Source organism: Streptomyces glaucosporus, assembly GCF_039533345.1.
Lineage (GTDB): Bacteria > Actinomycetota > Actinomycetes > Streptomycetales > Streptomycetaceae > Streptomyces > Streptomyces glaucosporus.
This window is the reverse complement of the sequence record NZ_BAAATJ010000011.1, coordinates 1-114,154: the sequence shown is the minus strand read 5'-3', so window position 1 is coordinate 114,154 and position 114,154 is coordinate 1. Positions and strand designations below refer to the sequence as shown.

Annotated in this window: 101 protein-coding genes, 1 tRNA gene, 1 pseudogene and 1 riboswitch (1 of these 104 cut by a window edge); of the genes and pseudogenes, 39 read left to right on the top strand and 64 right to left on the bottom strand. The window is 72.5% G+C overall.

The genetic code is table 11. The features are described 5' to 3' along the window. Positions 1–14, bottom strand: partial view of an AAA family ATPase gene (locus ABD358_RS14205; protein ID WP_425576322.1) — the start only. The gene continues 730 nt to the left of window position 1, outside the view; 14 of the gene's 744 nt are visible here — the first part of the coding sequence; it begins with the start codon at positions 12–14; the stop codon falls past the left edge of the window. Between the two features lie 200 nt (positions 15–214). Continuing rightward, a riboswitch (glycine riboswitch) is annotated at positions 215–324 on the top strand. Positions 325–498: 174 nt separating this feature from the next. Between ABD358_RS14205 and gcvT the strand changes: the two genes are divergently transcribed. From gcvT to ABD358_RS14180, 5 genes are all read left to right on the top strand, one after another. Next, a complete protein-coding gene (gene gcvT, locus ABD358_RS14200) occupies positions 499–1,626 on the top strand; it encodes a glycine cleavage system aminomethyltransferase GcvT (RefSeq protein ID WP_344631341.1) in 1,128 nt (375 codons plus the stop codon). Between the two features lie 88 nt (positions 1,627–1,714). Further along, entirely contained in the window at positions 1,715–2,092 is a 378-nt protein-coding gene (gene gcvH / locus ABD358_RS14195; protein ID WP_344631340.1) for a glycine cleavage system protein GcvH, read from the top strand. 67 nt (positions 2,093–2,159) lie between these two features. Then, positions 2,160–3,428, top strand: a complete 1,269-nt coding sequence (gene glyA / locus ABD358_RS14190) for a serine hydroxymethyltransferase (protein WP_344631339.1) — start codon at positions 2,160–2,162, stop codon at positions 3,426–3,428. A gap of 146 nt (positions 3,429–3,574) precedes the next feature. Then, positions 3,575–4,957: an L-serine ammonia-lyase gene (locus ABD358_RS14185; protein WP_344631338.1), complete on the top strand. Its 1,383-nt coding sequence runs from the start codon at positions 3,575–3,577 to the stop codon at positions 4,955–4,957. Between the two features lie 693 nt (positions 4,958–5,650). Beyond that, the gene (locus tag ABD358_RS14180; protein WP_344631394.1) at positions 5,651–6,571 is read left to right on the top strand and encodes a glycoside hydrolase family 11 protein; all 921 of its coding nucleotides are present in this window, start codon (positions 5,651–5,653) and stop codon (positions 6,569–6,571) included. A 100-nt stretch (positions 6,572–6,671) separates the two neighbouring features. Here ABD358_RS14180 and ABD358_RS14175 read toward each other — a convergent pair whose 3' ends face one another. The 6 genes from ABD358_RS14175 to glgX all read right to left on the bottom strand — a co-directional run bounded on the left by ABD358_RS14175 (position 6,672) and on the right by glgX (position 12,523). Further along, positions 6,672–7,370: a GntR family transcriptional regulator gene (locus ABD358_RS14175; RefSeq protein ID WP_344631337.1), complete on the bottom strand. Its 699-nt coding sequence runs from the start codon at positions 7,368–7,370 to the stop codon at positions 6,672–6,674. 271 nt (positions 7,371–7,641) lie between these two features. After that, the gene (locus ABD358_RS14170) at positions 7,642–8,136 is read right to left on the bottom strand and encodes a hypothetical protein (protein WP_344631336.1); all 495 of its coding nucleotides are present in this window, start codon (positions 8,134–8,136) and stop codon (positions 7,642–7,644) included. 70 nt (positions 8,137–8,206) lie between these two features. Continuing rightward, positions 8,207–8,524 (bottom strand): DUF2795 domain-containing protein, encoded by a 318-nt coding sequence (locus ABD358_RS14165; protein ID WP_344631335.1) that lies wholly within the window; start codon positions 8,522–8,524, stop codon positions 8,207–8,209. Positions 8,525–8,720: 196 nt separating this feature from the next. Further along, positions 8,721–9,707 carry a hypothetical protein gene (locus ABD358_RS14160; RefSeq protein WP_344631334.1) on the bottom strand — a complete coding sequence of 329 codons (987 nt, stop codon included), beginning with the start codon at positions 9,705–9,707 and terminating at the stop codon, positions 8,721–8,723. Positions 9,708–9,967: 260 nt separating this feature from the next. Further along, positions 9,968–10,195, bottom strand: a complete 228-nt coding sequence (locus ABD358_RS14155; protein WP_344631333.1) for an EF-hand domain-containing protein — start codon at positions 10,193–10,195, stop codon at positions 9,968–9,970. A gap of 42 nt (positions 10,196–10,237) precedes the next feature. Beyond that, positions 10,238–12,523, bottom strand: a complete 2,286-nt coding sequence (gene glgX / locus ABD358_RS14150; RefSeq protein ID WP_344631332.1) for a glycogen debranching protein GlgX — start codon at positions 12,521–12,523, stop codon at positions 10,238–10,240. A 229-nt stretch (positions 12,524–12,752) separates the two neighbouring features. On the opposite strand from glgX, the gene ABD358_RS14145 reads away from it, so the two are divergent. Both ABD358_RS14145 and ABD358_RS14140 read left to right on the top strand, forming a co-directional pair. Next, entirely contained in the window at positions 12,753–13,520 is a 768-nt protein-coding gene (locus tag ABD358_RS14145) for an enoyl-CoA hydratase/isomerase family protein (protein ID WP_344631331.1), read from the top strand. 193 nt (positions 13,521–13,713) lie between these two features. Then, the gene (locus ABD358_RS14140; RefSeq protein ID WP_344631330.1) at positions 13,714–14,181 is read left to right on the top strand and encodes an ATP-binding protein; all 468 of its coding nucleotides are present in this window, start codon (positions 13,714–13,716) and stop codon (positions 14,179–14,181) included. Between the two features lie 69 nt (positions 14,182–14,250). On the opposite strand, the gene ABD358_RS14135 is transcribed toward ABD358_RS14140, so the two are convergent. Further along, entirely contained in the window at positions 14,251–14,559 is a 309-nt protein-coding gene (locus ABD358_RS14135) for a hypothetical protein (RefSeq protein ID WP_344631329.1), read from the bottom strand. A gap of 101 nt (positions 14,560–14,660) precedes the next feature. On the opposite strand from ABD358_RS14135, the gene ABD358_RS14130 reads away from it, so the two are divergent. From ABD358_RS14130 to ABD358_RS14115, 4 genes are all read left to right on the top strand, one after another. Next, positions 14,661–15,935: an MFS transporter gene (locus ABD358_RS14130; protein WP_425576321.1), complete on the top strand. Its 1,275-nt coding sequence runs from the start codon at positions 14,661–14,663 to the stop codon at positions 15,933–15,935. 120 nt (positions 15,936–16,055) lie between these two features. Next, the gene (locus ABD358_RS14125; protein WP_344631328.1) at positions 16,056–17,954 is read left to right on the top strand and encodes an ABC transporter ATP-binding protein; all 1,899 of its coding nucleotides are present in this window, start codon (positions 16,056–16,058) and stop codon (positions 17,952–17,954) included. Then, on the top strand, positions 17,951–19,819 hold the full coding sequence (locus ABD358_RS14120) for an ABC transporter ATP-binding protein (protein WP_344631327.1): 1,869 nt from the start codon (positions 17,951–17,953) through the stop codon (positions 19,817–19,819). Before ABD358_RS14125 ends, ABD358_RS14120 begins: the two co-directional genes overlap by 4 nt. Before the next feature lie 319 nt (positions 19,820–20,138). After that, the gene (locus tag ABD358_RS14115) at positions 20,139–22,127 is read left to right on the top strand and encodes a M4 family metallopeptidase (protein WP_344631326.1); all 1,989 of its coding nucleotides are present in this window, start codon (positions 20,139–20,141) and stop codon (positions 22,125–22,127) included. 95 nt (positions 22,128–22,222) lie between these two features. Here ABD358_RS14115 and glgP read toward each other — a convergent pair whose 3' ends face one another. Further along, positions 22,223–24,811 (bottom strand): alpha-glucan family phosphorylase, encoded by a 2,589-nt coding sequence (gene glgP / locus ABD358_RS14110; RefSeq protein WP_344631325.1) that lies wholly within the window; start codon positions 24,809–24,811, stop codon positions 22,223–22,225. A gap of 402 nt (positions 24,812–25,213) precedes the next feature. On the opposite strand from glgP, the gene ABD358_RS14105 reads away from it, so the two are divergent. The 4 genes from ABD358_RS14105 to glgB all read left to right on the top strand — a co-directional run bounded on the left by ABD358_RS14105 (position 25,214) and on the right by glgB (position 33,354). Beyond that, a complete protein-coding gene (locus ABD358_RS14105; protein ID WP_344631324.1) occupies positions 25,214–27,241 on the top strand; it encodes an alpha-1,4-glucan--maltose-1-phosphate maltosyltransferase in 2,028 nt (675 codons plus the stop codon). After that, entirely contained in the window at positions 27,228–28,925 is a 1,698-nt protein-coding gene (gene treS / locus ABD358_RS14100) for a maltose alpha-D-glucosyltransferase (protein WP_344631323.1), read from the top strand. Before ABD358_RS14105 ends, treS begins: the two co-directional genes overlap by 14 nt. A 209-nt stretch (positions 28,926–29,134) precedes the next feature. Beyond that, positions 29,135–30,577 (top strand): maltokinase N-terminal cap-like domain-containing protein, encoded by a 1,443-nt coding sequence (locus ABD358_RS14095; protein ID WP_344631322.1) that lies wholly within the window; start codon positions 29,135–29,137, stop codon positions 30,575–30,577. A 29-nt stretch (positions 30,578–30,606) separates the two neighbouring features. Next, positions 30,607–33,354 carry a 1,4-alpha-glucan branching enzyme gene (gene glgB / locus ABD358_RS14090; protein ID WP_344631321.1) on the top strand — a complete coding sequence of 916 codons (2,748 nt, stop codon included), beginning with the start codon at positions 30,607–30,609 and terminating at the stop codon, positions 33,352–33,354. Between the two features lie 114 nt (positions 33,355–33,468). On the opposite strand, the gene ABD358_RS14085 is transcribed toward glgB, so the two are convergent. After that, positions 33,469–34,845, bottom strand: a complete 1,377-nt coding sequence (locus ABD358_RS14085) for a cation:dicarboxylate symporter family transporter (RefSeq protein WP_344631320.1) — start codon at positions 34,843–34,845, stop codon at positions 33,469–33,471. Between the two features lie 206 nt (positions 34,846–35,051). Between ABD358_RS14085 and ABD358_RS14080 the strand changes: the two genes are divergently transcribed. Beyond that, complete coding sequence (locus ABD358_RS14080; protein ID WP_344631319.1) at positions 35,052–36,674, top strand: sensor histidine kinase; 1,623 nt, start codon at positions 35,052–35,054, stop codon at positions 36,672–36,674. Continuing rightward, positions 36,671–37,387: a response regulator gene (locus tag ABD358_RS14075; RefSeq protein WP_344631318.1), complete on the top strand. Its 717-nt coding sequence runs from the start codon at positions 36,671–36,673 to the stop codon at positions 37,385–37,387. Before ABD358_RS14080 ends, ABD358_RS14075 begins: the two co-directional genes overlap by 4 nt. 102 nt (positions 37,388–37,489) lie before the next feature. Here ABD358_RS14075 and ABD358_RS14070 read toward each other — a convergent pair whose 3' ends face one another. Beyond that, on the bottom strand, positions 37,490–38,515 hold the full coding sequence (locus tag ABD358_RS14070) for an ATP-dependent 6-phosphofructokinase (RefSeq protein ID WP_344631317.1): 1,026 nt from the start codon (positions 38,513–38,515) through the stop codon (positions 37,490–37,492). 350 nt (positions 38,516–38,865) lie between these two features. On the opposite strand from ABD358_RS14070, the gene pta reads away from it, so the two are divergent. The 3 genes from pta to pyk are packed head-to-tail and all read left to right on the top strand — an operon-like array spanning position 38,866 to position 43,739. Beyond that, positions 38,866–41,037, top strand: coding sequence for a phosphate acetyltransferase (pta, locus tag ABD358_RS14065; protein WP_344631316.1), 2,172 nt, complete (start codon positions 38,866–38,868; stop codon positions 41,035–41,037). After that, positions 41,034–42,257 (top strand): acetate kinase, encoded by a 1,224-nt coding sequence (locus ABD358_RS14060; protein WP_344631315.1) that lies wholly within the window; start codon positions 41,034–41,036, stop codon positions 42,255–42,257. Before pta ends, ABD358_RS14060 begins: the two co-directional genes overlap by 4 nt. Before the next feature lie 54 nt (positions 42,258–42,311). Continuing rightward, entirely contained in the window at positions 42,312–43,739 is a 1,428-nt protein-coding gene (pyk, locus tag ABD358_RS14055; protein ID WP_344631314.1) for a pyruvate kinase, read from the top strand. 124 nt (positions 43,740–43,863) lie between these two features. Here the strand turns inward: pyk and ABD358_RS14050 are convergent, their stop codons facing one another. From ABD358_RS14050 to ABD358_RS14035, 4 genes are all read right to left on the bottom strand, one after another. Continuing rightward, on the bottom strand, positions 43,864–45,234 hold the full coding sequence (locus tag ABD358_RS14050; RefSeq protein ID WP_344631313.1) for a hydrogenase expression protein HypF: 1,371 nt from the start codon (positions 45,232–45,234) through the stop codon (positions 43,864–43,866). Then, on the bottom strand, positions 45,224–45,736 hold the full coding sequence (locus ABD358_RS14045; protein WP_344631312.1) for a DUF6114 domain-containing protein: 513 nt from the start codon (positions 45,734–45,736) through the stop codon (positions 45,224–45,226). The genes ABD358_RS14050 and ABD358_RS14045 overlap by 11 nt, the downstream gene beginning before the upstream one ends. Before the next feature lie 105 nt (positions 45,737–45,841). Then, a complete protein-coding gene (locus ABD358_RS14040) occupies positions 45,842–46,468 on the bottom strand; it encodes a DUF6230 family protein (protein WP_344631311.1) in 627 nt (208 codons plus the stop codon). Positions 46,469–47,049: 581 nt separating this feature from the next. Continuing rightward, positions 47,050–48,006 carry a tetratricopeptide repeat protein gene (locus ABD358_RS14035; RefSeq protein ID WP_344631310.1) on the bottom strand — a complete coding sequence of 319 codons (957 nt, stop codon included), beginning with the start codon at positions 48,004–48,006 and terminating at the stop codon, positions 47,050–47,052. A 162-nt stretch (positions 48,007–48,168) separates the two neighbouring features. Between ABD358_RS14035 and ABD358_RS14030 the strand changes: the two genes are divergently transcribed. After that, a complete protein-coding gene (locus tag ABD358_RS14030) occupies positions 48,169–48,906 on the top strand; it encodes a TetR/AcrR family transcriptional regulator (RefSeq protein ID WP_344631309.1) in 738 nt (245 codons plus the stop codon). Here the strand turns inward: ABD358_RS14030 and icmA are convergent. The 5 genes from icmA to ABD358_RS14005 all read right to left on the bottom strand — a co-directional run bounded on the left by icmA (position 48,882) and on the right by ABD358_RS14005 (position 52,394). Beyond that, positions 48,882–50,582 carry a coenzyme B12-dependent isobutyryl-CoA mutase large subunit gene (gene icmA / locus ABD358_RS14025; protein WP_344631308.1) on the bottom strand — a complete coding sequence of 567 codons (1,701 nt, stop codon included), beginning with the start codon at positions 50,580–50,582 and terminating at the stop codon, positions 48,882–48,884. The two genes, ABD358_RS14030 and icmA, sit on opposite strands and share 25 nt — an antisense overlap. 153 nt (positions 50,583–50,735) lie before the next feature. Then, entirely contained in the window at positions 50,736–51,071 is a 336-nt protein-coding gene (locus tag ABD358_RS14020) for a DUF3817 domain-containing protein (protein ID WP_344631307.1), read from the bottom strand. A gap of 38 nt (positions 51,072–51,109) precedes the next feature. After that, complete coding sequence (locus ABD358_RS14015; protein ID WP_344631306.1) at positions 51,110–51,619, bottom strand: MarR family winged helix-turn-helix transcriptional regulator; 510 nt, start codon at positions 51,617–51,619, stop codon at positions 51,110–51,112. Between the two features lie 98 nt (positions 51,620–51,717). After that, a complete protein-coding gene (locus ABD358_RS14010; protein WP_344631305.1) occupies positions 51,718–52,020 on the bottom strand; it encodes an MTH1187 family thiamine-binding protein in 303 nt (100 codons plus the stop codon). Then, a complete protein-coding gene (locus tag ABD358_RS14005) occupies positions 52,017–52,394 on the bottom strand; it encodes a DUF3817 domain-containing protein (protein WP_344631304.1) in 378 nt (125 codons plus the stop codon). The genes ABD358_RS14010 and ABD358_RS14005 overlap by 4 nt, the downstream gene beginning before the upstream one ends. Positions 52,395–52,480: 86 nt before the next feature. Here ABD358_RS14005 and ABD358_RS14000 point away from each other — a divergent pair, with 86 nt between their 5' ends. The 4 genes from ABD358_RS14000 to ABD358_RS13985 all read left to right on the top strand — a co-directional run bounded on the left by ABD358_RS14000 (position 52,481) and on the right by ABD358_RS13985 (position 55,094). Next, on the top strand, positions 52,481–53,119 hold the full coding sequence (locus ABD358_RS14000; RefSeq protein ID WP_344631303.1) for an AIM24 family protein: 639 nt from the start codon (positions 52,481–52,483) through the stop codon (positions 53,117–53,119). Beyond that, complete coding sequence (locus ABD358_RS13995; protein ID WP_344631302.1) at positions 53,120–53,770, top strand: AIM24 family protein; 651 nt, start codon at positions 53,120–53,122, stop codon at positions 53,768–53,770. Next, entirely contained in the window at positions 53,767–54,549 is a 783-nt protein-coding gene (locus tag ABD358_RS13990) for an AIM24 family protein (protein ID WP_344631301.1), read from the top strand. The genes ABD358_RS13995 and ABD358_RS13990 overlap by 4 nt, the downstream gene beginning before the upstream one ends. Before the next feature lie 68 nt (positions 54,550–54,617). Then, on the top strand, positions 54,618–55,094 hold the full coding sequence (locus tag ABD358_RS13985; RefSeq protein WP_344631300.1) for a MarR family winged helix-turn-helix transcriptional regulator: 477 nt from the start codon (positions 54,618–54,620) through the stop codon (positions 55,092–55,094). A gap of 125 nt (positions 55,095–55,219) precedes the next feature. On the opposite strand, the pseudogene ABD358_RS13980 reads toward ABD358_RS13985, so the two are convergent. After that, positions 55,220–56,767: pseudogene (locus ABD358_RS13980) on the bottom strand (sensor histidine kinase); the annotation flags it as partial. Further along, complete coding sequence (locus ABD358_RS13975) at positions 56,760–57,425, bottom strand: response regulator transcription factor (protein ID WP_344631298.1); 666 nt, start codon at positions 57,423–57,425, stop codon at positions 56,760–56,762. The gene ABD358_RS13975 and the pseudogene ABD358_RS13980, both read right to left, overlap by 8 nt. 121 nt (positions 57,426–57,546) lie before the next feature. On the opposite strand from ABD358_RS13975, the gene ABD358_RS13970 reads away from it, so the two are divergent. Beyond that, a complete protein-coding gene (locus tag ABD358_RS13970) occupies positions 57,547–58,074 on the top strand; it encodes a PepSY domain-containing protein (protein WP_344631297.1) in 528 nt (175 codons plus the stop codon). Positions 58,075–58,093: 19 nt separating this feature from the next. Here the strand turns inward: ABD358_RS13970 and meaB are convergent, their stop codons facing one another. Beyond that, positions 58,094–59,053 (bottom strand): methylmalonyl Co-A mutase-associated GTPase MeaB, encoded by a 960-nt coding sequence (gene meaB / locus ABD358_RS13965; RefSeq protein WP_344631296.1) that lies wholly within the window; start codon positions 59,051–59,053, stop codon positions 58,094–58,096. Positions 59,054–59,187: 134 nt separating this feature from the next. Next, the gene (locus ABD358_RS13960) at positions 59,188–60,414 is read right to left on the bottom strand and encodes an acetyl-CoA C-acetyltransferase (RefSeq protein WP_344631295.1); all 1,227 of its coding nucleotides are present in this window, start codon (positions 60,412–60,414) and stop codon (positions 59,188–59,190) included. Between the two features lie 137 nt (positions 60,415–60,551). Here ABD358_RS13960 and mce point away from each other — a divergent pair, with 137 nt between their 5' ends. The 3 genes from mce (at position 60,552) to ABD358_RS13945 (ending at position 65,593) form a co-directional block, all read left to right on the top strand. Continuing rightward, complete coding sequence (gene mce / locus ABD358_RS13955) at positions 60,552–60,983, top strand: methylmalonyl-CoA epimerase (RefSeq protein WP_344631294.1); 432 nt, start codon at positions 60,552–60,554, stop codon at positions 60,981–60,983. 149 nt (positions 60,984–61,132) lie between these two features. Continuing rightward, on the top strand, positions 61,133–64,519 hold the full coding sequence (gene scy / locus ABD358_RS13950; protein ID WP_344631293.1) for a polarized growth protein Scy: 3,387 nt from the start codon (positions 61,133–61,135) through the stop codon (positions 64,517–64,519). Positions 64,520–64,642: 123 nt separating this feature from the next. Further along, positions 64,643–65,593 carry a coiled-coil domain-containing protein gene (locus tag ABD358_RS13945; RefSeq protein WP_344631292.1) on the top strand — a complete coding sequence of 317 codons (951 nt, stop codon included), beginning with the start codon at positions 64,643–64,645 and terminating at the stop codon, positions 65,591–65,593. Positions 65,594–65,745: 152 nt separating this feature from the next. On the opposite strand, the gene ABD358_RS13940 is transcribed toward ABD358_RS13945, so the two are convergent. Then, positions 65,746–66,069, bottom strand: a complete 324-nt coding sequence (locus ABD358_RS13940) for an ATP/GTP-binding protein (RefSeq protein WP_344631291.1) — start codon at positions 66,067–66,069, stop codon at positions 65,746–65,748. 271 nt (positions 66,070–66,340) lie between these two features. Between ABD358_RS13940 and ABD358_RS13935 the strand changes: the two genes are divergently transcribed. Beyond that, the gene (locus tag ABD358_RS13935) at positions 66,341–67,489 is read left to right on the top strand and encodes an LLM class flavin-dependent oxidoreductase (RefSeq protein ID WP_344631290.1); all 1,149 of its coding nucleotides are present in this window, start codon (positions 66,341–66,343) and stop codon (positions 67,487–67,489) included. On the opposite strand, the gene ABD358_RS13930 is transcribed toward ABD358_RS13935, so the two are convergent. Further along, on the bottom strand, positions 67,458–67,850 hold the full coding sequence (locus tag ABD358_RS13930) for an SCO5389 family protein (RefSeq protein ID WP_344631289.1): 393 nt from the start codon (positions 67,848–67,850) through the stop codon (positions 67,458–67,460). The two genes, ABD358_RS13935 and ABD358_RS13930, sit on opposite strands and share 32 nt — an antisense overlap. A gap of 232 nt (positions 67,851–68,082) precedes the next feature. Here ABD358_RS13930 and nucS point away from each other — a divergent pair, with 232 nt between their 5' ends. Then, positions 68,083–68,754 carry an endonuclease NucS gene (nucS, locus tag ABD358_RS13925; RefSeq protein WP_344631288.1) on the top strand — a complete coding sequence of 224 codons (672 nt, stop codon included), beginning with the start codon at positions 68,083–68,085 and terminating at the stop codon, positions 68,752–68,754. 73 nt (positions 68,755–68,827) lie between these two features. On the opposite strand, the gene ABD358_RS13920 is transcribed toward nucS, so the two are convergent. From ABD358_RS13920 to ABD358_RS13910, 3 genes are all read right to left on the bottom strand, one after another. Beyond that, on the bottom strand, positions 68,828–71,545 hold the full coding sequence (locus tag ABD358_RS13920; protein WP_344631287.1) for an ATP-binding protein: 2,718 nt from the start codon (positions 71,543–71,545) through the stop codon (positions 68,828–68,830). A 190-nt stretch (positions 71,546–71,735) separates the two neighbouring features. Then, entirely contained in the window at positions 71,736–72,065 is a 330-nt protein-coding gene (locus tag ABD358_RS13915; RefSeq protein WP_344631286.1) for an STAS domain-containing protein, read from the bottom strand. A 152-nt stretch (positions 72,066–72,217) separates the two neighbouring features. Continuing rightward, complete coding sequence (locus ABD358_RS13910; protein WP_344631285.1) at positions 72,218–73,066, bottom strand: 3-hydroxyacyl-CoA dehydrogenase family protein; 849 nt, start codon at positions 73,064–73,066, stop codon at positions 72,218–72,220. Positions 73,067–73,357: 291 nt separating this feature from the next. On the opposite strand from ABD358_RS13910, the gene ABD358_RS13905 reads away from it, so the two are divergent. After that, positions 73,358–73,930 (top strand): cob(I)yrinic acid a,c-diamide adenosyltransferase, encoded by a 573-nt coding sequence (locus tag ABD358_RS13905; protein WP_344631284.1) that lies wholly within the window; start codon positions 73,358–73,360, stop codon positions 73,928–73,930. A gap of 17 nt (positions 73,931–73,947) precedes the next feature. On the opposite strand, the gene ABD358_RS13900 is transcribed toward ABD358_RS13905, so the two are convergent. Beyond that, the gene (locus tag ABD358_RS13900) at positions 73,948–74,511 is read right to left on the bottom strand and encodes a hypothetical protein (RefSeq protein WP_344631283.1); all 564 of its coding nucleotides are present in this window, start codon (positions 74,509–74,511) and stop codon (positions 73,948–73,950) included. A gap of 190 nt (positions 74,512–74,701) precedes the next feature. On the opposite strand from ABD358_RS13900, the gene ABD358_RS13895 reads away from it, so the two are divergent. From ABD358_RS13895 to ABD358_RS13885, 3 genes are all read left to right on the top strand, one after another. Beyond that, the gene (locus ABD358_RS13895; protein WP_344631282.1) at positions 74,702–75,937 is read left to right on the top strand and encodes a sensor histidine kinase; all 1,236 of its coding nucleotides are present in this window, start codon (positions 74,702–74,704) and stop codon (positions 75,935–75,937) included. Beyond that, the gene (locus tag ABD358_RS13890) at positions 75,934–76,596 is read left to right on the top strand and encodes a response regulator (RefSeq protein ID WP_344631281.1); all 663 of its coding nucleotides are present in this window, start codon (positions 75,934–75,936) and stop codon (positions 76,594–76,596) included. The genes ABD358_RS13895 and ABD358_RS13890 overlap by 4 nt, the downstream gene beginning before the upstream one ends. A 265-nt stretch (positions 76,597–76,861) precedes the next feature. Continuing rightward, positions 76,862–78,643 carry a glycoside hydrolase family 18 chitinase gene (locus tag ABD358_RS13885; RefSeq protein WP_344631392.1) on the top strand — a complete coding sequence of 594 codons (1,782 nt, stop codon included), beginning with the start codon at positions 76,862–76,864 and terminating at the stop codon, positions 78,641–78,643. Between the two features lie 110 nt (positions 78,644–78,753). Here the strand turns inward: ABD358_RS13885 and ABD358_RS13880 are convergent, their stop codons facing one another. The 25 genes from ABD358_RS13880 to ABD358_RS13760 form a co-directional block, all read right to left on the bottom strand. Further along, on the bottom strand, positions 78,754–79,182 hold the full coding sequence (locus ABD358_RS13880; RefSeq protein WP_344631280.1) for a hypothetical protein: 429 nt from the start codon (positions 79,180–79,182) through the stop codon (positions 78,754–78,756). A 67-nt stretch (positions 79,183–79,249) separates the two neighbouring features. Then, complete coding sequence (locus ABD358_RS13875) at positions 79,250–79,696, bottom strand: DUF2550 domain-containing protein (RefSeq protein WP_344631279.1); 447 nt, start codon at positions 79,694–79,696, stop codon at positions 79,250–79,252. Between the two features lie 129 nt (positions 79,697–79,825). Beyond that, a complete protein-coding gene (locus tag ABD358_RS13870) occupies positions 79,826–80,209 on the bottom strand; it encodes a F0F1 ATP synthase subunit epsilon (RefSeq protein WP_344631278.1) in 384 nt (127 codons plus the stop codon). 90 nt (positions 80,210–80,299) lie between these two features. Then, positions 80,300–81,742, bottom strand: coding sequence for a F0F1 ATP synthase subunit beta (gene atpD, locus ABD358_RS13865; RefSeq protein WP_344631277.1), 1,443 nt, complete (start codon positions 81,740–81,742; stop codon positions 80,300–80,302). A 5-nt stretch (positions 81,743–81,747) separates the two neighbouring features. Further along, on the bottom strand, positions 81,748–82,680 hold the full coding sequence (locus ABD358_RS13860; protein ID WP_344631276.1) for a F0F1 ATP synthase subunit gamma: 933 nt from the start codon (positions 82,678–82,680) through the stop codon (positions 81,748–81,750). Between the two features lie 2 nt (positions 82,681–82,682). After that, complete coding sequence (gene atpA, locus ABD358_RS13855) at positions 82,683–84,254, bottom strand: F0F1 ATP synthase subunit alpha (protein ID WP_344631275.1); 1,572 nt, start codon at positions 84,252–84,254, stop codon at positions 82,683–82,685. A gap of 119 nt (positions 84,255–84,373) precedes the next feature. After that, the gene (locus tag ABD358_RS13850) at positions 84,374–85,198 is read right to left on the bottom strand and encodes a F0F1 ATP synthase subunit delta (protein ID WP_344631274.1); all 825 of its coding nucleotides are present in this window, start codon (positions 85,196–85,198) and stop codon (positions 84,374–84,376) included. Further along, on the bottom strand, positions 85,195–85,749 hold the full coding sequence (locus tag ABD358_RS13845) for a F0F1 ATP synthase subunit B (protein ID WP_344631273.1): 555 nt from the start codon (positions 85,747–85,749) through the stop codon (positions 85,195–85,197). Before ABD358_RS13845 ends, ABD358_RS13850 begins: the two co-directional genes overlap by 4 nt. A gap of 34 nt (positions 85,750–85,783) precedes the next feature. Further along, positions 85,784–86,017, bottom strand: coding sequence for an ATP synthase F0 subunit C (gene atpE / locus ABD358_RS13840; protein WP_031505870.1), 234 nt, complete (start codon positions 86,015–86,017; stop codon positions 85,784–85,786). Positions 86,018–86,120: 103 nt separating this feature from the next. Next, positions 86,121–86,930 (bottom strand): F0F1 ATP synthase subunit A, encoded by an 810-nt coding sequence (atpB, locus tag ABD358_RS13835; protein ID WP_344631272.1) that lies wholly within the window; start codon positions 86,928–86,930, stop codon positions 86,121–86,123. 267 nt (positions 86,931–87,197) lie between these two features. Then, positions 87,198–87,641: a Cg1360 family ATP-synthase-associated protein gene (locus ABD358_RS13830; RefSeq protein ID WP_344631271.1), complete on the bottom strand. Its 444-nt coding sequence runs from the start codon at positions 87,639–87,641 to the stop codon at positions 87,198–87,200. A 236-nt stretch (positions 87,642–87,877) separates the two neighbouring features. Further along, on the bottom strand, positions 87,878–89,212 hold the full coding sequence (locus ABD358_RS13825) for an MraY family glycosyltransferase (RefSeq protein WP_344631270.1): 1,335 nt from the start codon (positions 89,210–89,212) through the stop codon (positions 87,878–87,880). 128 nt (positions 89,213–89,340) lie between these two features. Beyond that, positions 89,341–89,985 (bottom strand): arsenate reductase/protein-tyrosine-phosphatase family protein, encoded by a 645-nt coding sequence (locus tag ABD358_RS13820; protein WP_344631269.1) that lies wholly within the window; start codon positions 89,983–89,985, stop codon positions 89,341–89,343. Then, the gene (locus tag ABD358_RS13815) at positions 89,982–90,629 is read right to left on the bottom strand and encodes an L-threonylcarbamoyladenylate synthase (protein WP_344631268.1); all 648 of its coding nucleotides are present in this window, start codon (positions 90,627–90,629) and stop codon (positions 89,982–89,984) included. The genes ABD358_RS13820 and ABD358_RS13815 overlap by 4 nt, the downstream gene beginning before the upstream one ends. After that, positions 90,630–91,475, bottom strand: coding sequence for a peptide chain release factor N(5)-glutamine methyltransferase (prmC, locus tag ABD358_RS13810; RefSeq protein ID WP_344631267.1), 846 nt, complete (start codon positions 91,473–91,475; stop codon positions 90,630–90,632). 67 nt (positions 91,476–91,542) lie between these two features. Next, a complete protein-coding gene (gene prfA, locus ABD358_RS13805) occupies positions 91,543–92,619 on the bottom strand; it encodes a peptide chain release factor 1 (RefSeq protein WP_344631266.1) in 1,077 nt (358 codons plus the stop codon). Positions 92,620–92,715: 96 nt separating this feature from the next. Then, positions 92,716–92,940 carry a 50S ribosomal protein L31 gene (gene rpmE, locus ABD358_RS13800; protein WP_344631265.1) on the bottom strand — a complete coding sequence of 75 codons (225 nt, stop codon included), beginning with the start codon at positions 92,938–92,940 and terminating at the stop codon, positions 92,716–92,718. Positions 92,941–93,100: 160 nt separating this feature from the next. Beyond that, positions 93,101–94,234: an LCP family protein gene (locus ABD358_RS13795; RefSeq protein ID WP_344631264.1), complete on the bottom strand. Its 1,134-nt coding sequence runs from the start codon at positions 94,232–94,234 to the stop codon at positions 93,101–93,103. 168 nt (positions 94,235–94,402) lie between these two features. Then, complete coding sequence (gene rho, locus ABD358_RS13790) at positions 94,403–96,400, bottom strand: transcription termination factor Rho (protein WP_344631263.1); 1,998 nt, start codon at positions 96,398–96,400, stop codon at positions 94,403–94,405. A gap of 383 nt (positions 96,401–96,783) precedes the next feature. After that, positions 96,784–97,710 (bottom strand): homoserine kinase, encoded by a 927-nt coding sequence (gene thrB, locus ABD358_RS13785; protein WP_344631262.1) that lies wholly within the window; start codon positions 97,708–97,710, stop codon positions 96,784–96,786. Between the two features lie 301 nt (positions 97,711–98,011). Beyond that, complete coding sequence (thrC, locus tag ABD358_RS13780) at positions 98,012–99,091, bottom strand: threonine synthase (RefSeq protein WP_344631391.1); 1,080 nt, start codon at positions 99,089–99,091, stop codon at positions 98,012–98,014. Positions 99,092–99,138: 47 nt separating this feature from the next. Then, entirely contained in the window at positions 99,139–100,437 is a 1,299-nt protein-coding gene (locus ABD358_RS13775; protein ID WP_344631390.1) for a homoserine dehydrogenase, read from the bottom strand. 143 nt (positions 100,438–100,580) lie between these two features. Next, a complete protein-coding gene (gene lysA, locus ABD358_RS13770) occupies positions 100,581–101,972 on the bottom strand; it encodes a diaminopimelate decarboxylase (RefSeq protein WP_344631261.1) in 1,392 nt (463 codons plus the stop codon). A 19-nt stretch (positions 101,973–101,991) separates the two neighbouring features. After that, complete coding sequence (locus ABD358_RS13765; protein WP_344631260.1) at positions 101,992–102,801, bottom strand: DALR anticodon-binding domain-containing protein; 810 nt, start codon at positions 102,799–102,801, stop codon at positions 101,992–101,994. A gap of 63 nt (positions 102,802–102,864) precedes the next feature. Continuing rightward, positions 102,865–103,302 carry a response regulator gene (locus tag ABD358_RS13760; protein WP_425576325.1) on the bottom strand — a complete coding sequence of 146 codons (438 nt, stop codon included), beginning with the start codon at positions 103,300–103,302 and terminating at the stop codon, positions 102,865–102,867. A gap of 153 nt (positions 103,303–103,455) precedes the next feature. On the opposite strand from ABD358_RS13760, the gene ABD358_RS13755 reads away from it, so the two are divergent. Further along, positions 103,456–103,527 (top strand) — tRNA-Arg (locus ABD358_RS13755). A 260-nt stretch (positions 103,528–103,787) separates the two neighbouring features. Here the strand turns inward: ABD358_RS13755 and ABD358_RS13750 are convergent. The 7 genes from ABD358_RS13750 to ABD358_RS13720 form a co-directional block, all read right to left on the bottom strand. After that, positions 103,788–105,164: a tyrosine-type recombinase/integrase gene (locus ABD358_RS13750; protein ID WP_344631258.1), complete on the bottom strand. Its 1,377-nt coding sequence runs from the start codon at positions 105,162–105,164 to the stop codon at positions 103,788–103,790. Next, positions 105,161–105,370, bottom strand: coding sequence for a helix-turn-helix transcriptional regulator (locus tag ABD358_RS13745; protein WP_344631257.1), 210 nt, complete (start codon positions 105,368–105,370; stop codon positions 105,161–105,163). Before ABD358_RS13745 ends, ABD358_RS13750 begins: the two co-directional genes overlap by 4 nt. Continuing rightward, on the bottom strand, positions 105,360–106,736 hold the full coding sequence (locus ABD358_RS13740; RefSeq protein WP_344631256.1) for a replication initiator: 1,377 nt from the start codon (positions 106,734–106,736) through the stop codon (positions 105,360–105,362). Before ABD358_RS13740 ends, ABD358_RS13745 begins: the two co-directional genes overlap by 11 nt. Then, the gene (locus tag ABD358_RS13735) at positions 106,733–106,882 is read right to left on the bottom strand and encodes a hypothetical protein (protein ID WP_344631255.1); all 150 of its coding nucleotides are present in this window, start codon (positions 106,880–106,882) and stop codon (positions 106,733–106,735) included. The genes ABD358_RS13740 and ABD358_RS13735 overlap by 4 nt, the downstream gene beginning before the upstream one ends. A 268-nt stretch (positions 106,883–107,150) precedes the next feature. After that, the gene (locus ABD358_RS13730) at positions 107,151–107,345 is read right to left on the bottom strand and encodes a hypothetical protein (protein ID WP_344631254.1); all 195 of its coding nucleotides are present in this window, start codon (positions 107,343–107,345) and stop codon (positions 107,151–107,153) included. Between the two features lie 12 nt (positions 107,346–107,357). Further along, complete coding sequence (locus ABD358_RS13725) at positions 107,358–108,728, bottom strand: FtsK/SpoIIIE domain-containing protein (protein ID WP_425576324.1); 1,371 nt, start codon at positions 108,726–108,728, stop codon at positions 107,358–107,360. Then, on the bottom strand, positions 108,728–109,087 hold the full coding sequence (locus ABD358_RS13720; RefSeq protein WP_344631252.1) for an SCO3933 family regulatory protein: 360 nt from the start codon (positions 109,085–109,087) through the stop codon (positions 108,728–108,730). Before ABD358_RS13720 ends, ABD358_RS13725 begins: the two co-directional genes overlap by 1 nt. Before the next feature lie 207 nt (positions 109,088–109,294). On the opposite strand from ABD358_RS13720, the gene ABD358_RS13715 reads away from it, so the two are divergent. Then, positions 109,295–110,035, top strand: coding sequence for a GntR family transcriptional regulator (locus ABD358_RS13715; RefSeq protein ID WP_344631251.1), 741 nt, complete (start codon positions 109,295–109,297; stop codon positions 110,033–110,035). 419 nt (positions 110,036–110,454) lie between these two features. Here ABD358_RS13715 and ABD358_RS13710 read toward each other — a convergent pair whose 3' ends face one another. Continuing rightward, positions 110,455–111,111 carry a PDDEXK family nuclease gene (locus tag ABD358_RS13710; protein ID WP_344631250.1) on the bottom strand — a complete coding sequence of 219 codons (657 nt, stop codon included), beginning with the start codon at positions 111,109–111,111 and terminating at the stop codon, positions 110,455–110,457. A gap of 238 nt (positions 111,112–111,349) precedes the next feature. Then, complete coding sequence (locus tag ABD358_RS13705) at positions 111,350–113,053, bottom strand: DNA methyltransferase (RefSeq protein WP_344631249.1); 1,704 nt, start codon at positions 113,051–113,053, stop codon at positions 111,350–111,352. A gap of 62 nt (positions 113,054–113,115) precedes the next feature. Between ABD358_RS13705 and ABD358_RS13700 the strand changes: the two genes are divergently transcribed. After that, on the top strand, positions 113,116–113,355 hold the full coding sequence (locus tag ABD358_RS13700) for a helix-turn-helix domain-containing protein (RefSeq protein ID WP_344631248.1): 240 nt from the start codon (positions 113,116–113,118) through the stop codon (positions 113,353–113,355). A gap of 149 nt (positions 113,356–113,504) precedes the next feature. Continuing rightward, positions 113,505–114,074, top strand: a complete 570-nt coding sequence (locus ABD358_RS13695; RefSeq protein WP_344631247.1) for a GIY-YIG nuclease family protein — start codon at positions 113,505–113,507, stop codon at positions 114,072–114,074. The last annotated feature ends 80 nt before the right edge of the window (positions 114,075–114,154 follow it).

The following is a 114,154-nucleotide window of genomic DNA, read 5'->3' as shown; positions in this document are numbered from 1 at the left end:
TCCGGACTGCTCACCGGTACGTCCTCCCGCTGTCGGCCACGCGCCCCACGGCTCCCCCAGAGCGTGTCAAGAAGGGCGACGGCGGACAAGGCGGCCGACCACCGGACCTCCCGGCGCCCCTCCCTCCTCCCCACCCTTCCACCGTCGCGCGGCCCGCCTCCCCCCGGCGCGCCGGGCGTGCGATGATGTCCGCGCCAACTGCATACCGGCCGTTCGAGTCCGCGCGGGAGAGTCCCCGACAGCCGCCGGTCACGGCGGGTACCGGGGCGCCGAAGGAGCAAGTCCTCCCTTGAATCTCTCAGGCCCCGATACCGCGCGGACGAGGCACATCTGAAAAGCGGGCGCCCCCTCCCGGCGGGCGTCCCACCCAAGGTGCAAGCCGTGGTCCGCCCGGGCGGGCTCGTGGCGAACCTCTCAGGTTCCGATGACAGATGGGGAGGATGTCCCTCCCCGCCGTTCACCGGACCTGTCCACGCCACCCGCCTGGGAGCAACAGCCATGAGCGATTCCCCCCGATCCCCCCGACGCGTCCCCCTCGACGCCGTCCACCGCGCCCTGGGCGCCACCGTGACGGACTTCGCCGGCTGGGAGATGCCGCTGCGCTACGGCAGCGAGCGCGACGAGCACAACGCCGTCCGCACCCGCGCCGGCCTGTTCGACCTGAGCCACATGGGCGAGATCGCCGTCACCGGTCCGCAGGCCGGCGAGCTGCTGGACCGCGCCCTGGTCGGGCACCTGTCCGCCGTCCCGGTGGGCCGGGCCCGCTACACCATGATCTGCGACGCCTCCGGCGGCATCCTCGACGACCTGATCGTCTACCGGCTCGCGCCCGAGGAGTACCTGGTCGTCGCCAACGCCGCCAACGCCCAGGTGGTCCTGGACGCCCTCACCGAGCGCCGCGACGGCTTCGACGCCGCCGTGCGGGACGACCGCGACGCCTACGCCCTGCTGGCCGTCCAGGGCCCCGCCTCGCCCGGCGTCCTGGCGAAGCTCACCGACGCCGACCTGGACGGGCTGAAGTACTACGCCGGGCTGCCCGGCACGGTCGCGGGCGTGGAGGCGCTGATCGCCCGCACCGGCTACACCGGCGAGGACGGCTTCGAGCTGTTCGTCTCCCCCGGCGACGCGCGGACGCTGTGGGAGGCGCTGACCGAGGCCGGCGCGGACGCGGGCCTGGTGCCGTGCGGGCTGTCCTGCCGCGACACGCTCCGGCTGGAGGCGGGCATGCCGCTGTACGGGCACGAGCTGACCCGCGCCACCACCCCCTTCGACGCCGGGCTGGGCCGCGTGGTGAAGTTCGACAAGCCCGGCGACTTCACCGGCCGTGCCGCCCTGGAGGCCGCGGCCCGCCGGGCGGAGGAGAACCCGCCGCGGAAGCTGGTCGGCCTGGTCGCCTCCGGCCGCCGGGTGCCGCGCGCCGGGTACCCCGTGGTCACGGCCGGCGGGACGGTGATCGGCGAGGTCACCTCCGGGGCCCCCTCCCCCACCCTCGGGAAGCCGATCGCGATGGCGTACGTGGACGCCTCCCACGCCGCGCCGGGCACGGAGGGTGTGTGCGTGGACATCCGCGGTACGCATGAGCCGTACGAGGTCGTCGCGCTGCCGTTCTACCGGCGCGGACGCTGACCGCCGCGGCGGGGCGGGCCCTGCCCCCGCCGTCCCACCTGGCAAGACCCGTTTCTCACCAACCACTTCTGACCAGGAGAATCACGTCATGAGCAACCCCCAGCAGCTGCGCTACAGCAAGGAGCACGAGTGGGTGTCGCCCGCCGAGGACGGTGTGTCGACGGTCGGCATCACCGAGCACGCCGCCAACGCGCTCGGTGACGTCGTCTACGTCCAGCTCCCCGAGGCCGGCGCCACGGTCACCGCGGGCGAACCCTGCGGCGAGCTGGAGTCGACCAAGTCGGTCAGCGACCTGTACTCGCCCGTCTCCGGTGAGGTCACCGAGGTCAACCAGGACGTGGTGGACGATCCGGCGCTGGTGAACTCCGCCCCCTTCGAGGGCGGCTGGCTGTTCAAGGTGAGGGTGTCGGAGGAGCCGGGGGACCTGCTCTCCGCCGACGAGTACGCCGCCTTCACCCACGAGTGATCCGTCCGGGACGGCCCCGCCCCGTCCCGGCGTCCGCCGTCCAGCACACCACGATCGGAAAGATCCGATGTCGCTTCTGAACAGTTCCCTGCACGAGGTCGATCCCGACGTCGCCGCGGCCGTCGACGCCGAGCTGCGCCGCCAGCAGTCCACCCTGGAGATGATCGCGTCGGAGAACTTCGCTCCGGTCGCCGTCCTCCAGGCCCAGGGCTCGGTCCTCACCAACAAGTACGCCGAGGGCTACCCCGGGCGCCGCTACTACGGCGGCTGCGAGAACGTCGACGTGGCCGAGGACCTGGCCCGCGAGCGGGTGAAGGCCCTCTTCGGCGCCGAGGCGGCGAACGTCCAGCCGCACTCGGGCGCCCAGGCCAACGCCGCGGCGATGTTCGCCCTGCTCGACCCGGGCGACACCATCATGGGCCTGGACCTGGCCCACGGCGGCCACCTGACCCACGGCATGCGGATCAACTTCTCCGGCAAGCTCTACAACGTGGTCGCCTACCACGTCGACGCCTCCACCGGCCTGGTGGACATGGAGGAGGTGGAGCGGCTGGCGAAGGAGCACCGCCCCCGGCTGATCATCGCCGGCTGGTCGGCGTACCCGCGGCAGCTCGACTTCGCCGCCTTCCGCCGGATCGCCGACGAGGTGGGCGCGCTGCTGATGGTGGACATGGCGCACTTCGCCGGCCTGGTGGCCGCCGGGCTCCACCCCAACCCCGTGCCGTACGCGGACGTGGTCACCACCACGACCCACAAGACGCTGGGCGGGCCGCGCGGCGGGGTGATCCTGTCCAAGCAGGAGTACGCCAAGAAGATCAACTCCGCGGTCTTCCCCGGCCAGCAGGGCGGCCCGCTGGAGCACGTCATCGCGGCCAAGGCCGTCGCCTTCAAGATCGCGGCGACGGAGGAGTTCAAGGACCGCCAGCGCCGCACGCTGGAGGGCGCGAAGATCCTCGCCGAGCGGCTGACCCGGCCCGACGCGGCCGAGGCGGGCGTGGCCGTCCTCTCCGGCGGCACCGACGTCCACCTGGTCCTGGTCGACCTGCGGGAGAGCGAGCTGGACGGGCAGCAGGCCGAGGACCGCCTCCACGAGATCGGCATCACCGTCAACCGCAACGCCATCCCGAACGACCCCCGCCCGCCGATGGTCACCTCGGGCCTGCGGATCGGCACCCCGGCACTGGCCACGCGCGGCTTCACCGCCGACGACTTCCGCGAGGTCGCGGACGTGATCGCCGAGGCGCTCAAGCCGTCCTTCGACAAGGACAAGGCCGAGGCGCTGGCCGCCCGGGTGACGGCCCTGGCCGAGAAGCACCCGCTGTACCCGGGTCTGTAGGACGCCCGCAGGGCAGATCCGGCCCCTCGCCGGGTGCGCCGCCCGACCGGCGGCGCACCCGGACGGACCACACCCGCGCACCCGCGGACGCACGCACTCGCCCACCCGGCGAGCACACCCACGAGCAGACAAAGGAGTCCGCCGTCGTGGCCATCTCCGTCTTCGACCTCTTCTCCATCGGCATCGGCCCGTCCAGCTCTCACACCGTGGGGCCCATGCGGGCGGCCGGGATGTTCGCGCGCCGCCTGGAGAAGGAGGGCGTGCTGGACCGCACCGTCTCGCTCCGGGCCGGGCTGTACGGCTCCCTGGGCGCCACCGGCCACGGCCACGGCACCCCCAAGGCGGTGGTGCTGGGCCTCCAGGGCCACTCGCCCCGCACCGTGGACGTCGAGACGGCCGACGAGGAGGTCGAGCGCGTCCGCCGGTCGGGCCGGCTGCGGCTGCTGGGGGCCGGGCCGGGCGGCGGGCACGAGATCGCCTTCGACTCGGACGCCGACCTGGTGCTCCACCGCCGCCGCTCGCTGCCGTACCACGCCAACGGCATGACGCTGACCGCGTACGGCGCCGACGGCGGCGTACTGCTGGAGAAGACCTACTACTCGGTCGGCGGCGGCTTCGTGGTGGACGAGGACGCCGTCGGCGAGAACCGCATCAAGCTCGACGACACCGCGCTGAGGTACCCCTTCCGCACCGGCGACGAGCTGCTGCGCACCGCCCGCGAGACGGGCCTGTCGGTCTCGGCCCTGATGCTGGAGAACGAGAAGGCGTGGCGCACGGAGGAGGAGATCCGCGCGGGCCTGCTGGAGATCTGGGGCGTGATGCGGGCCTGCGTGGCCCGCGGCATGACGCGGGAGGGCGTCCTGCCCGGCGGGCTGAAGGTCCGCCGCCGCGCCGCCGCCTCGGCCCGCCGGCTGCGCGCCGAGGGCGATCCGGCGGCGCACGCCATGGAGTGGGTGACGCTCTACGCGATGGCGGTCAACGAGGAGAACGCCTCCGGCGGCCGGGTCGTCACCGCCCCCACCAACGGCGCGGCCGGCATCATCCCGGCCGTCCTCCACTACGCGATGGAGTTCGTCCCCGGCACCGACGACGACACGGTGGTGCGGTTCCTGCTGGCGGCGGGGGCCATCGGCCTGCTGTTCAAGGAGAACGCCTCCATCTCCGGCGCCGAGGTCGGGTGCCAGGGCGAGGTGGGGTCCGCCTGCTCCATGGCCGCGGGCGGTCTCGCGGAGATCCTGGGCGGCTCCCCGGAGCAGGTGGAGAACGCCGCCGAGATCGGCATCGAGCACAACCTGGGCCTGACCTGCGACCCCGTGGGCGGCCTGGTCCAGATCCCCTGCATCGAGCGGAACGGCATGGCGGCGGTCAAGGCGATCACCGCCGCCCGGATGGCCCTGCGCGGCGACGGCCGCCACCACGTCTCGCTGGACAAGGCCATCAAGACGATGAAGGAGACGGGCGCGGACATGAAGGTCAAGTACAAGGAGACCGCGCGCGGCGGGCTGGCGGTCAACGTCATCGAGTGCTGAGAGGCAGGCCCCGGGCGGCTCGCCGGCGGTCCCGAGGGGCCGCTGCGAGCCGCCCGTCCGTTTCCCGGGAGCGATCCGGGGGCGGGGTTGCCGTGCGGAGTCCTCGGCCGCGGTTCTGTTCCCTTCCGTCCTGCCCCGCCTCGCGCGGAACAGTCCGGAAAACTTCCGGAAGTTTCGACAACGTTGGCTCCGATCTTGACTCCCGCGACGAGAGAACAGGGAGCCGATTCCGGGCTTCAACGCCTTTGATAATCCGCTGAACAGCTATGACGCTTCCTTCCGGACACCCCTGAGCGGCGCAGTGTTTTCGTAATCTTTGCGAAAACTATTGACAACCCGATGGGGCGAATCAACACTGTCGGCGTCGACGGACCCCATCGCCGTCGATCCGGGCCCTCTGCGGCGGCCCGGCCCTTCGGCCGCGCGACGACCGGCCGACCCCACTGTGGTTGCAGGACGCCGGAGCGCGGCGGCAGCCGTCCCGCTCCGGCCGCCGGAGCGCCGCCGGGCCGCGCACACGCCGCCCGGCACCGCCTCCGGCCCTCACGAAGAGGAGGCACGCACGTGAACGACGCCCCCGCCCACCGGAAGAGACGCGGCTTACGACGCGTCCGGCTGCTGCCGAGGACCCGCGGGCTCGGCCGCCTCAGGCTCCTCGTCGGCGGCGCGTGCGCCGTGCTGGCCGCGGCTCTGATGCTCCCGCCCGGCACCGCCCACGCCCAGACCGTCACCTCGAACCAGACCGGCACCCACAACGGGTACTTCTACTCGTTCTGGACCGACGCCCCCGGCACGGTCTCCGCGACCCTGGGATCGGGCGGCAACTACAGCACCTCGTGGCGGAACACCGGCAACTTCGTCATCGGCAAGGGCTGGAGCACCGGCGGACGCCGCACCGTGACCTACTCGGGCAGCTTCAACCCCTCCGGCAACGCCTACCTGACCCTCTACGGATGGTCGAGGAACCCGCTGGTGGAGTACTACATCGTCGACAACTGGGGCACCTACCGGCCCACCGGGACCTTCAAGGGCACGGTCACCAGCGACGGCGGCACGTACGACATCTACGAGACGACGCGGTACAACGCCCCCTCCATCGAGGGGACCAAGACCTTCAAGCAGTACTGGAGCGTCCGGCAGCAGAAGCGGACCGGCGGCACCATCACCACCGGCAACCACTTCGACGCGTGGGCCCGGGCCGGCATGAACCTGGGCACCCACGACTACATGATCATGGCGACCGAGGGCTACCAGAGCAGCGGCAGCTCCAACATCACGTTGGGCGGCACCGGTGGCGGCGGCGGTGACGGCGGCACCGGTGGTGGCGGTGGTGGTGGCGGTGGCGGCGGTGGCTGCACCGCGACCCTGTCCGCGGGCGAGCGCTGGAACGACCGGTACAACCTCAACGTCTCGGTGTCCGGCTCCAGCAACTGGACCGTGACGATGAACGTCCCGTCCCCCGCCAGGATCATCTCGACCTGGAACATCTCCGCCTCCTGGCCCAGCAGCCAGGTCCTGACCGCCAGACCGAACGGCAGCGGCAACAACTGGGGCGTCACCATCCAGCACAACGGCAACTGGACCTGGCCGACGGTCTCCTGCAGCGCGGGCTGACTCCGGTCGTCCGGAAACACCGCGCCCGCGGCGCGGCGGCCACGGCCGCCGCGCCGCACCGCTGCCGGGCGCACCGCCGGCCCGGTCCGGAAAGGCGCGGTCAGCCGGCGGGCGTCCTCTCCGGGTGGCGGCGGGCCGCCCACAGGGAGCGGACACGGGCGAGGTGGCGGCGCGTGCACGCCTCGGCCGCGTCCGCGTCGCCCGCGAGGATCAGGTCCAGCAGTTCGCCGTGCTCCCGCGCGGACTCCACCAGCACCCGCGTCCCGCCGAAGCCGCCGAGCCCGTGGAGGCGGGAGCGCCGGCGCAGGTCGGCCACCGTGTCGACCAGGCGGGGGTTGCCCGCCAGGGCGAGCAGGCCCAGGTGGAAGCGGTGGTCCGCGTCCAGGAAGGCGGCGAGGTCGCCGGCGCGGGCCGCGGCCGCGGTCTCCTCGGCGACCGGCCGAAGCTCCTCCAGCCGCCCGGGGTCCGCCTCCCGGGCGATCCGGCCGACGGTGGGGACCTCTATCAGGGCGCGGACCTCGGTGAAGTCGTCCAGGTCCCGTTCGGTCGCCTCGGTGACCCGAAATCCCTTGTTCCGGACGGTTTCCACCAGTCCCTCCCGGGCCAGGTCCAGCATGGCCTCGCGGACGGGGGTGGCCGAGACCCCGTACTCGGCGGCCAGGGCTGGAGCGGAGTAGACCGTGCCGGGCCGCAGCTCGCCCGCCATCAGGGCGGCGCGGAGGGCCTTCGCCACCTGGTCCCGCAGGGAGTCGTGCGCCGGGACGGGTCTGCCGGGCCCGCCGGTCCTGGCGTCGTTCATGCGTTCCCCTCCGTGGCTGCCTGGCCCTCAGCGTAGGGCGTTCCGCCGGGCGCCCCGGAGCGGCCTCCCCGGTCCGCGCGCCGGCGGCGCGGCCGGGCGGCACTCCGGATGGCCGGCTCGCCGCTCCCGGCTGCGGGCCGGCCGGCCGGGGCGCGCGGAGACGCCGCCGCGGTCGGTCGCCTCCACGCTCGTCCCCGCGGCACCTGGCCGAACCGTCGGGGACTGCTCCTCCCCTCCCGGCGGTCCCGGGGCACGGGTGCGCGGGAGGGGGTCAGCGGCGGGGTTTGGTCTCGTAGCGGGGGCCGAGGTCGGGGCTGCCGCCCTCCTGGACCTCGGTGGCCAGCCTGTGGACGGTCACCAGGTCGTGGAGCAGCACCCGGGTCCTCTCCTCCGGCAGGCCCGCCGCGCGGGAGACGTCCTGGAGGTGGACGGCCCCGTCGGGGTTCTTCTCCTCCTCGGCCGTCAGGGCGCGGAAGACCTTCTCGTGCTCCTCGCCGTACGGCGGTGCGCCGCGCCCGGTGAACGTGCGGCCCGTGTCCCCGGCCGGCCGGGCGCCGCCGCCCTCGGGGCTCCGTGATCCCTGCTTGCCCTGGTGGCGGGTCTCCAGCTTCTCCTCGTGGGTGATCGAGGACCGGCCGGTGAGGTGCGTGCGCTGCTTGGACGCGCCGGTCGTCTCGCCGTGCGCGCTGGGCTGCTCGCCGGCGCGTTCGGCCTCCCGCGCCGCCGCGCGCTTCTGGTCCTCGTCGCCCTCCATCTTCCTGCTCACGGAGGTTCCTCCCTTCGGTTGCTCCGCCCGGTCGTCGTGCACGTGTGCCGCCGGCCGTTCCCGGCCGTCCTCAGCGGTCCAGTTCGTCCTCCACGGGGGGCTTGGGCGCGTCCCTCAGGTGCTGCGAGAGGCCCGGCTTGCCGCCCTTGCGCGCCTGCTCTGCGTGCTGCGAGGCGCTGTGGCCGAGGTCGGAGTCGGGGTCGACCCGGACCGAGCGAGCCACCTCGTCGCGGTTGTCGTACCGCTCCTGCGGGATGGCGCGCAGCGCCTTGATGGCCTCGTCGGAGGCGCCCCCGGTCCGCGCGGCCCGCAGCAGTTCGTCCTTGTCGGCCGGGAAGTCGACGTCCTTCAGAGACCTGAGGATCTCCTGTACGTCCGTGTGAGCCATGCCGGGCGAGTGCCCTGCGCTCCCCCGGGAAAACCGCGAAGCGCAACAAAGCGCAATAAGAGGGACAAAAGCCATGGAGTGCCGTCGGGTGGGGCGGGCGCTTCCGGTGCGCCGGGCGGTCGGCGGGTTCCCCGCGGCGGCGGGCCCGCCCGGGCCGGCGCGTGCGCCGCCGGCCCGGGCGGGCCCGGAGGGCGTCTCAGCCGTCTCCGGCCGTGTCCCCGGCGGAGGCCGGGGCGGACCGCGTGGTCCACAGGAAGGTGACCGTCACCCAGCCGTTGTCCCGCAGTCCGACATTGTGGAAGGTGCCGTCGGCGAGGTCGATGCCGGCCGGGTTGAGCACGCGGCGGCCGAAGCCGTCCCGTCCGCCGTTGTGGCCGTCCTGGTAGGCCGCCTGGGCCTGAGGCCTGCCCCGCGGCAGGTCGCGGAAGGTCTCGCGGACCGAGGAGGGGTTCCAGTAGTCGTCGCGGATGTTCCAGGGGCCGACGTCCCACACGGGGGCCGTCTCGCAGCGGACCGGGCCGCAGACCCGCACCGAGTACTCCCGGCCGCCCTTGCGCGACAGCCCCCGCCGCGAGGGCAGGGCCACGAAGTGGTCGTCGGGCCGGATGACGTGCCCGTTGGCGGTGGTGTGGCCGACCAGGCCCTCACGGGTGGCGAAGACCCGGGCGGTGTACGCCGCCGCGGCCGCGGTCTCCCGCGGGGCGTCCGGGTCCGTGTCGGCGCTCAGCTCCAGGCCGCGCACCGCCAGTCTCCCCGTGGCGTCCGTCAGGGTCAGCCGGACCTCGACCTCGGTGACGGCGCGCGGGAGGAGGGCCGCGGTGGTCTCGTCGTCGCCCGCCTCGCGCCACTCGGTCCAGGGGTCCGCGCCGCCGTCGCGGCCCCGGACCTCCACGGTGATCGCGGCGCCGCCGGGCACGTCGGCGGCGGGCTCGGCCCATACCCGGTCGGCCGGCCGGTCGAGCGCGTGCGGCGCGAGGACCTGGACGCCGTGGCCGCCCCCGGCCCGGGCAGAGCCGTCGAGGGGTTCGGCGCCCGTCGTCCGGAGCGCCCCGTCGGTGTGGCGGACGCCGGTGTCGTCCGCGTCCACGACGGTCAGGTCCGCCGTCCAGGTGTGGACGGGTTCGGCGGCGGTGTCCGCGGGGGGCGCGGCGGTCAGGGCCGGCGCGAGGCACAGCAGCGCCACGGCCGGCAGGGTCGTCGTACGGGGGAGTCGGTTCGTTGTGCGGTGGGGGGTCATGCGCGAAGCGCGCATCGCAGTCCTCCGGTTCGGGCCGCGCGCCCCGCCCCGTGGGGAGGCCGGACGCGCGGCGGGGTCGCGGAAGCCTCCGCGCCGGCCGGTGGACGGCCCGTGGCGGCTTCCGCGGTGTGTGCTGGAAAAGAAGGCGGGGCGGTCGTCACCGGTGGTCCGGTGACGACCGCCCCGCCGCAGGGGCCCGTCCCGCCTTACGCGGCCGAGCCGGCCTTCTGGCGCGCCGCCCAGAACTCCTCGAAGGAGAGCAGGCCGTCACCGTTGCCGTCGTGCTGGTCTATCAGGGTCTGGGCCAGCTCCACGGTGACGTGGTAGTCGCCCATCTCGCCCATGACCTGCCGGAACTCGGCCGCGGTGATCAGGCCGTCCTTGTCCACGTCGAACCGGTCGAAAGCCTTGCGCGCAGCTTCGATGTCGGCCATCGAGAAACGTTCCTCCCGTTGTGCGGTCGTGACGCGCACACCCTAACCGGCCGCATCGTCCGCCACAGGGGGAACGGGGGCCACTCGAGGCAGCACCCGCCACACCAGCACCGAGCGCGCGGGCACCCCGACCGTCTCGCCCGCCGGGTGGACCGTGCCGGGCGCGGCGTCCTGCTCCTCCCGCGTGGTGTCCACGAGCAGCTCGTACGCCCGTCCCCACGGCGGGCCGGGCAGCCGGAACTCCCCGTCGCGGTGGTCGGCGTGGAGGAGGACCAGGAAGCTGTCGTCCACCACCGGGTCGCCCTTCGCGTCGCGCTGCGGGATGTCCCTGCCGGACAGGTACATGCCCAGCGTGGCGCCGGGGGCGTACCAGTCGGGTTCGGTCATCTCCTTGCCGCCGCCGGTGAACCAGGCCAGGTCGCGCAGCCCCTCGGGGCCGTACGCCCGGCCCGAGAAGAAGGCCCGGCGCCGCAGCACCGGGTGGGCGCGGCGCAGTGCGATCAGCCGGGAGGCCAGGTCGAACAGGGCCCGCCAGCCGGGCTCCTCCAGCAGCGACCAGTCGACCCAGCCGGTCTCGTTGTCCTGGCAGTAGGCGTTGTTGTTGCCGCCCTGGGTGCGGCCCATCTCGTCGCCGGCCACCAGCATCGGCACCCCGGTGGACAGCAGCAGGGTGGTGAGCAGGTTCCGCAGCTGCCTGCGCCGCAGGGCCAGGATCCCCTCGTCGCCGGTCTCGCCCTCCGCGCCGCAGTTCCACGAGCGGTTGTCGTTCGTGCCGTCCCGGTTGTCCTCGCCGTTGGCCTCGTTGTGCTTGTGCTCGTAGCTCACCAGGTCGCGCAGGGTGAAGCCGTCGTGCGCGGTGACGAAGTTGACCGACGCGTACGGCCGCCGCCCGCCCCAGGCGTACAGGTCGCTGGAGCCCGACAGCCGGTACCCCAGGTCGCGGACGTCCGGCAGGGCGCCCCGCCAGAAGTCGCGGACGGTGTCCCGGTAGCGGTCGTTCCACTCCGTCCACAGCGGCGGGAAGGCGCCGACCTGGTAGCCGCCCGCGCCGACGTCCCAGGGCTCGGCGATCAGCTTCACCCGGCGCAGCACCGGGTCCTGGGCGATGACGGCCAGGAACGGGGAGAGCATGTCCACGTCGTGCATGGAGCGGGCCAGCGCGGCGGCCAGGTCGAAGCGGAAGCCGTCCACGCCCATCTCCTGCACCCAGTAGCGCAGCGAGTCGGTGATCAGCCGCAGCACCTGGGGCTGGACGACGTGGAGGGTGTTGCCGCAGCCGGTGTAGTCGGCGTAGCGGCGGGGGTCGTCGGCCAGCCGGTAGTAGCCGCGGTTGTCGATGCCGCGCAGGGAGAGCGTGGGCCCGAACTCGCTGCCCTCGGCGGTGTGGTTGTAGACCACGTCGAGGATGACCTCGATTCCGGCGGCGTGCAGCGCGCGGACCATCCGGCGGAACTCCCCCACCTGCTGGCCGCGCGTGCCGGACGCGGCGTACGCGGCGTGCGGCGCGAAGTAGCCGATCGAGTTGTAGCCCCAGTGGTTGCGCAGGCCCCGGCGCAGCAGGTGGTCCTCGTGCGCGAACTGGTGCACCGGGAGCAGCTCGACGGCCGTCACGCCCAGCTTCGTCAGGTGCTCGATCGCGGCCGGGTGCGCGAGTCCGGCGTAGGTGCCGCGCAGCTCGGGCGGGATGTCCGGGTGGCGCATGGTGAAGCCGCGCACGTGGAGCTCGTAGATGACCGAGTCGGCCCAGGGGACCTTGGGCCGGCGGTCGTCGATCCACTCGTCACCGGCGTCGGCGCCCGCGCCGAGGGCCGAGTCGACGACGACGCCCTTGGGCACGTACGGCGCCGAGTCGTGCTCGTCGCGGACGGTGTCGGCCAGGTGGGGCTGCGGCCAGTCGCGGACGTGGCCGTAGACCTCCGGCGGCAGGGAGTACTCGCCGTCCACCGCGCGGGCGTACGGGTCGAGCAGCAGCTTGGCGGGGTTCCAGCGGGCGCCCGTCCAGGGGTCCCAGCGGCCGTGGACCCGGTAGCCGTACCGCTGGCCGGGGCGGACGCCGGGGACGAAGCCGTGCCAGATCTCGTGGGTGTGCTCGGTCAGCGGGCAGCGCGTCTCGTTGCCGTCGTCGTCGAAGAGGCAGACCTCGACGGCCTCGGCGCCGGCCGACCACAGCGCGAAGTTGGTGCCCTCCACCCCGCCGGGGCCGATGTGGTGGCGGGCTCCCAGCGGCTGGGGGCGGCCGGGCCAGACGGTCGCCGTCGCGGGGCCGGCGGACGTCCGCCCGCCGGTCGCCGTCCCGGCGCGTGCCTGCTGCTCGGGTGCGCTCGACACATCCGACACGTTCTGCCTCCGGCGGCTCGCGGCTCGGACTGACACGGCGGCCGCACGGCGTCCCGGCCGTCCGTCCCCGTATCCCGGTCTTGCAGGAGTGTGCCCGTTCGAACCGCTCGCCTCACCCCCGTGATCGGCGCCCCTGTGATCGGCGGCTCCCGCCGTCCCCGGCGGGGGCGGCGGGGAGGCCCCTGGACCGCACACCGTTAACGGCGGCTAACCTGCCCGCATGACTGTGACTCTTGAGGTCGCCGAGGGCGTCGGCACCATCCGACTCGACCGTCCGCCCATGAACGCGCTGGACATCGCCACCCAGGACCGGCTGCGCGAGCTGGCCGGGGAGGCGTCGGACCGCGACGACGTGCGGGCCGTGATCCTCTACGGAGGGGAGAAGGTGTTCGCGGCGGGCGCGGACATCAAGGAGATGCGCGAGATGGACCACGCGGCGATGGTCGCCAGGTCCCGGGCGCTCCAGGACTCCTTCACCGCCGTGGCCCGCATCCCCAAGCCGGTGGTGGCCGCCGTGACCGGCTACGCGCTGGGCGGCGGCTGCGAGCTCGCGCTGTGCGCCGACTACCGGATCGCCGCCGACAACGCCAGGCTCGGCCAGCCGGAGATCCTGCTCGGCCTGATCCCGGGTGCGGGCGGCACCCAGCGGCTGGCCCGCCTGGTCGGCCCGTCGAAGGCCAAGGACCTGATCTTCACCGGGCGCCATGTGCGCGCGGACGAAGCCCTGGCGATCGGCCTGGTGGACCGGGTGGTGCCCGCGGCCGAGGTCTACGAGCAGGCGCACGCCTGGGCGGCGAAGCTGGCCAAGGGGCCGGCCATCGCGCTGCGGGCGGCCAAGGAGTGCGTCGACGCCGGTCTGGAGACGGACATCGACACCGGGCTGGCCGTCGAGCGCTCCTGGTTCGCCGGGCTGTTCGCCACCGAGGACCGGGAGATCGGCATGCGCAGCTTCGTCGAGGAGGGACCGGGCAAGGCGAAGTTCCGCTGACGGTCCGGCCCGCCGGACGGGCTCCGAGGACGCGCGGGGCGGCCTGCGGGCCGCCCCGCGCCCCCCGTCCCGGCGCCCCGGGGCGCACAACCGGGGCGCGCTCCGTAGCGCGCCGGAACCCCCTTTCCCCCGATGGGTAGGGGATTCCCTCAGTCCGGCCCCGAGGCGGGTGCCCGGCGGCCATGATGGGGCCATGGCGGGACTCGACACGGCGTGCGCGGCGCCGACACCGGAGGACGGGCCGGCCCCCTCGGCGCCCGGCGGGATCGGTGATCCGACCGTCGGGGAAGTACGGCTGCCCAACCTCCCCGAGTCCGCGCGCACCGCGCGCGGACTCGCCCGGGCCGCCCTGTCGGACCGGTGGGGGCTGCCCGAATCCGTCACCGAGGACACCGTGCTCCTCGTCTCCGAACTGGTGGGCAACGCCATACGGCACACCGGGGCCCAGAGCCTGGGGCTGAGGATGCACCGGCGGCGCGGCCTGGTCCGCGTCGAGGTGCGCGACCCCTCGCGCGGGCTGCCGTGCCTGCTGCCCGTCCACGAACTCGACGTCAGCGGGCGCGGGCTGTTCCTGGTGGACCGCCTCTCCGACCGGTGGGGCGTGGACCTGCTGTCGCACGGCAAGACCACGTGGTTCGAGATGCGGACCGGGGAGCGCTGAGGCGCCCCGCCCGCACCCCCGTCCGCGGCCCGCCGCGGCCCATCCGAGCCTCCTGCCTCGGCGGACGCCTCAGCGGACGGCGTACCGCTGCGCGCCGGCCCGGCGGCGCCGGTCGTTGCACAGCAGGCACTTGCCCCACCCCGGCGGCAGCGGGTCCTCCTTGTCCCCGTAGAGCGGGTCCACGGCCCCGCGCGGATGCTCCCGGCAGCCCGTGCCGCCGAGGTCGTCGCCCAGTGCCCGGGCCGCGTCCAGCGCCCGGCGCAGCGCGTCCACCAGCGCGGCCGTCTGCTCCGCCGAGGGCTCGCCGTCCAGCGCGAAGGCGATGTCGGACGCGGTGTGCAGTGCGGTCTGCAGCTCTCGTACCTCTGCCTGACTCATGGTGCGCAGCGTAGGCGCCCCCACCGACAACCCGCGGCGGAGCGTGGCTCCCCGCAAACCGCTGGACGCGGCCGATTGGTCCAGTCCAGACTCCCCGAGGTGTGAGAGCACCCCGCCCCTCCCGCCGCCCCGCCGCCGTCCCCGCACCCGTTCCCGGCGGCGGACTCCCGGGCCGCCTGTGGTCCCGCGGCCTCCTGCTGTTCCTCACCGCCCGGGCCGTCGCCATGCTGGGGGACGCGATGCTGCCCGTCGCGCTCTCCGCGGGCCTGCTCCACCACGGGATGGGCGCGGGCCACATCGGCCTGGCCATGGCCTCCTTCACCGTCTGCTTCGCGGGGTTCGTCGTCTTCGGCGGGGTGTTCTCGGACCGCTTCGACGCCCGGACCCTGATGGTCGGCTCCGATCTGGTGCGGGTGTGCACCCAGTCGCTGACCGCCGTGCTCTTCCTCACCGGGAACGTGGTGCTCTGGCAGATCTGCCTGATCGGCGCGGTCAACGGCGTGGCCGCCGGAACGTTCCAGCCCGGCGTGGCCCGCGTCCTGCCCCAAGTGGCGCGGGACGTGCAGGGCGCCAACGGCGCGGTCCGCACGGCCGAGTCCCTGGCGATGCTCGCCGGGCCCGCGCTCGCCGGGACGGCCGTCGCGGTGTCCTCCGCCGGCGGGGTGTTCGCCGCCCACGCGGCCACCTACGCCCTGAGCGCCCTGTGCCTGGTGCTGTTGCGGCCGCCCCCGGCGGGCGGCGCGGCGGGGGCCGGGCCGGGAGGGCGGGCGTCCTACCGGGCCGACCTGGCCGAAGGGTGGCGGGAGTTCCGGTCCCGGACCTGGATGTGGGGTGTCATCCTCCTGTGGATGGTGCTGATGGTCACCGTCACGGGGCCCCTGGTGCCGCTCACCGCCACCGAACTCATCTCAGGCCACGGCGAGCGGACGTACGGGCTGGTCAACTCGGCGCTGGGCGCGGGCACCGCGGTCGGCGGGCTGCTGGCGATGCGCATACGCCCCCGCCTCCCGCTGCGCGCTGGGGCGCTGGCGCTCCTGGGCTACGGGCTCTTCCCGGCGGCGGTGGGCGCGCAGCTCCCGCCGGCGGCGATCGCGGCGTGCACGGCCGTCTCGGGGGCGGCGATCGGGTTCTGGGGCGTGATGTGGGCGACCAGTGTGCAGACCCAGGTGCCCGAGGCCGTCCGGGGACGCGTCCACGCCTACGAGGTGGCCGGTTCCCTGTCGATGCTCCCGGTGGGCCAGGCGCTGGCGGGTCCGGCCGCCTCCCTGTTCGGCGCCCGTCCCGTGCTGCTGGCGGGCGCCGCGGCGGCCGTGCTGGTCAGCGCGGCGCTGCTGTCGGTGCCGGCGATCCGGAACCTGCGCCGGGCGGAGCGGTAGACGCGGCACGGACGGGGCCGGAAGGGGGCGGGCCGCCGGTTCCGGAAGGGAGTGGGCCGTCAGTCCTACGGCGGAAAACCGAGTGTGGCCGGTCAGGGGTGAACCGTAGTCTCACTCGTGATGTCTGCCACCGCCACGGATCCCCCGCTGCCCGACTCGCCCGCCCCCGGCACCGCCGCTCCCGGGTCCTCCCCGGGTGACGCCGGCCGTTCCTCCGTCCGCTCCCTGCTGCGGCTGTGGCCCTATGTGCGGCCCGTGCGGGCCCGGCTGTTCACGGCGGCGTTCGTCGCGGTCGTCGCCTCCTGCCTGGGCCTGGTCATCCCGCTGGTCCTGAAGTGGATCGTGGACGGCCCGATCGCCCGCCGCGACACGGACGGGGTGTGGCTGGGCGGCGCGCTGCTGCTGGCCGTCGGCGTGCTGGAGGCGCTGCTGTTCGGTCTGCGGCGCTGGCTGGTGGCCCGTCCGCTGGCCGGTGTGGAGGCCGCGATGCGCGCGGACCTGTTCCGGCACCTGCAGCGGCTGCCGGTCTCCTTCCACGACCGCTGGGCGAGCGGCCAGCTGCTGTCCCGCGCCACGGCGGACCTCCAGCTGCTGCGCATGTTCCTGGCCTTCCCCCTCACCTTCCTGCTGGTCAACGCCACCACCATCCTCGTCGGCTTCGGCGTCCTGATGGTCCAGGAGTGGACGCTGGGCCTGGTGCTGCTGCTGCCCGTGGTGCCGCTGATGCTGCTCTGCTCGGTCTTCGAGGCGCGGTACTCGCTGGCCGCGCGCCGGGCGCAGGACCAGATCGGCGATCTGACGACGGTCGTCGAGGAGTCCGTGCTCGGCATCCGGATCATCAAGGGCTTCGGCCGCCACCGCAGCCAGGCCCGCGCCTTCCGGGCGCTCTCCCGCCGGCTGCTGGACACCGAGCTGCGCAAGGCGCGGCTGCTGGCGGGCATCTGGGCGGTGATCATGACGCTGCCGGAGCTGGCCATCGGCGCCGCCCTGGTGCTGGGCACGGTCCAGGTCGCCGACGGGGAGCTGTCGGCGGGAACCCTGGTCGCCTTCCTCACCACGGCCCTGGCGCTGCGCTGGCCGGTGGAGTCGATCGGCTTCCTGCTGGCGATGAGCAACGAGGCGGCGACGGCGACCGACCGCTACTTCGAGGTGATGGACGAGCCCGTTCCGCCGGACACCCTCACCGTAAGCACCGGCAGCACCGGCAGCACCGGAAGCGGCCCCGCGCCGGGCGCCCCGCCGTCCGCCCCGGCGGCACGGCCCGCCCCGGCGGACGGGATCCGCTTCGAGCGGGTGGTCTTCCGCCACCCGGACGCGCCGCCGGACGCCCCGCCCGTGCTGGACGGCGTCGACCTGCACATCCGTTCCGGCGAGACCGTGGCGCTGGTCGGCGCCACCGGCAGCGGCAAGACCACGCTCACCGCCCTGATCCCCCGGCTCCACGAGGTCACGTCCGGCCGGATCACCCTCGACGGCCGGGACATCGCGGCGCTGGGCCGCGACGAGCTGCGTTCGCTGGTCGCGGTCGCCTTCGAGGAGCCCACGCTGTTCTCCGCCTCCGTGCGGGAGAACGTGCTGATGGGCGCGGAGGGGGCGAGCGAGGAGGACCTGGAGCGCGCCCTGCGGGTCGCCCAGGCCCGGGAGTTCGTGGACGCGCTGCCGCAGGGCGTGGACACCCAGGTCGGCGAGCAGGGCCTGAGCCTGTCCGGCGGCCAGCGGCAGCGTCTGGCCCTGGCCCGCGCCGTGGTCGGCCGTCCCCGCTTCCTCGTCCTGGACGATCCGCTCTCGGCGCTCGACGTCCACACCGAGTCCCTGGTGGAGGCCGCCCTGCGGGAGGTGCTGGCCGGCACCACCGCCCTGGTGGTGGCGCACCGGCCCTCCACCGTGCTGCTGGCCGACCGGGTCGCACTGCTGTCGCGGGGGCGGATCGCCGCCGTCGGCACCCACCACGAGCTGCTGCGCTCCAACGCCGAGTACCGCCATCTGATGTCCGGCGAGCAGCGCCAGGAGGAACGATGACCGCCACCGTCACCGAACCGCCCTTCGAGGGGTCCGAGGAGGCGGACGGCCAGGGCGGCGGGTCCGCCGCGCCGTCCGATCCCTTCGACCGCGACACGCTGCCCGCGCCGAAGGGCGCCTCGCGCCGGCTGCTCGGCTCCCTGCTGCGCCCGCACCGGGCGCGGGTGGCCGTGGCCGCCGTCCTGCTGCTGCTCCAGCAGGCCGCCGTGCAGGCCGGGCCGCTGCTGGTCGCGTACGCCATCGACCGCGCCGTGCCCGCCCTGCGCGACGGCGACCACGGCCCGCTGGCCGTCGTGGCGGCCGGCTACGCGCTGTGCTCGCTGTCCTCGGGCGGTCTGCAGTACGCCTTCGTCCGGGCCGCCGCCCGGATCAACCAGAGCGTCCTGCTGGAGCTGCGGGGCCGGATCTACCGGCACGCCCAGGCGCTGAGCGTGGACTTCCACGACCGCTACACCTCCGGCCGGCTGATCTCCCGGGCCACCACCGACGTGGAGTCGCTGCGCGAGCTGCTGGACGAGGGCCTGCAGGAGCTGCTGGGCGTGATCCTGTCGGTGGTGTACATCTGCGCGATGCTGTTCTGGCTCGACCTCGGCCTGGGCGGCGCGGCGCTGCTCTCCTTCGTCCCGCTGTCCCTGCTCGTGCAGAACTTCCGGCGCCGCTCGATGCGCGTCTACAGCCGGAGGTCCACGGCCATGGCGGCGGTGATCGTGAAGTTCGTGGAGACGGTGAACGGCATCCGCCCGGTGCAGGCGTTCCGCCGCGAGCGGGCGGGCGACGCGGAGTTCGGCAGGCTCAACGACCGGCACCTGCGCCTCAACGGCGACTCGATCCTGGAGATGGCCCGCTACGTGGTCTCCTCCCGGCTGGTCGCCAACACCGCGGTGGCCGCCATCGTGCTCTGGGGCGCCCACCGGGTGGCGTCCGGCGCGCTGGAGCTGGGCGTGCTCGCCGCGGCGGCGCTGTACCTGCGGCGGCTGTACGACCCGATCGACCGGCTGGGGATGTTCCTCAACTCCTACCAGTCGGCGGCGGCGTCCCTGGAGAAGATCGCCGGGCTGCTGGCCCAGGTCCCCTCCGTCCCCGAGCCCGTCCGTCCCCGGCCGCTGCCGGAGCGGTCCGCCGGCATCCCCGGCCGCTCGGTGGTGTTCGAGGGCGTGAGCTTCGCCTACCGCACGGGCGGCGAGGTGCTGCCCCGCTTCGACCTGGAGATCCCGGCCGGCCAGACGGTGGCGGTGGTCGGTGCGACGGGCGCGGGCAAGTCCACGCTGGCCAAGCTGCTCGCCCGGTTCTACGACCCCACCGGGGGACGGGTGCTGCTGGACGGCACCGACCTGCGGGACCTGGCCGCGCCCGAGCTGCGCCGCGGTGTGGTGATGGTGACCCAGGAGGCGTTCCTGTTCTCGGGCACGGTGGCGGAGAACATCGCGATCGGCCGTCCGGACGCCTCGCGGGAGGAGATCGAGCGGGCGGCGAAGGCGATCGGCGCGCACGACTTCATCGCCGCCCTCCCCGAGGGGTACGACACCGACGTCCGCAAGCGCGGCGGCCGCATCTCCGCCGGCCAGCGGCAGTTGGTGGCCTTCGCCCGCGCGCTGCTCGCCGATCCGGCCGTGCTCATCCTGGACGAGGCGACCTCCTCGCTGGACGTGCCCGGTGAGCGCGCGGTCCAGCAGGCCATGGCCACGGTCCTGCGCGGCCGCACCGCGATGGTGATCGCCCACCGGCTGTCGACGGTGGAGGTCGCCGACCGGGTCCTGGTGATGGACGCCGGCCGCATCGTCGAGGACGGCCGGCCGGCCGATCTCATCGCGGGCACCGGCCGCTTCGCGGGGCTCCACCGGGCCTGGCGCGACAGCCTCGCCTGATCCGGGCCCGGGGTTCCCGGCGGCCCCCGGCGGCGCGCCGGGGGCCGGGGCTCCGGGTCCGGCCGCCGGGGTCCCGCTTGCCTCCGGCCTGCCGCCGTGTCATATCGCCGGTGTGTTCCGGCCGTTCCCTTTCCGTTCGCTGAGCGAACGCAGGTTTTCCGACATCGGACGGATTCCGGCCATTCTTTTGATCTGCCCCTGACAAGGACGGGGATCCGGTGCCACTCTCTCCACGCCGTGCACGGGCATCCCCCCACGAGAACCCCACCCCTCTCCAGGCACCCCGGTCTCTGCACCGCTCTCCAGTGAGGAGCACAGCGTGATACGCAGATCCACTCCCCGCAGACGGGCCTCCGCCGCCGGCGCCCTCGTCGCCGCATCGGCTCTCCTGGCCGTCGGACTCCAGGCGCAGACCTCCACCGCCGCCCCGGCGGCCCAGGCCGCCAGGCCCGACCCCGGCGCCCTGGCCGTCGAGCTCTCCCCCGCCCAGCGGGCCGGACTCCTGAAGGAGGCCGAGGCCGGCAGCGACGCCACCGCCAGGGCCCTGGGACTCGGCTCCAGGGAGGAGCTCAAGGTCCGCGACGTCGTCAGGAACGCCGACGGCACCGTCCACACCCGCTACGAGCGCACCTACGACGGCCTGCCCGTCCTCGGCGGCGACCTGGTCGTCGAGGAGTCACCGGACGGGAGGATCGCCGAGGTCACCAGGGCCACCGCGGCGAAGATCGCCGTCGCCTCCACCGACGCGCCCGCCGCGAAGAAACCGCGGAAGGCGTCCGCCGAGGGCAGCACCGCCCCCCGCAAGGTGATCTGGGCGGCCGACGGCAGGCCGGTGCTCGCCTGGGAGCGGGTGGTCGGCGGCACGCGGGACGACGGCACCCCCAGCGAGCTCCACGTCGTCACCGACGCCGCCACCGGGAGGAAGCTCGCCGAGTGGGAGGGCGTCCACACCGGCACCGGCGAGAGCATGTACAGCGGCCGGGTCACCCTGGGCACCAGCGGCTCGGGCGCCTCGTACACCCTGACCGACGCCGCCCGCGGCGGCCACAAGACCTACGACCTGAACGGCGCCACCTCCGGCACCGGCACGCTGTTCACCGACGCCGACGACGCCTGGGGCAACGGCCTGCCCTCCAACCGCCAGACCGCGGGCGTGGACGCCCACTACGGCGCGGCCCTGACCTGGGACTACTACAAGGAGGTCCACGGCCGCAACGGCATCCGGGGCGACGGGAAGGCCCCCTACTCCCGCGTCCACTACGGCAACGCCTACGTCAACGCCTTCTGGACCGACTCCTGCTTCTGCATGACCTACGGCGACGGCGCGGGCAACGCCAAGCCGCTGACGTCCATCGACGTGGCCGCCCACGAGATGACCCACGGCCTCACCTCCAACACCGCGGGCCTTCGGTACAGCGGGGAGTCCGGCGGCCTCAACGAGGCGACCTCCGACATCTTCGCCGCCGCCGTGGAGTTCCGGGCCGCCAACGGCACGGACGTCGGCGACTACCTGGTCGGCGAGAAGATCGACATCCGCGGCAACGGCACCCCGCTGCGCTACATGGACAGGCCCAGCAGGGACGGCAGCTCCAAGGACTACTGGTACTCCGGCATCGGCAGTGTGGACGTCCACTACTCCTCGGGCCCGGCCAACCACTTCTTCTACCTGCTCAGCGAGGGCAGCGGCGCCAAGACGATCAACGGCGTGAGCTACGACTCGCCGACCTACGACAACAAGCCGGTGACCGGCATCGGGATCGCCGCCGCCGAGAAGATCTGGTTCAAGGCGCTCACCGAGAAGATGACCTCCACCACCGACTACGCGGGCGCCCGCACCGCCACCCTGTCGGCCGCGGCCGACCTGTTCGGCGCGGACAGCGTCCAGCACAAGGCCGTCGCCCACGCCTGGGCCGCGGTCAACGTCGGCTCCCGGCCCGACGACGGCGGGGGCGACCCCGGAGACCCCGGGAACAACGTCTTCGAGAACACCGACGACCACCGGATCCCGGACCCGGGCACCGTCGAGTCCCCGATCGCCGTCACCAGGACCGGCAACGCGCCCGCCGCGCTGAAGGTGACCGTGAACATCGTCCACACCTACCGCGGCGACCTGCGCATCGACCTGGTCGCCCCGGACGGGACGGCCTACCGGCTGAAGAACACCTCGTCGGACTCGGGCGACAACCTCCAGACGACCTACACCGTCGACGCCTCCTCCGAGAGGGCGAGCGGCACCTGGAAGCTCCGCGTCCAGGACGTCTACCGCTACGACTCCGGCTACATCGACAGCTGGAGGCTGACCTTCTGACACCGCGGGGAGCCGGGCCGCCGGCGCGGCTCCCCGCCGTCGGCCCGCCGTCCGTCCGCCGCCCTTCCGGGAAGGGCGGCGGACGGACGCGCGGCTCAGCGCATCAGCACCCCGGCGGCCTCACGGGCGCCGAGGTCGTCCGGCGGCAGGGCCACCAGGCCCAGTTCGGCCGGACTCGCCAGCAGCGGGTGCGCGGGCAGGACGCGGACGGTGTAGCCGAACGGACCGGTGCGGTCCAGCGCGAGCGGCCCCTCGTACAGCCAGCTCCCGTCCTCCCCGGGCCCGTCGGACGCCTTGAGCGGCACCCGGACGGCGTCCGCGCCCGTGATGGAGTCCGACTCGTCCACCCGTCCGGCGACCGCCTGCACCTCCACGTCGCCCGGCTCCAGGCCGCCGAGGGCCACCCTCACCCGCAGCGCCAGCGAACCGCCCAGCTCCACGGACTCGCACGCCGACTCCACGTGGTCGATCGCCACGTGCGGCCAGGCGGCCCGCACCCTCGCCTTCCACTCGGCCAGCCGGCCCGCCGTGGAGACGTCCAGCGCCCGGTGGGCGCGGGCGGCGGGGGCGTACAGCCGCTCGACGTACTCGCGCACCATCCGGTCGGCGAGCACCTTCGGGCCCAGGCGGCGGAGCGTCTGGCGGACCATCTCGATCCACCGCTCCGGCAGCCCCGAACCGGCCGGCCCCCGGTCGTAGAAGCAGGGCGCGACGTGCTCCTCCAGCAGCTCGTACAGCGCCGCGGCCTCTATGGCGTCGCGCCGCTCCCGGTCCTCCAGGCCGTCGCCGAGCGGCCCGTCCCCGACCGTGCCGCCGTCCGCCGTGGGGATGGCCCAGCCGAAGTCCGGCTCGTACCACTCGTCCCACCAGCCGTCCAGCACCGAGAGGTTGAGGCAGCCGTTGAGCGCCGCCTTCATCCCGGAGGTGCCGCACGCCTCCAGCGGGCGCAGCGGGTTGTTGAGCCAGACGTCGCAGCCGGTGTAGAGCCGCTGCGCCATGCCCATGCCGTAGTCGGGCAGGAAGACGATCCGGTGCCGCACGCGCGGGTCGTCGGCGAAGCGCACCAGCTCCTGGATCAGCCGCTTGCCCCCGTCGTCGGCCGGGTGCGCCTTGCCCGCGACGACGAACTGGACCGGCCTGCTCGGGTGCAGCAGCAGGCCCATGAACCGCTCGCGGTCGCGCAGCATCAGCGTGAGCCGCTTGTAGGAGGGGACGCGCCGCGCGAAGCCGACGGTGAGCACCTCCGGGTCCAGGACGCCGTCGATCCAGCCCAGTTCGGCGCGGGAGGCGCCGCGCTGCCGCCAGGAGTCGTACAGCCGCCGGCGCACCTCGTGGACGAGCTGCTCGCGCAGGGTGCGGCGGAGGTCCCACAGTTCGGCGTCGGTGGGGTCGTCGCGCAGCGCCCGCACCTCGTCGGCGGTCCAGGTGGGGGCGTGGACGCCGTTGGTGACGGAGGTGATGGGCACCTCGACGGCGTCGAAGCCCGGCCACAGCCCGGCGAACATCTCCCGGCTGACCGCGCCGTGCAGCGTGGAGACCCCGTTGGCGCGCTGGGCGAGGCGCAGGCCCATGACGGCCATGTTGAACAGGCCGGGCGCGCCGCCGGGGTAGGTCTCCGTGCCCAGCCGCAGCACCTCCTCCACGTCCACGCCGGGCAGTTCGCCGTCGTCGCCGAGGTGGCGGGCCACCAGGTCGCGGTCGAAGCGGTCGATCCCGGCGGGCACGGGGGTGTGGGTGGTGAACACCGTCCCGGCGCGCACGGCCTCCAGGGCGGTGTCGAAGGGGACGCCCCGCTCGCTGAGTTCGCGGATGCGCTCCAGGCCGAGGAAGCCCGCGTGCCCCTCGTTGGTGTGGAACACCTCCGGTTCGGGGTGGCCGGTGATGCGGCAGTACGCGCGCACCGCCCGCACTCCGCCGATGCCCAGCAGCATCTCCTGGAGCAGCCGGTGTTCGCTGCCGCCGCCGTAGAGCCGGTCGGTGACGTCCCGTTCGCGGGGGGCGTTCTCCTCCACGTCCGAGTCCAGCAGCAGCAGCGGCACGCGGCCGACCGCCGCCTGCCAGACGTGGGCGCGCAGGGTGCGCCCGCCGGGCAGCCTCAGGTCCACGCGGGCCGGGGCGCCGCCGGGTTCGCGCAGCAGTTCCAGCGGCATCTCGTTGGGGTCCAGGACGGGGTAGTGCTCCTGCTGCCAGCCGTCCCGCGACAGGCTCTGCCGGAAGTAGCCGTGCCGGTACAGCAGTCCCACGCCGATGAGCGGGACGCCGAGGTCGCTGGCGGCCTTGAGGTGGTCGCCGGCGAGGATGCCGAGTCCGCCGGAGTACTGGGGCAGGGCGGCGGTGATCCCGAACTCGGGCGAGAAGTAGGCGACGGCGGCGGGCGGTTCGCCCTCCGCCCTCTGGTACCACCGCGGTTCGGTCAGGTAGTCCTGCAGATCGCCGGCGACGACGGCGAGGCGGCGCAGGAAGCCGCGGTCCTGCGCCAGTTCGCGGAGCCGCCCGGGGGGCACGGCCCCCAGCAGCCGCACCGGGTCGCCGGCGGCGGCCCGCCAGCCGTCGGGGTCGACGGCCCGGAACAGCTCTCTGGTCTCGGTGTGCCAGGACCAGCGCAGGTTGCGCGCAAGGTCGCTGAGAGGTCGTAGGGGATCCGGAAGGACGGGACGTACGGAGAATCGACGAATGGCCTTCACATCTCGACGGTAGCGGGATCAGTGTGCTTTTCGCCCCATCACCGGGAATCGCGTCTCGAACTGTCCCGTACACGCATATGCTGGGACTCAGTGCCACAACACGCCCGCATTACCGGCACCCGGTGCCGCAGGGAGGGCGCGGAGTCCCGGACCCGCCGCCCCCGCGACACCTCCGTCACGCCTGTGCGCGCCTACGTACCGGTAGTTCACATTCCACCGGATTTCCCTTCCCATCCCCGTGGGCAGGTTCTTTTTCTGACGGCCCTTCCGGGGCACCCGCACACGACAACCGTCACGCCACCCGAGTGAAAGCGGACAGGAGCGGCCATGCCCGCGACCCGTAAGCGGTCTGTGGAACAGATAGAAAGAGCAAAACCGCCCATAACGCCCCCAGGTGAGCCCATGATCGGTCGCATTCCCGTACTGGACGTCAACCCGCTCGTCGACTGCGGACGCCGCCCGGCGAAAGCCGTGGTCGGGGAGACCTTCCAGGTCTCGGCCACGGTCTTCCGCGAAGGGCACGACGCGGTCGGCGCCAACGTGGTGCTGCGCGACCCCAGCGGACGCTCCGGCCCCTGGACCCCGATGCGCGAACTGGCGCCCGGCACCGACCGCTGGGGCGCCGAGGTGACCCCCGACGCGGAGGGCCGCTGGACCTACAGCATCGAGGCGTGGGGCGACCCGATCTCCACCTGGCGGCACAACGCCGGAATCAAGATCCCGGCCGGGATCGACACCGAACTGACCTTCGCCGAGGGCGCGGCGCTCCACGAGCGGGCCGCCGCAGGAGTCCCCAAGAACGAGGGACGGGCGGCGGTCCTGGACGCGGTGGACGCCCTGCGCGACGTCTCCCGCCCGGTCGCCGCCCGGCTGGCGGCGGCCCTGGCACCGGAGGTGACGTCCGTGCTGGACCGCCACCCGCTGCGCGAGCCGATCACCGCCACGCGCCCCCTGCCGCTGCTGGTGGAGCGGAAGAGGGCGCTGTTCGGCTCGTGGTACGAGTTCTTCCCGCGTTCGGAGGGCGCGGTCGTGAAGGAGGGCGAGCCGCCCGTCCCCGGCACCCTGCGCACGGCCGCCGAACGGCTGCCCGCGGTGGCCGCGATGGGCTTCGACGTGGTCTACCTCCCGCCGATCCACCCCATCGGCGAGTCGTTCCGCAAGGGCCCCAACAACTCCCTCACCGCGGGCCCCCACGACGTGGGCAGCCCGTGGGCCATCGGCTCGTCCGCCGGCGGCCACGACGCGATCCACCCGGACCTGGGCACCTTCGAGGACTTCGACCACTTCGTGGCCCGCGCCCGCGACCTGCGGATGGAGGTCGCCCTCGACTTCGCCCTCCAGTGCTCCCCCGACCACCCGTGGGTCAAGGAGCATCCGGAGTGGTTCCACCACCGCCCCGACGGCTCGATCGCCTACGCCGAGAACCCGCCGAAGAAGTACCAGGACATCTACCCCATCGCCTTCGACGCGGACTTCTCCGGCATCGTCGAGGAGACCCTGCGCGTCCTGCGGCTGTGGATGGACCACGGTGTGCGGATCTTCCGCGTGGACAACCCGCACACCAAGCCGGTCGTCTTCTGGGAGAAGGTGATCGGCGAGATCAACCGGACCGATCCCGACGTCATCTTCCTGGCCGAGGCGTTCACCCGGCCCGCGATGATGCACACCCTCGCGAAGATCGGGTTCCAGCAGTCCTACACCTACTTCACCTGGCGCAACGGCAAGGACGAGCTGACCGAGTACCTCACCGAGCTCTCCGGCGACGCCGCCTCCTACATGCGGCCGAACTTCTTCGTCAACACCCCCGACATCCTCCACGAGTACCTCCAGCACGGCGGCCGCCACGCCTTCGAGGTGCGGGCGGTGCTCGCCGCCACCCTCTCCCCCACCTGGGGCGTCTACGCGGGCTACGAACTGTGCGAGTCGACGCCGGTGCGGCCGGGCAGCGAGGAGTACCTTGACTCCGAGAAGTACCAGCTGCGCCCCCGCGACTGGGCCGCCGCCGAACGGTCGGGCGCCACCATCACGCCCCTGATCACCGAGTTGAACCGGCTGCGCCGCCGCCACCCGGCACTGCAGCATCTGCGCAATCTGCGCTTCCACCGCTCCGACAATCCGGCGATCATCGCCTACTCCAAGCGCAGCACGCGTCCGTACGCCGACACGGTTCTCACGGTGGTCAACCTCGACCCCCACCACACCCACGAGGCCACGGTCTCGTTGAACCTGGCGGAACTCGGTCTCACGCCCGCGCAGGAGGGCGGCGCCGAGCTTTTCCCGGTGCGCGACGAGCTCACCGGCGAGACCTATCACTGGGGCAGGGACAACTATGTGCGCCTCGAACCGGGCCGTGCCGCGGCGCCGGCGCACATCCTCACCCTGCGACCGTCCTCACAGACCGGAGGGTCACCCAACCATGACCGTCAATGAACCCGTCATCGACACGTTCGAGGACACGCCCGCCAAGGACCGCGATCCGGAGTGGTTCAAAAGGGCCGTCTTCTATGAAGTGCTGGTCCGGTCCTTCCAGGACAGCAACGGCGACGGCATCGGCGATCTGAAGGGCCTCACCGCCAGGCTCGACTACCTCCAGTGGCTGGGCGTGGACTGCCTCTGGCTGCCGCCGTTCTTCAAGTCCCCCCTGCGGGACGGCGGCTACGACGTCGCGGACTACACCTCCGTCCTCCCGGAGTTCGGCGACCTCGCCGACTTCGTGGAGTTCGTGGACGCCGCCCACCAGCGCGGCATGCGGGTCATCATCGACATGGTCATGAACCACACCAGCGATCAGCACCCGTGGTTCCAGGAGTCCCGCCGCGACCCCGACGGCCCGTACGGCGACTACTACGTGTGGGCCGACGACGACAAGAAGTACGCCGACGCCCGCATCATCTTCGTGGACACCGAGGTGTCCAACTGGACCTTCGACCCGGTGCGCAAGCAGTACTACTGGCACCGCTTCTTCTCCCACCAGCCGGACCTGAACTACGAGAACCCGCGGGTGCAGGAGGAGATGATCTCGGCCCTGCGGTTCTGGCTGGACCTGGGCATCGACGGCTTCCGGCTGGACGCGGTCCCCTACCTGTACGCCCAGGAGGGCACCAACTGCGAGAACCTGCCGGCCACCCACGAGTTCCTCAAGCGGGTCCGGGCCGAGATCGACGCCCACTACCCCGACACGGTGCTGCTGGCCGAGGCCAACCAGTGGCCGGAGGACGTCGTCGACTACTTCGGCGACTACTCCAAGGGCGGCGACGAGTGCCACATGGCGTTCCACTTCCCCGTCATGCCGCGGATCTTCATGGCGGTGCGCCGCGAGTCGCGCTACCCGGTCTCCGAGGTCCTGGCCAAGACCCCGGCCATCCCCTCGGGCTGCCAGTGGGGCATCTTCCTGCGCAACCACGACGAGCTGACGCTGGAGATGGTCACCGACGAAGAGCGCGACTACATGTACGCGGAGTACGCCAAGGACCCGCGGATGCGCGCCAACATCGGCATCCGGCGCCGGCTCGCCCCGCTGCTGGACAACGACCGCAACCAGATCGAGCTGTTCACCGCCCTGCTGCTGTCCCTGCCCGGCTCGCCGATCCTGTACTACGGCGACGAGATCGGCATGGGCGACAACATCTGGCTGGGCGACCGGGACGCGGTGCGCACCCCCATGCAGTGGACCCCCGACCGCAACGCGGGCTTCTCCTCCTGCGACCCCGGCCGGCTCTTCCTGCCCACGATCATGGACCCGGTCTACGGGTACCAGGTCACCAACGTCGAGGCCGCCATGAGCAGTCCCTCGTCGCTGCTGCACTGGACCCGGCGGATGATCGAGATCCGCAAGCAGAACCCGGCCTTCGGGCTGGGCTCGTACACCGAGCTGCCCTCGTCCAACCCCGCCGTGCTCGCGTTCCTGCGCGAGTACGGGGACGACCTCGTGCTGTGCGTGAACAACTTCTCGCGCTTCCCCCAGCCCACCGAACTGGACCTGAACACCTTCAGCGGGCGCCACCCGGTGGAGCTGATCGGCGGCGTGCGCTTCCCGCCCATCGGGGAGCTGCCGTACCTGCTGACGCTGGCGGGGCACGGCTTCTACTGGTTCCGGCTGCGGAAACAGGCCTGAGGCGGAGGCGGCGGCCCGGGAAAGACCGGAACACAGGTTAGTCCCGGGCCGCCGTGGGCAGCATTTCCATCACCACCGACGGGGACGGTCAGTCGAGTTCACTAGCCCGGTTGGTGGGTACTCCCCGACACGTCCCGCACCGCCGGACAGCCACAGCCGCAATCCGGGACACTCTGCCGTACCTTTCGTGTGCCCGGGGAAAGGACGCCATGTCGGACAGCTCCTCGCCCCGCGCCGCCGTCGTCGCCACGCGCGAGTCCGGGGGCGCGGCGCTGCTGCGTTCGCTCACGCCACTGCTCACCGAATGGCTTCCGCGACAACGCTGGTTCGCCGGAAAGGGGCGGCCCGTCAGCGGGTTCGCCCTGGTCGCCGCCACCGAGCTGCTGCCGTGCACGAGCGGAGCCGCGCCGGGTCTGCTCCACCTCCTCGTCCGGGCCCAGCAGCCCGGCGGGCCGGAGCAGGCCCATCCCGCCCCCGCCGACTGCTACCAGTTGCTGCTCGGCGTGCGCCCGGCCCTGCCGCCCCCGCTCGCGGGCTCCCTGATCGGCCACCCCGCCGACGGGCCGCTGCGCGGCCGCACGGTGTACGAGGCGCTGCACGATCCGCGGCTGGCCGCCGTGCTGCTGGAGCGGCTGCGCTCCCCCGGCCGGCTCGGTCTCCTGCGCTTCCAGCGCGAACGCGGCACCGTCATCCCCTCCGGACTGCCGCCCCGGCCGCTGAGCGTGGAGCAGTCGAACTCCTCGGTGGTCTACGGCGACCGGTACATCCTCAAGCTGTTCCGCCGCGTCAGCCCCGGCGTCAACCCGGACCTGGAGCTGCCGCTCGCCCTGGCGAGGGCGGGGTCGGACCGGGTGCCCGCGCCCGCCGCGTGGTTCGAGGCGCAGCCCGGCGGCGAGGCCGGCGAGCCGATGACGCTGGGCGTGCTCCAGCCCTTCCTGCACGGCACCAGCGACGGCTGGCAGCTCGCGCTGCGCTCGCTGGCGGCCCACGGCGACTTCACCGGCGCCGCGCGGACCCTGGGCCGGGCGGTCGCCGAGGTCCACACCACGCTCGCGGACGCGCTGCCGGTCACCGCGCTGCGCCGCCGCCAGCTGGAGTTCATCGCCTCCGGCATGAACGAGCGGCTGGAGGCCGCGGCCGCCTCCGTGCCCGCCCTGCGTCCGTACCGGGGCCGGCTGCACGCCGTCTTCAACGCCGTCGCCGACCTCGGCCACAGCGGACGGACCTGGTCCGCCCAGCGGATCCACGGCGACCTCCACCTGGGCCAGGCGCTGTGCGCGGGGGACACCGACCGGTGGTCGATCATCGACTTCGAGGGCGAGCCCGCCCGCCCGATCGCCGAGCGGCGCCGGCCGCAGCCGGTGGTGCGGGACATCGCGGGCATACTGCGCTCGTTCGACTACGCGGCGTGCCAGCACGCCCGGAGCTCCTCCGGCGACGCCGAGTGGGCCCGGGAGTGGGCCGAGAAGAATCGTGACGCCTACTGCTCCGGCTACGCCGACGCGTCCGGCTCCGACCCGCGCGACGAGGACGTGCTGCTGCGCGCGTACGAGACGGACAAGGCCGTCTACGAAGTCCTGTACGAGGCCAGGCACCGCCCCGCCTGGCTCGCCATCCCGATGTCCGCCATCCACCGGCTCGCGGACACCTGAACGACTCTGCGCACCAGGAGGCCTCTTCCGTGACCCCCCGTCCTGACAGCCGACCGCTCCCCGACGCCTCTCCGCGGCCCGTCCGCACCAGCGCCCAGGACGAGGGCGCCGCCTCCGCCGCACCCTCCGGGCCGGTGGCTCCGGAGGGTGCGGCGGAGGCGGCGAAGCCCGCCAGGGCCGCGAAGAGCACGGCGAACGCCGGGAAGACCCCGGCGAAGAAGGCGCCCGCCAAGACGGCCGCCAAGAAGACGGCCAAGGCCGCCGCGAAGAAGACGGCCAAGACGGCCAAGACGGCCGCGGCGAAGAAGACCTCGGCCGGGAAGGCCGCCGCGAAGAAGAGCCCCGCCAAGAAGAGCCCCGCCAAGACGGCCGCCGCCAAGCGGGCGCCCGCGGGGAGGGGTCCCGCGGAGGACGCCGGGAGGGCCGCCGCGCGGATCCCCGCCGCCTCCCCCGAGCCGATCGCCCCGGAGCAGACCGAACCGCTCAAGGACCACGCCGCCAACTGGCCCGGCGCCCGTCCGCCCGCCCCCCGCAGGAGCGGGGACGCGCCGTCCGCGCACACGGTGCGGCCGGCCGCGCCGCTGGACCCCGGCGAGCGGCAGCGCCTGCTCCACGGCACCCACCACGACCCGCACGCGGTGCTCGGCGCGCACCGGACGCAGGGCGGGGTGCTGTTCCGCGCGCTGCGCCCGTACGCCCGCGCGGTCGCCGTCCTCGTCGGGGGGATGCGGGCCGAGCTGCACGACGACGGCGACGGGCTGTTCTCGGGGCTGCTGCCCCTGGCGGAGGAGCCCGCCGTCCCCCCGTACCGGCTGCTGGTGCGGTACGGCGAGAAGCCCGGGGCGGACGAGATCGAGACCGAGGACCCCTACCGCTTCCTGCCCGCCATCGGCGAACTGGACCTGCACCTGATCGGCGAGGGCCGCCACGAGGAGCTGTGGCGGGCGCTGGGCGCCCGCCCCATGGTCCACGCCGGGGTGGCCGGCACCCGCTTCACCGTCTGGGCGCCCAACGCGCTGGGGGTGCGGGTCGCCGGGGACTTCAACTACTGGGACGGGACGGCCTTCCCCATGCGCTCGCTGGGCGGCAGCGGCGTGTGGGAGCTGTTCCTGCCCGGCGTCAAGCCGGGCGCGCTGTACAAGTTCGACATCACCCGCCCCGACGGCTCCCACACCCTGCGCGCCGACCCGATGGCCCGCCGCACCGAGGTGCCGCCCGCCACCGCCTCGGTCGTGGAGGAGTCGGAGTACGTCTGGCAGGACGGGGAGTGGATGGCGCGCCGCGCCGGACGCGTCCCGCACCAGGAGCCGCTGTCGGTCTACGAGGTGCACCTGCCGTCCTGGCGTCCCGGTCTGACCTACCGCGAACTGGCCGAGCAGCTCCCGGCGTACGTCAAGGACCTCGGCTTCACCCACGTGGAGCTGATGCCGGTCGCCGAGCACCCCTTCGGGGGCTCCTGGGGCTACCAGGTCACCGGCTTCTACGCGCCCACCGCGCGGATGGGCACGCCCGACGACTTCCGGTACCTGGTCGACCGCCTCCACCAGGAGGGCATCGGCGTGCTGATGGACTGGGTGCCCGCGCACTTCCCCAAGGACGACTGGGCGCTGGCCCGCTTCGACGGCACCGCGCTGTACGAGCACTCCGACCCGGCCCGCGCCGAGCACCCGGACTGGGGGACGCTGGAGTTCAACTTCGGCCGCACCGAGGTCCGCAACTTCCTGGTCGCCAACGCGGTCTACTGGTGCGAGGAGTTCCACATCGACGGCCTGCGGGTGGACGCCGTCGCCTCGATGCTCTACCTCGACTACTCCCGCGAGCCCGGCCAGTGGACCCCCAACCCCCACGGCGGGCGGGAGAACCTCGAGGCGGTGTCCTTCCTCCAGGAGATGAACGCCACCGTCTACCGCCGCTGCCCGGGGGTGATCACCGCGGCCGAGGAGTCCACCGCCTGGGACGGCGTCACCCGCGCCACCCACCACACCGGGCCGGGCGGCTTCGGCGGGCTGGGGTTCGGCTTCAAGTGGAACATGGGCTGGATGCACGACTCCCTGGAGTACATGGTCAAGGAGCCGGTCCACCGCAAGTACCACCACAACGAGATGACGTTCTCCATGGTGTACGCCTACTCGGAGAACTACATCCTGCCGATCTCCCACGACGAGGTGGTCCACGGCAAGCGGTCGCTGGTCTCCAAGATGCCCGGCGACTGGTGGCAGCAGCGCGCCAACCACCGCGCCTACCTGGGCTTCATGTGGTCCCACCCGGGCAAGCAACTGCTGTTCATGGGGCAGGAGTTCGCCCAGGGGGCGGAGTGGTCGGAGGCGCACGGACCGGACTGGTGGCTGCTGGACCCGGCGTACTCCGCCGCGGGCGACCACCAGGGCGTCCGCGATCTGGTCCGCGACCTCAACCACGTCTACACCGGCACGCCCGCGCTGTGGGAGCGGGACACCGACCCGGCGGGCTTCGCGTGGATCGAGGGGGCCGCGGCCGACGACAACGTCTTCGCGTTCCTGCGGTTCGCCGCCGACGGGACCCCCCTGGTCGCCGTCTCCAACTTCTCCCCGGTGGTCCGCCACGACTACCGGCTCGGCGTGCCGGAGGAGGTCCCGGCCTGGCGGGAGGTCCTCAACACCGACGCGGCTCGGTACGGCGGCAGCGGTGTGGGCAACCCGGAGCCGCTGAAGACCGACTCCGTCCCGGCCCACGGCCGCCCGGCCAGCATCGCCCCGACGCTGCCGCCGCTGGCGACGGTCTGGCTGGTCCCGGCCTGAGCCCCCGGCTCTCCGGCCCTCCGGCCCCGTGGAGCGGGAGGGCCGCGAGACGGCCGCACGGCCCTGTCCGGGGGAGACAGGGCCGTGCGGTGAGCCCGGGGCGGAGGCGGGGAGTCAGACGCCCGCGGGCTTCCTGGAGGCGGAACCGTCGGGGGCCGGTTCCGGCGTGGTCTCCGGGGCGCCGTGGCCGTCGTCGACGAGGGTCTGCTCGTCGAAGGGGAGACGGCCGGCCAGCACCTCCCGCACCCGGTCCTTGTCGATCTCCTTGGTCCAGGTGCCGATCAGCACGGTGGCGATCGCGTTGCCCGCGAAGTTCGTCAGGGCGCGGGCCTCGCTCATGAAGCGGTCGATGCCGACGATCAGACCCACGCCGTCGACCAGCTCCGGGCGGTGGGACTGCAGGCCGCCGGCGAGGGTGGCCAGGCCCGCGCCGGTGACGCCGGCCGCGCCCTTCGAGGCGATGATCATGAAGACCAGGAGCGAGACCTGCTCGCCCACCGAGAGCGGGTCGCCCATCGCCTCGGCCACGAACAGCGAGGCCATCGTCAGATAGATCGCGGTGCCGTCGAGGTTGAAGGAGTAGCCGGTGGGGACGGTGATGCCCACGACCGGCTTGCTGACGCCCAGGTGCTCCATCTTGGCGATCAGCCGCGGCAGCGCCGACTCGGAGGAGGAGGTGGACAGGATCAGCAGGAACTCCCGGCCCAGGTACTTCAGCAGGGCGAGGACGTTCAGGCCCGTGACCACCTTCAGCAGCGCGCCCAGCACCACGAAGACGAACAGCGCGCAGGTGATGTAGAAGCCGATCATGATGACGGCCAGGGAGGCCAGCGCGTCCACCCCGGTCTCGCCGACCACCGCCGCGATGGCGCCGAAGGCGCCGACCGGGGCCACCCACATGATCATGGCGAGCACGCGGAAGACCAGCCTCTGGATGTGGCCGATACCGCGCAGGACCGGCTCTCCGGCCGTGCCCATGGCCTGGAGCGCGAACCCGACGAGCAGGGCCACCAGCAGGGTCTGGAGCACCTCGCCCTCGGTGAAGGCGGAGACCAGCGTGGTCGGGATGATGCCCAGCAGGAAGTCGACCGTGCTCTCGCTCGCGCCCTCGGCCTGCGCCGCGCCGACGTTCTTGACCTCCTCGGTCAGCTCCAGGCCGGAGCCGGGGTGCAGCACGTTGCCGACGACCAGGCCGATGGCCAGGGCCACCGTGGACATCAGCAGGAAGTAGCCGAGCGCGAGCCCGCCCACCGCGCCGACCTTGGCCGCCTTCCGCACGGACCCGATGCCCAGCACGATCGTGCAGAAGATCACCGGCGAGATCATCATCTTGATGAGGTTCACGAACCCCGTGCCGAGCGGTTTCAGCTCCACGGCGACGCCGGGCGCGGCGAAACCGAGCGCGATGCCCGCCAGCACGGCGGCGATCACTGCGATGTAGAGGTAATGGGTGCGGTCGCGTCTTCTGGTCTGCGCGCTCTGGGTGGACACGTCGGGCTCCTCGGGGATTGCGGCTCCGACTCGCGTGGAGTCCCGCCGACTATGCATCCCGGTGTGAGAACGATCACCGTTGCGTGCATTACGTGCACGGAAAACCGCCGGACCGCGGGCGAGTTGCGAAGCCCCCGGCGCACCCCGCGGGCCGCCGCCGCTCCCGGGCGGAGCGGGAGCGGCGGAACGGCGGCAGACTGGGAGCCATGCGTCTCCCCCGTCCCCGCAGTCTGGCGGGCCAGCTCTTCGCGATGCAGGTCGTGCTGGTGGCGGCCGTGGTGGCCGGGTGCGCGCTGTTCACCTACCTCAACGACCGCGAGCAGGCCGAGGCCTCCGCCCGGAAGCAGGTCACCGCGGTGGCCCGGACGGTCGCCGACTCCCCCTCGGTGCGCGAGGCGATCGCCTCCCCCGACCCCAGCGCCCGGCTCCAGCCGTACGCCGAGCAGGTCCGCCGCGGCACCCGCGTCACCTTCGTGACGATCATGGACCCGGACGGCATCCGCTGGACGCACCCCGAGCCCGACCGGATCGGCCGCCCCTTCCTGGGCCACATCGGCCCGGCCCTGCGGGGCGAGACCTTCCACGAGACCTACACCGGCACGCTCGGCCCGTCCGTGCGCGTGGTCGCCCCGATCCGCGACGACGGCCGGATCGTGGGCCTGGTGAGTGCCGGGATAGCCGTGGAGAGGATCAGCGCCGAGGTGCGGAAGCAGGTGGTCGTCCTGCTCTCGGTCGCCGGGGGCGCGCTGGCCCTGGGCGGTCTGGGCACCTATGTGGTCAACGCCCGGCTGCGCCGCCACACCCACGGCATGAACGCCGCCGAGCTGAGCCGGATGCACGACTACCACCAGGCCGTGCTCCACGCGGTGCGCGAGGGGCTGGTGATGCTCGACGGGCAGCGGCGGATCGCCCTGATCAACGACGGCGCCCGGGAGCTGCTGGGCCTGACCGGACCGGACGTGGTGGGACGCAACGTCGCCGAGCTGGGCCTGCCCGCGCCGCTGACCGGTGTGCTGCTGGCCTCCGAACCCCGCGTGGACGAGGTGCACCTCACCGGCGACCGCGTGGTCGTGGTGAACACCTCCCCCGTCTCGGGCGGCGAGCGGCGCGGCACGGTGGTGACCCTGCGGGACCACACCGAGCTCCAGGCCCTCACCGGCGAGCTGGACTCGGTGCGCGGCTTCGCCGAGGCGCTGCGCTCCCAGGCGCACGAGGCCGCCAACCGGCTGCACACCGTGGTGTCCCTGATCGAGCTGGGGCGGGAGCGGGAGGCGGTGGAGTTCGCCACGGCCGAGCTGGAGCTGGCCCAGGCGCTGACCGACCAGGTGGTGGCCGCGGTCGCCGAGCCGGTGCTGTCGGCTCTGCTGCTGGGCAAGGCGGCGCAGGCCAGCGAGCGCGGTGTGGAGCTGGTCCTCACCGGCGACAGCAGCGTCGACGACGGCGTGCTGCCCTCGGACCTGCCGGCCCGGGACCTGGTGACGGTCCTGGGGAACCTGATCGACAACGCCCTGGACGCCGCCGGCGACGGCGCCCCCACGGAGGACGGCCGGAGCCCCCGGGTGACGGTGACCGTCCGGGCCGGCCGGCACGAGCTGCTGCTGCGCGTCGCCGACAGCGGCCCGGGCATCCTCCCCGGCACGGCCGGGGAGGTGTTCCGGCGCGGCTGGTCCACCAAGTCCGCGGGGCCCGCGGGCCGGGGCCTGGGACTGGCCCTGGTGCGGCAGACCGTACGGCGGCACGGCGGCACCGTGGAGCTGGGCCGGGCGGCGGACGGCGGCGCGGAGTTCACCGTACGGCTGCCGCTGAACACCGCGGAGGTGACGGTGTGACGACCGCGGGCACGGGCGCCGCGGGCGGGCGGCCCATCCGGGTGCTGGTGGTCGAGGACGACCCCGTGGCGGCGGACGCCCACGCCCTGTACGTCTCACGGGTGCCCGGCTTCGAGGTCGCGGGCGTGGCCCACTCGCGGGCCGAGGCCGGGCGCGCCCTGGAGAGGCTGGCCGTCGACCTGATCCTGCTCGACCTCTACCTCCCCGACGGCCACGGCCTGGCCCTGGTGCGGGCGCTGCGCGCGGCGGGCCACACCACCGACGTCTTCGCGGTGACCTCCGCCCGCGATCTGGCCGTCGTACGGGAGGGGGTCTCGCTCGGGGTGGTCCAGCACGTGCTGAAGCCCTTCACCTTCCCGACGCTGCGCGACCGGCTCCAGCGGTACGCCCGGTTCCGGATGACCACCGCCCCGGAGGGCGCGGAGGCCGGCAGCCAGGCGGAGGTGGACCGGGCGCTGGCCGCGCTGCGCCCGCCGGGCCGGGTCGCACTGCCCAAGGGGCTGAGCGCCCCGACGCTGGAGTCGGTCACGGCGGTGCTGCGCGCCGCCGACGGCGAGGGCCTGACGGCGAGGACGGCGGCCGAGCGGGTGGGCGTCAACCGGATCACCGCCCGCCGGTACCTGGAGTACCTGGTGGACACGGGGCAGGCCGAGCGCACCCCGCACTACGGGCACGTGGGCCGGCCCGAGCTGTACTACCGCTGGCAGGGCTGACGTCCGGCGCGCGGCCCTTCGGCCGGACGCCCGTGCGGCGGCGCCCTTCGGCCGGGCGCCGCCGCACGGGGGCACGGAGGTGGAGGTCAGGGGATCAGGGGATCAGAAGACCGCCTCGGTCTCGTCCATCCGGTCCTGGGGGACGGTCTTCAGCTCCGACACCGCGTCGGCCAGCGGCGCCATCACGATCTGGGTGCCGCGCAGGGCCGTCATCATGCCGAAGTCGCCGCGGTGGACGGCCTCCACGGCGTGCCAGCCGAAGCGGGTGGCCAGCACCCGGTCGTACGCGGTGGGGGTGCCGCCGCGCTGCACGTGGCCGAGGATGACCGGCCGGGCCTCCTTGCCCAGGCGGTGCTCCAGTTCGATGGCGAGCCGGTTGCCGATGCCCGTGAAGCGCTCGTGCCCGTACTGGTCGATCTCGCCCTTCTCGTACGGCATCGAGCCCTCGGCCGGCCGCGCGCCCTCCGCGACGCAGACGACCGCGAACTTCTTGCCGCGCGCGAAGCGCTCCTCGATCATCTTGCACAGGTCGTCCACCTGGAAGGGCCGCTCGGGGATGCAGATCCCGTGCGCGCCGCCGGCCATGCCGGCCTCCAGCGCGATCCAGCCCGCGTGCCGCCCCATGACCTCGACGACCATCACGCGCTGGTGGGACTCGGCGGTGGTCTTCAGCCGGTCGATGGCCTCGGTGGCCACGGTGACGGCCGTGTCGAAGCCGAAGGTGCGGTCGGTGGCGGAGATGTCGTTGTCGATCGTCTTGGGGACGCCGACCACCGGCAGCCCCGCGTCGGCGAGCATCCGGGCGGCGGTCAGCGTTCCCTCGCCACCGATCGGGATGAGCGCGTCGAGGCCGAGGCGCTCCAGCAGCTCCTCGGAGTTCTCGCACGCCTCGCGCAGCCGGCCCCGCTCCAGCCGTGCCGAACCCAGGATGGTGCCGCCCCTGGCCAGGATGCCGGAGACGGAGTCGATGTCGAGTGGGCGGTAACGGCCGTCGAGCAGGCCCTTGAACCCGTCCTCGAAGCCGATGACTTCGTCGTTCCGGTCGACCACGGCGCGGTGCACGACCGAACGGATGACGGCGTTCAGACCGGGGCAGTCGCCGCCTGCGGTGAGGACTCCGATGCGCATGGGGATCGCTTCTCCTGCTCGCTGCTGGTATCTGATGCGCCGCTGCGATTGTTTCACGTCCTGAACACACTGCGCGCCGCTCGTGCCCGGATTCGTTCGAAGGACAGTGCTCACCACGGCGTTTCACCGCGGCGTTCCGTCACGGCGCTCCGCCGCGGCTTCCGGCAGGCGGCACCACCGGGCCCGGCGGTAGGGTCAAGGGTAGGCCAAGGGGACGAGCGCGCAGGCGGACACCGGCGGTGCCCCTCTTCCGGCATTCCGGCGTTCCGGCGCTTTTCCCGTCCGGCCGCGGGTACCCGGGCAGGGCACGGACCGCACGGACCCGGTGCGAGGAGTAGGGAGAAGCGCACGTGACGCGCAGCGTGTACGTGACCGGCGTCGGCCGCGGGGACGGCCGGCAGGTCGTGGAGCTGGGGGTCATGGAACTCCTGTCCCGCCGCAGCGGCCGGGTCGGCGTCTTCCGGCCGCTCGCCCACGACGGGCCCGACCCGATCTACGACCTGCTGCGCAGCCGCTACCGGCTGTCCCAGCCCGCGGGGACCGTGGTCGGCCTCGGCTACGACGAGGCCGCCGCCGTCCTGGCCGACAAGGGCACCGACGAACTGGTCTCCCACCTGGTGGACCGCTTCCACGCCATCGCCCGCGACTACGAGGCCGTCCTCGTCCTGGGCACGGACTTCTCCGACACCGGCCTGCCCGCCGAACTGGCGCTCAACGCCCGGCTGGCCAACGAGTTCGGCGCGGGCGTGCTGCCCGTGGTGGCCGGGGCGGACCACGACCCCGACGCGCTGGGCTCCGAGGTCCGCAACGCCCACCACGCGTACGCCTCGCTGGGCTGCGACGTCATCGCGATGATCGCCAACCGGGTCGCCGACGGCCGCGCCGCCGGCCTCGCCCGCTCCCTGGGCGGGCAGCTTCCGGTGCCGGTGTACGCCCTGCCCGAGGAGCCCGCGCTGACCGCGCCGACCGTCTCCCAGGTCGTCGAGGCGCTGGGCGCCGAGGTCCTCCAGGGGGACCCGGACGGGCTCGCCCGCGACGTGCGGGGGTTCGTCTTCGGCGGGGCGACGCTGCCGACCTTCCTGCCCGCCCTCACCGAGGGCTGCCTGGTCATCACCCCCGGGGACCGCGCCGACCTCGTCGTCGGCTCCCTGGCCGCCCACGCCGCCGGCTCCCCCGCCATCGCCGGGGTGCTGCTCACCACCGACCGGCGGCCCGGCGAGGAGACCATGGCGCTGGCCGCCCGGCTCTCCCCCGGCACCCCGGTGCTGGCGGTGTCCGGCGGCTCGTTCCCGACGGCGGCCGAGCTGATGACCGTGGAGGGCCGCCTCGGCACGGCCACCCCGCGCAAGGCGGAGATCGCGCTCGGCCTCTTCGAGACCCATGTGGAGACCGAGCGGCTCGCCGAGCGGCTCTCGGTGACCCGCAGCGGCCGGGTCACCCCGATGATGTTCGAGCACGAGCTGATCGAGCGCTCGCGCTCCGACCGCCGCCACATCGTCCTCCCCGAGGGCTCCGAGGAGCGGGTACTGCGGGCGGCGGAGGTGCTGCTGCGCCGGGGGGTGTGCGACCTGACCCTGCTGGGCGAGGAGAACGCCATCCGCAGGCGGGCGGCCGAGCTGGGCCTGGACCTGGGCCTGACGGAGCCCGGCGGCATCCCCGAGGGGCCGGGGGCCTCCGCCCGGGTCGTGGACCCGGAGACCTCGCCGCTGCGCGAACGCTTCGCGGAGGTGTACGCGAAGCTGCGCGCCCACAAGGGCATCAGCTACGAACTGGCCTACGACCTGGTCACCGACGTCTCCTACTTCGGCACCCTGATGGTCCAGGAGGGGCTGGCCGACGGCATGGTGTCGGGCGCGGCGCACTCCACCGCGGCGACCCTGCGGCCCGCCTTCGAGATCATCCGGACCAGGCCGGACGCCGCGCTCGTCTCCTCGGTGTTCTTCATGTGCCTGGCCGAGAGGGTGCTGGTCTACGGCGACTGCGCGGTCAACCCCGACCCCGACGCCGAGCAGCTCGCCGACATCGCCGTCCAGTCGGCCGCGACCGCCGCGCAGTTCGGGGTCGAGCCGCGGATCGCGATGCTGTCGTACTCCACCGGCACCTCCGGCAGCGGCGCGGACGTGGACAAGGTGCGCCGGGCGACCGAGCTGGTGCGGGAGCGCCGCCCGGACCTGCCGGTGGAGGGGCCGATCCAGTACGACGCCGCGGTGGAGCCGTCGGTCGCGGCGACCAAGCTGCCGGACTCCGAGGTCGCCGGGCGGGCCACCGTGCTGGTCTTCCCCGACCTCAACACGGGCAACAACACCTACAAGGCCGTCCAGCGCTCGGCCGGGGCCGTGGCGGTCGGCCCGGTCCTCCAGGGCCTGCGCAAACCGGTCAACGACCTGTCGCGCGGGGCCCTGGTGCCCGATATCGTCACCACCGTGGCGATCACCGCGATCCAGGCGCAGCAGAGCCGGCAGGAGCCGGACGCGCCGCCGTCCGGACCGGACGGCCGGACCGGGAAAGCGGTGAGCCCGTGAGAGGCACCCGTGTCCTCGTCCTGAACTCAGGCTCCTCGTCGGTGAAGTACCAGCTCCTCGACATGGCCGACGCCTCCCGGCCGGCCGTCGGCCTGATCGAGCGGATCGGCGAGCGGACCTCGTACCTGCGGCACGTCCCGGCCGGCGGCCCGCCGCGCGAGCGCGAGGAGCCGGTCGCGGACCACGGGACGGCGCTCAAGGCCGTGGCCGAGGAGCTGGCCCGCGACGGACTCGGCCTGGACTCCCCCGAACTGGCCGCGATCGGCCACCGCGTGGTGCACGGCGGGCGGCGGTTCACCGAGCCGACCGTGATCGACGACGCGGTGGTGGCCGAGATCGAACGCCTGGTGCCCGTCGCGCCGCTGCACAACCCGGCCAACCTCGCCGGCATCCGCACGGCCCGGGCGCTGGCCCCGCACCTGCCCCAGGTCGCGGTCTTCGACACCTCCTTCCACACCACGATCCCCGAGTACGCCGCCCGGTACGCCATCGACACCGCCGTCGCCGACGAGCACCGGGTGCGCCGCTACGGCTTCCACGGCACCTCGCACGCGTACGTCTCGCGCAGGGCGGCCGAACTGCTGGGGCGGAAGCCGTCCGAGGTGAACGTCATCGTGCTCCACCTGGGCAACGGCGCCTCCGCCTCGGCGGTCGCGCGCGGGCGGTGCGTGGACACCTCCATGGGCCTCACCCCGCTGGAGGGCCTGGTGATGGGCACCCGTTCGGGCGATGTCGATCCGGCGGTGGTCTTCCATCTGGCGCGGGTCGCGGGGATGTCGGTCGGCGAGATCGACGTCCTGCTGAACAAGCGCAGCGGGCTGCTGGGGCTGTGCGGGGACAACGACATGCGGGAGGTCCTGCGCCGGATGGAGAGCGGCCCGGACGCCGGGGCGGCCAGGCTCGCCTTCGACGTCTACGTCCACCGGCTGAGGAAGTACATCGGCGCCTACTACGCCGTGCTCGGCCGGGTGGACGCGGTGGTCTTCACCGCAGGGGTCGGGGAGAACGCGGCCTCCGTGCGGGAGGCCGCCGTCACGGGCCTGGAGGGGCTGGGACTGGCCGTGGACCCGGAGCGGAACGCGGCGCGCGGCGGCGGGCCCCGGCTGATCTCCCCGCCCGCCGCGCGGGTCGCGGTGGCCGTGGTACCCACCGACGAGGAACTGGAGATCGCCACCCAGACGTACGCGCTGGTCACCGGCAGGACGGATGGCGAAACGTGAGCCAGCTCACCCCCTGGAACGTTCCGCTGCTGAACAAAAGATAGGATCGCCCCCATGCGCCGTTCCAAAATCGTCTGCACCCTGGGCCCCGCCGTGGACTCCTACGAACAGCTCAAGACGCTGATCGAGGCCGGTATGAACGTGGCCCGCTTCAACATGAGCCACGGAAGCCACCCGGAGCACGAGGAGCGGTACCACCGTCTCCGCAAGGCCTCGCAGGAGACCGGCCGCGCGATCGGCGTCCTGGCCGACCTGCAGGGCCCCAAGATCCGTCTGGAGACCTTCGCCGACGGGCCGGTGGAGCTGGTCCGCGGCGACGAGTTCACCATCACCACCGAGGACGTCCCCGGCGACAAGACCATCTGCGGCACCACCTACAAGGGTCTGCCCGCCGACGTCTCCAAGGGCGAGACGATCCTGATCAACGACGGCAACGTCTCCCTCCAGGTCATCGACGTGGAGGGGCCGCGGGTGCGCTGCATCGTCATCGAGGGCGGCGTGATCTCCGACCACAAGGGCATCAACCTGCCCGGTGTGGCCGTCAACGTCCCGGCGCTGTCGGAGAAGGACGTCGAGGACCTGAAGTTCGCCCTGGAGCTGGGCTGCGACATGGTGGCGCTGTCCTTCGTCCGGGACGCCGCCGACGTCCGCGACGTCCACCGGGTGATGGACGAGGTGGGCCGGCGGGTCCCGGTGATCGCCAAGGTCGAGAAGCCGCAGGCCGTGGAGAACATGGAGGAGGTCGTCCTCGCGTTCGACGGCGTGATGGTGGCCCGCGGCGACCTGGCGGTGGAGTACCCGCTGGAGAAGGTGCCGATGGTGCAGAAGCGGCTCGTCGAGATGTGCCGCCGCAACGCCAAGCCGGTGATCGTGGCGACCCAGATGATGGAGTCGATGATCACCAACTCCCGGCCGACCCGTGCGGAGGCCTCCGACGTCGCCAACGCGATCCTGGACGGCGCGGACGCGGTGATGCTCTCGGCGGAGTCCTCGGTCGGCCAGTACCCGATCGAGACGGTCAAGACGATGTCGAAGATCGTCCAGGCTGCGGAGGAGGAGCTGCTCTCGCGCGGTCTCCAGCCGCTGGTGCCCGGCAAGAAGCCGCGCACCCAGGGCGGCTCGGTGGCCCGCGCCGCGTGCGAGATGGCGGACTTCCTCAACGGCAAGGCGCTGATCGCCTTCACCAAGTCCGGCGACACCGCCCGGCGGCTGTCCCGCTACCGCGCCGCCCAGCCGATCCTGGCCTTCACCACCGAGCCGGCCACCGCCAACCAGCTCACGCTCAGCTGGGGCGTGGAGTCCTTCGTGGTGCCGCACGTGGACCACACCGACGAGATGGTGGACCTGGTCGACGCCGAGCTGCTCAAGCTCCAGCGGTACAACCCCGGCGACACCATGATCATGACGGCCGGTTCGCCCCCCGGCGTCCCCGGCACCACCAACATGGTCCTGGTCCACCACCTGGGCAACGACCAGCGCTGACGGCGTCCCCGACGGTTCCGGCGGCGCTCCGGCGGACCGGCCGGCGGGCGGTCCGCAACGGACGGCGGCCCGCGCACCTTCGCGAAGGTGCGCGGGCCGCCGTGGTGTCGCAGGACGTGTTCCGTCAGGCCTCGTTGGACAGGTTCATGCCCGGGATGTGCAGTTCGCCGCCGAACTGGCCGGCCTGCCTCACCGTGACGTCGGTGAAGAACACCTCGGGGATGTTCACCGGCGGCGGCGACTCGGGGCTGAAGGTGATCGGGATGAGCCCGAAGAGCTTGCCCTCGAGTTCCTCGGTGTACATGGTGACCGTGCCGTTGCGGAAGGTCGAGGTGCTGCCCTTGGCGGCCCGGACGTGCGAGGTCGTGCCGCCGGGTCCCTCCACGAGCTGGTGGAGGTCGCGGATGTCGATCGACCTCGCGGTGAACTTCAGGACGTTCTTGACGGTGCCGTTGTGGGTGCGGACCTTGACGATGCCCTGGTAGTCGAGGCCGTGCAGCGCGAGCAGGCTGCTCTCCAGCCGCCACGGGGCGTCGGGCAGCACCGCCTCGGTCCGCTCCTCCTCGGCGTTCGCCAGCGCCTCGGCGTCGTAGGTCGGGCAGGGGAAGGGCTCCTTGCCGGAGGCGTCGGTCCCGGGCGGGACGGCGTCCTCCGGGACCTCCGCGTCCTCCCCGGTCTCCCCGGCGTCCTTCCCGGTCTCCCCGGCCTTCCCCGCGGCGTCCTTCGCGCCCCCGACGGCCTTCTCCAGACCCTCGCGGACCGTGCCGGCGGCGTCCCGGAGTCCTTCCCCGGCCTTCCCGCCGGTTCCGCCCTCCGCCGAACCGCCCGATCCGCCCGCCGCGCTCGACGGCGAGGGGCTCGGCGAGGCGGCCGGGGACGTCCCGGGCTCCTCGTCGGCCCGCTCGTCCTTCCCGCCGGGGGTGAACAGGTCCCTGAGGGCGTCGCCCAGACCCAGCGGGTCCAGCAGGCTCCGCCTCTCCTCTTCCTTCTCCCCCTCGGCCGCGGGCGGAGCCGGCCGGGACTCCGTCTCGCCGGGGCCGGTGTCCTCGCCCTTCCCCGCGGAGCCGGACGCGGTCCCGGAGCCCGCCGTGCCGTCGCCGGTCCCCCCGGTTCCGGCGCCCGTGCCGGGCTTCTCCTCCGCCGGGGCCCCGGCCTCCGGGGCGGGGGCGGAGGTCTCCGGCCGCGGGGACTCCGGCCGCGGGGACTCGCCCGCCTCCGCCTCGTCCTCCTCCGCCTCCTTGTCGGGGGCGGTGACGCAGGGGCCGTCCTTGAAGGGGTTCTTCGGCAGCGGCTCGGCGATGGCGAGCCGGGGTGTGAGCCCCATGCCCATGAGGACGGCGGACGGCATCGCCGCCAGGGCGATCGCCTTGCCCGCGGGGACGTGCAGCCGGCTCAGCAGCGGCTTCCTCGGAGCCGCGTGCCGGGGTCCGCCCTTCGCGCGCCGGGACGGCTCGGTACCGGCGCCGCCCTCCTGCCGCACCTCGTCAGGTGTCATGGCGCTCCCCGTTCTGTCCGTTGTCCGCCCCTGCCGGGGCGGAAGCCGGGGCCGGGTCGGCCGGGACGCCCTCGGGCTCCCGGTCGTCGGAGGCGGACGGCTGCCGCTCCTTGACCGGCACCCACGAGACGGCCATCGCCCCGCCGATCAGGGCCGGCAGGAAGCCCAGGAAGAACCCCCCGAAGTTGGAGACCACCAGGGAGACCAGGGCCAGCAGGATGGCGGCGACCCCCGCGAACACCCGGGAGTGCGGCTGGAACCACAGGGTCAGGCCCAGTACGAACAGCAGTACGCCGATGATCAGCGACCCGGAGCCCGTGGTGGTGGCCAGCCGGAAGGACAGCTGGTCCAGGCTGGGGTTGGCATACGGGATGTAGATGATCGGTACGCCGCCCAGCAGCGTCAGCAGTCCCGCCCAGAAGGGGCGCTGCCAGCGCCACAGGCGGAAAGACTGCCGCCAGTGGCTGATGCGGTCACGCGCTCCCGGCGACTCGGCACTCATCGAAAACAGCTCCCTAGGGCCGAACTGTCACAAAGATCAATGGCGCTGCGGGAGAGCCGGGGGACCGAGCGGTGCGCGGTCCCCCGCCTCCCGGTGGTCAGCGCGTCAGAAGCACTCGACGTCCTTGCCCTTGCCCTTGAGGACCTTCATCGAGAGGCCGGAGAGCTGGAAGGTGCCGGCGCTGGTGGCCCAGGACGTCTGCTCGACATCGGTGAGGTAGGCCGACTTGGCCTCCTGGGCGAAGCCGCCCGGGTCCGCGTGGTCGCCGGCCTTGACGCCGGGGCCCTGCTCCGAGGCGCCCGCCGCGATGCCGATGTTGATGTCCCTGAACGTGGCGTCGGCGTCGAGCTGTTCGAGGTCGATGTAGAGGTTCTCGGCCTTGACGACCTTGGGGCCGTTGCCCGCCGTGAGCCTCAGCGTGACGTCGCCGATGCCGGGCACGGGCACGACGACGGACTGGCACAGCCCCTTGAGTTCCGCGCTGCGGAACGCGGACACGGCGACGGGGATCCTCTCCTTGCCGTGCGTGACGTCGAACGCGCCGTACTGGATGAACCCCGTGCCGTCCAGCTCCTTGACCTTCACCTTGGCCTGCTGGCCGGAGATGCTGAACGACGCGGCGAGCACGCCCTGCGCCAGGCCGATGCCGACCGCTGCCGTGGCGGCGACGCTCGGGACCATGACGACGGCGAACCGCTTCCATCTGGTCCCGCCACGAGCCACAGACTCCATGACTTTCCTCCTTCTCGGACGTACATCTCCAATCCGGGCGGGAGCCCGGACGGGATGGGAGAAGTGCTACGTCTCCGGGAGGGGAAGCGCCGTTCATCGGATCCGCGGGATTCCGAGGCACCGGCGACCACCTCCGAGCGACAACCACGTGGCCGCGCTCCCGCGCGACCCGTCGGACAGGCCCCGCCGCGCGGGTGGGGACCCCCCTGTCCGCGGCCGGCGCCGGTGCGCCGGCCGGCCCGGTGGGGATCCGCCGACCGCCGGTGTCCGGATGTGGTGTTCCGGACCGCGGACAACGGACCGAGCGTGGCCGATCGTGGTGCATGAGCGCCCAGGGCACAAGAGGTTCGTTACTTGCGGGTAACGGACGCATAAACACGGCTTCGCGCGGGCGGGCGGGCCCGGCACGGAGGGTGGTCGGCGCACACCGCCGACAGCGGGGCGAAAAGGGCAGGGAGGAGTCAATGCCTCCAAGGGGATTACTGCGAGTAACAGCGGCCGCGATTACCAAGTTTTGGCAAAGTCGCGGCCGCTGTTGATCACCTCGTCAATAAGCGCCCACGCCGTGGGACGGGAAGGAATCAGAACAGGACACGCGCGAGGGCGCTCCGCGCCGCGACCACCCTCGGGTCCTCGGAGCCGACCACCTCGAACAGCTCCAGGAGGTGCACGCGCGCGGCGTTCCGGTCGTCCCCCGCGGTGCGCCTGACCGTCTCCACCAGGCGCCCGAAGGCGTCCTCCACGTGCCCGCCCACCAGGTCCAGGTCGGCCGCACGGATCTGGGCCCGGACGTCGGCGGGGTCGTCGGCGGCCTCCTTGCGGACCCGGGCCGCGTCCAGTCCCTGCACGCGCTGGAGGAGTTCCGCCTGGGCGAGTCCCAGCTTGGCCTCGGTGTTGCCCGGGTTGTCGGACAGCACGTTCCGGTACGCCCGGATCGCGCCGTCCAGGTCCCCCGCGTCGAGCGCCGAGTGCGCGGCGGCCAGCGCCGGGTCCTCCGGCGCCCGGGGCGCGGTCTGCTCGCCCTCGCCGCCCTCGACGGGCACACCGGTGAGCCCGAAGCGCTGCTCGGCGACCTGGATCAACTGGTCCAGCACCTCACGGACCTGCTGCTCGGGAGCGGCGCCCTGGAACAGCGGGAGGGCCTGGCCGGCCACCACCGCGAAGACGGCGGGGATGCCCTGGACGCCGAACTGCTGGAAGAGCATCTGGTTGCGGTCGACGTCGATCTTGGCGAGCACGAACCGCCCGGCGTACTCCTGCGCCAGTCGCTCCAGCACCGGGCTGAGCTGCTTGCACGGTCCGCACCACTCGGCCCAGAAGTCGATGACGACCGGGACCTGCGTGGAGCGCTGGAGCACCTCCTGCTCGAAGTCCGCCTCGTCTACGTCGATCACCAGGGAGACCGGGGCCGCCTGGCCCCCGTCCTGCTGCCGGGCGGCCCTGGCACGGGCCTCCTCGGCCTTCTGCTTGGCCTCCCCGGCCGCCTTCACCGCGGCGAGGTCGACCACTCCGCTCATGGACATGTTGCGTGGCTGCATGAGACCAGTCTCCCCCGTCCCGGAAGCGTTCCGTGCAGCATGGTGCGAGTCGGCGCCGGATCCCCATCCGGCGCCCGTGGTCGCCGCTCCGGCCTGTGGCGTGGCCGCAGTCTTTCGCTACGGCTCGTAGCGTAACTCATCTCCGGCGCTAGAGTCGGCTCCATGGCCGATTCCCCACGACGCACGGGCAGGCCGCGCAGCGCCGCGGCCGACCGCGCGATCCTCGACGCGACGCGCTCCGCGCTGGTCGACCTGGGGTGGGGCAGGCTGACGATGGGGGACGTGGCCCTGCGCGCGGGGGTGGCCAAAACCACCCTCTACCGCCGCTGGTCGAACAAGAGCGAGCTGGTCGTGGACGCGGTGGCCGTCCTCTTCGACGAGCTGGAACTGCCCGACCGCGGCAGCCTGCGGGCCGACGTGGAGGGCGTGGTGCTCTCCTTCGCCGAACTGCTGGAGCGCCCGGAGACCCGGACGGCCCTGATGGCCGTCGTCGCCGAGGCCACCCGTGACGAGGCCCTGCGCGCCCGCATCCGCACCGCCATCGTGGAGCGCCAGAAGCACCTGGTCGTCGAGGGCCGCCGCCGCGCCCAGGCCCGCGGCGAACTCCCTCCCGATCCTCCCGGCCCCGAAGGCGCCGCCGAGGCCGCCCGCGCGGTGGACCTGGTCTTCGACGTGATCGCGGGCGCGGTCGTCCACCGCTGCCTGGTCAGCGCGGCGCGCGTCACCCCCCGGTGGGCCCGGTCCCTCACCGCCCTGCTCCTCCACGGCCTGGCCGCCACCTCGCCCGGCCGGGGGCCGCGGCCGTCCGGACAGACCGCGGCCCCGCTCCTCCCGCCGCGCGGCGCGGCAGGGGGAACGGGGCCGGACGGCGGGGTTCAGAAGCCGGCGGGCTCGGTGTAGACGCCCCACTCCTCGCGGAGCACGCCGCAGATCTCGCCCAGGGTGGCCTCGGCCCGCACCGCGTCCAGCATGGGCCCGATCATGTTGGAGCCGTCGCGGGCGGCGGCCAGCAGCCCGTCGAGGGCGGCGCGGACGCGCGCGTCGTCGCGCTTCGCCCTGCGCTCCGCCAGCAGGCGCACCTGCTCGCGCTCGACCTCGTGGCTGACCCGCAGGATCTCCAGGTCGCCGGTGACCGAGCCGGTGTGGCAGTTGACGCCGACGACCTTCTTCTCGCCCTTCTCCAGCGCCCGCTGGTACCGGAAGGCGGCCTCGGCGATCTCGCCGGTGAACCAGCCGTCCTCGATGCCGCGCAGGATGCCCGAGGTCATCGGGCCGATGGGGTGGTTGCCGTCGGGCACCGCGCGGCGGCCCCGCTCCCTGATCTGCTCGAAGATCTTCTCGGCGTCCGCCTCGATCCGGTCGGTCAGCGCCTCGACGTACCAGGAGCCGCCCAGCGGGTCGGCGACGGAGGTGACGCCCGTCTCCTCCATCAGCACCTGCTGGGTGCGCAGCGCGATCTCGGCGGCCTGCTCGCTGGGCAGGGCCAGGGTCTCGTCCAGGGCGTTGGTGTGCAGGGAGTTGGTGCCGCCGAGCACCGCGGCCAGCGCCTCCACGGCGGTGCGCACCACGTTGTTGTACGGCTGCTGGGCGGTGAGCGACACCCCGGCCGTCTGGGTGTGGAAGCGCAGCCACTGCGCCTTCTCGGTCTTCGCGCCGTAGACGTCCCGCATCCAGCGCGCCCAGATCCGGCGCGCGGCCCGGAACTTGGCGATCTCCTCGAAGAAGTCGATGTGCGCGTCGAAGAAGAACGACAGGCCGGGGGCGAAGGTGTCCACGTCCAGGCCGCGCGAGAGGCCCAGTTCCACGTACCCGAAGCCGTCGGCGAGGGTGTAGGCCAGCTCCTGGGCGGCCGTGGAGCCCGCCTCGCGGATGTGGTAGCCGGAGACCGACAGCGGCTTGTACGCGGGGATGTTGTGCGCGCAGTACTCCATCAGGTCGCCGATCAGCCGCAGGTGCGGCTCCGGCTCGAAGAGCCACTCCTTCTGCGCGATGTACTCCTTGAAGATGTCCGTCTGGAGCGTGCCGTTGAGCACGGACGTGTCCACGCCCTGGCGCTCGGCGGCCACCAGGTACATGCAGAACACCGGCACGGCCGGGCCGCTGATCGTCATCGAGGTGGTGACGTCGCCGAGCGGGATGTCCCGGAAGAGGACCTCCATGTCGGCGGCCGAGTCGATCGCGACGCCGCAGTGGCCGACCTCGCCCAGCGAGCGCGGGTCGTCGGAGTCGCGGCCCATCAGGGTCGGCATGTCGAAGGCGACCGACAGGCCGCCGCCGCCGGCCTCCAGGATCATCTTGTACCGCTCGTTGGTCTGCTCGGCGTTGCCGAAGCCGGCGAACTGGCGGATGGTCCACGTCCGGCCGCGGTAGCCGGTGGGGTACAGGCCGCGGGTGAAGGGGTACTCGCCGGGCCAGCCGATCCGCTCGAACCCCTCGACGGTGTCGCCGGGGGCCGGACCGTAGACGGGCTCCACGGGGTCGCCGGAGAGCGTGGTGAAGTCGGCGTCCCGCTTGCGGGCGGCGTCGTAACGGGCCTGCCAGCGGCGGCGGCCCTCCTCGATGGCGTCAGCGTCCATGACGTCAAATTTACTAGGACGTCCTAGCAATTGTCGATGGAAGAACGCCACAGCGCGCCGCCGTACGCACGGACGGCCGGGGTCCCGCGGGAAACGGGACCCCGGCCGTCCGTGCGGACGCCCCGGTCGGGGCGTCGGGCTCCGGCGGGAGCGTCAGGCCCGGGCGGGGGCGGCGCCGTCCACGACCAGCGGCTCCACCCGGCGCGCCAGCCCGCGCTCGACGAAGAAGGCGGCGGTCGGGATCGTGCCCGCGAGCAGCACCCACAGCAGCCTGGGGACCGGCAGTTTCGCCTTGAGGCAGAGGTCGAAGGCGAACACCAGGTAGAGCACGTACAGCCAGCCGTGGGCGAGGCTGACGACGTAGGTGAAGGTCTCGGCGCCGTCCAGCTCCAGCAGGTACTTGCCGATCATGCCGAGACACAGCAGGATCAGCAGCACACCCGTGACGTAGGCCATGACCCGGTAGCGGGTCAGCACGCTCTTCTTCATGCCGACGAGCCTAACCGCCCCCTTCCGGGCCCCCTGCCTCAGCCCTCCTGGAAGTCCCCGGCCGCCACGCGCAGCGGGCGCAGCAGCGCGAAGATCTCGCGGCACTCCTCGTCGTCGTAGGCCCCGAACCCGAAGTCCATGGCCATCAGGTCGCGGGTCGCCGCCTCGCACACCTCGCGGCCCCGGTCGGTGATGGAGGCGAGGGTGCCGCGCCCGTCGTTGGGGTTGGGGCGCTTGGCGACCAGTCCCGCCCGCATCAGGCGGTCGACGGTGTTGGTCACCGAGGTGGGGTGGACCATCAGCCGCTCGCCGATCTTCGACATCGGCAGCTCGCCCCGCTTGGAGAAGGTGAGCAGCACCAGCGCCTCGTAGCGGGCGAAGGTCAGGCCGTAGGGCTTGACCACCGCGTCGACCTCGGCGAGCAGGATCTGGTGCGCCCGCATGATCGAGGTGATCGCGGCCATCGAGGGCACGGATCCCCAGCGCTGCTTCCACAGTTCGTCGGCGCGGGCGATCGGGTCGAACGTCAGACTGAGCGGCTTGGGCACGTCTCCGACCTTATAGGCCTCTCATATCGTGGCGGGAATCGTCTCGGATTCCGGGCTCCGGGCGGGCGTCCGCGACGGCGGGACGCCCGCCCGCGCCGCTACGGCGCCTGCCGTCCCAGGTGCCGCTCGACGGTCTCCACCTTCGAGGTGAGACCGTCGGTGACACCGGGGCGGATGTCGGCCTTGAGGACGAGCGAGACGCGCGGGGCCCGGGCCTCGACGGCGGCCACCGCCCGCCGCACGACCTCCATGCACTCCTCCCACTCGCCCTCCAGCGAGGTGAACATCGCGTCCGTGCGGTTGGGCAGCCCCGACTCGCGGACGACCCGCACGGCCTCGGCGACGTACTCCCCCACGTCCTCGCCGACGCCGAGCGGGGTGACGGAGAAGGCGACGATCACGCGTCCACCGCCCCCGTCCGGGGCCGCTCGGTCTCCAGCCTGGCCCGCTCGGCACGGGCCCGGGCGGCGATCACGCTCGCCTCGGCCTCACGGCGCAGCCGCCTGTCGGCCCAGAAGCCGCCGGCGGGGAGCACCGAGCAGGCGAAGTAGAGCGCGGCCCGGCCCAGCGGCCACCTGGCGCGGTTCCAGGCGTCCAGCCAGAAGAGGACGTAGAGGACGAAGAGGAGGCCGTGGACGGCGCCCATCACCGGCACGGCGTTGAACTCGGTGGTCCGCTTGAGCACGGAGCACACCAGCAGAACGAGGAAGGAGACGGCCTCCGGGACGGAGATCAGCCGGAGGCGGCGCAGCGCTGAAGCGGTCTTGAGGTCCACGGGGAGATCCTTTGTGAAGGGATGCACAAGCTCTGCCCATTGTGGCAGCCTCCCCCGCGACGCCCGTTCCCGGGTAGATTCGGCCCGTGGTTCGGTTCCGACTCCAGAGCGGCAAGGTGCTCGCCGTCGACCTGGCCGGCGACACGGTCAGGGCGAAGAACGGCTCGATGGTCGCCTACGAGGGCCAGGTGTCCTTCAAGAGGCTCTCCGGCGGCGGCGAGGGCCTGCGCGGCATGGTCACGCGCCGCCTCACCGGCGAGCAGATGGAGCTGATGGAGGCGAGGGGGCGGGGCACCTGCTACTTCGCCGACCGCGCCGGCGACATCAGCCTGGTGGCGCTGAACGGCGAGAAGCTCCACGTGGAGTCCGGGAACCTGCTGTGCGTGGACGGCTCCCTGCGCACCGGCACCGCCTTCACCGGCCTGCGCGGCGCCGCGCAGGGCAACGGACTGTTCACCACCACCGTCGAGGGCACCGGCACGGCGGCGCTGACGTCGGACGGCCCGGCGGTGGTGCTCCGCGTCACCCCGCAGTTCCCGCTCCAGGTGGACCCGGGCGCGTACGTGGCCCACACCGGGAACCTCCGGCAGGAGTTCCAGACGGGCGTGACCTTCCGGACCGTCATGGGCGAGGGCTCCGGCGAGGCCTTCCAGATCCGCTTCGAGGGCGACGGACTGGTCTACGTCCAGCCCAGCGAGCGGAACACGATCGGTGGTGACCTGTAGATGCCGTTCCGTCAGATCAACTCCAAGCTGGTCGAGGCGCGGGTGGCGCCCGGCCGGCGGCTGTTCAGCCAGCGCGGCGCGATGATCGCGTACACCGGCGAGGTCGCCTTCACCCCCGACATCCAGGGCGGGCAGGGCGGCATCGGCTCGATGATCGGCCGGCGGCTGGCCGGCGAGGCGACGCCCCTGATGACGGTCGAGGGCAGCGGAACGGTGCTGTTCGGGCACGGCGGCCACCACGTCGAGGTGGTCGAGCTGGCCGGCGACACCCTCCACGTGGAGGCCGACCGGCTCCTCGCCTTCGACGGGACGCTGGAGCAGGGGACGATGTTCATGGGCTCCCAGGGCGGGGTCATGGGCGTGGTCCGCGGCCAGATGACCGGGCAGGGCCTGTTCACCACGACCCTGACCGGGCACGGCTCGGTGGCCGTGATGGCGCACGGCGGGGTGATCCGGCTGCCGGTCTCCCCCGGCGGCCCCGTCCACGTCGACCCCCAGGCGTACGTCGCCCACCGCGGGAACGTGACGAACCGGCTCTCCACGGCGCTCGGCTGGCGGGACATGGTCGGGCGGGGCTCGGGCGAGGCGTTCCAGCTGGAGCTGTCCGGCCAGGGCGAGGTGCTCGTCCAGGCGAGCGAGGAGAAGCTGTGACCGGTCCGGTGGTCCACGACCCCCACACCCTGCCGTCGAACGACAACGTCAACGCCTACACCTTCTGCGTGGACCTGTCGGGCCAGTGGTTCCTGCAGAAGGGGAAGATGATCGCCTACTACGGGCAGATCACCTTCGACGGCATCGGCCACGGCCCCCTGGACCGGCTGGTGGCCGCCAGCTTCCACTCCCCGCTGCACGCCTCGGACTGGGTCGTCGCCCAGGGCCGGGGCAAGATGCTCCTGGCCGACCGGTCCTTCGACGTCAACTCCTACGACCTGGACGACGGCAACCTCACCATCCGCTCGGGCAACCTGCTGGCCTTCGAGCCGAGCCTGTCGCTGAAGCAGTCGATCATCCCGGGCTTCGTCACCCTGCTCGGGACGGGGAAGTTCGTGGCGGCCTCCAACGGCCCGGTGCACTTCGTGGAGCCCCCGGTCCGGGTGGATCCGCAGGCGCTGGTGGGGTGGGCGGACTGCCCCTCCCCCTGCCACCACTACGACCACCGGTACCTGAAGGGGTTCCTCGGCGGACTGCGGTCGCTGACCGGGATCGGCGGGACCTCCGGCGAGGAGCACCAGTTCGACTTCGTCGGGTCGGGCACGGTGCTGATCCAGTCCACCGAGGTGCTGATGGAGGAGCGGGACGCCGGCGCGCCCCCGCCCGGGCAGCCGGGCGTGACCGGCAGCGGTCACGGAGGCGCCCACGGCGCCGGGGGCGGGCAGTTTCCGCAGCTCCCGGGCGGTCTGGGCGGCATCCAGCGCCGCCTCGGCCTGTGACGGACGGGTGACCGGGGGTAACAGACCCTTGCCGGGGGCCGCCCGTGCCCCGGGTAGAGTCCAGCACCATGGAGACGGACAAGGACCCCCGCTGGCTGGCCGAGGGGGAACAGCGTGCCTGGCGCGTGCACCTCGATGTCAACAAGCTCCTCACGCACCAGTTGGAGCGGGACCTCCAGCCGTTCGGGCTGACCATGAACGACTACGAGATCCTGGTCAACCTCTCCGAGTCGGACGACCGCCGGATGCGGATGAGCGACCTGGCCGCCGCGACGCTCCAGTCCAAGAGCCGCCTCTCCCACCAGATCACCCGCATGGAGAAGGCCGGGCTGGTGCGGCGGGAGAACTGCGAGTCCGACAAGCGCGGACTGTTCGCGGTGCTGACCGAGCACGGCTGGAAGACGATGCGCGAGGTGGCGCCGCACCACGTCGCCTCGGTGCGGCGCCACTTCATCGACCTGCTCCCTCCCGACGCGCTGGAGGCTCTCCACGACGCGCTGGCACCGGTCGCCGGCCACCTGCGGTCGCTGCGCGGGCGGGGCTAGCGGGCGGGCCGGGAGGGACTCCGGGCCCCGCTTCGGGGGTTCTCCCCGCCGGAGCCGCGTCCCCACCCGCCGTCCCCGCCGCCCGGCCCCGTGCCGGGGACGGAGGCGGCGTCCCCGGGAGCCGCCGGCAGGAGCAGCGTGAACAGGGCGCCGCCCTCGGGGGCACGGCCGACGGTGAGGGTGCCGCCGTGGCGGGACGCCACGTCGCGGGCGATGGCCAGCCCCAGACCGGCGCCGCCGTCGTCGCGGCTGCGCGCGTCGTCGAGCCGGACGAACCGCTCGAAGATCCTCTCCCGTTCCTCCTCCGGCACCCCGGCCCCGTCGTCGGCGACCTCCAGCACCGCCTGCCCGTCCCTGCGGCCCACGCTCACCCTGATGCGGGTCTCCGCGTGGCGCTGGGCGTTGTCCAGGAGGTTCCCCAGCACCCTGGCGAGGTGGCCGCGCGATCCGGTCACCTCCACCGGGGCTCCCGCCGCCTCCCCGGCCTCCTCGGCCAGGGTGACGGCGATGCGGTCCCCGGCGCGCTGCGCCAGTTCCTCCCGGACCAGCGCGTCCAGCGCCACCCGCTTCCCCCCCGGCCGCTCCCCGGCGTCCAGCCGGGCCAGCAGCAGCAGGTCGGCGGCCAGGTCCTGGAGCCGTACGGTGTCGTGGATCGCGCCGTCGAGGTCGAGCAGTCCGGGATGGGCCGCGGCGACCTCCAGCTGGGTGCGCAGCGAGGCTATCGGGCTGCGCAGCTCGTGGGAGGCGTCGGCGACGAAGCGGCGCTGCCGCTCGACGGACGCCTCCAGGACCGCCAGGGTCTCGTTGGTGGTCCGTGCCAGCCGGGCGACCTCGTCGCCGGTCGGGGGCTCGGGCACGCGCCGGGACAGGTCGGTGCCGGCCGCGATGGCCGCCATCTCCCGCCGGATGCCCTCGACCGGCCGGAGCGCGCCGCGGGTGACCAGCCAGGTGACGCCCCCGACCACGGCCAGCAGCGCGGGCAGCCCGACGAGCATGGTGTCGGTGACGGTGGAGACCGCCTCCTCCTGCTCGGCGAGGGACGCGCCGGCGTAGACGGTGACGGGGACGCGGTCGCGGGTGACGCCCTGCACGGCGACCAGCCGGAAGTCCTGCGCGGCGACCGCCCGGGCGCGGTCGAAGGTCACCTCGCCGTCCCCGTCCACGGGCAGGGCGACGGTCTCGGTGACGCTGTTGCGGTCCACCTCGACCGGCTCGGCGGCGCCGTCGTCGTCTCCGCCGTCGCCTCCGTCGTCTCCGCGGTCCTCCCCGCCGTCGTCGTCCCCGCCGTCGTCGCCGTCCCGGTCGCCGTCCCGGTCCTCCGGGGAGGGGGTGGCCACCGGCTGCCGGGGACGGTTGAAGTCGGCCACGGGCCCGCGTCCGCGCAGCGGGCCGCTGGCCCCGAGCACCGTGCCGGAGGCGTCCACCACCTGCACCGGTTCGTCGTCCGTCAGCGCGTCCAGGCCGTCCGCCTCGTCCGCCGGCACGTCGGCGACCCCGGCCGCGACCTCACGGGCGGTGGTCTCGGCGTGCAGCCGGGCGTTCTCGGCCAGACCGCCGCGGAGCACCTGGACCACGGCGAACCCGGCCGCCACCAGGGCCACCGCCACCACGAGCGTGGCGCCGAGCGCGGCGCGCGCACGGACGGTGAGCCGGGCGAGAGGGGACCTAGACACCGGGGCCCACCAGCCGGTACCCGGCGCCGCGCACCGTGGCGATCACGTCGGGGCCCAGCTTGCGGCGCAGCGCGCTGACGTACACCTCGACGATGTTGACGTCGCCCTCGTAGGCGAAGTCCCACACGTGCTCCAGCACCTCCGCCTTGGAGACCACCTCACCGGCGCGCACGGCCAGGTACTCCAGCACGGCGAACTCCTTGGCGGTCAGGGCCACCTCGCTCCCGCCGAGCGTCACCCGCCGCGCGCCGGGGTCCACCGTCAGCTCGCCGACGCGCAGCACGGACGCCCCGCCCCGGGTGCGGCGCCGCAGCAGCGCCCGCACCCGGGCGAGGAGCACCACGTAGGAGAACGGCTTGGTCAGGTAGTCGTCGGCGCCGGTGTCGAGCCCCTCGGCCTCGTCGTACTCGCCGTCCTTGGCGGTCAGCATCAGGATCGGCGTCTCGTCGCCGGCGGCACGCAGCTCGGAGCAGACGCGGTAGCCGTTCATGCCCGGCAGCATGATGTCGAGGACGATCAGGTCGTAGGGCCCCTCGGTCGCGCGGTGCAGCCCGTCGATCCCGTCGTGGGCGACGTCGACGGCGAAGCCCTCGGCCGTCAGTCCTCTGGCCAGCGACAGGGCGAGCCGCTTCTCGTCCTCCACAATCAGCACGCGCATGGGGTCAGCCTGCCAAAACGTACCTGAAGAGATCTTCAGGCGGCTTCAGGAAACCTTCAGCCGTGTCCTGCGACGGTGTTCTCCGTCAGCCACGGAGCCCATCGCTCGGGAGGAACGGACCATGAACCTCAGGAACCGCAAGCTGGTCGTCGCCGCCGTCGCCACCGCCGCGCTCGTCGCCGGGGGGAGCACCCTCGCCTTCGCCGGCGACGACACCGCCCCGTCGGAGGCCCTGGCCGCGAGCCTGCGGACGGGCGACACCGACGACCGGGACGACGACCGCGACGACGACAAGGACGACCGGGACGACAGGGACGACCGCGGCGGCGACAAGGGCGAGCGGGACGACGACCTGCGGAAGCTGCGCGGCGCCGAGGTCACCCTCCAGGAGGCCGTCGCGGCCGCGCTGAAGGCCGTGCCGGGCACGGCGGAGTCCGCCGAGCTGGACGACGACGGCGACAGGCCGGCCTGGGACGTCGACGTCCTGGGCAAGGACGGCGCGTGGCACGAGGTCGCGGTGGACGCGGACAGCGGCGATGTCCTCAAGCGGAGTGCCGACGCGGACGACCGGGACGACGACCGGAACGACCGCGACGACGACAAGGACGACCGCGGCGACGACCGGGACGACGACAAGAACGACGACTGACGGCCGCCGCCCGCGGGGGTCACTCCCCGGTCAGCCCCGCCACCAGCTCGTCGGCCGCCGTGTACGGGTCGAGCGCCCCGTCCACGATCCGCTCGGCCAGGGCCCCCAGCCGCCGGTCGCCGCGCAGGTCCCCGATGCGCTCGCGCAGCGCGGTGACCGCGATGGTCTCCACCTCGCGGGCCGCGCGGGCCCGGCGGCGCTCGGCGAGCACACCGCGCTCCTGCATCCAGGCGTAGTGCTTCTCCAGCGCCTCGACGACCTCGTCGACGCCCTCGCCGCGCGCGGCGACGGTCTTGACGATCGGCGGACGCCAGTCGCCGGGCCCACGGGCCTCCCCGAGGCCGAGCATGTGGTTCAGTTCGCGGGCGGTGGCGTCGGCGCCGTCCCGGTCGGCCTTGTTGACCACGTAGACGTCGCCGATCTCCAGGATTCCGGCCTTCGCCGCCTGGATGCCGTCGCCCATGCCGGGGGCGAGGAGGACGACGGAGGTGTCGGCCTGCGAGGCGATCTCGACCTCGGACTGGCCGACGCCGACGGTCTCCACCAGGATCACGTCGCAGCCCGCCGCGTCCAGGACGCGGATGGCCTGCGGGGCGGCCCAGGCCAGTCCGCCCAGGTGGCCGCGGGTGGCCATGGAGCGGATGTAGACGCCGGGGTCGGAGGCGTGCTCGGACATCCGCACCCGGTCGCCCAGCAGAGCCCCGCCGGAGAACGGCGAGGACGGGTCCACGGCCAGGACCCCGACCCGCCTGCCGGCCCTCCGGTACGCGGTGACCAGCGCCGAGGTGGAGGTGGACTTGCCCACCCCCGGCGAACCGGTCAGACCGACGACGTAGGCGTTGCCGGTCAGCGGCGCCAGGGCCGCCATCACCTCGCGGAGCTGCGGAGAGGCGCCCTCCACCAGCGAGATCAGCCGGGCCACGGCCCGGGGCCTGCCCTCCCGCGCCTGCTCCACCAGTCCGGGGACGTCCACCGCCATGCGTGCTGCGCTCCTCGCCATCCTCCGGCCGTCCCTCGGCCGGTCCTCGTCCACCGGTCGTGCCCCGTCGCCGTACCGGCCGTGCCGCCGGGTGCGGGCCCGCCCGCGTCGCGCACGGGCCCGCACCCGGTGCGTCACTTCTTCGGCACCCGCACGATCAGGGCGTCGCCCTGGCCGCCGCCGCCGCACAGCGCCGCCGCGCCCACACCGCCGCCCCGGCGCTTGAGTTCCAGGGCGAGGTGGAGCACGATCCGCGCGCCGGACATCCCGATCGGGTGACCCAGCGCGATGGCGCCGCCGTTGACGTTCACCTTTTCGTGGTCAACGCCGAGGTCCTTCATCGACTGCACCGCGACGGCCGCGAACGCCTCGTTGATCTCGATGAGGTCGAGGTCGCCGACGTCCAGGCCCTCCTTGTCCAGCGCGTGGCGGATGGCGTTGGACGGCTGCGACTGCAGCGAGTTGTCCGGGCCCGCCACGTTGCCGTGGGCGCCGATCTCGGCGATCCACTCCAGACCCAGCTCCTCGGCCCTGGCCCTGCTCATCACGACCACCGCGGCGGCGCCGTCGGAGATCTGCGAGGAGGAACCGGCGGTGATGGTGCCGCCCTCGGCGAAGGCCGGGCGCAGCCGGGCCAGGGACTCCACCGTGGTCTCGGGCCGGATGCCCTCGTCCTTGGTGAACAGGACCGGGTCGCCCTTGCGCTGCGGGATCTCCACCGGGGTGATCTCCGCGTCGAAGACGCCGTTCTTCTGCGCGGCGGCGGCGCGCTGGTGGGACAGGGCCGCGATCTCGTCCTGCTCCGCGCGGCCGATGCCCAGCCGGGTGTTGTGCTTCTCCGTGGACTCGCCCATGGCGACGTTCTCGAAGGAGTCGGTGAGGCCGTCGTGCGCCATGGCGTCCAGCATCTGCACCGCGCCGTACTTGAAGCCCTCGCGGGACTTGGGCAGCAGGTGCGGGGCGTTGGTCATGGACTCCTGGCCGCCCGCGACGACCACGTCGAACTCGCCCGCGCGGATGAGCTGGTCGGCCAGCGCGATGGCGTCCAGCCCGGAGAGGCACACCTTGTTGATCGTCAGCGCGGGGACGTTCATGGGGATGCCGGCCTTCACGGCGGCCTGCCGGGCCGGGATCTGTCCCGCGCCGGCCTGGAGCACCTGCCCCATGATCACGTACTGGACCTGGTCCCCGCCGATGCCCGCGCGGTCCAGGGCCGCCTTGATGGCGATGCCGCCGAGGTCGGCGCCGGAGAAGGACTTCAGCGAGCCCATCAGGCGGCCCATGGGCGTACGGGCGCCCGCGACGATCACGGAGGTGGTGGCGGACGCTGCGTTCGTCTGGGCGTTCGTCGTTTCGGTCACGGTGCGGCCCCTTCGGAGCAGGGAGGTTAACGAGGGTTATCGCCAATGTACTGAGCGGTACCGGCCCGGGTCACCGGCCGGTCGGTGTGACCGTGCGCACGTTGCGTAACCGCTCGGCAAGACGGTGCACTGGTGCCATGCTGACTCGCATCGACCACATCGGAATCGCCTGCTTCGACCTGGACAAGACGGTCGAGTTCTACCGTGCCACGTACGGCTTCGAGGTGTTCCACACCGAGGTGAACGAGGAGCAGGGGGTGCGCGAGGCCATGCTCCGCGTCAACGGCACGGACGACGGCGGCGCCTCCTACCTCCAGCTCCTGGAACCGATCCGGGAGGACTCCACCGTCGCCAAGTGGCTGGCGAAGAACGGCGAGGGAGTGCACCACATCGCCTTCGGCACCGCGGACGTCGACGGCGAGGCCGAGGCCGTCCGCGAGAAGGGCGTGCGCGTGCTGTACGACGAGCCCCGCAGGGGGTCGATGGGGTCGCGGATCACCTTCCTCCACCCCAAGGACTGCCACGGCGTCCTCACCGAACTGGTCACCTCCGCCCCCTCGCGGCACTGACGCCGGCTCCCCCGGCCGGTAGAGTGGCCGTTCGGCCGGGGCTGTGGGCTGGCTGGGGCCCGTCCCGCGTTCCGCCGATGATCTGACACCATTTCCTCCGAAGGGTCAGTTCACCTTCACCACGACCAGGGGACGGATGGGACCGCGCAGTGCGGGGCTACGACCGCTACGAGGCTGACGACCACCTATCCCGGCTCGAAGCCGAGATGAAGAGGCTGAGGGACGAGCGGGACAAGGCGGTCGACCACGCCGACGACCTCGGCTACCAGGTCGAAGTGCTGCGCGCCAAGCTGCACGAGGCGCGCCGCGCTCTCGCCGCGCGCCCGGCCGGCTACGACAACCTGTCGCACCAGGCCGAGCAGCTCCTGCGCAACGCGCAGATCCAGGCCGAGCAGCTGCGCGCCGACGCGGAGCGCGAGTTGCGCGAGGCCCGCGCCCAGACTCAGCGACTCCTCCAGGAGCACGCCGAGCGGCAGGCCCGGATGGAGGCCGAGCTGCACGCCGAGGCGGTCGCCCGCCGCCAGCAGCTCGACCAGGAGCTCAACGAGCGCCGCGCGACCGTCGAGTCCCACGTCAACGAGAACGTCGCCTGGGCCGAGCAGCTGAGGGCCCGCAGCGAGGCGCAGGCCCGCCGGCTGATGGACGAGGCGCGCGCCGAGGCCGAGCAGACCCTGGCCGCCGCCCGCGCCGAGGCGCAGCGGCTGGCCGAGCAGTCCCGGCAGCGGCTGACCTCGGAGGCGGAGGCCGCCCGCACCGAGGCCGAGGCCCTGCTGCGCCGCGCCCGCGCGGACGCCGAGCGGCTGCTGAACGCCGCCTCCGCGCAGGCCCAGGAGGCCACCGAGCACGCCGAGCGGCTCCGCGCCTCCACCGCCGCCGAGTCCGAGACCGCCCGCCGCGAGGCCGCCGTCCTGGCCCGCCGGGCCGAGGAGCGGATGCAGGAGGCGGAGACGGCGCTGCGCGAGGCCCGCGCGGAGGCCGACAAGGTCCTCGCCGAGGCCCGGGAGTCCGCCGCCAAGCGGCTGGCCGACGCCGAGGCGGAGAACGAGCAGCGCACCCGGGTGGCCAAGGCCGAGATCGCCCGCATGGTCACCGAGGCCACCAAGGAGGCGGAGACCGCCAAGGCCGAGGCCGAGCAGGTCCGGGCCGACGCCCGCGCCGAGGCCGAGCGGCTGATCGCCGAGGCCCGGGAGACCGCCCGGGCCAAGTCGGCCGAGGAGTCGGCCGCGCAGCTCGCCGAGGCCGCCCGTACGGCCGAGGAGGTGCTCACCAAGGCGTCCGAGGAGGCCAAGGCCACCACCAGGGCCGCCGCCGAGGAGGCCGAGCGGCTGCGCGCCGAGGCCGAGGCGGAGGCCGACCGGCTGCGCGCCGAGGCGCACGACGTGGCCGAGCAGCTCAAGGGCGCGGCCAAGAACGACACCAAGGAGTACCGCGCCAAGACCGTCGAACTCCAGGAGGAGGCGCGGCGGTTGCGCGGCGAGGCCGAGCAGCTGCGCGCCGAGGCCGTCGCGGAGGGCGAGCGGATCCGGGGCGAGGCCCGCCGCGAGGCCGTGCAGCAGATCGAGGAGGCGGCCAGCCGCGCCGAGGAGCTGCTCGCCCAGGCCAAGGCGGACGCGGAGGAGACCCGCAGCGCCGCCGGCGCCGAGAGCGAGCGGGTCCGCACCGAGGCGATCGAGCGGGCCGCCACCCTGCGCCGCCAGGCCGAGGAGGCCCTGGAGCGGGCCCGCGCCGAGGCGGAGGAGCTGCGCGGCGAGGCCGAGCGGCAGGCCGAGCAGACCAGGGAGGAGGCCGAGCGGGCCGGGCAGCGGCTCCGCGAGGAGACCGAGGCCGCCGTCCTGGCCCGCCGGACCGAGGCCGAGGAGGAGCTGGCGCGGCTGCGCGCCGAGGCCGAGCAGCGGCTGGCCGCGGCCGAGGAGGGGCTCCGCGAGGCCCGCGCCGAGGCCGAACGGCTCCGCGAGGAGGCCCGCACCGAGACCGAGCGGCTCCGCACGGAGTCGGCGGAGCGGCTGCGGGTGCTGCGGCAGCAGGCCGAGGAGGAGGCCGAGCGGCTCCGCACCGAGGCGGCCTCGGACGCCGCGCAGGCCCGGGCCGAGGGCGAGGCCGTGGCGGTGCGGCTGCGCACCGAGGCGGCGGCCGAGGCCGAGCGGCTGCGCGCCGAGGCCCAGGAGACGGCCGACCGGGTGCGGGCGGAGGCCAACGCGGCGGCCGAGCGCACGGGCGCGGAGGCGGCCGAGGCACTGGCGGCCGCGCAGGAGGAGGCCTCGCGGCGCCGCCGCGAGGCCGAGGAACTGCTCGCCTCCGCGCGCGAGGAGGCCGGGCGCGAGCGTGCCCAGGCCCGCGAGCAGAGCGAGGAGCTCCTCGCCTCCGCGCGCAAGCGGGTCGAGGAGGCGCAGGCCGAGGCCGAGCGGCTGGTCGGCGAGGCCGAGCGGCGGGCGGCCGAACTCGTGGCCGCCGCCGAGCAGAAGGCCCAGCAGGTACGCGAATCGGTCGCGGGGCTCCACGCGCAGGCCGAGGAGGAGATCGCCGGTCTGCGGTCCGCGGCCGAGCACGCCGCGGCCACCCTGCGCCGGGAGGCTCAGGAGGAGACGGACGCCGCCAAGTCGCTCGCCGAGCGCACGGTTTCGGAGGCGATCGCCGAGGCGGAGCGGGTGCGGACCACGGCCGGTCAGGAGGCCGAGCGGACGCGCGCCGAGGCCGACCGCGTACGGGACGAGGCGCGCGAGGCCGCGGCGAGGCGGCTGGGCGATGCGGCCGAGCAGGCCGACCAGCTCATCTCCAAGGCCCGGGAGGAGGCCGTCCGCATCGCGGCCGCCGCGGAGGAGCAGGCGGACACCATGGTCGGCGCCGCCCGCAAGGAGGCCGAGCGGCTGGTGGCCGAGGCACGGGCGGAGAGCACCGCGCTGGTGGAGAAGTCCCGCGGCGACTCCGACACCATGCTGGAGGAGGCGCGCCGCGACGCCAACGCCATCCGGGAGCGGGCGGAGGAGCTGCGGGCCCGCACCGAGGCCGAGATCGAGGAACTCCACGACCGTGCGCGCCGGGAGGCCGCCGAGGCGATGAAGTCCGCGGGCGAGCGCGTGGACAAACTGGTGAAGGCCGCGAGCGACCAGCTCGCCGAGGCCGAGGAGAAGGCCCGCCAGACGAGGGCGGACGCGGATTCCGAGGCGAGCAAGGTCCGTATCGCGGCGGTGAAGAAGGCCGAGGGGCTGCTCAAGGAGGCCGCGCAGAAGAAGGCCGAGATCATCAAGGAGGCCGAACGGGTGCGCGCCGAGGCGAAGGCCGAGGCGGAGCGGACCCTGGAGCAGGGCCGGCGCGAACTGGAGATACTGGCCCGCCGCCGCGAGGACATCAACGCCGAGATCTCCCGCGTCCAGGACGTCCTGGAGGCGCTGGAGTCCTTCGAGGCGCCCGTCCCGAACGGCAGGAGCGGCAAGGACGGCAGGAACGCAAAAGGAAACGACGGGGGATCAGACAACGCGGTGAAAGCCGGAGTCGGAGCAGGAGCGGCACGTGGGAACAGCAAACAGAGCAAGAACTGAGCCACTCGAACGGGTGTACATACTGCATATCAAACCGGCATCTTCTCGATGACACGCCGCTTTTCCCCCTAGGATTCCCTGTATCACTCTCCCGTCCGACCCCGTCTGATCGACAGGAACCCCATGAGCGACTCTTCATCCTCCCCCTTCGGCTTCGAGCTCGTGCGGCGTGGATACGACCGCGGACAGGTGGACGACCGCATCGCGAAGCTCGTCGCCGACCGTGACAGCGCGCTGGCCCGTATCGCATCGCTGGAGAAGCGCATCGAGGAGCTGCACCTCGAGACGCAGAACGCGCAGGCCCAGGTCAACGAGTCCGAGCCGTCGTACGCCGGTCTGGGTGCCCGGGTCGAGAAGATCCTCCGTCTCGCCGAGGAGGAGGCCAAGGACCTGCGCGAGGAGGCCCGCAGGGCCGCCGAGCAGCACCGTGAACTGGCCGAGGCCGCCGCCCAGCAGGTCCGCAACGACGCCGAGGCGTACGCCGCCGACCGCAAGACCAAGGCGGAGGAGGAGGGCGCCCGGATCGTCGAGAAGGCGAAGGCCGAGGCCGCCACGCTGCGGGCCGAGGCGCAGAAGGACGCCCAGGCCAAGCGCGAGGAGGCCGACGCCCTCTTCGAGGACACCCGGGCCAAGGCCGCGCAGGCCGCCGCCGACTTCGAGACCAACCTGGCCAAGCGGCGCGAGCAGTCCGAGCGCGACCTCGCCTCCCGCCAGGCCAAGGCCGAGAAGCGGCTGGCGGAGATCGAGCACCGCGCCGAGCAGCTCCGACTGGAGGCCGAGAAGCTGCGCACCGACGCCGAGCGCCGCGCCCGCCAGACGGTGGAGACCGCGCAGCGCCAGGCCGAGGACATCGTGGCCGACGCCAACGCCAAGGCCGACCGCATCCGCAGCGAGTCCGAGCGCGAGCTGGCGGCGCTCACCAACCGCCGCGACAGCATCAACGCCCAGCTCACCAACGTCCGCGAGATGCTCGCCACGCTCACCGGCGCGGCCGTCGCCGCGACCGGTCAGCCGAGCGGCGACAGCGACGACGAGCCGCTGGGCCGCGGCGTCCCCGCGCAGCAGTCGCGCTGACGCACCCCTGGTCCGCGGCACGGCGGTCCCGTTGCACGCCGGGGCGCCGGACGCGCCCGGCGCCCCTCCTCTTCCGGTCCTCCTCCGGAGGGGCACGCCCCGGGCATCCCCGTACGGCCCCGTAAGGACAGCCCGGGGGGCGGGCTCCCGCGTCAGTACCTCGGCGCGCTGCGGGACCGCTGGAGCCGTGCGCTCCGGCGGTCCCTGGCGTTCCAGCAGGCCCGGTGCCAGTGCCTCCGGTCCTCCACCCGGCCGTCGCGCTGCCAGGCGACGACGTGCGGCACCCCGGGCGGGATCTCCTGGTCGCAGCCGGGGCAGCGGTAGTGCTTGGCCGCCGACTGGCCGGCGATCTGCCGCACCACCCACTCCTCGCCCCGCCACTCCTCGGTGCGCTCCAGGCCGTAGCGGTCCTCCGCCTCACCGGCGCGGCGAGTGGTCCTGCCACCGCCGCGCGGGCGGTTTCGACGCGGGGACAAGGGGCACCTCACGTGGTCCTCGGGGCCCGGGGGCCGGCTGACGCGGTTACTCCGTCCAGCCTACGCAGGTCCGTACGGCGCGTGGGGCGCGCCCGCCCCCGCAGCCCCCTCCCTCTCCTTCGCGCCCCCGCCCGGCCGCCGGAAAAACCTCTCCGCAGGCCGTGCCTTTGGCACGTGTCGGGCGTTGTTGCCACAAAGGGCCGTTCGGGGGAGCCCGCCGCGGGGGGACGGTTGCCGAGGGGCGGTCCGCACCGACGAGGAGGCAGTGGCGATGCGTGTAGGGGCTTTCGTGCTGGCGGCCCAGTTCCCGGGGCAGGGGCAGGGGGAGGCCCTCCACCGGGCCGTGCGGTCCGCGGAGACGGCCGAGCAGGCCGGGCTGGACACCGTGTGGGTGGCCGAGCACCACTTCGTGCCCTACGGCGTCTGCCCGTCGGCGGTCACCCTGGCCGCGCTGCTGCTGGGGCGCACCCGGCGCATCCGGGTGGGTACGGCCGTGAGCGTGCTGCCGACCGTGCATCCGGTCGCCCTCGGCGAGCAGGCCGCGCTCCTGCACCTCACCTCCGGGGGCCGGTTCTCCCTCGGTGTGGGGCGCGGCGGCCCCTGGGTCGACCTGGAGGTCTTCGGCGGCGGTGTCGAGGCGTACGAGCGGGGCTTCCCGGAGTCGCTGGACCTACTGCTGCGCTGGCTGCGCGAGCCGAGCGTCGGTGCGGACGGCGAGCGCTACCGCTTCCGCGAGGTCCCCGTCGTACCGCGCCCCGGCCAGGGACTCTCCGGGCCGGACGAGGTACCCGTGCTGGTCGCCTGCACCTCCCCCGAGTCCGTGCGGCTGGCCGCCGCGCACGGGCTGCCGATGCTGCTGGGCATGCACTGCGGCGACGAGGAGAAGGCGGAGATGGTCGCCCTGTGGCGGCACGAGGCCCTGTCCGCGGGGCTCTCGCCGGAGGCGGTGCTGGCGGCCGGGCACGTGTCGGCCGGGGTGGCGCAGGTGGCCGACACCCGCGACGAGGCCGTGGAGACGCTCACCAAGGCGATGCCGGGCTGGCTCCGGCAGGGCCTGGGAGCGCACAGGACCGTGGACGGCAGGCCGCGCGGGATGCGGGACCCTCTCGCCTACACCGAGCTGTTGTGCTCGCTGCATCCGGTCGGCCCGCCCCGGCTGTGCGCCGACCGGCTCGCGGCCACGGCGGAACGGACCGGGATCACCCGGTTCGCCCTGCTGGTCGAGGGTTCGGGCGACCTGGCCGCCACCGAGGCGAACATCCGGCGGCTGGGCACGGAGGTGCTGCCGCTCCTCCCCCGAGCAGCGGCAGCGAGCACGCCCCCGGGTGCGCGGGCGAACGGGGCCGAGCACCGCGCTGTGACCCGGCCGGCCGTCCCGCGGCCCGCGGTCAGCAGTCGCGCAGTTCGGGCGACTGGTTGAGGAGCTGGCCGCGGATGGAGGTGAACTTGGCGAGCCGGTCGTCCGCCGACGGGTCCAGCGGGAAGACCGCGACCCGGTGGCAGTTCTGGAAGGCCAGCCGGACGCCGAAGTGCCGCTCCAGAGCGCCGCGTATCGCGTCGCTGGCCAGCGCGCGCAGCAGCTGGCCGCGGGCCTGCTCGTCCGGCGGCGGCGTCTGGTTGTCGGCGAAGTCCCCGCCGTCCACTCTGAGTTTGGCCACCAGGGAGCTGATCATGTCCCACGCGTAGGGCAGGGACGTACGGACGCAGTCGACGAAGGCCGCTTCGTCGACGTCGCCTCGCTCGGCCTGCTCCAGGAGGGCCGGTGAGACGTCGAGCGACATGAGTACTCCTCTCGCGATCCCGGACGGGCCGGAACCTTGCGGACGGGACAGAGGCCCCGCCGCGTAACCGAGCGATCTCGCACGGCGACGCCCCCGGTTGCAACGTTATGCCTGTGGATGCGGTGGCACCAGGTTCGTGGGCACACAACCGGCCACCGTCGGACCCCAGTCGAACAGGGAGAACCAGGGGCGAATCGCATGCTCCGCCCCGCGTCCAGTAGCGTGGCCGACCATGCGTCTCGTCATCGCCCGCTGTTCCGTGGACTACGCCGGAAGGCTCACCGCCCATCTCCCGTCGGCCCCCCGCCTGATCCTGGTGAAAGCCGACGGATCGGTCTCGGTCCACGCCGACGACAGGGCCTACAAGCCCCTCAACTGGATGTCTCCGCCCTGCACCCTGAAAGAGGGCGAGGAGAACGGCGTCACCGTCTGGACGGTGGTGAACAAATCAGGTGAGAAACTCATCATCACCATGGAGGAGATCCTCCACGACTCCTCGCACGAGCTCGGCGTCGATCCCGGTCTGATCAAGGACGGTGTGGAGGCGCACCTCCAGGAACTGCTCGCTGACCGAATGGAGACCCTCGGCGAGGGATGGTCCCTGATCCGGCGCGAATACCCCACCGCCATCGGCCCGGTGGACATCCTGGGCCGGGACGCGCAGGGGAACACCGTAGCGATCGAGATCAAGAGGCGCGGCGAGATCGACGGCGTCGAACAGCTCACCCGCTATCTGGAACTGCTCAACCGCGATCCCCACCTGGCCCCCGTCAGGGGCGTGTTCGCGGCCCAGGAGATCAAGCCGCAGGCGCGCGTGCTGGCCACGGACCGCGGCATCGACTGCGTCGTCCTCGACTACGACGCGCTGCGCGGCATCGAGGACGACAAGCTGCGGCTGTTCTGAGCCGCCGTCACCCCGCTTCCCCGCCTGCCCGGTCCGGAGCCGCCCGTGGCGCGGCTCCGGACCGGGTATGCGGTCAGACGACCGGTTCCCCGCCCGGGCCGTCCGAGGCGGCAGCGGAGCCGCTCCCGGCCGGCGCGGCGGGGTGGGAGGCCGGCCCGCTGGCGTTGAGGCTCTCGCCGCCGCCCGTCGGGGGCTCCACGGGCGGGGACGCCGAACCGGATCCACCGGTCTCGGTCCCTTCGGTGTCGGTCCCCTCGGTGTCGGTCCCGCCCTGGTCGGAGCCGCCGGAACCGCCCGAACCGGAACCGCCGGAACCGTCGGAGCCACCCGACCCGGAGCCGCCGGAGCCGCCGGAGCCGGAACCACCCGAGCCGGAACCACCCGAACCGGAACCGCCGGAGCCGTTGGCCGGGGGCCGGTCGTCGTCCGCGTCCTCGGAACGGCCCTCCGAACCACTCGACTCGGTCGGTTCCCCGGAGTCGCCGGAGGAGTCGTCGTCCTCGTCCTTCCCGGACGGGGAGTCCTCCGGGTCGGCCGAGCCGGTACCGTCCGCGGAGGGCGTCCCCGAGGCCGGAACGGACGGCTCGCCGCTCTGCCCCGGCTCCTTCTCCTCACCGCTGGAGCTGGGCGCGGGATCGTCCACGGTGATGCCCTCGTCCTCGCGGGAGGTCACCGCCGGGTTCACGCTGCCGGTGGGCTCCTCCCCGTCGGAGGCCATGCCGAGCGTGACGACCGTGCCGACCGCCACGGCCAGCAGCGCGCCCACGCCTGCGGCGAGGACGTTGCGCCGGGCTCCCAGGACCGCGAGGCGGCGGGGGCCGCCGCCGGCCCTGCCCTGGACGGGGCCGGGGCCGCTGCCGCCGGGCCCGAGGGGGCTCCGGACGACCGGGGTCGGCCGTGTCAGCGCCCCGGTGTCGGACGGTTCGTCGAACGCGCTGCCCACCGTCACCGGCGGGACCGCCAGGGTCGGGGGCAGTTTGTCGAGCTTCTGGGTGCCGTCCGCTGTCCCCTGCGGCCCGGACGGGAGCCGCTGCTCGGACCGGAGCGCCGAAGACGGAGACGGGGACGGGGACGGTGTGGGCGACACCGGCGGCACGGTGTGGGCCTTGGCCGGGGAGGTCCGGGGGAGGACGGGGCCGCCCGGGAGCGCCCTGCCCTCCGGCGTCCCTCCGGTCCCGTCGGAGGTGCCGCCCGTCCGCAGCGCGGAGCGGTCCTCGACCAGGGCCAGCGCGCGCCGTCCGGCCACCGTGCCCCGGCGGTCGGCGAGCGCTCCGCGCAGCCCGATGGAGGCCTCCAGCTCGGCGCGGGCCCGGTCCAGGTTCCCGGTGCACAGCGCCAGCACGCCCAGGTCGTGGTGGAAGTACGCCTCCTCGGCGACCTCGCCCGCCGTGCGCGCCGCCTCCTGGCCGCTCCGCAGCATCCGTTCCCAGGCGCTCCAGTACAGCGACGCGGCGAGGGTCGGCGCGGCCGTGCGGGCCAGCAGCACCGCCGCGCTCGGGTGGCCGCCGCGCTGGGCGCCCTGGACGGCCGCGAGGACCGCCTCCGCCTCCTGCGCGACCCTCTCCGGGGTGACCGACGGGTGGCCGGTCCACCAGGCGTAGTGCCGGGCGGCGGTGTGGGCGCGCTCGTCCGCGCCGTCGCCGTACCCCGCCTCGGCCAGTTGACCGGCCGCTCCGGGGGCGAGCCGGTGGTGCGCGCCGGCCGCGGTGACCAGGCCGCAGGCGAGCAGCTCGCCCAGGGCCGTGTCGGCGCGGGCGTCGTCCACCAGCGCGGGCAGGTGGGCGGGGTGCGGGAGAACGCCGTCGAGGGCCACGGCGAAGCGCAGGACCTCCCGGGCGGTCCCGGACAGCCCGGCGGCCAGCAGCGGGACGGGGGTCGTGCCCGCGGCGAGCGTCGGCAGCGGTCCGCCGGCCGCCTCGGCGGTCTCCTCCCCTCTTCCCGTGCCGGCGTCCTCCCCGCCGCCGGAGGCGTCGCGCTGCTTCAGCAGCGCACCGGCCTGGACGAAGCGCAGCGGCAGGCCCTCGGACTCGAACCACAGGTCCGCCGCCCAGTTCGCCTCCTCCTCGGTGAGGGGGCGCCGGACGACGTGCTCCATCAGCTCCCGGCAGGCGTCGCGGCTGATGCCGGAGAGGAAGACCTCCTCCAGGGGCGCGTCGGCGGAGGGGGCGGGGGTGTCGGGCGTGGCCGAGATCAGGAAGGCGCACTCGGGGGTGGCGTCGAGGAGGGAGTCCAGCCCCTGGCCGCCGAACTCGACGTCGTCCAGGAGGACCACCGCGCCGACGCGGCGCAGCGCCTCCAGCAGTTCGGCGCGGTCGGGGCGGTGGCGGGGGGCGTCGTGGACGGCCGCGAACAGGTCGTACAGCAGGTCGGCGGGTGTGCGCCGGCAGCCGCTGAGGCGTACGACGCCGTCCGGGGCGAGGTCCGCGCACTCGGCGGCGACGGCGGACAGCAGGGCGGTGCGTCCCGATCCCCTCGGCCCGGTGAGCCGGACCGAGCGGCCGCGCCGGAGCAGCCGGACCAGGCGCTCGCGCACCTCGTCGCGCTCCAGCAGCGGCAGGTCGGGCAGGGACACGCCCGTCGGGACCGGCGGCAGGGCGGCGCGCTCCCGCTCGGCGCGGGAGTCGGCGGTGCGCCGCCTGGGCGTGCCGGGGTGCTCGCCGGGCGGGCAGGGCTCGACCTCGCTGCCGTCGACGGGGTTGATCGTCAGCAGGTACTCGCCCGCTATCAGCGGGATCGCGCGGGTGATGCCCCCGCTGTCCTGATCCTCGGGTCCCGGGTGGGTCGGGTCCATGGTGGGTGCCCCCAGATGCGGTGCGTACTCGTAGCTCTCCCGGGCCGACCGTACGCTCGCCTTCGCTTGTGGTTCGGTGGCCGTCCGCAGCGCAGTGTAGGCGGCGGAATTCCGAACCCTAGTCCCTGGCCTGGGACTGTCGGCAACCCTCGGTCGGACGCCCTGCCGGAATCGTCACGGCTTGGCCGGGTCACGGTTTGGACAGGGTGCCGCCCTCCGTGAAGTTGCCGCCCTCGATGGCCAGGATGCGGTGCAGGCGGGTGGCCACCAGCAGCCGCTGCATCTGGGGCGGGACGTCCCGCAGGACGAGGCGGCGCCCGCAGCGGCCCGCCCGCCGGTGCACACCCATGATCACGCCGAGCCCGGTCGCGTCCCAGGAGTCCAGTTCGGCGAGGTCCAGTACGAGGTCGCCCTCCCCGGAGTCGACGGCGGTGTGCAGGACCGTGCGGGCGTCCGCCGCGCTGCGGACGTCGAGGCGACCTCCGACGACCAGTTCCGCATGGTCGCCCCTGATGTGCATATCCGTTCCCCCGGAAGAAGTGGTCCGTGTGTGACTGTTGGGTGCCTGTGTCTCACCACAACTGACTGCCTCTTCGGCAGCCGAGTTGCCGTCCATGTTCGAACCGGTACCGAATTCACCCGCGAGGGCGACCTCGTGTGCGCCGTACGGCCTCAGTACCGGTAGAAGCCCTGTCCGCTCTTGCGGCCGATGTCACCGGCGTCCACCATCCGCCGCATCAGCTCCGGCGGGGCGAACTTCTCGTCCTGCGACTCGGTGTAGATGTTCTCGGTGGCGTGCAGCAGGATGTCCACGCCGGTGAGGTCGGCGGTGGCCAGCGGGCCCATGGCGTGCCCGAAGCCCAGCTTGCAGGCGGTGTCGATGTCCTCGGCGGTCGCGACGCCCGACTCGTAGAGCTTGGTCGCCTCGACGACCAGCGCCGAGATCAGCCTCGTGGTGACGAAACCGGCGACGTCGCGGTTGACGACGATACAGGTCTTGCCCACGCTCTCGGCGAACTCGCGGGCGGCCGCGAGGGTTTCGTCGCTGGTCTTGTGGCCGCGGACCAGCTCGCACAGCTGCATCATCGGCACGGGCGAGAAGAAGTGCGTGCCCACGACCCGCTCGGGGCGCCGCGTCGCCGCCGCGATCTTGGTGATCGGGATGGCGGAGGTGTTGGAGGCCAGGATCGTCTCGTCCTTCACCAGGCCGTCGAGCGTGCGGAAGATCTCCTGCTTGACGTCGATCCGCTCGAAGACGGCCTCCACCACGATGTCCGCGTCGGCGGCGGCGTCGAGGTCGGTGGTCGTGGTGATGCGGCCGAGCGCCGCCTGGGCCTCCTCGGCCGTCAGCTTCCCCTTGGAGACGAACTTGTCGTACGAGGCTTTGATGCCGTCCGTGCCGCGGGTCAGCGCCTCGTCGGTGATGTCGCGCAGCACCACGTCCCAGCCCGCCTGGGCGGAGACCTGCGCGATGCCCGATCCCATGAGTCCGGCGCCGATGACGGCGAGCTTCTTGGCCACGTCGACTGTTCCTTCCTGGTGTTCCCACTGTGGTGCCGTACGGTTCCCAGCCGGACACTAGCGCTCGCGGGGGCCCGGTGGGCGGGGAAGAGACACGCGTCACGTCTCACATGGCGGACATCACACCGGGGGCCGCCGGCCGGCGAAGTCGGGGTGCCCGCACCCGGTCGGACACCGCCGGACGCGCCACGGCCCGGCCGGCGCTCCCGCCGGCCGGGCCGTCCCCGTGACGGCGGGCACACGCCTCCCGCGCGGGGCCGGGGGCCGGTTCCCCGGCGCTAGGCTCGGCGCATGGTCAACCTGACACGCATCTACACCCGCACCGGTGACGACGGCACCACCGCCCTCGGGGACATGAGCCGCACCGCCAAGACCGACTCCCGCATCGCGGCCTACGCCGACGCCAACGAGGCCAACGCCGCGATCGGGGTGGCCATCGCGCTCGGCGGCCTGTCCGAAGAGATCACTGCCGTCCTCACCCGGGTGCAGAACGACCTGTTCGACGTGGGTGCGGACCTGGCCACACCGGTGGCCGAGAACCCCGAGTACCCGCCGCTGCGGGTGGAGCAGAGCTACATCGACAGGCTGGAGGCGGACTGCGACCGCTTCCTGGCGGACCTGGAGAAGCTGCGCAGCTTCATCCTCCCCGGCGGCACCCCGGGGGCGGCCCTGCTCCACCAGGCGTGCACGGTGGTCCGCCGGGCCGAGCGCTCGACGTGGGCCGCCCTGGAGGAGCACGGCGAAACCATGAACAAGCTGACGGCGACCTACCTCAACCGGCTGTCGGACCTGCTGTTCATCCTGGCGAGGACGGCCAACAAGGACGTCGGCGACGTCCTGTGGGTCCCCGGCGAGAACCGCTAGGGACCGCTCCCCCTCCGCTACGGGCGGGCGCCGCCGGCCTCCCGCGCCCCGGGCGCCCGCTTCGGCCGGACGGTGTAGCTGAGCGCGACGACCAGGCTGATGCCGGCGACGAGGAGCATCCGGCTCTGCCACGTCACCAGGGACTCGCTCCGGCCGGCGTCGCCGACGTACCACACCGCGGCCTGGAGCAGCCCCAGGGCGATCACCGCGGCGAGCAGCGTGCGCCCGAACATCTTCCACTCGTGGACGGCCCGCGCCGCTCCGTACCTCGGGGGCTTCACCGGCGGCGGGCCGCCCGCGAAGCGGTGGGCGAAGTGGCCGTCGGCCCACTTGATCAGGTAGTGGCCGTACGCCACGGTGAAGCCGATGTAGACGGCCGCCAGGCCGTGCGTCCAGTCCCCCTCGGCGCCGCCCCGCAGGTCGGCCGCCGTGGCCGCCAGCAGGACCACCTCCAGCAGCGGTTCGCACAGCAGCACCGCCGCTCCCAGGCGCGGTTTCCGGGCCAGGTACCGCAGGGCCAGGCCGGCGGCCAGCAGCACCCAGAAGGCCACTTCGCAGGCGATGATCAGGGTGACGACCACGGCGCTTCCTCTCCGGTTCCCGGTTTCCGGTTCCTCCTGGAACCGACGCCTCCAGCCTGGCCCCCGTCCGCCGCTCCGGGCGTCGCCCGCCGCGACGATTCCGGGCTGCATCCTTCGATGTACTCCGGCGGGTCCCGCACCGGCCGAGGTGTGGAGGCAAGGGTTCCGGCCGACCGTGTTTGATGGTCGTGTGACCGCTCGTCCCCCGTTCCCGCGCCCGCACCGCGACGACGTGCTGATCGCCGCCGCCGGACTGCTCGGCGGGCTGGCTCAGTGGCGGCTGGACCTGTTCGCCCTGTACTCCGGCAACCCGCCGGAGGCCCTCTCCCTGGTGCCGCTCGCCGCGATGTGCGGCGCGGAACTGCTGCGGCGGATCGCGCAGCCCTGGGCGCTGTGGATCGCGGCGGTGGCGTTCGCCGCCGACCTGACGGCCGGTTCGCTGCTGGCCACCATGCTGATGTTCACCGACGTCGTCTACGCGGCGGTGCTGTACGGACCGCCGCGGACGGCCCGTCTGGTGCCTCCGGCGAGCGTCCTCGCCACGATCGCCCTCACCCTCACCGCCCTCTCCGCCACGCGCCCGTCCGAGGCCGTCGTCATCGGAGTCATGGCCGCGCTGGTCCTCGCCTTCCCGGCCTTCACCGGCGCCGCCGTCCGCGAGCACCGGGACCGGGCCGACGCCGAGCGGCTGCGGGCCGAGCAGACCGCGCTGCTGGCGGAGATGGACCGCGTCCAGGCCGTGACGGCCGAGCGGGCGCGGATGGCCCGCGAGCTGCACGACGTCGTGGCCAACCACCTGTCCGCCATCGCCATCCACGCCACCGCGGCGCAGTCGCTGGACGATCCCGCGGCGTCCCGGGAGGCTCTGGCGGTGATCCGCGAGAACAGCGTGCAGGGGCTGGCGGAGATGCGCCGCCTGATCGGCCTGCTGAGGAGCGCGGACGGCGACGAGGAGCCGTCCGCCGCGCCCAGGCTCGACGGTCTGGACGCACTGCTGGACCAGGCCCGCGGGCACGGCACGGCCGGGGGGCTGGCCTTCGTCCTGCGCGACGACCGGTCCGGCGGCCCGCTGCCCGCGCCGGTGGAGCTGGCGGCCTACCGCATCGTCCAGGAGGCGCTGACCAATGCCCTCAAGCACGCCGCCCCCGGCGAGGTGGCCGTCGCCCTGTCCGCCTCCGGGGACGGCCCGCTCGTCGTCCGCGTCACCAGCCCGTACGCCGAGCGGCCCGGTCCGCGGGCGCCGGGCTCGGGCGCCGGGCTGATCGGGATGCGCGAGCGCGTGGAACTGCTGGGCGGCGCCTTCTCGGCGGGCCCGGTCGCGGGTGCCGGGGGACGAGTGGTGTGGGAGGTGCGGGCGGTGCTGCCCGCCGAGGAGAATCCCGCCGGCCGGGGCGGGGAGGGAACGAGGGGAAGGAGCGGCACGTGACCATCCGGGTGCTCGTCGCGGAGGACCAGTCGGCCGTACGCGCCGGACTCGTCCTCATCCTCCGCGGCGCCGAGGGCATCGAGGTCGTCGGGGAGGCGGGCGACGGCGAGGAGGCGGTGCGGCTCGCCCGCGAGCTGCGGCCCGACGTGGTGCTGATGGACGTGCGGATGCCGCGTCTGGACGGGGTGTCGGCGACGGAGCGGGTGGTCGCCGACCGGCTCGCCGATGTCCTGGTGCTGACCACGTTCGACCTGGACTCCTACGTGTTCGGGGCGCTGCGCGCGGGTGCGGCGGGTTTCCTGCTCAAGGACAGCGAGGCGGCGGAGCTGGTGGAGGCGGTGCGGACGGTGGCACGCGGCGAGGGGGTGATCGCCCCGGCCGTGACGCGCCGGCTGATCCGGGAGTTCGCCCACTCCTCCCCCGCCCCGCGGGGCGGGCGGCGGGCCGATCCGTCGGTGCTCGACCCCCTCACCCGGCGCGAGCGCGAGGTGCTGGCGTGCCTGGGCGAGGGGCTGTCCAACGCCGAGATCGCCGACCGGCTGGCGATGGCCGAGGCCACGGTGAAGACGCACGTCAGCCGGTTGCTGGCGAAGCTGGAGCTGCGCAGCCGGGTGCAGGCCGCGGTGCTCGCGCAGGAGCTGGGAGTCACCCTGCCCTAGCCCTCCTGTGGTACAGACCTATTGACCGGTGGTCCAGACCTCTCTAGGCTCCCTGCTCAAGCGCACGCGTATGCCATGCACATGACGTTCATGGCGCCGGCGGTGTCCACGACGCCGACGGCCTCTTCATGGCATTCCCACGAGCGGCGCAGACCCCCGACGGTCCGGCCCTCACCGGACCCCTGTGCGAGGAGCGCTCTTGAGAACGACGACCACCGCACACCGCGTCAGACGCACGGTCCTCTCCCTCACCGCCGCCCTTCTGATGCCCCTCGGCTCCCTGGTGGCCCTGGCCTCCCCGGCCCAGGCCGCCGAGCAGGCCACCGCGACCTACACCAGGGTCTCGGACTGGGGCGGCGGCTTCGAGGGCAAGTGGACGATCAAGAACACCGGCGACACCGCCATCAACGCCTGGACGCTGAAGTGGGACTTCCCCTCCGGCACCACGGTCGGCTCCTTCTGGGACGCCGACATCACCGGCTCCGGCGGCACCTACACCGCGAAGAACAAGAGCTGGAACGGCACCCTGGCCCCCGGCGCCAGCGTCAGCTTCGGCTTCAACGGCTCCGGCAGCGGCAGCCCGAGCGCCTGCACCCTCAACGGCCGCCCCTGCGACGGGTCGGGCGGCGAGGTCCCCGGCGACAAGCCGCCCACCGCGCCCGGCACCCCCACCGCGAGCGACATCACCGACACCACGGTCAAGCTGACCTGGAGCCCCGCGACCGACGACAAGGGCGTCAAGAACTACGATGTCCTGCGCGACGGCACGAGGATCGCCACCGTCACCGGCACCTCGTACACCGACTCCGGGCTGAAGCCCGGCACCTCCTACGGATACTCCGTGCGGGCCCGCGACACCGCCGACCAGACCGGCCCCGCCGGCGGCACCGCCACCGTGAGGACCTCCGGCGGCGACGGGAGCGACCCCGGCGGCGAGTACGTCAACCTCACCTACTTCACCGAGTGGGGCGTCTACGGCCGCAACTACCACGTGAAGAACATGGTCACCTCCGGCGCGGCCGAGAAGCTGACCCACATCAACTACGCCTTCGGCAACGTCCAGGGCGGCAAGTGCGTCATGGGCGACTCCTTCGCCGCCACCGACAAGGCCTACACCGCCGACCAGAGCGTGGACGGCAAGGCCGACACCTGGGACCAGCCGCTGCGCGGCAACTTCAACCAGCTGCTGAAGCTGAAGAAGATGTACCCGCACATCAAGGTCCTGTGGTCCTTCGGCGGCTGGACCTGGTCCGGCGGCTTCGCCGACGCCATGAAGAACCCGGCCGCGTTCGCCGAATCCTGCCACCAGCTCGTCAACGACCCGCGCTGGAAGGGCCTCTTCGACGGCATCGACCTGGACTGGGAGTACCCCAACGCCTGCGGCCTGTCCTGCGACACCAGCGGCCCGGACGTGATCAGGACCATGGCCAAGGCCTTCCGCGACAAGTTCGGCGACCAGCTCGTCACCGCCGCGATCACGGCCGACGCCTCCGACGGCGGCAAGATCGACCAGGCCGACTACGCCGGGGCGGCCCGGTACTTCGACTGGTACAACGTGATGACGTACGACTACTTCGGCGCCTGGGACAAGGCCGGCCCCACCGCCCCGCACTCGCCGCTGACGTCCTACTCCGGCATCCCGAAGCAGGGCTTCACCTCCGACGCGGCGATCCGGAAGCTCAAGGCCGGGGGCGTCCCGGCGGACAAGCTGCTGCTGGGCATCGGCTTCTACGGCCGCGGCTGGACCGGCGTGACCCAGAAGGAGCCCGGCGGCACCGCCACCGGCGCCGCGCCCGGCACCTATGAGGCGGGCATCGAGGACTACAAGGTCCTCAAGACCCGCTGCCCGGCCGGCGGCACCGTCGGCGGCACGGCGTACGCGCACTGCGGCACCGAGTGGTGGAGCTACGACACCCCCGCCACCATCGCCGGGAAGATGGCCTACGCCCGGCAACAGGGGCTCGGCGGCGCCTTCTCGTGGGAGATCAGCGGCGACACCGCCGACGGCGAACTGGTCACCGCGATGCACAAGGGCCTGAACGGCTAGCAGCACCGCACACAGGAAGAACCGGGGAGACGGGCCTTGCGGGCCGTCTCCCCGGTTCGCGTCGTGCCCGGCCCCACCGGGTCCGCGACTCCTGGGCCGTTCCGTCCGGCTCACCCGGCAGTCCGGCAGTCGGCGGCCGCCGCACCGTAGCCGGTGGTTCCGCCGGTCCGCCGGGGCCGGATCGCCGCCCGGACACCGCGCCCGCGCAGGTGGGCGTGGTTGCCGCGGGAGGAGTACGCCGTGGTGGCCACACGCTCCTGGGAGCCGTCGGCCGGGTCGGCAGCCGTCCACCAGGCGACGATGCGGCCGGCCATCGCCTCGGGCCCCAGGAGCGATGGGTCGAGGGCGAAGTGGGTCTCCAGCTCGTGCCGCAGGAACTCGCCGATCTCCGTTTGCTCGGCGCCGTCGCGGAGCCGTCGGAGCAAGGGGGCGAGCAAGCAGTCGTACTCGTCCCGCACCTCATCGGCGACGCCGATCGGATCCCACTCGTTGAGCAGGCGCCGCAGGCCGTTCCCGGCGGAGGTGATCCAGGATTGCATCGCCCCAGGGTGTCCCCCGGGAACGACCGCCGTCACCCGCTTTCCCGCCGCGAGCGGACGGGACGGCTCAGGCCACGTTCACCCGCCGGCCGGGAGGCGCCGCCTCCAGCCAGGCGAGGAAGCCGGTCAGCGCGTCCTCGCTCATCGCCAGCTCCACCCGGACGCCCCGGTGCGAGCAGGCGAGGATCACGGAGTCCGACAGGAGCGCCAGCTCCTCCTCGCCCTGCGGGGTGCGGCGGCTCAGGACCTCGATCGCCTCGCGCTCCAGCAGCCGGCGCGGCCGGAGGGCGTAGGAGAAGACCCGGAACCACTCGACGTGGTCGCCGCTGTAGCGGGAGACGCCGTACGCCCAGCCCTTGCCGCCGGACTCGGCGTCCTCGGGGGCGTCCCACCGCAGGCTGCAGTCGAAGGTGCCGCCGGACCGCTGGATCAGCCGCCGTCGCAGCCCCAGGACGAACAGCCCCAGCAGCACCAGCGCCAGCACCGCTCCGGACAGCACCAGAGCGAGGACCATCTTCACCGACCTCCTCGCCTCGTCCGTCCGTATGCCCGTACCGCAGCCGACATCACCTCAGCCGCGGACCGCTCCCGGAGCGATGCTCCGACGCGGTCCGCGGCTGGGACACGTACACGTGCGCGGGCCTCAGCGCGCGCCCGCCACAGCCCGAAGCCGGACCTCGGCGCGCCGCTCGGCGGCGGCGTCCGCTTCCGACTTCGCCCGCTCCAGCGCGCGCTCGGCGCGCTGGACATCGATCTCCTCGGACAGCTCCGCGATCTCCGCGAGCAGCGACAGCTTGTTGTCCGCGAAGGAGATGAAGCCGCCGTGCACCGCGGCGACGACGGTGCCGCCCCCGCTCTCGCCGGTCGTACGAATCGTCACCGGACCCGACTCCAGCACACCGAGCAGCGGCTGGTGGCCGGGCATGACGCCGATATCACCCGACGAGGTGCGCGCGACGACCAGGCTGGCCTCGCCCGACCAGACCTTGCGGTCCGCGGCGACCAACTCGACGTGCAGCTCAGCCACAGTGGCTCCTCGAAACTGGGGTTTTCACAGAATAACCGGGTGCGGTGACAGGGGACGGGCGAACCCGCCCCCTGTCACCGGGCCGAGGCGTCAGGAGACGCCCAGCTCCTTGGCCTTGGCCTTGAGGTCGTCCAGGCCACCGCACATGAAGAACGCCTGCTCCGGGAAGTGGTCGAACTCACCGTCGGCGATCGCGTTGAACGCGGCGATCGACTCGTCCAGCGGAACGTCCGAGCCGTCCAGGCCGGTGAACTGCTTCGCCGCGTGGGTGTTCTGCGACAGGAAGCGCTCGATACGGCGGGCGCGGTGGACGACCAGCTTGTCCTCCTCGCCGAGCTCGTCGATACCGAGGATCGCGATGATGTCCTGGAGGTCCTTGTACTTCTGCAGGATCCCCTTGACGCGCATGGCGCACTCGTAGTGGTCCTTGGAGATGTACCGCGGGTCCAGGATCCGGGAGGTGGAGTCCAGCGGGTCCACCGCCGGGTAGATGCCCTTCTCCGAGATCGGACGCGACAGAACGGTGGTCGCGTCCAGGTGGGCGAAGGTCGTCGCCGGGGCCGGGTCGGTCAGGTCGTCCGCGGGCACGTAGATCGCCTGCATCGAGGTGATCGAGTGACCGCGGGTCGAGGTGATGCGCTCCTGGAGGAGGCCCATCTCGTCCGCCAGGTTCGGCTGGTAGCCCACCGCGGAGGGCATGCGGCCCAGCAGGGTGGAGACCTCGGAGCCGGCCTGGGTGAAGCGGAAGATGTTGTCGATGAAGAACAGCACGTCCTGCTTCTGGACGTCGCGGAAGTACTCCGCCATCGTCAGGCCCGCCAGGGCGACGCGCAGACGGGTGCCCGGGGGCTCGTCCATCTGCCCGAAGACCAGCGCGGTCTGCGGGAGGACGCCGGAGTCCTTCATCTCCTCGATGAGGTCGTTGCCCTCACGGGTGCGCTCGCCGACGCCGGCGAACACGGAAACGCCCTCGTGCAGCTTCGCCACACGCATGATCATTTCCTGGATGAGGACGGTCTTGCCGACGCCCGCGCCGCCGAACAGACCGATCTTGCCGCCCTTGACGTAAGGGGTCAGCAGGTCGATGACCTTCAGACCGGTCTCGAACATCTCGGTCTTGGACTCGAGCTGGTCGAACGCGGGGGCCTTGCGGTGGATCGGCCAGCGCTCGGTGACCTCGGCCTCGGCCTCGGGCTCGTTCAGGATGTGACCCAGGGTGTTGAACACCCGTCCCTTGGTGACGTCGCCGACCGGCACGGTGATGCCCTCGCCGGTGTCGGTCACCGGGGCCTGGCGGACCAGGCCGTCGGTGGGCTGCATCGAGATGGCGCGGACCAGGCCCTCGCCCAGGTGCTGGGCGACCTCGAGGGTGAGGGTCTTCTTCTTGCCGTCCTCGGCCGGGTCGTCGACCTCGACGGTCAGCGCGTTGTAGATGTCCGGCATCGCGTCGACGGGGAACTCCACGTCGACGACCGGGCCGATGACCCGCGCGACGCGGCCCGTCGCCGTGGCCGTCTCAACAGTGGTGGTCATAGTTGTCAGTCACTCCCCGCAGAAGCGTCGGCCAGCGCGCTGGCACCACCGACGATCTCGCTGATTTCCTGGGTGATGTCGGCCTGGCGAGCCTGGTTGGCAAGTCGCGTGAGCGACTTGATGAGCTCTTCGGCGTTGTCGGTCGCCGACTTCATCGCGCGCCGGCGGGCGGCGTGCTCGGAGGCGGACGACTGGAGCAGCGCGTTGTAGATGCGGCTCTCGACGTACCGCGGCAGCAGGGCGTCGAGGACGTCCTCGGCCGACGGCTCGAAGTCGTAGAGCGGCAGGATCCGCTGCTCCTTCTTCCCGGCGGCCCCGGCCTCCCCGGCGTCCCGCACCTCGTCGAGGCTGAGGGGCAGCAGCCGCTTGTCGACCGGGTTCTGCGTGATCATCGACACGAACTCCGTGAAGACGATGTGCAGCTCGTCGACGCCGCCTTCGGCCGTGTCCTTCCGGACCGCCTCGATCAGCGGCCCGGCGACGGCCTTGGCGTCGGAGTACCCCGGCCGGTCGGTGAAGCCCGTCCACGACTGGACGACCTTCCGGTTGCGGAAGTTGTAGTACGCCACGCCCTTGCGGCCGACCACGTAGGTGTCGACCTCCTTGCCCTCCGCCCGCAGCCGCTCGGTGAGGCGGTCCGCGGCCTTGATGGCGTTGGAGGAGTAGCCGCCCGCCAGACCGCGGTCGCTCGTGACGAGCAGGACCGCGGCCCGGACCGGGTTCTCGGCCTCGGTGGTCAGCGGGTGCTGGGTGTCGGAGCCGGTGGCGACCGCGGCCACCGCACGGGTCAGCTCGTCGGCGTACGGAGTCGACGCGGCCACCTGGCGCTGTGCCTTGACGATGCGCGAGGCGGCGATCATCTCCATCGCCTTGGTGATCTTCTTGGTCGAGCTGACGGAACGGATCCGCCGCTTGTAGACCCTGACCTGCGCGCCCATGCTCAGCCCTCGCCCAGCAGCTTGCCGTCCGAGGTCTCGAACTGCTTCTTGAAGGCGTCGACCGATTCCGAGATGGCCTGGATGGTGTCGTTCGACATCTTGCCGCCCTCGCGGATGCCGGTCAGCAGGTCCTTGCGCTCACGGCGCAGGTAGTCCAGCAGCTCGCTCTCGAAGCGGCGGATGTCCTCCACCGGGACGTCGTCCATCTTGCCGTTGGTGCCGGCCCAGATGGAGATGACCTGCTCCTCGGTCGGGAACGGGCTGTACTGGGGCTGCTTGAGCAGCTCGACCATGCGCTTGCCGCGCTCCAGCGCCGCCTTGGAGGCCTCGTCCAGGTCGGAACCGAAGGCGGCGAGCGCCTCCAGCTCGCGGAACTGGGCCAGGTCCACGCGCAGCCGGCCGGAGACCTGCTTGATCGCCGGGTGCTGGGCGGCGCCACCGACGCGGGAGACCGAGATGCCGACGTTCAGCGCCGGGCGCTGGCCCGCGTTGAACAGGTCGGACTCCAGGAAGCACTGGCCGTCGGTGATGGAGATGACGTTGGTCGGAATGAACGCCGAGACGTCGTTCGCCTTGGTCTCGATGACCGGCAGGCCCGTCATCGAACCGGCACCCATGTCGTCCGACAGCTTGGCGCAGCGCTCCAGCAGCCGGGAGTGCAGGTAGAAGACGTCGCCCGGGTAGGCCTCGCGCCCCGGCGGACGGCGCAGCAGCAGGGAGACGGCGCGGTAGGCGTCGGCCTGCTTGGACAGGTCGTCGAAGACGATCAGGACGTGCTTGCCCTGGTACATCCAGTGCTGGCCGATGGCCGAGCCGGTGTAGGGGGCCAGGTACTTGAAGCCCGCCGGGTCGGACGCCGGGGCGGCGACGATGGTGGTGTACTCCAGGGCACCGGCCTCCTCCAGCGCGGCGCGCACGGAGGCGATGGTGGAGCCCTTCTGGCCGATGGCGACGTAGATGCAGCGGACCTGCTTGCTCGGGTCGCCGGACTGCCAGTTGGCACGCTGGTTGATGATGGTGTCGACGCAGAGCGCGGTCTTGCCGGTCTGGCGGTCACCGATGATCAGCTGGCGCTGGCCGCGGCCGATCGGGGTCATCGCGTCGACGGCCTTGTAACCCGTCTCCATCGGCTCGTGCACCGACTTGCGCTGCATGACCGTGGGGGCCTGCAGTTCGAGGGCGCGGCGGCCCTCGGTCGCGATCTCGCCGAGGCCGTCGACCGGGTTGCCCAGCGGGTCGACGACACGGCCGAGGTACCCGTCGCCGACCGCGACGGAGAGGACCTCGCCGGTGCGGCGCACCGTCTGGCCCTCCTCGATGCCGCTGAACTCGCCGAGGATGATCGCACCGATCTCGCGCTCCTCGAGGTTGAGGGCGAGACCGAGGGTGCCGTCCTCGAACTTCAGCAGCTCGTTCGCCATGGCCGAGGGAAGGCCCTCGACCTTCGCGATGCCGTCACCGGCAACGCTGACCGTCCCGACCTCTTCGCGCGAGGCCGCGTCCGGCTTGTACGACTGGACGAAGTTCTCCAGCGCGTCCCGGATCTCATCCGGCCGGATCGTGAGCTCCGCCATCTGGGTTCCCTGCTCTCCTTGTTGGGCCCGTATGTGTCTGCTACGGCCCAACTCGGGCCGCCAGTACTGCTTCTTGAGTTGGTGGTGCGCCTGCGGCACGGTGTCCGCCGGCGGCTGCGTCAGCCCGCCATCCGCCGGTTCGCCTCTTCGAGGCGGTCGGCGATGGTGCCGTTGATGACCTCGTCGCCGATCCGTACCCGGACTCCGCCGAGGACCGCCGGGTCCACGTCGAGGTTGAGGTGGATCTCGCGTCCGTACAGCTTGGCCAGCGCGGCGCCCAGGCGCTGCTTCTGCCCGTCACTGAGGGGTACCGCGGTGGTGACCACCGCGACCGAACGGTTCCGGCGCTCCGCGGCCAGGCTTGAGAGGGCTTCGAGCCCTGCTTCAAGGGTACGGCCACGCGGCTGAAGCACCAGGCGGACGATCAGTCGCTCGGTGGCGGGGCGGACCCTGCCCCCGAGCAGCCGGCGCAGCAGCTCGGTCTTGGCGTTCCTCAGGGCCTCGTCGGTGCCCTTGCCGCCGAGGGCCGCGCGCAGCTCGGTCGAGGAGGCGAGGGTCCGGGAGAACCGGAACAGCTCGTCCTCGACGTCGTCGAGGCTGCCGTCGCGCTCGGCCGCGACGAGGTCGGCCACGTCGGCCAGCTGCTCGACCGCGTCCACCAGGTCGCGCGAGCGCGACCACCGGGAGCGGACCATGCCGGAGACCAGGTCGACCGTCTCCCCGCCCACCTGGCCGCCCAGCAGGCGCCGGACCAGCTCGGCCTTGGCCTCGCCGGACTGCGCCGGGTCGGTGAGGACCCGGCGCAGCGACACCTCGCGGTCGAGCAGCGCGGTGACCGCGGCCAGCTCGTCGGCGAGCCTGACCGCGTCGACGGACGTGGAGTCCGTCAGGGCGTCCAGTCGCTCACGGGCTGCGGCCAGTGCCTCACGGCTCGCTCCGTTCATCGGGCGACCTCGGAGGACTCGGCGGCCGCCGCCTTGGCCTCGAGCTCGTCGAGGAAGCGGTCGATCGTGCGGCTCTGCCGGGCGACGTCCTCAAGGGACTCGCCGACCAGCTTGCCGGCCAGGTCGGTGGCGAGCTTGCCCACGTCCTGGCGCAGCGCCTGCGCCGCCTGCCGACGGTCGGCCTCGATCTGGGCGTGACCGGCGGCGATGATCTCCTCGCGCTGCCGCTGGCCCTCCGCGCGCATCTCCGCGATGAGCGCGGCGCCCTGCTCCCGCGCCTCCTCGCGCAGGCGCGCGGCCTCGTGACGAGCCTCGGCGAGCTGGGCTCGGTACTCCTCCAGCGTCTGCTGCGCCTCGGCCTGAGCAGCCTCGGCCTTCTCCATGCCTCCCTCGATCGCCTCGCGGCGCTCCTCCAGGGCCTTGTTGATGGCCGGGAGGAGCTTCTTGGAGAGGACGAAGAAGACGATGCCGAAGGCGATCAGGCCGATGACGACCTCGGGCCAGACCGGAAGCAGCGGGGACTGCGGCTCCGAAGCTGCCAGGTTCATCATGGGGGACCTTTCGTCGGTTCCGTTTAAGGCTTCGTCAGCTGAGGATGAACGGAACGACGAAGCCGATCAGGGCGAGCGCCTCGACCACGGCGAAGCCGAGGAGCATGTTCTGACGGATGAGGCCGGCGGCCTCGGGCTGGCGGGCGATGGCCTGCACACCGTTACCGAAGATGATGCCGATGCCGATACCGGGGCCGATCGCGGCGAGGCCGTAGCCGATGGTGCCGACGTTGCCTTCGACAGCAGCGAGGGTCTCGAGAGCAGACATTCCTTGGGTTCCTTCTCTTGGTGGGCCGGTGGATGGTTGGTCCGCCGGACGTCTGGGGTTGGGCGAGTGGTGGCTGGAGGGACCGCGGAGCCGGTCGGTCTCGTCAGTGCGCCTCTTCCAGCGCCTGGGAGAGGTAGGTGGCGGTCAGCACGGTGAAGACGTAGGCCTGCAGCGCCTGGATGAACATCTCGAAGACCGTGAGCACCACCGTCATCGCGAACGAGGCGGTCGCGTAGATGGAGCCGAGAACGGTGCCGAGCATGTACCACGTGGCGATCGTGAAGATCAGGATCAGGATGTGGCCGGCGAACATGTTCGCGAAGAGCCGGACCGCCAGCGTGAAGGGCCGCACGAAGATGTTGGAGATGAACTCGATCGGCGTGAGCAGCACGTAGATCGGCTTCGGCAGACCGCCGGGGACGCAGAGGTTGCGGATGCCGCCGACGAAGCCGTTGGTCTTGAACGTCACCGTCATGTAGGTGACCCACACCACGAGCGCGAGGCCTGCCGGGTAGGCGATGACCGAGCTGACCGGGAACTGCGCGATGGGGATGATCGCCCAGAGGTTCAGCATCCACACGAAGAAGAACAGCGACACCAGGAGCGGGATGAAGGCGTCGCCCTTCTTGCCCATCACCTCCCGGGCGATACCGCGGCGCACGAACTCGTACAGCGCCTCGGCCACCATCTGGAGCTTGCCGGGGACGACCTTGGGCTTGGCGAAGGCCGCCCACAGGAAGGCGAGGATGGCGAACGTCCCGACGAGCGCGAGCAGCATCGGCTTGTTGAACTCGATCCCGCCGACCTCGAAGATCGGGTCGAAGAGGAACGACCACACACTGGGGGCCGGGAAGCCACAGTCCTTGAACAGGTGGCAGTCAACCTCGAAGGCGAGCAACTGATCACTACTCACCGCGAGCTCCTTCGGTCGGACGCATGGGTACGGCTACCTCGATGTGTCGGCATGGCTCCGGGCCATGGGACGGCACTGGACTGGGTGTGGGCGGGAGGAGACCGGCCGGCTCGGCGGCAGGACGGTCGGTGAAGAGGCGAGGAGCGTCCGGCGCTGTCCCGCACAGCGCCTTCTCCGTGGCTCGCAGCCCTCTCGGCGTCGGACGATAGCAGCCTGACGGAAGGTGCTCCGCCCCGCCCCTGCCCGAGAGCCCCGCACGGCCCCCGCTCATACGCGGGTCTCCGTGGCGCGGGGCTTCCCGGAGGAGTCCTCGGCCCCGCCGGGCTCCACATAGAGGGCCTTCACCCGAGTCTGCGCCCACGCCTGGGCCGCCAGCCACACCAGGAGGCAGGCCAGCGCCGTGAGACCGAACACGCGGCCGTCCATGAAGGTCGCGTCCCGGAGGAGCTTCAGCAGCAGGAGCATGACGATCACCTGGGTCGTGTAGACCAGGAATCCCATCCCCAGGAGAAGCTCGGGCCACTTCCGGCCGACCCGGCCGAGCACATGGAGGCCCACACCGAAGAACGCGACGACCAGCACGGTGGCGAGTCCCGCTCCCAGCGCACCCTCGGCTCCCGCGACGACCGCGCCGACGACCACGCCGACCAGGCCGGCGCAGGCGGAGGGGATCGCGGCGCCGCGAAGGATCCGGGCGTCGTTCGACTGCATAGGAAATGCTCCAGCGATGTGGTCTGCGGGGGGCGAGGCGTGACCTTCGGAGGTGAGCGTAGTCCGGCGGCGCACAGACACGGATCGGGGGTTCTGGGAGGCCACCCGACCTTATCGCCGGACTCGTGAACGGTATCACAAACTATTTGATGAGGTCTTTACCTACATCGTGTGCGGACCGTCACACGCACGGGGGCAGTGACGCGATTCCATGCTGACACACCCGGCGGAAGCTGCTAGGAGCGGCTGTCGACCCCGCCCCGCGCGAGGCGCTCGTACTCCCGCAGGGCGGTCGCCCCGCCGGGCCGGGCGGTCCGCGCCGGCTCCCCCGCGTCCGGTTCCGCACCGGGCTCCGTCTCCGGTGCGGCGTCCGGCCCCGCCTCCGGTCCGGTCTCCGGCCGGCGGAACCGGTAGCGCGGCGGCACCAGCCTCTGCGCCCACCGCGGCACCCGCGGGGTGAACCGCGGCAGCAGCAGGATCACCAGCCCCACCGCGCTGAGCAGCACGATGGTGAGGACGATCACCAGGCTGGAGGACTGCACCGAGAAGGCGACCGCGCCGAAGGCGATCAGCGCCGACCAGAAGTACATGATCAGCACGGCCCGGCTGTGGGAGTGGCCGATGTCCAGCAGCCGGTGGTGGAGGTGTCCGCGGTCGGCGGCGAACGGCGACTGGCCGCGCCAGGTGCGCCGCACGACGGCCAGCACCAGGTCGGCGATCGGGACCGCCAGCAGCGACAGCGGCAGCAGCAGCACGGGCATGTAGACCGGCACCATCATGTGGACGGTGTTCTTGACCGATCCGGTGGCGCCGGTGAGGACGTCCGGATCGACCTGGCCGGTGATGGAGACCGCCCCGGCGGCCAGCACCAGCCCGATGAGCATCGAGCCCGAGTCCCCCATGAAGATCCGCGCGGGGTGCATGTTGTGCGGCAGGAAGCCCAGGCACATGCCCATCAGGATCGCCGCGAAGAGCGTCGCGGGCGCGGCGGCCTCGATGCCGTAGCCGTACCAGATCCGGTAGGCGTACATGAAGAACGCCACGGCGGCGATGCAGACCATGCCGGAGGCCAGGCCGTCCAGGCCGTCCACGAAGTTCACCGCGTTGATGGTGACGACGACCAGCGCGACCGTCAGCAGGGTGCCCTGCACGGGGGTCAGCGCCACGCTGCCCACGCCCGGCACCGGAAGCCACAGCACCGTCAGGCCCTGCCAGACCATCACACCCGCGGCGATCATCTGGCCGCCGAGCTTGACCAGCGCGTCCACGCCCCACTTGTCGTCCAGGACGCCCAGCAGCCAGATGAGCCCGGCGCCGGCCAGCAGCGCCCGCGGCTCGTCGGAGAGCGTGAAGACGTCGCCCACGTTGGTGAGCTGGGAGGCCACCAGCAGGCCCGCGCACAGTCCGCCGAACATGGCGATGCCGCCGAGCCGGGGGGTCGGCTCCCGGTGCACGTCGCGCGCCCGGATCTCGGGCATCGCGCCCGCCGCGATGGCGAACTTCCGCACCGGCCCGGTGAGGAGGTAGGTGACCGCGGCCGTGACGCACAGCGTCAGCAGGTATTCACGCACGGATTCCCCAGTACTCTCGCAGGCTTCCCAGGCTCGTCCTGAGACACCACACCTTAGACAACGGCCCCCGGCGGGGGGTTGCGCACCGCCTCCGCCGGCCGCCCTGCGCTTCCCGGCGCCCGTCGGCGCTACGCGCGCGCGGGGACCCCCGTGAGGGCCGTGACCACCGGGTCCAGGGCCGTGTGGATCTCCTCGCCGACGCTGCGGAAGTACGACAGGGGGGCGCCGTAGGGGTCGTACACCTCGTCGGCCTCCGCGCTGGGCGCCAGCAGCCAGCCGCGCAGCGCCGCGGCGGCCCGCACCAGGGCGCGGGCCCGCTCCACCACGCTGCCGTCCCCGTCGGGGTCCGGCAGGGTGGCCGGGTCGATGGCCCGCACCAGCCGGGTGAACTCCTTGAGCGTGAAGGTGCGCAGCCCCGCGGAGTGCCCCATGGAGATCACCTGCGCCCGGTGGTCGCGGGTCGCGGTCAGCACCAGGTCGGCGCGTATGACGTGCTCGTCCAGCAGCTCGCGGCCGGTGAAGCCGGACGGGTCCGCCCCGTACTCGTGCAGCACCGCCGCCGCGTGCTCCTCCATGGGGGCGCCCTCGTGGCCCCACGTCCCCGCGCTCTCCACGACCAGCCCGCCGGCCCGCTCGTCGCCGAGCCGGTCCACCAGGGCGTGCCGGGTCAGCCGCTCGGTGATCGGGGAGCGGCAGACGTTGCCGGTGGAGACGTGGAGGATGCGGAAGACCGGTATGCCATGCTCCTCGGGCGCCCCTTCGGGCGGCGTCAACTGGCTGCCTCGAGGCTTGGCACGACCTTGCGCAGCTCCTCCGCGCTGATCGCGCCCGCGCGCAGCAGCCTGGGCACCGAACCGGTGACGTCGACGATCGAGGACGGCACCGAGTCGGGGGTGGGGCCGCCGTCGAGGTAGACGGAGACGGAGTCGCCCAGCATCTCCTGGGCGGCGTCGCAGTCCTGGGGAGCCGGGTGGCCGGTGAGGTTGGCGGACGACACCGCCATCGGGCCGACGTCGGTCAGCAGCTCGATCGCCACCGGGTGGAGCGGCATCCGGACCGCGACCGTGCCGTGCGTCTCGCCCAGGTCCCAGGTGAGCGAGGGCTGGTGCCGGGCGACCAGGGTGAGCGCGCCGGGCCAGAAGGCGTCCACCAGGTCCCAGGCCTGCTCGGAGAAGTCGGTGACCAGGCCGTGGAGGGTGTTCGGGGAACCGATCAGGACGGGCGAGGGCATGCCGCGCCCGCGCCCCTTGGCCTCCAGCAGGTCGCCGACGGCCTCCGGGCTGAAGGCGTCGGCGCCGATGCCGTAGACCGTGTCCGTGGGCAGCACGACGAGTTCGCCGCGGCGCACCGCCGAGGCGGCCTCGCGCAGACCGGTGGCGCGGTCGGTCGCGTCGGAGCAGTCGTAACGCCGTGCCATTTACGGCACCTCCCTGCGGGCTGTGGCAAAACGGGGACGGTTGTTGAGGTCGGGGTGGTCCGCGGCGTCCGCCCAGCCCCGGTCCTCGGTGAAGATCCAGGGAACCTGGCCGCCCTGGGTGTCGGCGTGCTCGACGACCACCAGGCCGCCGGGGCGCAGCAGCCGGTGCGCGGTGCGCTCGATGCCGCGGATGACGTCCAGCCCGTCCTCCCCGGAGAACAGCGCCATCTGCGGGTCGTGGTCGCGTGCCTCGGGGACGACGTGCTCCCACTCGGTGAGCGGGATGTAGGGGGGGTTGGAGATGACCAGGTCGACCTGGCCGTTCAGTTCGGGCAGGGCGGTCAGCGCGTCACCGTGGTGGAGGACGACCCGGCTGCCCTCGACGTTCTTGCGGGCCCACACCAGGGCCCCCTCGTCCAGCTCGACGGCGTGCACGCGCGAGCGCGGCACCTCCTGCGCCATCGCCAGGGCGATGGCGCCGGAGCCGGTGCACAGGTCGACGATCAGCGGCTCGGCGACGTCCATGGCCCGCACGGCGTCTATGGCCCAGCCGACGACGGACTCGGTCTCGGGACGGGGCACGAACACGCCGGGCCCCACCTGGAGCTCCAGGTAGCGGAAGAAGGCGCGGCCGGTGATGTGCTGGAGCGGCTCGCGGGCCTCGCGGCGGGCGACGACCTCCCAGTAGCGGGCGTCGAAGTCGGAGTCGGGGACCCGGTGGAGCTCTCCCCGCTTGACCCCGTGGACGTACGCCGCCAGCTCCTCCGCGTCGAAGCGCGGGGAGGGCACTCCGGCGTCGGCGAGCCGCTGGGTGGCCTGGGCCACCTCGGCGAGCAGTACGTTCACGTTCCTCGTCCTCCACCCGTCCCGTACGAGCCCTGTCGCTGGACCTGCCGTGCGGCCGTCATGCCGGTCACTGCGCGGCGGCGAGCTTGGCCGCGGCGTCGGCGTCCACGCACGCCTGGATCACCGCGTCCAGGTCGCCGTCCAGCACCTGGTCCAGGTTGTACGCCTTGAAGCCCACCCGGTGGTCCGAGATGCGGTTCTCCGGGTAGTTGTAGGTGCGGATGCGCTCCGACCTGTCCACCGTACGCACCTGGCTGCGGCGCGCGTCCGACGCCTCGCGCTCCGCCTCCTCCTGGGCCGCCGCGAGGAGCCGGGCGCGCAGGATGCGCATCGCCTGCTCCTTGTTCTGGAGCTGGCTCTTCTCGTTCTGGCAGGAGACCACGATGCCGGTGGGCACGTGGGTGATGCGGACCGCGGAGTCGGTGGTGTTCACGGACTGGCCGCCGGGCCCGGAGGAGCGGTAGACGTCGATCCGCAGGTCGTTCGGGTTGATCTCGACGTCGACCTCCTCGGCCTCGGGGAGGACGAGGACGCCGGCGGCGGAGGTGTGGATGCGGCCCTGGGACTCGGTGGCGGGCACCCGCTGGACGCGGTGGACGCCGCCCTCGTACTTCAGCCGCGCCCACACGCCCTGGCCGGGCTCCGCCGCGGCGCCGCCCTTGGTCTTCACCGCGACCCGGACGTCCTTGTAGCCCCCGAGGTCGGACTCGTTGGCGTCGATGATCTCGGTCTTCCAGTTCTGCCGCTCGGCGTAGCGCAGGTACATCCGCAGCAGGTCGCCGGCGAACAGCGCGGACTCCTCGCCGCCCTCGCCGGCCTTGATCTCCAGGATGACGTCCTTGTCGTCGCTGGGGTCGCGCGGGACGAGCAGCAGCCGCAGCCTCTCGGTCAGCTCCTCGCGCCGGGCCTCCAGCTCCTTGACCTCGGCCGCGAAGTCCGGGTCGTCGGCGGCCAGCTCGCGGGCCGTGGCGATGTCGTCGCCGGTGCTCTTCCAGGCCCGGTAGGCGCCCACGACGGGGGTCAGCTCGGCGTAGCGCTTGTTGAGCCTGCGCGCGCGGGCCTGGTCGGCGTGGACGGCGGGGTCGGCGAGCTGCTTCTCGAGGTCGGCGTGCTCGCCGATCAGTTCCTCGACCGCCTCGAACATCGTGAAGTCCTTAGGTGTGGGGAAGGGCCTGCCTGGGACGGCAAAACGCCGGTCCGGCCGCCCGGGTGGACGGCCGAGAACCGGCGTTGGGGGTCGCTACTTCTTCCTCGACCCGGCGTTCTTGCCGAAGCGGGCCTCGAAGCGGGCCACGCGGCCACCGGTGTCGAGGATCTTCTGCTTGCCCGTGTAGAACGGGTGGCACTCGGAGCACACGTCGGCGCGGATGGTGCCGCCGGTGACGGTGCTACGGGTGGTGAAGGAGTTGCCGCAGGTGCAGCTGACCTGGGTCTCCACGTACTCCGGGTGGATGTCGCGCTTCAAGGTGTCTCCTAGGTTGCGGGAGGGTTCCGGGTCGCACCGGCCCCTCGCGCCCGATGGCGGACGGAGGTCAGCTGAAGGTCATTGCCTGCGCGTGAACCGGGACCGACGCACCAGTTTGCCATCACTGGGCGCACCTCCCAAAACCAGGGGGCGGGGCGTGTTATTCCGCTTGTTCCGCGGCGGCCCCGCCGCCGGACTTCCCCCCGCCGCGGCTCCCGCCGGCCTTCTCCGCCACCGATCCGTCCGTCACCGACGCGGGGATCGGCCTGTCCGCCCTGAGCGCCCTCCAGATCCGCCCGGCCTGCCGCTCGATCGGCACCACCCGGTTGGGATCGGAGGAGGAGTACCGCACCGGCAGGGTGACCAGCCGGATGTTCCCCGGGTCGATGTCGGCCACGGCCCTGGCCAGGCCCGCCAGGGCGGAGGCCGAGGCCAGGGCGGAGTCGGTGGTGAGGGCGGAGGTGGCGGTGTCGGCGAGGTCGTAGAGCCTCTTGGGGTCCGAGAGGAGCCCGGTGTCCCCGACCCGGGCGGCGAAGGCCCGCAGGAACGCGTGCTGGAGCCGTATGCGGCCCAGGTCGCTGCCGTTGCCGACGCCCTTGCGGGTGCGGACCAGGGCCAGGGCCTGCTCGCCGTCGAGGGTGTGCTCCCCCGCGCCGAGGCGCAGCCCGCTGTCCTCGTCCTCGATCCGCTCGGTGGTGGTGACCCTCACACCGCCGAGCGCGTCGATCACCCTGGTGAATCCGGTGAAGTCGATCTCGACGTAGTGGTCCATGCGGACACCGGTCATCGCCTCGACCGTCTTCACCGCGCAGGCGGGACCGCCGACCTCGTACGCGCTGTTGAACATCGCCCGCCGCGCGGGGGGCGCCGTGCCGCCGCCGGGCTTGGCGCACTCGGGCCGCTCGACCAGCGTGTCCCGGGGGATGGAGACGACGCTCATCCGGTCGTGGTCCTTGTTGACGTGCACGATCATCGCCGTGTCGGAGCGGGCGGTGCCGTCGTCGCGGCCGTAGCGGCCGTTCTCCCCGGAGCGGGTGTCGGAGCCGAGGAGGAGGATGTCCAGCGAGCCGTTGGGGACGTCGTCGGGGCGGTCGGGGCCCAGGACGGAGTCGATGTCGATGCCCGCGATGTTGCCGTCGACCTTCAGCAGGGCGAGTCCGAGCCCGGCCCCGGCGAGCACGAGGGCGCCGACGGTGCCCCAGACGGCGGCGCGCAGCGCCGTGCGCCGCCGCGTACGGGGGGACCGCTCCGCCTTCCCCGGTGCCTTCCCTCCGGTGGTGTCCTCGTCCGCCATCTCCGCTCCCTCTCCACGTGCCACGGCGTACCCGCGCGGGTGGAGATCACTCGGGAGCCTCCGTTCGGTGAGGACGCCGTCGCACACGGCGAGGGCCGCCCCACCGTGCGGTGGGGCGGCCCTCGCCGTGTCGCGGCCCGTGTCCGGGCCCGGTCCGTCGGACTCCGCTCAGTCGCCGTTGCCCGGCGCCGGCGTCGTCTTCTGGATCTGGAGCAGGAACTCGGCGTTCGACTTCGTCTGCTTCATCTTGTCCAGCAGCAGCTCGATGGCCTGCTGCTGGTCCAGCGCGTGGAGGACGCGCCGCAGCTTCCAGACGATGCCCAGCTCCTCGGCGCCCATGAGGATCTCCTCCTTGCGGGTGCCGGAGGCGTCCACGTCCACGGCCGGGAAGATGCGCTTGTCGGCGAGCTTCCGGTCGAGCTTGAGCTCCATGTTGCCGGTGCCCTTGAACTCCTCGAAGATCACCTCGTCCATCCGCGAGCCGGTCTCGACCAGCGCGGTGGCCAGGATGGTCAGGGAGCCGCCGTCCTCGATGTTCCGCGCGGCGCCGAAGAACTTCTTCGGCGGGTAGAGCGCGGTGGAGTCCACACCACCGGACAGGATGCGGCCGGAGGCCGGGGCCGCCAGGTTGTACGCGCGGCCCAGGCGGGTGATGGAGTCCAGCAGCACCACCACGTCGTGGCCGAGTTCCACCAGGCGCTTGGCGCGCTCGATGGCCAGTTCGGCGACGGTGGTGTGGTCGTCGGCGGGGCGGTCGAAGGTCGAGGAGATGACCTCGCCCTTGACCGACCGCTGCATGTCGGTGACCTCCTCCGGCCGCTCGTCCACGAGCACGACCATCAGGTGGCACTCGGGGTTGTTGCGGGTGATGGAGTTGGCGATCGACTGCAGGACCATGGTCTTGCCGGTCTTCGGCGGGGCCACGATCAGACCGCGCTGGCCCTTGCCGATGGGCGAGACCAGGTCGATGATCCGCGAGGTGAGGTGGCCGGGCTCGGTCTCCAGCCGCAGCCGCTCCTGCGGGTACAGCGGGGTGAGCTTGCCGAACTCGGGGCGGTTCCTGCCGCTCTCGGGCGACATGCCGTTGACCGAGTCCAGGCGGACCAGCGCGTTGAACTTCTCGCGCCGCTCGCCCTCGCGCGGCTGGCGGACCGCACCGGTGATGTGGTCGCCCTTGCGCAGGCCGTTCTTGCGGACCTGGGCGAGGGAGACGTACACGTCGTTCGGGCCCGGCAGGTAGCCGGAGGTGCGGACGAACGCGTAGTTGTCGAGGATGTCCAGGATTCCGGCGACCGGGATCAGGACGTCGTCCTCGGAGACCTGCGGCTCGGCGATCTCGTCGCGCCCGCGGCGGCCCCGGCGGTCGCGGTACCGGCCCCGGCGCCCGCGGCGGCCGCCCTCGAAGTCGTCGTCGCGGCCGTCGCGGCCGTCGCGACCGTCGCGTCCGTCACGACCGTCGCGGCTCTGGCGGCTGCCGCTGTTGTCCTGCTTGTCCTGCCTGTCCTGCTGGCGGCCCTCGCCCGCGCCGTCGCCGTTCTTGTTGCGGCGGTCGCGCTGGCGGCCCTTGCCCTGGGACTGGGTCTGGCTGCCGCCCTTGTCCTGCTGCTTGTTGTCCTGCTTGCCCTCGGCGCCCCTGCCGTCGTCGCCGCGCTGCTCGGCGGGCCTGTCCTCGCCCGCGTCCGCTGCGGCCGGGGTCTCGGCGGGGCGGCTGTCGGCCTTGGCGCGGCGGCGGCGCTCGCCGGCGGGCTGCTCGTCGCCGCCCGGCTGGCCGGGGATGTCGATCTGCTGCTGCGACGTCTCCGCGGCGTTCCCGGGGTCCTCGCCCGTACGCGCCTTGGAGGTCGCACGGCGCCTCGGCTTGCTCTCGGCGGCGGAGGCGGCCTGTGCCTCGACACCCGCGCTCCCGGAACCTCCGGCGTTCCCGGCGTTCTCGGCCTGCTTGGCCCGGATGGTCTCGATGAGCTGGCTCTTGCGCATCCGCGCCGTGCCCCGGATGCCGAGACCGGAGGCGATCTGCTGCAGCTCGGCGAGAACCATGCCCTCGAGGCCCGTGCCGGAGCGGCGACGCCTGGGGGCGGTACCGGAGGCGGGCGCGGCAGGAGCGTCCGTGGCGGGCGCGGTGGCTTCGGCGGTGTCCACGCCCATCAGATCGGTGGTATCGCTCACGAAGGGTCCTTCCCTGGAGCGGGCGTCGGCCTGTCTGGCTCGGCGACCGGTTGTGCTGTCCGGCTGCGGTCCTGGTTCCGACCGGGCCGGGGCGGTGGTTTCCGCCTGGATGTACGGCGGAGGAATCGATACATGGAGTGGCGTGAGGGGATGACGTGCGTCAATCACGCCGTTCCGGAGCGAGCTCGGTACTGCTCGGCAGGCTGCTCAGGCAGTTCAGGAGGCTCCCGGAAGAAGGGGTGTTCCCGTATGGGACTGTACCCAGGGGATCACGGAGAGCACCGCGCCACCTTCGGGTAGTCCCTGGAGGCTGCGAGTGCAGACTTGAGGTTAACACTACCGGACCCAACAAACATTCCCCCTCTCCTGGGCCGACATTCGTGTCACCGGCCCGTGCCCGCCAGTGGCAGCACACCGGCGCCCGCGGTGTCGAGGGACAGCCGGTTGGCCGCCCAGCCGTCGCCCGCGAGCCGCGCGACCTTGTCGGCCGTGCCGTCCTCGACCAGCGCGAGCACCGTGGGGCCCGCGCCGGAGATGACCGCGGGCACTCCGTCGGCCCGCAGCCGGTGCACCAGGTCCGCGCTCTCCCGCATCGCCGGGGCGCGGTACTCCTGGTGGAGCCGGTCCTCGGTGGCCGGGAGCAGCAGTTCGGGGCGGCGGGTGAGCGCCTCGACGAGCAGGGCCGCCCGTCCGGCGTTCACGGCGGCGTCCACGTGCGGGACGGTGCGGGGCAGCAGTCCGCGGGCGGTCTCGGTGAGCACCGGGCGGTCGGGGACGAAGACCACCGGGACGACCGAGGGGCTGGGGTCCATCCTGATCGCCCGGGCCGCGCCGCCGTCCGTCCAGGCGAGGGTGAACCCGCCGAGCAGGCAGGCCGCCACGTTGTCGGGATGGCCCTCGATCTCCGTCGCCAGTTCCAGCAGGGCCGTGTCGTCCAGCTTCTCGGCGCCGCCGGTGGTCACCGCGCGGGCGGCGATGAGGCCGGCGCAGATGGCGGCCGAGGAGGAGCCCAGGCCGCGGCCGTGCGGGATGCGGTTGGCGCAGACGACCTCCAGGCCCCGGGGCTGGCCGCCCAGCAGGTCGAAGGCCGCCCGCATGGAGCGCACGAGCAGGTGGCTCTCGTCCCGGGGCAGGGTCTCCGCTCCCTCGCCGGCGATGTCGATGTGCAGTCCGGAGTCGGCGACGCGGACCACGACGTCGTCGTACAGGCCCAGGGCCAGACCCAGGGCGTCGAAGCCGGGACCCAGGTTGGCGCTGGTGGCGGGGGTGCGCACCCGGACGGCGGCGGCGCGGAACGCGGGACCGGCCATCTCTCGACGACTCTCCTTGTGGTGACTGTGCTGAACTGTGCTGATCGGTGTGTCTGATGCGGGTCGGAGGCGCACGACGTGGCGTCTTGGGGGAACCGCGGCCGAGAGCCGGACCGGTCCACTGACCTCTGGCACATGCCGTACGCCAGATCGGAACGTACTCCCAGCCTAACCAAGGACCGTTGGGTGGCGACACAGGGCGTACGGGAGGCGCACGATGCGTGTCGCGCGCGGGTGTGCGCCCCCCGCGGCGGAGGCGGTCACCCCGCGGGCGCCGCGTCCGCCGCACGGGGCGCTTCCGTCACACCAGTCCGAGGCGCTCGGCCGCGGCGTCCGCGTCGACCGGGACGACGACCGGCTGCGGGGCGCCCTGCACCGCCCAGTCCGGGTCCTTGAGGCCGTTGCCCGTGACGGTGCAGACGATCTTCTGGCCCGGATCGACCTTGCCCTGCTCGGCGGCCTTGAGCAGGCCGGCGACGGACGCGGCGGAGGCCGGCTCGACGAAGACGCCCTCCTGCGCGGCCAGCAGCCGGTACGCGGCCAGGATCTGGCGGTCCGTCACCTCGTCGATGAAGCCGCCGGACTCGTCCCGCGCCGCCTCCGCCGACTCCCAGGAGGCCGGGTTGCCGATGCGGATGGCGGTGGCGATGGTGCGCGGGTCCTTGACCGGCTCGCCCCGGACGATGGGCGCGGAGCCGGATGCCTGGAAGCCCCACATCCGCGGCCTGCGGGAGGCGTGGGCGCCGTCGCCGGCGGACGCGTCGGCGTACTCCGTGTAGCCCTTCCAGTAGGCGGTGATGTTCCCCGCGTTGCCGACCGGGAGGACGTGGATGTCGGGGGCGTCGCCGAGCATGTCGACGATCTCGAAGGCCGCGGTCTTCTGGCCCTCGATCCGCACCGGGTTGACCGAATTGACCAGCGCCACCGGGTAGTTGTCCGCCAGTCCCCGGGCCAGGGCGAGGCAGTCGTCGAAGTTGCCGTCGACCTGGAGGATCCGGGCGCCGTGCACCAGTGCCTGGCCCATCTTGCCGAGTGCGATCTTCCCCTGCGGCACCAGGACGGCGCACACCATCCCGGCGCGCACCGCGTAGGCGGCGGCCGAGGCGGAGGTGTTGCCGGTGGAGGCGCAGATGACCGCCTGCGCGCCCTCCTGCTTCGCCCGGCTGATGGCCATCGTCATCCCGCGGTCCTTGAAGGAGCCGGTGGGGTTGGCGCCCTCGACCTTGAGGTGGACCTCGCAGCCGGTGCGCTCGGAGAGCACCTGCGCGGGCACCAGCGGCGTACCGCCCTCGCGCAGGGTGACGACGGGAGTGTCGTCGGTGACCGGAAGCCGGTCGCGGTACTCCTCGATGACGCCCCGCCACTGATGGGTGCCGGACATTCGAGGAGCGGTGTTGCCAGGGCTGGCGGTGGTGGCGCTCATCTCTCTCATTCCCCTTCGACCCGCATGATGCTGGCGACGCCGCGCACGGTGTCCAGGCTGCGCAGCGCCTCCACCGTCGCCGACAGGGCGGCGTCCGGTGCCCGGTGGGTGACGACGACCAGGGACGCACCCTTCTCGGAGCCGTCCTTGCCCTGCTGGCGCACGGTGTCGATGGAGACCCCGTGCTCGGCGAAGACGGTGGCGCACTGGGCGAGGACACCCGGTTTGTCCGCGACGTCCAGGCTGATGTGGTAACGGGTGACCACCTCGCCCATCGGGCTCACGGGGAGCTGGGCGTAGGCGGACTCCCCCGGCCCCCGGGAGCCGCTGATCTTGTTGCGGCAGGCGGCGACCAGGTCGCCCAGGACCGCGGAGGCGGTGGGCGAACCCCCAGCCCCGGGGCCGTAGAACATCAGCCGGCCGGCGGCCTCCGCCTCGACGAAGACCGCGTTGTACGCCTCGCGGACGGAGGCGAGCGGATGGGTGAGCGGGATCATCGCCGGGTGGACGCGGGCGGTGACGGACCGCCCGTCGGCGGCGCGCTCGCAGATGGCCAGCAGCTTGACCGTGCAGCCCATGCGCCGCGCGGAGGCGATGTCCGCGGCGGTCACCTCGGTGATGCCCTCGCGGTGCACGTCGTCCAGGCGGACCCGGCTGTGGAAGGCGATCCCGGCGAGGATCGCGGCCTTGGCGGCGGCGTCGAAGCCCTCGACGTCGGCGGTCGGGTCGGCCTCGGCGTACCCCAGGGCGGTGGCCTCGTCCAGCGCCTCGGAGTAGCCGGCGCCGGTGGAGTCCATCCGGTCGAGGATGAAGTTGGTGGTGCCGTTGACGATGCCCAGGACCCGGTTGACGGTGTCGCCCGCCAGGGACTCGCGCAGCGGGCGCACCAGCGGGATCGCCGCGGCGACGGCGGCCTCGTAGTAGAGGTCGGCGCCGTGTTTCTCGGCGGCCTCGTGGAGGGTCGAGCCGTCCTCGGCCAGCAGCGCCTTGTTGGCCGTGACGACGCTGGCGCCGTGCTCGAAGGCGGTGGTGATCAGGGTGCGGGCCGGTTCGACGCCGCCGATGACCTCGACGACCACGTCGATGTCGCCCCGGGAGACCAGGGCGTCGGCGTCGGTGGTGACCAGCTCGGGCGCTATCCCCTCCCGGACGCGTCCGGCGCGCCGGACGGCGACCCCGGCCAGTTCGACCGGGGCGCCGATCCGGGCCGCGAGGTCCTCCGAGTGCGTCGTCATGATGCGTGCCACCTCTGAGCCGACGACCCCACAGCCCAGCAGCGCCACCTTCAGCGGACGCGTACGCATCATCAGTCCTCGCTATCTTCACGGTCCGGTTCGTCAAGTCTCACGCACCGGTCGGCGGTTTCCCCAGCCGATCCAGCATGCGAGACGTCGACCTCTGTTTTTGAGACGGCCCCGTTCCGGGCGGTGTCCGGGGCCAGGGGGGATCAGCCGACGTCCAGGCGGAGCAGGTCCTCCTCCGTCTCCCGCCGGACGATCACCCGGGCCTTCCCGCCCGAGACCGCCACCACCGGCGGCCGCAGGGCGTGGTTGTAGTTGCTCGCCATGGAGCGGCAGTACGCGCCGGTGGCCGGGACGGCGATCAGGTCGCCGGGGGCCAGGTCGGCGGGGAGGAAGGCGTCCCGCACCACGATGTCGCCGCTCTCGCAGTGCTTGCCGACCACGCGCGAGAGCATCGGCGCCGCGTCGGAGGTCCGGGAGACCAGCGCGACGGAGTACTCGGCGTCGTACAGCGCGGTGCGGATGTTGTCGGACATGCCGCCGTCCACGCTGACGTACGTCCGCAGGCCCGGCAGCTCCTTGACGGTGCCCACCTCGTAGAGGGTGAAGGTCGTCGGACCGGCGATGGCCCGGCCCGGCTCGACCGACAGCCGCGGCACCGCCAGCCCGGCGGCCTCGCACTCGTGGGCGACGATGTCGTGCAGCGCCTTGGCGATCTCGTGGGGCTCGCGCGGGTCGTCGCCGGAGGTGTAGGCGATGCCCAGGCCGCCGCCGAGGTCGATCTCGGGCAGTTCGACGCCGTGCTCGTCGCGGACGTCGGTCAGCAGCTGCACCACCCGGCGCGCGGCGACCTCGAAACCGGCCATGTCGAAGATCTGCGAGCCGATGTGGGAGTGGATGCCGACCAGCTCCAGGCTGTCCAGCTTCAGCACCCGCCGCACGGCCTCGGCCGCCTGCCCGTCGGCGAGCGCGATCCCGAACTTCTGGTCCTCGTGGGCGGTGGCGATGAACTCGTGGGTGTGCGCCTCGACGCCGACCGTCACCCGGATCTGCACGCGCTGCCGCCTGCCGAGCCGCTCGGCGATGCGCGCCACGCGGACGATCTCCTGGAAGGAGTCGAGCACGATCCGGCCGACCCCGGCCTCGATGGCCCGCTCCAGCTCGGCGGCGGACTTGTTGTTGCCGTGGAGCGCGATCCGCTCGGGCGGCATCCCGCCCGCCAGGGCGGTGGCCAGCTCGCCGCCGGAGCAGACGTCGAGGTTGAGCCCCTCCTCCGTCAGCCAGCGGACCACGGCCCGGCACAGGAACGCCTTTCCGGCGTAGAACACGTCGGCGTCGTCGCCGAACGCCTCCCGCCAGGCCCGGCAGCGGGCCCGGAAGTCGTCCTCGTCCAGGACGTAGGCAGGGGTGCCGAACTCCTCGGCGAGCGTGGCGACGTCGATCCCGCCGACGGTGGTGATGCCCCGCTCGTCCCTGGTGACGGTACGGGACCACACGCGCGGGTCGAGGGCGTTGAGGTCGGCGGGCGGCGGGCTGTAGTGCCCCTCGGGGAGCACGTCGGCGTGACGGGGCCCGGCGGGGTGTGCGGAACGGCTCATGGTCGCTTCGTGGTCTCCATCAGAGATGTGCGGGTGCGGTGACGCCCAGCCGGGTCAGGCCGCCGGCCAGCACCGTCCCGGCGGCCTGGGCGAGGGCGAGCCGGGCTCGGTGGGCGGCCCGGGGTTTCCGCTCCCCGACGGGCAGGACGGATCCGTGGACGTCGAGGAAGGCGTCGGCGACCGCCTCCAGGTGCCGGGCCAGCCGGTCGGGGGCGCCGGCCCCAGCGATCCGCCCGTACTCGGCGAGGAGCCCGAGGAGCGCCAGCTCCCGCGGATCGCCGTACGCGTATCCGCCCGCCCCGGCCTCGGGTCCGAAGCCGAGGTCGCGCGCGCCCCGCAGCAGCGCCCGGGTGCGGGCGTGGGCGTACTGGACCAGGAAGAGGGGATTGCCCTCCCGCTGCTCCAGCGAGGGCTCCGTACCGGTGGCCGCGGCCCAGCGCGCGGCGTCGCGCGCTGGGTCGGTGGTCGCCGCCACGGGGGGTTCCCCGCTCTCCCCCAGGGCCCTCACCAGCTCCGCGCGGGCCTCGCCCGTCACGGTGACGTTGAGGAAGCCGGGTCCGGCGACCGCCACCTCGGCTATGCCCTCCTCACGGGCCAGTCTCTCCCGCAGGACCTCGGCCACGTGCCGGGCGGGCCGGCCGGTCGCGGCGGCGAGCCGCAGCGCGGCGTTGGTGGCGTAGTCCCCGCAGCCCGGCCGGGGCGGTCTGCCCACGGTGATCCGCTCCGGCAGCGCGTCCAGCGCGTCCGCGGACAGCCCGTCCAGCGCGCCGTCTCCGGCGGCATGGCGCACGGCACGCAGCACGGTGCGCGAGAGCTGGGCGGGAGTCACGCGACAAGGGTAGGGGAGGAGGAGCGGGGACACGCGAACGTATTCCGAAGGATGACACGCACCTCACACCGCCCGGTCCGCCCGCACCGGCGGACGGGCGGGGGTCTGCGCCCCGCGGCACCGGTCCGCGCGCGCCCCGGCCAGCCCGCGCACCGTCCTCACCAGCTCCACCGGCTCGAACGGCTTGGCCAGGAACGCGTCGGCCCCCGCCGCCCGCACCCGCTCGCCCTCCAGCTCGGCCTGCGTGCACGCGCTGACGATCGCCAGGGGGATGTCCCGCGTCCGCTCGCCGGCCCTCAGCCGTTCGGCGGTCCGCAGACCGTCGAGCCGGGGCATGACGACGTCGAGCGTGATCACGTCGGGCCGCACCCGCTCCACGATCTCCAGGCATTCGGCACCGTCGGCCGCGGTCACGACCTCGAAGCCCTCGAGTTCGAGGTTGACCCTGATCAGCTGCCGGATGACCTTGCTGTCGTCCACCACAAGGACCCGGCCGGACACGCCAGGCACACCCCAGAGAGTAGGCCCGCGCCTCCCCGCGCGTCCGGGCTTTTCCCGCTTTCCGCCCGCCCCGGGGAAACCCTGTTCCGACCCACCCCCCGGAAGCTGGTAGTGTTCTACCCGTCGAAGCGATCAGCGGATCGGCGACGACACGCCCCCGTAGCTCAGGGGATAGAGCAACGGCCTCCGGAGCCGTGTGCGCAGGTTCGAATCCTGCCGGGGGCACCCTTCACGAGGTGCCAGAAGACCCCGCCACCAGCGAGAACGCTGCGAGCGGGGTTTTTCGCTGTGTGCAGCCGGAGGCAGGCGAATGCCGCCGAAGGCAGCCAGATGTCAGTGATCACGTAGTAATGCTGTAGTAGCCGGGAGCGGCCTCCGTCCAGGTCAGGCCCCGGTTTCGGGCCGTTCGCGGAGCACTTGCCCGGACATGCCGAGAGCCCCGGATCTCTCCGGGGCTCCCCTCGCTCAGACACCGGCCTACGCCGTCACTCCTCCTCTCCCAGGCCGCGCATGATCCGCTGGTTCATCTCCTGCTCCTGGCCGTCGATGCACGCGGCGTAGATCTTGAGCAGCACCTCCACCGAGTGACCGGCCCGCGCGGCGACCTCCGGGGCGGGCACGCCGGAGTTGAGCCACTGGGAGACGCCAGCGTGCCGCAGGTCGTACGGCCGGGCCGCCAGGACCGAGGAGACCTGTGCGGGCACGAGGGCCAGCTCCCGCGCCCGCTTCCACACGCGCGAGTACGAGGAGGCCGCCACGACGTTCCCCCGCTCGCTGGAGAACAGCCGCCCGTCTTCCGCCGTGCCGAACTCCTCCAGGTGCTCCCGGAGCATCCGCACCAGCGGCGGCGGAATCGGAACGTGACGCACCTCACCCCTGCCGCGCTGCTTGAGGCCGCGCCGGTCGTGGGTCTCCCCCGAGTCGGTCCACGCCTTGCCCGCCACCGGGCGCGTCTCCTCCAGGTCGATCCGGCCCCAGCCCTCTTCCGGAAGGGTGCAGTCCGACTGCCGCAGTCCCAGCGCCTCACCGGGCCGCAGGGCCGCGTAGTACAGGCAGCCGTAGAAGGCCCGCAGCCGCCGGCCGCTGGCCCGGTCCCAGCCGCCCACGTACGTCACCGCGTTCAGCAGCTCCCGCGCCTGCCGGGGACTGACCACGGTCCGCCGGTCGACCTGTTGCACGGGTTGCTGTCCCCGCTTGCGCCGTACCTTGCCCATCGGGTTGGAGGGCAGCACTTCCAGTTCCACGGCGTATTCGAGGACGTTGTACGCCACCGCTCGCCTGCGCCGGTACGTCTGGGCAGCCGCCGGCCTGCCGTCGAGCTTCCGCCCCAGGGCATCGACCAGGGTGTGAACGCGGCTGGTCTCCGTCAGCTCCGCCACGGGCAGGGACGCCTTCTCAACCCAGCGCACGGCTGCCGCGATCTCCTCGGGCCGTTCCCGCTTCCGCCGGGGCGGAGGCAGCAGGTACGAGCGCAGCGCGGACCGCAGCACGGCCGGTTCCGGCCGCCCCCGCACCGGCTTGACCAGGGCGGGGACGACGACCGCCAGGGCGTCGGTCATGCTGTCCCGCTGTTTGGCGGACGCCTCCGCCCAGCGGTGATCCACGTACTTCACCGCCAGCTCCAGCAGCGAGAGCGCCGTCTGCCCCTGGCTCAGGGAGTCGGGCAGGCCGGTGACCGTGTCGAAGGGCTCGCCCTTGTCGACCGCCCGGAGGAGCTTGGCGCGGAAGCGGTCGGCCAGCGCCTTCGTCTTGAAGGACTTGCTGAACGGCGTGCCCTCCACGCCCCAGCGCGCGAGGTAGGTGGGCTTCTTCGTGCTCCGGTTGACCGTGATCTTCCAGACGGAGACCTTGTACGTCTTCACGCGTCGCCACCGCCCTCCGCCAGCTCGTTCACCCAGGCGTCGAGGGCATCCCGGCGGACGCGCAGCTCACCGTTCGGAAGCCGGATGCACTTCGGTCCGACCCGCAGTTCGCGCCAGCGGTAGAAGGTGCGCCGGGAGATCCCGCCCAGCTCCTCCAGGACCTCCGGGACCGTGAGCAGTTCCGTACCGCCGCCCTTACGCGCCATGGACGCCACCGCCCTCCCGGACCGAGGCGGCCAGGAGGGCTTCCTCCGGGGAGTAGCCGCGCCCCGCGTACCGCCACTGGCCGACCGCGACCATGGATCGGTCGCCGAGGCCCAGGGCCGTCCGCTGCTCCGCCGCGCGGTGTTCGGCCCGCGCCTGCCGCAGCGCGGTGAGCGTGGTCGAGTAGCGCCGCGACTTGGTGGAGAAGTGGCCCCGGTAGCCGAGCATGTGGGCCCAGCGCCGCAGCCGCAGCGGTGCGAACGGCTCCAGGCCGCCGAGCCACCAGCACGTACCGATCATGCGGAGCGTGTGGTCCCGTACCGGCAGCTCTGCCAGGTCGGCCCCATGTCGTATCCGGCGGTCGACGGCGCCCGCGGCCTCCGCGCCCTTGGTCGCGTACTTGGCGATGTACGCCGCCACGGCCTGTGTCGTCAGCCGGTCGCCAGCACCGAACGCGGTGATCGGCCGTACGTCGACCTGGGCGCCGAAGCGCAGCACGCGCCGCCCGACGATCTCCGCTCCCAGCGCCGGGAGCCGGACGAGGCCGGCGGAGGTGCGGACCGCGTCCGCCAGGAGTGCCGTCGTGGCCCAGCCGGGCGGAGCCGTCCCCGGTCCGTCGCGTCCGTCGAGGCGGATCACGGCGTGGAAGTGGACCAGGCCGCGCCGCTGGTACTCGGCGACCTTGGCGTACGCCGGCCGCGCCGCCTCGGCGAACTCCGTACGGGACAGGCCGGCCCGGCGCGCCAGTTCGCGGCGCAGCTCCAGGGCGAAGCGGTGCCAGAGCTGTCCGGACTGCGCCTGCCAGAGCACGGCGCCCGCGTAGTCGTAGCAGCGCGGGCACAGCGGCTCACCGAGGCGCGGATCGTCCTCCGTGTGCCGTGCGTGGCAGTCGAGGGCCGCCCCGTGCGGGCACCGCTCCCCCGCCCGCCAGGGACGGCAGACCCGTACCCGTCCGCCGCCGGCCCGGCGGGTGTGGACCGGGCCGAAGCCGGGAGCGGTGAGGGTGGCGAACACCCGGGGGTGTCCGTCGACCTCCGCCCCGACGCCCTTGCCGCCGACCAGACCGGCGCGCAGGAGTTGGTAGGTGTCCGCCCGGTAGGTACGGGCGCAGGTCGGGCAGACGGCGGTACGGCGGTTGCCGCACGCGGTCAGCAGCCGTCCGCCCCGTTCGGCCGAGCCGTACGCATGCAGCACCTCCCCCGTGTCGGCGTCGACCAGGGCGCCGGTGCCGACGAGGTGAATCGGGTTGGTGCAGCCGCCGAGGCGGACGATGCGGCGGCGCCAGGCGTCGAAGTCCGGCTGTGCGGCCCGTTCGACGAGCGCGGCGACCGCGCCGGGCAGCTCGCTCGCGGTGAGGGTCTGCGTCATCGCGGACCTCCGAACGCCTGCCGCATCACGGCCGCGATGGCTTCCGGCCGGGTCTTGGCGGTGAAGCGGAGAGCGGGCTCCGTCAGCCAGAGCGCGGCGGCATGGGCCGGGCAGAGCCGCTGCTCCCGGCCGTCCGGACCGGCCATGATGACCTGTTCACGGCCGATGCAGGTGGGCCGCTCCTCCTCCCGGAGTTCACACTCCGAAGGCGTGGGGGATTTGCGCGATCGAGGCGCATTGGACAAGGTGAGGGTGCTCCTTTCACTGCTTGTGTGGCGGATGGAGTAGGGCCCTGACGGGGTCGGGTTTGGCGACTTCGCGCCCCGTCGGGAGCCCGTTACGAGGGCGCTCACCGGCGCTCCCCTGGTCTTGTGGGCAGGCACGGGTGTCCCCTCCTTTCGCGGGTGGGTCGGTTCAGAACTGGAGTTGGCCGAGGAAGCCGCCGACTCCGTCGAGGGCCGCCTGAACGAGCGGTTCGGCGGCCGTCTTGGCGAGCAGGAAGCCGAAAACCGTGCAGAGCAGGAACTCGGCCCAGCGCAGGTAGCGGATGCGCAGCAGGAACCAGATCAGCAGGCCCAGCAGCAGCACGGCCGACATGGAGACGAGCACGGCGTTCCCCTCTCAGGCGTCCCGGTCGAGTCGTTCGATGTGCACGGCCGTCCCGTCCGCCGGTTCGCCGACGGCATCGGCCAGCCCCGGCAGGTACGGGGTGAGGTGCGCGTACATGGCCGCGATCTCCTCGGCGCGCTCCTCCGGGACCAGGTGGGAGCGGGCGCGCTCCCAGCCGTCCGCCGAGGCGAGGACGGCCGTACCGGCCTGGTCGGGTGGGATGGTCTGGGCGGCTTCCAGGGCGTCCGGGTTGAGGTCGCCGAGGGCCATCTCCGCAGTGCCGGAGTCGGTCACCCGGTGGCAGACCCGTCCGCCGAGCTGAGCGCGGAGGGCGGTGACGCCGGGGCCGAGGTCGGAGCCGACCCGCTGGCCGGCGACGACGAGGTACACGCCGAGGGCCGCGCCGAGCTGGGCCAGCCGGACCAGTCCCGTGGCCGCCGCCTGTGCCTCGTCCTTCTCGCTGCGGTTGGCGACGAGGAAGAGTTCCGCGATCTCGTCCACGATCACGACGACCGGGACGGGCCGCTCTTCGTCCGGCAGGCCCCAGATGTTGCGGACGCGGGCCGCCCGGCAGACCTCCATACGGGCCGAGGTCAGGTCCATGAGCGCGGCGAGGAGCTTGACCGCCTGCGCCCGGTCCGTCGCCAGGGCGGACAGGCGCCGCTCATAGAGGGACAGCTCCATGCCGCCCTTGCAGTCGATCCCGACCAGCGCCACCGGTTGCGGGGCGAAGCCCGCGACGAGGGCATTGATCAGCGTGGACTTGCCGGAGCGCGTCGCCCCGACGATCAGCCAGTGCGGGATCTTGCGCAGGTCCACCACCCACGGTGCCCCGCTCTCCAGGACGCCGACCACCACGCGGAGGAGAGGACCGGTACCGCGCTGCCGGGGTACGCGCGGCTGCCGGAGCGGGTCCAGGGCCGTCGCGGTGACCCGGACGACGCCCGGTTCCGCCGTGGTGACGCGCACCGCGTGGACCCGCCAGTCATGGGCCATGGCCGAAGCGGCTTTCACGAAGTCCTCCGGGGTCTGGCCGGGGAGCAGCCGGACGGGGAACCAGAAGCCGTGAGCCGTCGGCCGCATCCCGCCCCGCCGGGGCACCCGCGGATGGGGAGGCGGAGCACCGTGGGCGAGCAGGCCGGAGACGACCGTCAGCGCGGCTTTGCGGCTCACGGCCAGGCCGCAACCGGCCATCAGCGGCCGCCAGGTGCGCGCGACCCGCAGACATGTGACCGGGAAGCCGAGGAGCAGCCACCAGGCCGCCGGGGAGCGGCGGCGCAGGGCCGGGCCTGCGAGGAGCAGACCCGACACCAGCACTGCGGCCGCCACGAGGAACCAGCTCAGCCAGGTCTGCCCGGCGGAGGGTGTGGAGGCCAGAGTGATCACTGCCCGGCCCCCTTGCCCGCCGAGCCGGAGGAGGTGGGCGGAGCGGCGAGGGGCTTGATCTCGGTGGCGCGGAAGGCGATGCCGTGCCGCCCCTCGTTCTCCCACGGGGTGGCGACCAGGTCCCGGACCTGGACCGGCATGCCGTTCTGCACGCCGACCGGCTCACCGGGGACGTTCACCGTCACCACGTCGGCCGACGTACCGGCCATCAGGCAGAGACCGACCTGGTAGACGGTCTTGCCGGTCTCCCGGTCCACGCGGAGCTGTCCGGTCTCCCGGTTCGCCACGCGCGGGGACGGAGGGACGGCGCAGATGATCCCGGTGAACTTCGCCGTATCGATCGGTAGGGCTACCACTGCTTGAACTCCTTGTCTCTCGGCATCCGAAGGGCCGTCCTTCGGGGTGACTTCCACCCGTACTACGGGTGCGGAGTCCAGAGTGGGACCCGTAGTACGGGTTGTCAAGCTGGTTGGTTGTGAGAGACGCTGTCCCCGTCCCCGTACGGGGACGATTCGTCTCCGCATCGGAACGCGGAGGAGTGAGCACCGCCGAGGAGGCCACCGATGCCGGTCGAGAAGCCGAAGCCCCGGTACAAGCAGATTGCCGACCACCTGCGGGAAGGCATCCTCAGTGGCACGTACCCGGCCGGCCAGCCCCTCCCCTCGGAGGAATCGCTCGCCAAGCAGTACGGGGTGACGCGCCCGACGGTCCGCCAGGGGATCGCGGAGCTACGGGCCGCCGGTCTGGTCGAGGTGATGATGGGCCGGGGGATGTTCGTCCGCTCCCCGCACAGCCGCCCCAGCCTCACGCGCCCGCGCGGCGTACGCCGGGAGCCGGACGGCCGATACGTCGAGGCCGACGGCCTCCGCTGGGACGACGCCGAGGAGCCCGTAGCCACTCGCACGGATGCCCCGCTCGCCCTGGCCGATCTCCTCCGCATCCCGCCGGGCGAACCGATGTACACCTACGACGCGTTGCAGACAGCCGACCGGGGGCGCCTCCGCCAACTCCGCCGCACCTACGTGCCGTTCTCCGTCCTGCTGGGCACGAAGTTCGAGGAGCAGGCCCCGCCCCCGGCACCGCACCTCTACTCGGCTCTTGCGGAACTCGGCCACGAACTGCACTTCACCGAGTACGTCCGCACCCGCATGCCACTCCCGGACCAGGCCCAAGCCCTCCGTCTACCGGATGGCGTCCCGATGTTCCAGATCCTCCGCGTCACGCTCAGTGCGGATGACAAGCCGCTTGCCCTGGAGGAGTTCCACCTCCCAGGCGACGACTTGGAGCTCTCCTATCCCCTCTGAGCCCCCGCCTGGCTCAACTTTTCTCTACAACATCAAGTGCGGCTCGCTGCCGCTCGCCGCGCGCGGCCCGGCTCCCCGCCGGGCCGCCGCTCCAGTCTTCGCCCCGCTCCGCCCGGCGCCCGCCGGCCGCGCACCAGCAGCGAGCACCCGTGGTTGCTGTCAGGGCTGGTCGGTGGCTGGGGCCGGTCGGCTCCGCGGCTTTACGGAGCCACCTTGGGGCGAGCCTCGAAGATCGGGGGCCCAGATCGGGCACTTGCGGGCAGGCGAGGAACCAGCCCGATTTCGCGGGCCAGCGTACGGGCCCCCGATCTCTCGCCCCAAGGCAGCTCCACCCCAAAGCCGCTCCGCCGACCTTCGCTATGACGGCGCCTCTCCCGTGCCGCAGACTTCGGAAGTCCAGGGTTTTCTTGATAAAAAGCTCACTCGGCGAGTTCTTGTGCTTCCTCGAGTCCTTCCTGAACATAACTCGGAAGCATGACCTGATCGGGCCCACCCGGGGGCCAAACCCTTACACCATGACGGGCAACAAAGTTCAGAGGAATTTTGGGATTGTTGAGGTGAGGGCGCGCACCTCCGCCTCGACGGGAATCAATCTCGATTTGCTTCCGGAGCGCCGCTTCCCACTGGGAAAAATAAGGCTCCAGTCTGCTCGGATGGATTTCATAGATAGCTTCTGGAGTCGATTGGTCGAAAACCGCAACGATCCAGAGGTGAACCGACCTGTAGCGATCAATGTTGTCGAGAGTGAGCGTATGTTCCGTAGTAATACTAAGACTCTTCTTGCGCTCACCTTTGAAATTCAATCTTGCAACGGTTTTGATTTCATACTCACGCCCCAGTGCATCTGTTGCATCATTCCCAACTCGCCCCCCTCCCTTGGTGAGGTTGAACAATTCAAGCAGCAGCAGTTCCTTGTATCCTCCATCATCAAACACGTTATGGATATGCCGCTCCGAGGCGCGCATCTGAAGCTGTAGACCCAGTTCAACGATCTTGCGAATGTCACCTTGCGGGCGAAGCAGAGCCCCCTGGTCTTCTGAGTCTCTCTGGCTTGGGGTGGGTTGATGATCAGTCACATAGGAACAGTCACCCGCACCTATATCAATGTCTACAGACTATAAGTAACATGACGAATGCGGAACGTGAGAGTCCGGCGTTCGAATGCGCAGGGTGGCGTACGGGCTTCCACCTGATCCGGGCGCTGGCCTGGGCGTCTGAGTAAGTGCCCAGATGCAAGAGCGGCCACCGGCTGACCTTCGAGTAGGGCGCCACCCGTTGTTGAGATGGCAGCCGCCTTCTGGCTGCTCGAAGCGCCTACTCTGGCTCAACCAATAGGCCCGTCTTCGGATCGATGCTCCACCCGTCACCCAGCAGCGTTGCCGTCACCGTCTGCAGGTTGAGGTCCGCGACGCTCCATCCCTCTCGAAGCGCGCGGCGGAGCAGCTCCAGATATAGATGGCTTGGGGAGGCAGGGCCAGCAGCGCCAACCAGCTCGCGCGTCGCCGCAGCAACGGCCTCAGCCGTCGGCTGCTTGAAAGAAGCCTCGGCGTCGTCCTGCGCAACCATCGTCAGGACAAGGTCGAGTGTAGCGACGTGCTCAAAGCCAGAGGCCAGCCCTTTCACGGAGCGCTGCCCCTTGTTCAGGATAGCAATTTTCTCCGGCTCGATTCGCAGGCCGGCTGCTGCGATTGCTCGCTGGACTACTGCCCAGATCTTTCCCGATGAGTTACCGAAGACCATCGAGACGCGTCCGCCAGGCTTCAGGATGCGGCGGCACTGTTTGAGGGACTCCGTCAGCAGCGCCTCGTAGCGGCCCGCCGTGCGCTTCGTGCCGGTGGAGCGATCGATCACCGCTTCCTTACCGACGTCCGTGAAGCCATCCAGCCAGCCTTCCTGGAACAAGGCCATGTCCGCGTAGAAGAGGTTCGAACCGAACGGCGGGTCCGTGAACACGTAGTCCACGCTTGCGTCCGGCAGGGACAGCTCCGCAGCGCTCTCCGTGACGTACTCCGCGGGCACCGTGTCCGCGTCTACGTTGCGCGTGAACGCCTGCGCCCGGATCCACTCATCAGCCTTCAGCACGGCGGTCGTCTTGCGCTCGAAGAGTTCGAAGACGTTCCACTCATAGAAGACCGGCGCAATGTAGTAGTTCTGATTTGCGGCGTTCAGCGGGCGCTTGTGCGACCACTGATACCGCTTGCTCGCCCGAGTCAACGTTGCAGTGAACGCGAACAGCAGTTTTTGACTTAGGGCGCGATCCTCAATCCCTCTAATTTCATCGCGCAGGGCCACCAAAGTGCGTAGGTTACGCGGCGAATAGAAGGAAGCTACGGTCGTATAGCCGCTCTTGCCCAGCGCAGACGCCCGGTACATCTCCCGGTCAGGCGTAATCTCAACGTGGGGGAAGTCCAGGCCGTCGACGTCGACGCTCGGCGCGGCGACCGCTGGCTGCTCACGCTGCTTCGGGGAGCACGCGCAGTTGACGTAGTCGACCACGGGCTGCTCACCCACGCGCTCAAGTCTGCTTGAAATGTGGTTTGAGCAATGGGGACAGACCATCTCCGACTTCGACCACTCCGCGGCCTCGAGCGAGTGGTAGTAGTTCACGGGCTTCTCACAGCCCGCGCACCTCACCAGAACGCTCCAAACGGTCTTCGCAAGCTGGCCGGTCCCACCGCACCCATTACAGGGGACCTCGTAAATTTTGCCCACAGCGTCCTGAGCCCGCTTGATGACGGCCTGTGCAGCACTAGTGAACTCGTGCCCTTCCACCATGTTTAGGTAGTTAGACCCGATATGTCGACCCAGTACGGAGATGTCCGACAGGCGTGCCCGACGCCCGGTGATCCGCGCCGCGACCCCCGTCATGCCAGATCCAGCGAACGGGTCGGCCACGACGCCACCGGGCGGGCAGTATGCCTCGATGAACGGCGTAATCGCAGGTACGGGAACCTTCGTCAGGTAGGCGTGCGCAAGGTAGACAGGGTCGCCGCGACCCACCACGATCTCCTCAGCCATGCCGCCAATGTTACTCATAGTCTGTAGACCCATCGTCTGCATCGTCCTAGCGTCCCTACATCATGACGCAAGCCTCTAACAAACTCCGCATCCAGCGGCAGCGCGAGGCGTTCGGCCATCGCGTGCGGGAGCATCGTCTTTCGGCAGGCCTCTCGCAAGAAGAGCTGGCGGAAGTTGCGGGGATCCACCGCACCTACGTCTCTTCGTTGGAACGAGGCCAGCGCAACGTAAGCCTCGACAACATTATTGCCCTCGCGCGTGCGCTTAAGGTCGATGCCGCACAACTACTCGAAGGTATCTGATGACCTTCAAGGAAGACGTTGATTTCGCTTGGTTCCTGAGCATGGGAGTCTACGCCACCGACGCAATTTCCCATGACCTCGGGAGCAATCATGGGCACCGCATTATCAAGCTCAAGCGGTACGCCAAATTTAACAGCGTGTAATCACGTATGTCGCCGGCTCTGGGAGGCCCCATGCACGCTGCTGCGCTCACCAGCCCAGCTCGACTCTGGTCGGCAGGCGAGGTTCTGGCACGCCCCGGCCCGGTGCCCGCTGCCCCCGGTGTGTACGGATGGCACTTCACGAAGGCTCCGTCTCCAAGCCTCCCTGCCGAGCAGCTCCTCTATGTGGGCATCACTCCGCGCCATATGGCGAACCGGACAAGCACCCAGAACCTGCGTACGCGGGTGCGATACCACTTCCGGGGCAACGCGGAGGGTTCCACGCTCCGGCTCACCCTGGGCTGCCTGCTCGGCTTTGAACTGCGCCGAGTCGGCAGCGGCAAGCGCATGACCTTCGGCAAGGACGGGGAAGCCGATCTCACCCGGTGGATGGCCGAGCACGCCCGCGTGTGCTGGGTGGAACACCGGGAGCCGTGGACGGTGGAGTCCGACCTGATTACCAGACTCGACCTGCCCCTGAACCTCGACCAGAACCGGCACAACAACTTCCACGCCCGACTCACCGAAATACGCGCGCAGGCACGCCAGCGGGCCGGGGAACCAGGGTCCCTTGCATGATCGCGTTCTGTCCGGGTTCATCCGGTGAGGCCGAGGGCGGTCAGGGGTCTGCGGCAGTCGCGGGCGGTGTGGCGTAGGGC

Excerpts from the sequence above, each read along its gene's own strand:
- ABD358_RS13740 (WP_344631256.1), bottom strand. The coding sequence starts at position 106,736 with ATGACGCAGACCCTCACCGCGAGCGAGCTGCCCGGCGCGGTCGCCGCG.
- thrB (WP_344631262.1), bottom strand. The coding sequence starts at position 97,710 with ATGGCCGGTCCCGCGTTCCGCGCCGCCGCCGTCCGGGTGCGCACCCCC.
- nucS (WP_344631288.1), top strand. The coding sequence starts at position 68,083 with ATGCGTCTCGTCATCGCCCGCTGTTCCGTGGACTACGCCGGAAGGCTC.
- ABD358_RS13715 (WP_344631251.1), top strand. The coding sequence starts at position 109,295 with ATGCCGGTCGAGAAGCCGAAGCCCCGGTACAAGCAGATTGCCGACCAC.
- ABD358_RS14080 (WP_344631319.1), top strand. The coding sequence starts at position 35,052 with ATGCGTCTCCCCCGTCCCCGCAGTCTGGCGGGCCAGCTCTTCGCGATG.
- ABD358_RS13845 (WP_344631273.1), bottom strand. The coding sequence starts at position 85,749 with ATGATGAACCTGGCAGCTTCGGAGCCGCAGTCCCCGCTGCTTCCGGTC.
- ABD358_RS14125 (WP_344631328.1), top strand. The coding sequence starts at position 16,056 with ATGTCTGCCACCGCCACGGATCCCCCGCTGCCCGACTCGCCCGCCCCC.
- atpD (WP_344631277.1), bottom strand. The coding sequence starts at position 81,742 with ATGACCACCACTGTTGAGACGGCCACGGCGACGGGCCGCGTCGCGCGG.
- ABD358_RS13700 (WP_344631248.1), top strand. The coding sequence starts at position 113,116 with ATGACGCAAGCCTCTAACAAACTCCGCATCCAGCGGCAGCGCGAGGCG.
- ABD358_RS13880 (WP_344631280.1), bottom strand. The coding sequence starts at position 79,182 with ATGCAATCCTGGATCACCTCCGCCGGGAACGGCCTGCGGCGCCTGCTC.
- ABD358_RS13815 (WP_344631268.1), bottom strand. The coding sequence starts at position 90,629 with ATGGCACGGCGTTACGACTGCTCCGACGCGACCGACCGCGCCACCGGT.
- mce (WP_344631294.1), top strand. The coding sequence starts at position 60,552 with ATGCTGACTCGCATCGACCACATCGGAATCGCCTGCTTCGACCTGGAC.
- ABD358_RS13995 (WP_344631302.1), top strand. The coding sequence starts at position 53,120 with ATGCCGTTCCGTCAGATCAACTCCAAGCTGGTCGAGGCGCGGGTGGCG.
- ABD358_RS13850 (WP_344631274.1), bottom strand. The coding sequence starts at position 85,198 with ATGAACGGAGCGAGCCGTGAGGCACTGGCCGCAGCCCGTGAGCGACTG.
- treS (WP_344631323.1), top strand. The coding sequence starts at position 27,228 with ATGACCGTCAATGAACCCGTCATCGACACGTTCGAGGACACGCCCGCC.
- ABD358_RS14030 (WP_344631309.1), top strand. The coding sequence starts at position 48,169 with ATGGCCGATTCCCCACGACGCACGGGCAGGCCGCGCAGCGCCGCGGCC.
- ABD358_RS13775 (WP_344631390.1), bottom strand. The coding sequence starts at position 100,437 with ATGCGTACGCGTCCGCTGAAGGTGGCGCTGCTGGGCTGTGGGGTCGTC.
- ABD358_RS13795 (WP_344631264.1), bottom strand. The coding sequence starts at position 94,234 with ATGGCGGACGAGGACACCACCGGAGGGAAGGCACCGGGGAAGGCGGAG.
- ABD358_RS13945 (WP_344631292.1), top strand. The coding sequence starts at position 64,643 with ATGAGCGACTCTTCATCCTCCCCCTTCGGCTTCGAGCTCGTGCGGCGT.
- lysA (WP_344631261.1), bottom strand. The coding sequence starts at position 101,972 with ATGAGCCGTTCCGCACACCCCGCCGGGCCCCGTCACGCCGACGTGCTC.
- ABD358_RS13930 (WP_344631289.1), bottom strand. The coding sequence starts at position 67,850 with ATGTCGCTCGACGTCTCACCGGCCCTCCTGGAGCAGGCCGAGCGAGGC.
- ABD358_RS13975 (WP_344631298.1), bottom strand. The coding sequence starts at position 57,425 with ATGCGCGTGCTGATTGTGGAGGACGAGAAGCGGCTCGCCCTGTCGCTG.
- ABD358_RS13915 (WP_344631286.1), bottom strand. The coding sequence starts at position 72,065 with ATGCACATCAGGGGCGACCATGCGGAACTGGTCGTCGGAGGTCGCCTC.
- prfA (WP_344631266.1), bottom strand. The coding sequence starts at position 92,619 with ATGTTCGAGGCGGTCGAGGAACTGATCGGCGAGCACGCCGACCTCGAG.
- glyA (WP_344631339.1), top strand. The coding sequence starts at position 2,160 with ATGTCGCTTCTGAACAGTTCCCTGCACGAGGTCGATCCCGACGTCGCC.
- ABD358_RS14140 (WP_344631330.1), top strand. The coding sequence starts at position 13,714 with ATGGCGGGACTCGACACGGCGTGCGCGGCGCCGACACCGGAGGACGGG.
- ABD358_RS14180 (WP_344631394.1), top strand. The coding sequence starts at position 5,651 with ATGCTCCCGCCCGGCACCGCCCACGCCCAGACCGTCACCTCGAACCAG.
- pyk (WP_344631314.1), top strand. The coding sequence starts at position 42,312 with ATGCGCCGTTCCAAAATCGTCTGCACCCTGGGCCCCGCCGTGGACTCC.
- ABD358_RS14155 (WP_344631333.1), bottom strand. The coding sequence starts at position 10,195 with ATGGCCGACATCGAAGCTGCGCGCAAGGCTTTCGACCGGTTCGACGTG.
- ABD358_RS13860 (WP_344631276.1), bottom strand. The coding sequence starts at position 82,680 with ATGGGCGCGCAGGTCAGGGTCTACAAGCGGCGGATCCGTTCCGTCAGC.
- ABD358_RS13875 (WP_344631279.1), bottom strand. The coding sequence starts at position 79,696 with ATGGTCCTCGCTCTGGTGCTGTCCGGAGCGGTGCTGGCGCTGGTGCTG.
- ABD358_RS13920 (WP_344631287.1), bottom strand. The coding sequence starts at position 71,545 with ATGGACCCGACCCACCCGGGACCCGAGGATCAGGACAGCGGGGGCATC.
- ABD358_RS13905 (WP_344631284.1), top strand. The coding sequence starts at position 73,358 with ATGGTCAACCTGACACGCATCTACACCCGCACCGGTGACGACGGCACC.
- ABD358_RS14145 (WP_344631331.1), top strand. The coding sequence starts at position 12,753 with ATGACTGTGACTCTTGAGGTCGCCGAGGGCGTCGGCACCATCCGACTC.
- ABD358_RS14040 (WP_344631311.1), bottom strand. The coding sequence starts at position 46,468 with ATGGAGTCTGTGGCTCGTGGCGGGACCAGATGGAAGCGGTTCGCCGTC.
- ABD358_RS14105 (WP_344631324.1), top strand. The coding sequence starts at position 25,214 with ATGATCGGTCGCATTCCCGTACTGGACGTCAACCCGCTCGTCGACTGC.
- ABD358_RS14050 (WP_344631313.1), bottom strand. The coding sequence starts at position 45,234 with ATGACACCTGACGAGGTGCGGCAGGAGGGCGGCGCCGGTACCGAGCCG.
- icmA (WP_344631308.1), bottom strand. The coding sequence starts at position 50,582 with ATGGACGCTGACGCCATCGAGGAGGGCCGCCGCCGCTGGCAGGCCCGT.
- atpE (WP_031505870.1), bottom strand. The coding sequence starts at position 86,017 with ATGTCTGCTCTCGAGACCCTCGCTGCTGTCGAAGGCAACGTCGGCACC.
- ABD358_RS14175 (WP_344631337.1), bottom strand. The coding sequence starts at position 7,370 with ATGAACGACGCCAGGACCGGCGGGCCCGGCAGACCCGTCCCGGCGCAC.
- gcvH (WP_344631340.1), top strand. The coding sequence starts at position 1,715 with ATGAGCAACCCCCAGCAGCTGCGCTACAGCAAGGAGCACGAGTGGGTG.
- ABD358_RS13695 (WP_344631247.1), top strand. The coding sequence starts at position 113,505 with ATGTCGCCGGCTCTGGGAGGCCCCATGCACGCTGCTGCGCTCACCAGC.
- gcvT (WP_344631341.1), top strand. The coding sequence starts at position 499 with ATGAGCGATTCCCCCCGATCCCCCCGACGCGTCCCCCTCGACGCCGTC.
- ABD358_RS13985 (WP_344631300.1), top strand. The coding sequence starts at position 54,618 with ATGGAGACGGACAAGGACCCCCGCTGGCTGGCCGAGGGGGAACAGCGT.
- ABD358_RS14020 (WP_344631307.1), bottom strand. The coding sequence starts at position 51,071 with ATGAAGAAGAGCGTGCTGACCCGCTACCGGGTCATGGCCTACGTCACG.
- meaB (WP_344631296.1), bottom strand. The coding sequence starts at position 59,053 with ATGGCGGTGGACGTCCCCGGACTGGTGGAGCAGGCGCGGGAGGGCAGG.
- ABD358_RS14045 (WP_344631312.1), bottom strand. The coding sequence starts at position 45,736 with ATGAGTGCCGAGTCGCCGGGAGCGCGTGACCGCATCAGCCACTGGCGG.
- ABD358_RS13970 (WP_344631297.1), top strand. The coding sequence starts at position 57,547 with ATGAACCTCAGGAACCGCAAGCTGGTCGTCGCCGCCGTCGCCACCGCC.
- ABD358_RS13935 (WP_344631290.1), top strand. The coding sequence starts at position 66,341 with ATGCGTGTAGGGGCTTTCGTGCTGGCGGCCCAGTTCCCGGGGCAGGGG.
- ABD358_RS14070 (WP_344631317.1), bottom strand. The coding sequence starts at position 38,515 with ATGCGCATCGGAGTCCTCACCGCAGGCGGCGACTGCCCCGGTCTGAAC.
- ABD358_RS14095 (WP_344631322.1), top strand. The coding sequence starts at position 29,135 with ATGTCGGACAGCTCCTCGCCCCGCGCCGCCGTCGTCGCCACGCGCGAG.
- ABD358_RS14120 (WP_344631327.1), top strand. The coding sequence starts at position 17,951 with ATGACCGCCACCGTCACCGAACCGCCCTTCGAGGGGTCCGAGGAGGCG.
- ABD358_RS13830 (WP_344631271.1), bottom strand. The coding sequence starts at position 87,641 with ATGCAGTCGAACGACGCCCGGATCCTTCGCGGCGCCGCGATCCCCTCC.
- ABD358_RS13745 (WP_344631257.1), bottom strand. The coding sequence starts at position 105,370 with ATGGCGCGTAAGGGCGGCGGTACGGAACTGCTCACGGTCCCGGAGGTC.
- ABD358_RS14035 (WP_344631310.1), bottom strand. The coding sequence starts at position 48,006 with ATGCAGCCACGCAACATGTCCATGAGCGGAGTGGTCGACCTCGCCGCG.
- ABD358_RS14135 (WP_344631329.1), bottom strand. The coding sequence starts at position 14,559 with ATGAGTCAGGCAGAGGTACGAGAGCTGCAGACCGCACTGCACACCGCG.
- ABD358_RS13705 (WP_344631249.1), bottom strand. The coding sequence starts at position 113,053 with ATGGCTGAGGAGATCGTGGTGGGTCGCGGCGACCCTGTCTACCTTGCG.
- ABD358_RS14165 (WP_344631335.1), bottom strand. The coding sequence starts at position 8,524 with ATGGCTCACACGGACGTACAGGAGATCCTCAGGTCTCTGAAGGACGTC.
- ABD358_RS13885 (WP_344631392.1), top strand. The coding sequence starts at position 76,862 with ATGCCCCTCGGCTCCCTGGTGGCCCTGGCCTCCCCGGCCCAGGCCGCC.
- thrC (WP_344631391.1), bottom strand. The coding sequence starts at position 99,091 with ATGTCCGGCACCCATCAGTGGCGGGGCGTCATCGAGGAGTACCGCGAC.
- ABD358_RS13735 (WP_344631255.1), bottom strand. The coding sequence starts at position 106,882 with ATGGCCGGTCCGGACGGCCGGGAGCAGCGGCTCTGCCCGGCCCATGCC.
- atpA (WP_344631275.1), bottom strand. The coding sequence starts at position 84,254 with ATGGCGGAGCTCACGATCCGGCCGGATGAGATCCGGGACGCGCTGGAG.